93 protein-coding genes and 1 riboswitch (1 of these 94 only partly in view) are annotated in these 86,095 nt (G+C 41.4%); of the genes, 83 read left to right on the forward strand and 10 right to left on the reverse strand.

Annotated features, from left to right (window positions below):
* The 10 genes from ACXAFV_RS09185 to ACXAFV_RS09230 all read left to right on the forward strand — a co-directional run.
* Positions 1-71 carry the final stretch of a pseudouridine synthase gene (locus ACXAFV_RS09185; protein WP_475125914.1) on the forward strand. 661 nt of this gene lie to the left of the window's left edge, so the window shows 71 of its 732 coding nt (coding positions 662-732); the start codon falls outside the window, past its left edge; the stop codon is at positions 69-71.
* A 225-nt stretch (positions 72-296) separates the two neighbouring features.
* Complete coding sequence (gene resA / locus ACXAFV_RS09190; RefSeq protein WP_475125915.1) at positions 297-827, forward strand: thiol-disulfide oxidoreductase ResA; 531 nt, start codon at positions 297-299, stop codon at positions 825-827.
* Between the two features lie 39 nt (positions 828-866).
* Positions 867-2,504, forward strand: a complete 1,638-nt coding sequence (gene resB, locus ACXAFV_RS09195; protein ID WP_475125917.1) for a cytochrome c biogenesis protein ResB — start codon at positions 867-869, stop codon at positions 2,502-2,504.
* An 11-nt stretch (positions 2,505-2,515) separates the two neighbouring features.
* The gene (gene ccsB / locus ACXAFV_RS09200; RefSeq protein WP_475126113.1) at positions 2,516-3,691 is read left to right on the forward strand and encodes a c-type cytochrome biogenesis protein CcsB; all 1,176 of its coding nucleotides are present in this window, start codon (positions 2,516-2,518) and stop codon (positions 3,689-3,691) included.
* 115 nt (positions 3,692-3,806) lie between these two features.
* The gene (locus ACXAFV_RS09205; RefSeq protein WP_475125918.1) at positions 3,807-4,523 is read left to right on the forward strand and encodes a response regulator transcription factor; all 717 of its coding nucleotides are present in this window, start codon (positions 3,807-3,809) and stop codon (positions 4,521-4,523) included.
* The gene (locus tag ACXAFV_RS09210) at positions 4,520-6,289 is read left to right on the forward strand and encodes an ATP-binding protein (protein WP_475125920.1); all 1,770 of its coding nucleotides are present in this window, start codon (positions 4,520-4,522) and stop codon (positions 6,287-6,289) included. The genes ACXAFV_RS09205 and ACXAFV_RS09210 overlap by 4 nt, the downstream gene beginning before the upstream one ends.
* A 229-nt stretch (positions 6,290-6,518) precedes the next feature.
* On the forward strand, positions 6,519-7,073 hold the full coding sequence (sigX, locus tag ACXAFV_RS09215) for an RNA polymerase sigma factor SigX (protein ID WP_475125921.1): 555 nt from the start codon (positions 6,519-6,521) through the stop codon (positions 7,071-7,073).
* Positions 7,045-8,277, forward strand: a complete 1,233-nt coding sequence (locus tag ACXAFV_RS09220) for a hypothetical protein (RefSeq protein WP_475125923.1) — start codon at positions 7,045-7,047, stop codon at positions 8,275-8,277. The genes sigX and ACXAFV_RS09220 overlap by 29 nt, the downstream gene beginning before the upstream one ends.
* 221 nt (positions 8,278-8,498) lie before the next feature.
* The gene (locus tag ACXAFV_RS09225) at positions 8,499-9,416 is read left to right on the forward strand and encodes a peptidoglycan DD-metalloendopeptidase family protein (protein ID WP_475125924.1); all 918 of its coding nucleotides are present in this window, start codon (positions 8,499-8,501) and stop codon (positions 9,414-9,416) included.
* Positions 9,417-9,491: 75 nt separating this feature from the next.
* Positions 9,492-9,628: riboswitch (FMN riboswitch) on the forward strand.
* Between the two features lie 156 nt (positions 9,629-9,784).
* On the forward strand, positions 9,785-10,354 hold the full coding sequence (locus tag ACXAFV_RS09230) for an ECF transporter S component (protein WP_475125926.1): 570 nt from the start codon (positions 9,785-9,787) through the stop codon (positions 10,352-10,354).
* A 112-nt stretch (positions 10,355-10,466) separates the two neighbouring features.
* Here the strand turns inward: ACXAFV_RS09230 and ACXAFV_RS09235 are convergent, their stop codons facing one another.
* On the reverse strand, positions 10,467-10,715 hold the full coding sequence (locus ACXAFV_RS09235; RefSeq protein WP_032087848.1) for a ferredoxin: 249 nt from the start codon (positions 10,713-10,715) through the stop codon (positions 10,467-10,469).
* Positions 10,716-10,942: 227 nt separating this feature from the next.
* On the opposite strand from ACXAFV_RS09235, the gene ACXAFV_RS09240 reads away from it, so the two are divergent.
* The 5 genes from ACXAFV_RS09240 (at position 10,943) to ACXAFV_RS09260 (ending at position 15,326) form a co-directional block, all read left to right on the forward strand.
* The gene (locus ACXAFV_RS09240; protein WP_475125927.1) at positions 10,943-12,013 is read left to right on the forward strand and encodes a YpbB family protein; all 1,071 of its coding nucleotides are present in this window, start codon (positions 10,943-10,945) and stop codon (positions 12,011-12,013) included.
* On the forward strand, positions 11,991-13,454 hold the full coding sequence (locus ACXAFV_RS09245) for a RecQ family ATP-dependent DNA helicase (protein WP_475125929.1): 1,464 nt from the start codon (positions 11,991-11,993) through the stop codon (positions 13,452-13,454). The genes ACXAFV_RS09240 and ACXAFV_RS09245 overlap by 23 nt, the downstream gene beginning before the upstream one ends.
* Before the next feature lie 9 nt (positions 13,455-13,463).
* Complete coding sequence (locus ACXAFV_RS09250; RefSeq protein WP_475125930.1) at positions 13,464-14,078, forward strand: lysostaphin resistance A-like protein; 615 nt, start codon at positions 13,464-13,466, stop codon at positions 14,076-14,078.
* Positions 14,056-14,757: a LysM peptidoglycan-binding domain-containing protein gene (locus ACXAFV_RS09255; RefSeq protein WP_475125931.1), complete on the forward strand. Its 702-nt coding sequence runs from the start codon at positions 14,056-14,058 to the stop codon at positions 14,755-14,757. The genes ACXAFV_RS09250 and ACXAFV_RS09255 overlap by 23 nt, the downstream gene beginning before the upstream one ends.
* 113 nt (positions 14,758-14,870) lie before the next feature.
* The gene (locus ACXAFV_RS09260) at positions 14,871-15,326 is read left to right on the forward strand and encodes a YpbF family protein (protein WP_475125932.1); all 456 of its coding nucleotides are present in this window, start codon (positions 14,871-14,873) and stop codon (positions 15,324-15,326) included.
* 40 nt (positions 15,327-15,366) lie between these two features.
* Here ACXAFV_RS09260 and ACXAFV_RS09265 read toward each other — a convergent pair whose 3' ends face one another.
* From ACXAFV_RS09265 to ACXAFV_RS09275, 3 genes are read right to left on the reverse strand one after another with little or no spacing between them, the layout of a single operon-like run.
* Positions 15,367-15,936: a manganese catalase family protein gene (locus tag ACXAFV_RS09265; RefSeq protein WP_475125934.1), complete on the reverse strand. Its 570-nt coding sequence runs from the start codon at positions 15,934-15,936 to the stop codon at positions 15,367-15,369.
* Positions 15,937-15,963: 27 nt separating this feature from the next.
* Positions 15,964-16,224, reverse strand: coding sequence for a spore coat protein CotJB (locus ACXAFV_RS09270; RefSeq protein ID WP_341985710.1), 261 nt, complete (start codon positions 16,222-16,224; stop codon positions 15,964-15,966).
* 4 nt (positions 16,225-16,228) lie between these two features.
* Positions 16,229-16,450 (reverse strand): spore coat associated protein CotJA, encoded by a 222-nt coding sequence (locus tag ACXAFV_RS09275; protein WP_446243467.1) that lies wholly within the window; start codon positions 16,448-16,450, stop codon positions 16,229-16,231.
* A gap of 154 nt (positions 16,451-16,604) precedes the next feature.
* On the opposite strand from ACXAFV_RS09275, the gene ACXAFV_RS09280 reads away from it, so the two are divergent.
* The 7 genes from ACXAFV_RS09280 (at position 16,605) to ACXAFV_RS09310 (ending at position 22,947) form a co-directional block, all read left to right on the forward strand.
* Positions 16,605-17,240 carry a CBS domain-containing protein gene (locus ACXAFV_RS09280; protein ID WP_475125935.1) on the forward strand — a complete coding sequence of 212 codons (636 nt, stop codon included), beginning with the start codon at positions 16,605-16,607 and terminating at the stop codon, positions 17,238-17,240.
* Positions 17,241-17,306: 66 nt separating this feature from the next.
* Positions 17,307-17,687, forward strand: a complete 381-nt coding sequence (locus tag ACXAFV_RS09285) for a hypothetical protein (RefSeq protein ID WP_475125937.1) — start codon at positions 17,307-17,309, stop codon at positions 17,685-17,687.
* Complete coding sequence (locus ACXAFV_RS09290; protein ID WP_475125938.1) at positions 17,680-18,447, forward strand: metallophosphoesterase; 768 nt, start codon at positions 17,680-17,682, stop codon at positions 18,445-18,447. The genes ACXAFV_RS09285 and ACXAFV_RS09290 overlap by 8 nt, the downstream gene beginning before the upstream one ends.
* Before the next feature lie 98 nt (positions 18,448-18,545).
* Positions 18,546-19,454 carry a MerR family transcriptional regulator gene (locus ACXAFV_RS09295; RefSeq protein WP_475125940.1) on the forward strand — a complete coding sequence of 303 codons (909 nt, stop codon included), beginning with the start codon at positions 18,546-18,548 and terminating at the stop codon, positions 19,452-19,454.
* 72 nt (positions 19,455-19,526) lie between these two features.
* The gene (locus ACXAFV_RS09300; protein ID WP_475125942.1) at positions 19,527-20,126 is read left to right on the forward strand and encodes an adaptor protein MecA; all 600 of its coding nucleotides are present in this window, start codon (positions 19,527-19,529) and stop codon (positions 20,124-20,126) included.
* A 328-nt stretch (positions 20,127-20,454) separates the two neighbouring features.
* On the forward strand, positions 20,455-21,732 hold the full coding sequence (locus tag ACXAFV_RS09305) for a Glu/Leu/Phe/Val family dehydrogenase (RefSeq protein ID WP_475125943.1): 1,278 nt from the start codon (positions 20,455-20,457) through the stop codon (positions 21,730-21,732).
* A gap of 249 nt (positions 21,733-21,981) precedes the next feature.
* Positions 21,982-22,947, forward strand: a complete 966-nt coding sequence (locus ACXAFV_RS09310; protein ID WP_475125944.1) for a YpdA family putative bacillithiol disulfide reductase — start codon at positions 21,982-21,984, stop codon at positions 22,945-22,947.
* A gap of 37 nt (positions 22,948-22,984) precedes the next feature.
* Here ACXAFV_RS09310 and ACXAFV_RS09315 read toward each other — a convergent pair whose 3' ends face one another.
* On the reverse strand, positions 22,985-23,959 hold the full coding sequence (locus tag ACXAFV_RS09315) for an asparaginase (RefSeq protein ID WP_475125945.1): 975 nt from the start codon (positions 23,957-23,959) through the stop codon (positions 22,985-22,987).
* A gap of 87 nt (positions 23,960-24,046) precedes the next feature.
* On the opposite strand from ACXAFV_RS09315, the gene prsW reads away from it, so the two are divergent.
* Positions 24,047-24,733 (forward strand): glutamic-type intramembrane protease PrsW, encoded by a 687-nt coding sequence (gene prsW, locus ACXAFV_RS09320; protein ID WP_475125947.1) that lies wholly within the window; start codon positions 24,047-24,049, stop codon positions 24,731-24,733.
* Positions 24,734-25,263: 530 nt separating this feature from the next.
* Here the strand turns inward: prsW and ACXAFV_RS09325 are convergent.
* Complete coding sequence (locus ACXAFV_RS09325) at positions 25,264-25,608, reverse strand: hypothetical protein (RefSeq protein ID WP_175991184.1); 345 nt, start codon at positions 25,606-25,608, stop codon at positions 25,264-25,266.
* A gap of 280 nt (positions 25,609-25,888) precedes the next feature.
* Between ACXAFV_RS09325 and sleB the strand changes: the two genes are divergently transcribed.
* The 8 genes from sleB (at position 25,889) to fni (ending at position 32,956) form a co-directional block, all read left to right on the forward strand.
* Entirely contained in the window at positions 25,889-26,689 is an 801-nt protein-coding gene (gene sleB, locus ACXAFV_RS09330) for a spore cortex-lytic enzyme (protein ID WP_475126114.1), read from the forward strand.
* Between the two features lie 14 nt (positions 26,690-26,703).
* Positions 26,704-28,050 carry a germination protein YpeB gene (ypeB, locus tag ACXAFV_RS09335; RefSeq protein WP_475125948.1) on the forward strand — a complete coding sequence of 449 codons (1,347 nt, stop codon included), beginning with the start codon at positions 26,704-26,706 and terminating at the stop codon, positions 28,048-28,050.
* 252 nt (positions 28,051-28,302) lie between these two features.
* On the forward strand, positions 28,303-28,950 hold the full coding sequence (locus tag ACXAFV_RS09340; protein ID WP_475125949.1) for a flagellar brake protein: 648 nt from the start codon (positions 28,303-28,305) through the stop codon (positions 28,948-28,950).
* Positions 28,951-29,059: 109 nt separating this feature from the next.
* Entirely contained in the window at positions 29,060-29,248 is a 189-nt protein-coding gene (locus ACXAFV_RS09345) for a YpfB family protein (RefSeq protein ID WP_475125950.1), read from the forward strand.
* A 134-nt stretch (positions 29,249-29,382) separates the two neighbouring features.
* Positions 29,383-30,048: a (d)CMP kinase gene (gene cmk, locus ACXAFV_RS09350; protein ID WP_475125952.1), complete on the forward strand. Its 666-nt coding sequence runs from the start codon at positions 29,383-29,385 to the stop codon at positions 30,046-30,048.
* A 1-nt stretch (position 30,049) separates the two neighbouring features.
* Positions 30,050-30,622: a lysophospholipid acyltransferase family protein gene (locus tag ACXAFV_RS09355; RefSeq protein WP_475125954.1), complete on the forward strand. Its 573-nt coding sequence runs from the start codon at positions 30,050-30,052 to the stop codon at positions 30,620-30,622.
* A gap of 126 nt (positions 30,623-30,748) precedes the next feature.
* Positions 30,749-31,882: a 30S ribosomal protein S1 gene (gene rpsA, locus ACXAFV_RS09360; RefSeq protein ID WP_475126115.1), complete on the forward strand. Its 1,134-nt coding sequence runs from the start codon at positions 30,749-30,751 to the stop codon at positions 31,880-31,882.
* Between the two features lie 15 nt (positions 31,883-31,897).
* Complete coding sequence (gene fni, locus ACXAFV_RS09365; protein WP_475125956.1) at positions 31,898-32,956, forward strand: type 2 isopentenyl-diphosphate Delta-isomerase; 1,059 nt, start codon at positions 31,898-31,900, stop codon at positions 32,954-32,956.
* A gap of 59 nt (positions 32,957-33,015) precedes the next feature.
* On the opposite strand, the gene ACXAFV_RS09370 is transcribed toward fni, so the two are convergent.
* A complete protein-coding gene (locus tag ACXAFV_RS09370; protein WP_175991191.1) occupies positions 33,016-33,147 on the reverse strand; it encodes a YpzI family protein in 132 nt (43 codons plus the stop codon).
* A 104-nt stretch (positions 33,148-33,251) separates the two neighbouring features.
* Here ACXAFV_RS09370 and ACXAFV_RS09375 point away from each other — a divergent pair, with 104 nt between their 5' ends.
* The 32 genes from ACXAFV_RS09375 to ACXAFV_RS09530 all read left to right on the forward strand — a co-directional run bounded on the left by ACXAFV_RS09375 (position 33,252) and on the right by ACXAFV_RS09530 (position 61,805).
* Positions 33,252-33,866: a YphA family membrane protein gene (locus tag ACXAFV_RS09375; RefSeq protein WP_475125957.1), complete on the forward strand. Its 615-nt coding sequence runs from the start codon at positions 33,252-33,254 to the stop codon at positions 33,864-33,866.
* Positions 33,863-34,759 (forward strand): YIEGIA family protein, encoded by an 897-nt coding sequence (locus tag ACXAFV_RS09380; RefSeq protein ID WP_475125959.1) that lies wholly within the window; start codon positions 33,863-33,865, stop codon positions 34,757-34,759. The genes ACXAFV_RS09375 and ACXAFV_RS09380 overlap by 4 nt, the downstream gene beginning before the upstream one ends.
* Complete coding sequence (locus ACXAFV_RS09385; protein WP_475125961.1) at positions 34,756-34,947, forward strand: capping complex subunit for YIEGIA; 192 nt, start codon at positions 34,756-34,758, stop codon at positions 34,945-34,947. The genes ACXAFV_RS09380 and ACXAFV_RS09385 overlap by 4 nt, the downstream gene beginning before the upstream one ends.
* Positions 34,948-35,135: 188 nt before the next feature.
* Positions 35,136-36,446: a ribosome biogenesis GTPase Der gene (gene der / locus ACXAFV_RS09390; protein ID WP_475125963.1), complete on the forward strand. Its 1,311-nt coding sequence runs from the start codon at positions 35,136-35,138 to the stop codon at positions 36,444-36,446.
* Positions 36,447-36,462: 16 nt separating this feature from the next.
* Positions 36,463-37,506, forward strand: a complete 1,044-nt coding sequence (locus ACXAFV_RS09395; RefSeq protein WP_475125965.1) for an NAD(P)H-dependent glycerol-3-phosphate dehydrogenase — start codon at positions 36,463-36,465, stop codon at positions 37,504-37,506.
* 301 nt (positions 37,507-37,807) lie between these two features.
* Positions 37,808-38,005, forward strand: a complete 198-nt coding sequence (locus ACXAFV_RS09400) for a DUF2768 domain-containing protein (protein ID WP_175991197.1) — start codon at positions 37,808-37,810, stop codon at positions 38,003-38,005.
* A 23-nt stretch (positions 38,006-38,028) separates the two neighbouring features.
* Positions 38,029-38,739: a hypothetical protein gene (locus tag ACXAFV_RS09405; RefSeq protein ID WP_475125966.1), complete on the forward strand. Its 711-nt coding sequence runs from the start codon at positions 38,029-38,031 to the stop codon at positions 38,737-38,739.
* A 251-nt stretch (positions 38,740-38,990) separates the two neighbouring features.
* The gene (spoIVA, locus tag ACXAFV_RS09410; protein WP_475125968.1) at positions 38,991-40,469 is read left to right on the forward strand and encodes a stage IV sporulation protein A; all 1,479 of its coding nucleotides are present in this window, start codon (positions 38,991-38,993) and stop codon (positions 40,467-40,469) included.
* A 635-nt stretch (positions 40,470-41,104) separates the two neighbouring features.
* Positions 41,105-41,377, forward strand: coding sequence for an HU family DNA-binding protein (locus tag ACXAFV_RS09415; protein WP_032087878.1), 273 nt, complete (start codon positions 41,105-41,107; stop codon positions 41,375-41,377).
* A gap of 233 nt (positions 41,378-41,610) precedes the next feature.
* Positions 41,611-42,177, forward strand: a complete 567-nt coding sequence (gene folE / locus ACXAFV_RS09420) for a GTP cyclohydrolase I FolE (RefSeq protein WP_475125969.1) — start codon at positions 41,611-41,613, stop codon at positions 42,175-42,177.
* Positions 42,178-42,196: 19 nt separating this feature from the next.
* Positions 42,197-42,418 (forward strand): trp RNA-binding attenuation protein MtrB, encoded by a 222-nt coding sequence (gene mtrB / locus ACXAFV_RS09425; RefSeq protein ID WP_475125970.1) that lies wholly within the window; start codon positions 42,197-42,199, stop codon positions 42,416-42,418.
* Positions 42,419-42,647: 229 nt separating this feature from the next.
* Positions 42,648-43,457, forward strand: a complete 810-nt coding sequence (locus ACXAFV_RS09430) for a heptaprenyl diphosphate synthase component 1 (protein ID WP_475125971.1) — start codon at positions 42,648-42,650, stop codon at positions 43,455-43,457.
* Positions 43,458-43,462: 5 nt separating this feature from the next.
* Entirely contained in the window at positions 43,463-44,167 is a 705-nt protein-coding gene (locus tag ACXAFV_RS09435; RefSeq protein ID WP_475125972.1) for a demethylmenaquinone methyltransferase, read from the forward strand.
* Between the two features lie 34 nt (positions 44,168-44,201).
* Complete coding sequence (gene hepT, locus ACXAFV_RS09440; RefSeq protein WP_475125974.1) at positions 44,202-45,164, forward strand: heptaprenyl diphosphate synthase component II; 963 nt, start codon at positions 44,202-44,204, stop codon at positions 45,162-45,164.
* 103 nt (positions 45,165-45,267) lie between these two features.
* Positions 45,268-45,714, forward strand: coding sequence for a nucleoside-diphosphate kinase (gene ndk, locus ACXAFV_RS09445; protein WP_475125975.1), 447 nt, complete (start codon positions 45,268-45,270; stop codon positions 45,712-45,714).
* Positions 45,715-46,072: 358 nt separating this feature from the next.
* Positions 46,073-46,846, forward strand: coding sequence for a CheR family methyltransferase (locus ACXAFV_RS09450; protein ID WP_475125977.1), 774 nt, complete (start codon positions 46,073-46,075; stop codon positions 46,844-46,846).
* Between the two features lie 227 nt (positions 46,847-47,073).
* The gene (aroC, locus tag ACXAFV_RS09455; RefSeq protein WP_475125979.1) at positions 47,074-48,246 is read left to right on the forward strand and encodes a chorismate synthase; all 1,173 of its coding nucleotides are present in this window, start codon (positions 47,074-47,076) and stop codon (positions 48,244-48,246) included.
* Positions 48,247-49,347: a 3-dehydroquinate synthase gene (gene aroB, locus ACXAFV_RS09460; RefSeq protein WP_475125980.1), complete on the forward strand. Its 1,101-nt coding sequence runs from the start codon at positions 48,247-48,249 to the stop codon at positions 49,345-49,347.
* A gap of 111 nt (positions 49,348-49,458) precedes the next feature.
* The gene (gene aroH / locus ACXAFV_RS09465) at positions 49,459-49,830 is read left to right on the forward strand and encodes a chorismate mutase (protein WP_475125982.1); all 372 of its coding nucleotides are present in this window, start codon (positions 49,459-49,461) and stop codon (positions 49,828-49,830) included.
* A gap of 50 nt (positions 49,831-49,880) precedes the next feature.
* Positions 49,881-50,984, forward strand: coding sequence for a histidinol-phosphate transaminase (hisC, locus tag ACXAFV_RS09470; protein WP_475125984.1), 1,104 nt, complete (start codon positions 49,881-49,883; stop codon positions 50,982-50,984).
* Between the two features lie 203 nt (positions 50,985-51,187).
* A complete protein-coding gene (locus tag ACXAFV_RS09475) occupies positions 51,188-52,291 on the forward strand; it encodes a prephenate dehydrogenase (RefSeq protein WP_475125985.1) in 1,104 nt (367 codons plus the stop codon).
* Between the two features lie 30 nt (positions 52,292-52,321).
* Positions 52,322-53,611 carry a 3-phosphoshikimate 1-carboxyvinyltransferase gene (gene aroA / locus ACXAFV_RS09480; protein WP_475125987.1) on the forward strand — a complete coding sequence of 430 codons (1,290 nt, stop codon included), beginning with the start codon at positions 52,322-52,324 and terminating at the stop codon, positions 53,609-53,611.
* A 107-nt stretch (positions 53,612-53,718) separates the two neighbouring features.
* Positions 53,719-54,618, forward strand: coding sequence for a hypothetical protein (locus tag ACXAFV_RS09485; protein ID WP_475125988.1), 900 nt, complete (start codon positions 53,719-53,721; stop codon positions 54,616-54,618).
* A gap of 69 nt (positions 54,619-54,687) precedes the next feature.
* Positions 54,688-55,947 (forward strand): tetratricopeptide repeat protein, encoded by a 1,260-nt coding sequence (locus ACXAFV_RS09490; RefSeq protein WP_475125989.1) that lies wholly within the window; start codon positions 54,688-54,690, stop codon positions 55,945-55,947.
* A gap of 109 nt (positions 55,948-56,056) precedes the next feature.
* Positions 56,057-56,605: a ReoY family proteolytic degradation factor gene (locus ACXAFV_RS09495; RefSeq protein WP_475125990.1), complete on the forward strand. Its 549-nt coding sequence runs from the start codon at positions 56,057-56,059 to the stop codon at positions 56,603-56,605.
* A 144-nt stretch (positions 56,606-56,749) separates the two neighbouring features.
* On the forward strand, positions 56,750-57,211 hold the full coding sequence (locus tag ACXAFV_RS09500) for a YpiF family protein (protein ID WP_475125992.1): 462 nt from the start codon (positions 56,750-56,752) through the stop codon (positions 57,209-57,211).
* Positions 57,212-57,351: 140 nt separating this feature from the next.
* Complete coding sequence (locus ACXAFV_RS09505; RefSeq protein ID WP_341983144.1) at positions 57,352-57,861, forward strand: QcrA and Rieske domain-containing protein; 510 nt, start codon at positions 57,352-57,354, stop codon at positions 57,859-57,861.
* A 13-nt stretch (positions 57,862-57,874) separates the two neighbouring features.
* On the forward strand, positions 57,875-58,549 hold the full coding sequence (gene qcrB / locus ACXAFV_RS09510) for a menaquinol-cytochrome c reductase cytochrome b subunit (protein ID WP_475125993.1): 675 nt from the start codon (positions 57,875-57,877) through the stop codon (positions 58,547-58,549).
* Between the two features lie 47 nt (positions 58,550-58,596).
* The gene (locus tag ACXAFV_RS09515) at positions 58,597-59,373 is read left to right on the forward strand and encodes a c-type cytochrome (protein WP_475125995.1); all 777 of its coding nucleotides are present in this window, start codon (positions 58,597-58,599) and stop codon (positions 59,371-59,373) included.
* A gap of 238 nt (positions 59,374-59,611) precedes the next feature.
* The gene (gene lhaT / locus ACXAFV_RS09520; protein ID WP_475126117.1) at positions 59,612-60,208 is read left to right on the forward strand and encodes a lipoprotein heptaprenylglyceryl N-acetyltransferase LhaT; all 597 of its coding nucleotides are present in this window, start codon (positions 59,612-59,614) and stop codon (positions 60,206-60,208) included.
* 68 nt (positions 60,209-60,276) lie between these two features.
* Positions 60,277-61,065: a sporulation protein YpjB gene (ypjB, locus tag ACXAFV_RS09525; protein ID WP_475125996.1), complete on the forward strand. Its 789-nt coding sequence runs from the start codon at positions 60,277-60,279 to the stop codon at positions 61,063-61,065.
* A 62-nt stretch (positions 61,066-61,127) separates the two neighbouring features.
* On the forward strand, positions 61,128-61,805 hold the full coding sequence (locus ACXAFV_RS09530) for a zinc metallopeptidase (protein WP_475126119.1): 678 nt from the start codon (positions 61,128-61,130) through the stop codon (positions 61,803-61,805).
* A gap of 125 nt (positions 61,806-61,930) precedes the next feature.
* Here ACXAFV_RS09530 and ACXAFV_RS09535 read toward each other — a convergent pair whose 3' ends face one another.
* Positions 61,931-62,800 (reverse strand): YitT family protein, encoded by an 870-nt coding sequence (locus tag ACXAFV_RS09535; protein ID WP_475125997.1) that lies wholly within the window; start codon positions 62,798-62,800, stop codon positions 61,931-61,933.
* Positions 62,801-62,953: 153 nt separating this feature from the next.
* Between ACXAFV_RS09535 and ACXAFV_RS09540 the strand changes: the two genes are divergently transcribed.
* From ACXAFV_RS09540 to ACXAFV_RS09630, 19 genes are all read left to right on the forward strand, one after another.
* The gene (locus ACXAFV_RS09540; RefSeq protein WP_475125998.1) at positions 62,954-63,310 is read left to right on the forward strand and encodes a nucleotide pyrophosphohydrolase; all 357 of its coding nucleotides are present in this window, start codon (positions 62,954-62,956) and stop codon (positions 63,308-63,310) included.
* Positions 63,297-64,067, forward strand: coding sequence for a 4-hydroxy-tetrahydrodipicolinate reductase (gene dapB / locus ACXAFV_RS09545; protein ID WP_475125999.1), 771 nt, complete (start codon positions 63,297-63,299; stop codon positions 64,065-64,067). Before ACXAFV_RS09540 ends, dapB begins: the two co-directional genes overlap by 14 nt.
* Before the next feature lie 12 nt (positions 64,068-64,079).
* Positions 64,080-64,487 carry a methylglyoxal synthase gene (gene mgsA / locus ACXAFV_RS09550; RefSeq protein WP_475126000.1) on the forward strand — a complete coding sequence of 136 codons (408 nt, stop codon included), beginning with the start codon at positions 64,080-64,082 and terminating at the stop codon, positions 64,485-64,487.
* Position 64,488: 1 nt separating this feature from the next.
* A complete protein-coding gene (gene bshB1 / locus ACXAFV_RS09555; protein WP_475126001.1) occupies positions 64,489-65,193 on the forward strand; it encodes a bacillithiol biosynthesis deacetylase BshB1 in 705 nt (234 codons plus the stop codon).
* A gap of 3 nt (positions 65,194-65,196) precedes the next feature.
* Positions 65,197-66,318, forward strand: coding sequence for an N-acetyl-alpha-D-glucosaminyl L-malate synthase BshA (gene bshA / locus ACXAFV_RS09560; protein ID WP_475126002.1), 1,122 nt, complete (start codon positions 65,197-65,199; stop codon positions 66,316-66,318).
* Between the two features lie 42 nt (positions 66,319-66,360).
* Entirely contained in the window at positions 66,361-67,560 is a 1,200-nt protein-coding gene (locus ACXAFV_RS09565) for a CCA tRNA nucleotidyltransferase (RefSeq protein WP_475126120.1), read from the forward strand.
* Positions 67,536-68,516 carry a biotin--[acetyl-CoA-carboxylase] ligase gene (locus tag ACXAFV_RS09570; RefSeq protein WP_475126003.1) on the forward strand — a complete coding sequence of 327 codons (981 nt, stop codon included), beginning with the start codon at positions 67,536-67,538 and terminating at the stop codon, positions 68,514-68,516. The genes ACXAFV_RS09565 and ACXAFV_RS09570 overlap by 25 nt, the downstream gene beginning before the upstream one ends.
* Positions 68,517-68,858: 342 nt before the next feature.
* Entirely contained in the window at positions 68,859-69,698 is an 840-nt protein-coding gene (gene panB, locus ACXAFV_RS09575) for a 3-methyl-2-oxobutanoate hydroxymethyltransferase (protein ID WP_475126005.1), read from the forward strand.
* A complete protein-coding gene (panC, locus tag ACXAFV_RS09580; RefSeq protein ID WP_475126007.1) occupies positions 69,695-70,573 on the forward strand; it encodes a pantoate--beta-alanine ligase in 879 nt (292 codons plus the stop codon). The genes panB and panC overlap by 4 nt, the downstream gene beginning before the upstream one ends.
* Complete coding sequence (panD, locus tag ACXAFV_RS09585) at positions 70,558-70,941, forward strand: aspartate 1-decarboxylase (RefSeq protein ID WP_475126008.1); 384 nt, start codon at positions 70,558-70,560, stop codon at positions 70,939-70,941. Before panC ends, panD begins: the two co-directional genes overlap by 16 nt.
* Positions 70,942-71,115: 174 nt before the next feature.
* A complete protein-coding gene (gene dinG, locus ACXAFV_RS09590) occupies positions 71,116-73,908 on the forward strand; it encodes an ATP-dependent DNA helicase DinG (RefSeq protein WP_475126010.1) in 2,793 nt (930 codons plus the stop codon).
* Positions 73,909-74,059: 151 nt separating this feature from the next.
* Positions 74,060-74,905, forward strand: a complete 846-nt coding sequence (locus ACXAFV_RS09595; protein ID WP_475126012.1) for a ComEC/Rec2 family competence protein — start codon at positions 74,060-74,062, stop codon at positions 74,903-74,905.
* Between the two features lie 243 nt (positions 74,906-75,148).
* Complete coding sequence (locus ACXAFV_RS09600; RefSeq protein WP_341983288.1) at positions 75,149-75,319, forward strand: YpmA family protein; 171 nt, start codon at positions 75,149-75,151, stop codon at positions 75,317-75,319.
* An 11-nt stretch (positions 75,320-75,330) separates the two neighbouring features.
* Positions 75,331-75,807, forward strand: coding sequence for a cell wall elongation regulator TseB-like domain-containing protein (locus ACXAFV_RS09605; protein WP_475126014.1), 477 nt, complete (start codon positions 75,331-75,333; stop codon positions 75,805-75,807).
* A gap of 21 nt (positions 75,808-75,828) precedes the next feature.
* Positions 75,829-77,019 carry a pyridoxal phosphate-dependent aminotransferase gene (locus tag ACXAFV_RS09610; RefSeq protein WP_475126015.1) on the forward strand — a complete coding sequence of 397 codons (1,191 nt, stop codon included), beginning with the start codon at positions 75,829-75,831 and terminating at the stop codon, positions 77,017-77,019.
* Between the two features lie 631 nt (positions 77,020-77,650).
* On the forward strand, positions 77,651-78,943 hold the full coding sequence (gene asnS / locus ACXAFV_RS09615) for an asparagine--tRNA ligase (RefSeq protein WP_475126017.1): 1,293 nt from the start codon (positions 77,651-77,653) through the stop codon (positions 78,941-78,943).
* Between the two features lie 344 nt (positions 78,944-79,287).
* Positions 79,288-79,995, forward strand: a complete 708-nt coding sequence (locus tag ACXAFV_RS09620) for a DnaD domain-containing protein (protein ID WP_475126019.1) — start codon at positions 79,288-79,290, stop codon at positions 79,993-79,995.
* Positions 79,996-80,092: 97 nt separating this feature from the next.
* Positions 80,093-80,749 (forward strand): endonuclease III, encoded by a 657-nt coding sequence (gene nth / locus ACXAFV_RS09625; RefSeq protein WP_475126020.1) that lies wholly within the window; start codon positions 80,093-80,095, stop codon positions 80,747-80,749.
* Positions 80,746-81,267 (forward strand): YpoC family protein, encoded by a 522-nt coding sequence (locus ACXAFV_RS09630; protein WP_475126021.1) that lies wholly within the window; start codon positions 80,746-80,748, stop codon positions 81,265-81,267. Before nth ends, ACXAFV_RS09630 begins: the two co-directional genes overlap by 4 nt.
* Positions 81,268-81,299: 32 nt before the next feature.
* Here ACXAFV_RS09630 and ACXAFV_RS09635 read toward each other — a convergent pair whose 3' ends face one another.
* Positions 81,300-84,002, reverse strand: coding sequence for a transglycosylase domain-containing protein (locus tag ACXAFV_RS09635; RefSeq protein ID WP_475126023.1), 2,703 nt, complete (start codon positions 84,000-84,002; stop codon positions 81,300-81,302).
* A gap of 103 nt (positions 84,003-84,105) precedes the next feature.
* Positions 84,106-84,708, reverse strand: coding sequence for a Holliday junction resolvase RecU (gene recU / locus ACXAFV_RS09640; RefSeq protein ID WP_475126025.1), 603 nt, complete (start codon positions 84,706-84,708; stop codon positions 84,106-84,108).
* 108 nt (positions 84,709-84,816) lie between these two features.
* Here recU and ACXAFV_RS09645 point away from each other — a divergent pair, with 108 nt between their 5' ends.
* Positions 84,817-85,842: a DUF2515 family protein gene (locus ACXAFV_RS09645; RefSeq protein ID WP_475126026.1), complete on the forward strand. Its 1,026-nt coding sequence runs from the start codon at positions 84,817-84,819 to the stop codon at positions 85,840-85,842.
* Positions 85,843-86,095 lie beyond the last annotated feature (253 nt).

Genomic DNA, 86,095 nt, shown 5'->3' on the forward strand with positions numbered 1-86,095 from the left:
AAGGGCGCGAGTTGACACCTCATGAGGTCAAACAGCTCAGAACTCTTGCGGAAACGGGAAGCATACGATAAATGACGTGAAAATGTCACATATCATTCATATATTGACGCTTTCAAAATAATGATAAATGTTATAATGAGAAGGGGATTTTCCAAGTCGTTAAGGTGAATTCCCTACATAGAAATAATGATAACTGACAAATCTGCAGGGACTGATCTTATAATCAGGCCCTTTCCTGTTGTTAAGAGTATCATTTCCAAATGTGAGAACGATTACATTGGTGGAGGGATCGTCAAGTGAACAAAAAGAAACGCAGACTTCTGATAAGGAGCATCATACTCATTCTGTTAACCTCTGCAGTTGTGTATACGCTGTATGCAAATTTTACGAAAGACGAAAGAGGGCAAATTCAAGCAGGAGACCCTGCACCTGATTTTGTATTGACAGATATGGAAGGTGAAAAGCACAAACTATCGGAATATAAAGGACAAGGTGTCTTCCTGAACTTCTGGGGTACCTGGTGCAAGCCTTGTGAAGAGGAAATGCCGTACATGAATAATCAATACAAAGAGTTCAATGATCAAGGCGTACAGGTGCTCGCTGTCAATGTGAGCGAGTCGGAATTCCTGGTGAATCGTTTTGTTTCAAAGCATAACCTTGAGTTTCCGGTTGTCATCGACAAAAATGGTGAAGTGTTGAATGCTTATGGAGTCGACCCGCTTCCTACAACCTTTCTTATCAATCCTGAAGGGAAAGTGGAAAAGGTGCTGACAGGCACCATGACAGAAGAAGACGTCAAAAAACATATGGAAAGCATCAAGCCTTAGTGCAACAGAGTTCGAACTTAACATAAGGAGTTTTATTTTATGAAGGAAATAAAATGTGAATGCGGCCACGTCAATCCTATAGGAACTGTTCTCTGTGAATCATGCGGACGTGCCCTGACATCCAAAGCAAAAGAAGAAAAGCTGCATGATATGCGCTATGAGGGCAGTGCCAGACGCTCTCAAACGTATAATAAATCAATCATCGACAAGGTGTGGAATTTCTTTTCATCAGTGAAAGTTGGCGTTTGGCTGATCGTCATTACATTGATTGCTTCTGCGGTCGGGACGATCTTTCCACAAAAACAATACATCCCTTCTGTACTTCCGCCTGGCCAATATTATGAAGAGGTTTACGGATTTGCAGGAAAGCTGTATTACACACTCGGATTCCACGATCTATATAGTTCCTGGTGGTATCTCTTATTAATCGCTTCGATTGGGGTATCATTGGTCATCTGCAGTCTGGACCGGGTCATCCCCCTGCATCGGGCCCTTAAGACCCAGCGTGTTTCACGCCATGAAAGCTTTTTGAAGCGGCAGCGGGTATATGGAGTGACAGAAACGACGAAAATAGATGAAAACCTTGAGAAAATCAAGAAAAAGCTCAGTGAAAAGAAATATAAGGTTCGTGAAGAAAAGGGAAATATCCTTGCAGAGAAAAATCGCTTTTCCAGATGGGGGCCATATGTCAATCACGTAGGGCTGATCATCTTCTTGATAGGCGGTATGCTGCGTTTCGTGCCAGGAATGTATATAGACGAAACAATATGGATCCGTGAAGGCGAGAAGAAAGCAGTACCGGGGACTCATGATGAGTACTATATCGAGAATAAAGAGTTTACTCTTGAAAACTACGATAATGAAGATAAAGAGGTTTTTCAACAATCGATTGAACGAGTCGGCACCATTGCGAAAAACTATCAATCGGATGTTGTGCTGTACAAAGAATCAGGTAAGACCCTTCCAGGCGAAAAAGCAGATTTGAAGTTGGAGAAAGAGGATTCTATAAAAGTAAACCATCCTCTTAAGTTTGAAAACTTTGCCGTTTATCAGACAAGCTACAAATTGAATGAATTCAAGTCGATGTCATTTACTTTTGATAACAAAGAAAGTGAAAAGACCTTCGGTGAATTTACCGTCGATTTATTTGATCCAAAGGACAAATATGATTTCGGCAACGGGTATAGTATTGAATTGATGGGCTATTATCCCAACTTTACAGGATTTGATGAAAGCGGGGAACCTGTTTCTGATAAACCTGTTCCTGATAATCCTGCCTTCCTGTTTAAAATGTTTTCACCTGATAAACCTGAAGGTGAAATTAGTTTCGTAGGAATCAGAAAAAACCTCGAACCTCTAGGAGAGAATGAGTACAAGGTCTCATTTGCAGGAGTCGAAACCCGTGACGTATCGGCATTGACCGTTCACAAAGATCTGACCCTATGGATTATTGCTCTTGGAGGAGCTATATTTATGATAGGAGTTGTACAAGGCGCATACTGGCATCATCGCAGAATTTGGTTCAGAAGAAGCGGTGATGGTAGTTTGATAGTAGCCGGGCATACAAACAAAGGCTGGTTTGGCTTGAAAAATGAGCTGAAAACAGTCCTTGAGGGAACGGATATTGGGATGCCGGAGGACCAGCAAGAAAAGGAGAGTAAGGAGGAACAAGGATGACAGCGACCTCAATGGCCGAGTGGAGTAGTAATTTACTCTATATCGCCTTTATTATGTATTTAGTTGCGACATTATTTCTTGGCGGGAGCATCCGTCAAAAGAACACGACAGAAACGAATCAGAGCAAATGGGGCCTTATCGGTATTGTCATTACCATTGTAGGATTTGCGGCTCAACTCGGCTTTTTCTTCCTTAGATGGGCCGTGGCTGGACATGCTCCTGTAAGTAACCTGTTTGAATATACGACATTTTTCGGAATGACACTGGTAGGGGCCTTCATCATTATTTACTTCATTTACAAGAAGACGATTCTTGGTGTTGTGGCCTTGCCGATTGCATTATTGATCATTGCATATGCGAGCATGTTCCCTAAGGACATAAGTCCGCTGATTCCGGCTCTTCAAAGTGACTGGCTGAAGATTCACGTTACCACCGTAGCTGCCGGGGAAGCGATCCTCGCAATCAGTTTCGTGGCTGGATTGATTTACTTATTGAAATCAGTGGATCATACAAAAGGAAGCAGGCAGTCATTCTGGCTTGAAACAGTCATGTACGGGATTATCGTAGTCCTCGGGTTTATCGTGGCGTCAACAGGGTTTACATTATCGAACTATGAAGCAACCTTCAACTATGTCAACCAACAAGGCCAGGAAGCAGTATCGGAATATACGCTTCCAGCGATCGTTGGTCCGAATGAAGGCCAATTAATAACTGAAAACGCAATGGAACCATGGGCGGAAATGCCGGAACTGATCAATGCAAAAAAATTAAACACGGTCATTTGGTCATTTATTACCGGAACTGTGATCTACCTGCTATTGCGCCTCGTATTCAGGAAGCGCATCGCTGCCAAGATCCAGCCTGCGGTTAAGAGTGTCAATTTAGACTTAATGGACGAAATCGGTTATCGTTCTGTGCTGATCGGGTTCCCGGTATTTACGTTAGGCGGATTGATCTTTGCCATGATATGGGCCCAAATCGCCTGGACAAGGTTCTGGGGCTGGGATCCCAAAGAAGTATGGGCACTTATCACCTTCTTGTTCTACGCAGCTTTCCTGCATCTCCGTCTTTCGAAAGGGTGGCATGGGGAAAAGTCAGCTTGGCTGGCAGTTATCGGTTTTGCCATCATCATGTTTAACCTAGTGGCTGTAAACCTTATCATCGCAGGATTGCATTCATACGCATAAAACGTTGACGTAAATGGGAGGCTGACGAAACGGGAATCAATTTCTCTTTGAGTCAGCCTCTTTTTTGAATTACAATAAGGATAATCATGGAACTACACTAAAGGGGGATTTACTTATGGAAGAAAGCATTCGCATATTGGTTGTAGATGATGAAGACCGCATTAGAAGATTACTGAAAATGTATTTAGAAAGAGAAAATTATATGATTGATGAAGCAGAAAATGGGGAAGAAGCTTTGGAAAAAGCCCTTGAAAATGACTACGATTGTATTTTACTGGATATCATGATGCCGGGAATGGATGGGGTAGAGGTGTGTAAGCATCTTCGTGAAACGAAGTCCACCCCTGTTATCATGCTGACCGCAAAAGGGGAAGAAGTAAACAGAGTGCAAGGCTTCGAAGTGGGGACGGATGACTATATCGTGAAACCATTTTCCCCAAGGGAAGTGGTCCTCAGAGTGAAAGCATTATTGAGACGCTCCTCCAAAGTAAATTACATACAAACCGAGGCAAAAGCGAAAGATCTTATCGTATACCCTCATCTGACTATCGATAATGATGCACATCGTGTAACAGCTGACGGGGTGGACGTTAACTTGACTCCTAAAGAATATGAGCTCCTATATTTCCTGTCAAAATCCCCGGATAAGGTGTTTGATCGCGAGCACCTACTTAAAGAAGTATGGCATTATGAGTTCTTTGGGGATTTAAGAACGGTAGATACTCATGTGAAAAGATTAAGAGAAAAGCTGAATAAAGTATCTGAAATGGCTGCTAAAATGATCGTCACCGTATGGGGAGTAGGATATAAATTCGAGGTAACAAATGAATGAGGCTTTGGCGTAGTGTAGTAGGGAAACTCTGGGTCACCATATTATTGCTTGTATCATTTGTCCTTTTTATATTAACGATTCTGCTGCTCGAATTTTTCCAGAACTATCATGTGGATGAAGTAGAGAAGGAATTAACGAACACAGCAGAAAAAGTGGCCAGAGTCGTTGAAAATCATAAGGATCTGGAACTCGGGATGGAACTGGGAAAAGAAATCATCGATGAGCCTGTCAATATCCTAATTGTGCTGGATGAAGATAAATCTGTTTATTCTCATGATTCAAAAGGGAGTCACCGTGACATTCATAACCTGATCATGAATGATAAAGATTTGCAAAGAGCCTCTGATGAAAAAGCGGTAAGAAAAGAATTTGAATTTTCCTCCGATTCTTCAGACAACAGATATGAGAATATAATTGTGGTTGGAACACCGCTGCATATCGATGACAGAGACGGAGCGGTGTATTTATATCAATCACTTGGTGTCATAAAAGATACTACTCGGCAGACAACTAAGCTCATCCTGCTTGCTGCCGGAATCGCCATCATCCTGACTACCATCTTTGCCTTTTTCCTTTCCACGCGTATTACTGCGCCTTTGAGAAAAATGAGGGAAGCGGCTTTCGAAGTGGCGAAAGGTAAATTCGATACGAAGGTACCGATCCTTACAAAGGATGAGATAGGGGAATTAGCTACTGGATTCAATCAAATGGGAAGACAGCTCAAATTTCACATCAATGCTCTGAGTCAGGAGAAAGAACAGCTTTCGAGTATTTTAAGCAGTATGGCAGATGGAGTCATCACGTTTAACAGGGATGGAACGATCCTGATAACAAATCCCCCGGCAGACAGGTTCCTGCAGCAATGGTATTACGAACAGAGCGACATGGGTGATGAGCCGATTCCTACTTCTGTTAAAGAGCTCCTGCAAAATGTAGTAGTCACCGAGACTGAACAGACAGGAGAAATCACCCTTCAGGGAAGGTCTTATGTCGTGATTGTCAGTCCTCTCTACAATAATAATACAATCAGGGGCGCAGTTGTGGTAGTGCGGGATATGACAGAAGAGAGAAGGCTGGATAAGCTGCGCAAAGACTTCATCGCAAATGTCTCCCACGAACTTCGCACCCCGATTTCCATGCTGCAGGGCTACAGTGAAGCAATAGTGGATGATATTGCGGAATCTGAAGAAGAAAAGAAAGAAATCGCCCGTATCATTTACGATGAATCCCTCAGAATGGGACGTTTGGTGAATGACCTGCTTGACCTTGCCAGAATGGAAGCAGGCCATATCACCTTAAATATGGACTCCGTGCCAATAATGCCGTTTACGGAAAGAGTGACGAATAAATTTCTAGGATTGGCAAGGGATAACCGGGTTTCGATTTATTTTGAAAGTAAAGTCAATATAAATAAGGAAATGACTATGGATCCAGACCGGATTGAGCAAGTGTTGACTAACCTGATCGACAATGCTGTAAGGCACACCCCTGAAGATGGTACCGTTACAGTGTCATTAACGCAAGAGAAGGGTGGATTTCTGTTTCATGTAAAAGACACGGGCTCGGGAATTCCTGAAGAAGACCTTCCTTTCGTGTTTGAACGCTTTTATAAGGCAGATAAAGCAAGAACCAGAGGGAAATCGGGTACAGGGCTCGGCTTGGCAATCGCTAAGAATATAGTAGAAGCACATAAAGGTCATATACAGGTTCATAGCAAGCTTGAGCAAGGGACAACATTCACATTCTTTCTTCCTTTTCAGTCATAAATCGATGAAAAATCCCGGCATATAAAGAAATTGAAGAAATGTGACGATAAATCTTGTTACATGGGGAACAATTTTCACTCGAAAAGTCAGCAGTAGACACCTCGGAGAGCAGGGAATACTGTTGGCTTTTTTAGATTATTGTCCGGTTTTGAAAATAGATAAAAAAATTGTTCCAGTGTGTAACGTTTTTAAAAAATAATCGACTAATCAGTTGACGGGGAGGTATAAAATGAACTCCGTTTTTGACGAATTATATTCTAAATATCATCAGGATGTTTATAACTTTCTGATCTACATGGTGCAAAACCGGCAGCATGCTGAAGACTTGGTTCAGGAAGTGTATATCAGGGTCCTTAAGTCATATCAGCATTTTGAGGGTAAAAGTTCAGAAAAAACATGGCTTTTTTCCATTGCTAAAAATGTGGCGATCGATCACTTCAGAAAACAGAAAAATTGGAAGAACAGGATTCTTGAAAAATTCGATTGGAATCGTAATGATCTGCCTTCCGATGAAGCACCGCCAGAGGAAATCGTCGTCGCCAATGAAGAAATACAAGTGTTATATCAATGTTTGAAGCAGTGTTCTACAGACTACCGGCTGGTCATCATCATGCGATACCTGCAGGAACTGTCCATCAAAGAAGCAGCTGAAGTATTGGAATGGTCCGAAAGTAAAGTGAAGACAACACAGCATAGAGCGTTGAAATGGCTGAAAATAGAGATGAATCAGCGCTTAAGAAAGGAGGAGAAGGACATTGAAAAAATCAGAATGGAACGATCGTGACATCGAAGAGATGATTAAACAGCTGCCCAAGATAAAAGATGACCGCCATCCATCCTATATATATGCCAAAGTGAAAAATGACAATAAGTCGTCAAGTAGTCTGCGTCGATACGTACCTGCTCTTGTGACGCTTGCTGCACTATTTATTGTAGTCCTGTTATCGCCAGCACTTATCTCCCAGCTATCCAGTGAAGACACGGCGATGGAAGGTGCTTATTCCACTGATTCTTCAGGTGGTGAAGCAAAAACCGCAAAGGAATCTCCCGCCATTGAATCCGATCCCGGCATAGCCCAGGACTCCAAGGAGGAAAGTCAACTAAAAATGGCGGAAGGAAATGATGAGGATAAAGAATCGATTACTGTTCCTGAGAAAGGCCTGCAGCATGAAAGACTTTCAGTGTTTGAGGAAGATGTAGCTGATAACGACTTTTATTCTTATGGACTTGTTTCTGGTGATGCAATACCTGTACCTGTTTCAGTTATATCAGTAGCGGAACAAAACCAGACAGACTGGGTGGAACAGTATGAAACCATCTCCAACCGTCTGCCGGAAACTGAGTGGGGTTTTCAGGATTACCTGCCGATCAAGGGGGATTTATCACTCAGTAAAAATAAGGAGAGTGTGCTGCTGACCCTCGAGGATAACCATCCTTACAGTGGAAGCAGTGCAATTGAATCCAATTTTTATCAATCACTTTTATATTCTTTTGAAGATAAAGGCGTGAAGGAGATCAAAATTCAATATAAAGATGGAAGTACACCTGAATTCAGCCATTATGGACCATTATCCTCCATTCCTCTTGACCAGGCTTTGCACCATGCATTTTATATATATTCACCTGACGGACAAGGCAGATATTTGGTTCCGGGTTCCATCAGCCGGAAAAATGTAAAGCAATCGATAGAAGCAATGAAAGAAACGCCATCCGACCTATTTACAAGCGTGATACCAGAAAGTATTTCGATGGATGTGACAGAATTTGAAAATGTGGTCATCGTCAAATTCAATGAGAAAGTAGATTTAGATTCTATGAATTTTCAATCGGCTCAGGAATTCATTGAGGGAATCCTGCTCACAGCGAAGAGTTCCGGCTATGAAAAAGTTCAGTTCCAGAATATCGAACAGGAAAAATGGAATGGGTTCACCTTTACAAAACCACTGGCTACACCACTAAGTCCAAATAAAAAAAGTTTGAAAGAATAGACGATGAATGACTGAAATGGAATGACGATTCTATTTCGGTCTTTTTTTATTGGGTGGACATTTCTACGTATATTTATCTCCATTCTACGTAAACTACCAGAAGGCATTTTTTTGCATTTCATATTTTTGGAAGGTTGTACATACAGTTTTAAGTGTAGTCATTTTTGGCTTTAGTATAGGCTGGAATGTCGGATTACTGGGGTATCTTAAGGAGGACAAGCATGCTGTTGGATTATGTAAGAAGGTTTTTGATTGTTATTTTATTGGCTCTTTGTGTAAGTATCATGTTTCTTACCGGCAAGGAAGTGAAAGCCATGACCAATGAAACAGAAGGTCGATGGATTTTTCCCGTCGAAGGGGTAATAACAGATTTGTATGGAACGCGCTCAGGTAATCATAAAGGAATGGACATCGGGGGGGAGGTTGGCTCCCCTGTATTTGCGGCTGCAGGAGGAATAGTGAGTAAATCGTATTATTCTGAGAGTTATGGCCATGTTGTATTTATCTCTCATGAGAATGGATATGAAACAGTGTATGCCCATCTAAATGATAGGGGAGTGTCCGAAAATCAACATGTACTACAGGGTGACCGGATCGGAAGTGTGGGAAGTACAGGCCGGTCAACGGGCGCTCATTTGCATTTTGAAGTACACAAAGGGGAATGGACTCTGGATAAACTAAATGCCATCGATCCCTTTGAAATATTTGGGCATGGGGAAATCGGTCAGTTGGTTTTTGCCAAGGAACAGGATCCTTATCAAACATTTGAAGCATCGGTAAATGTAAAGCACGTTCCTGAACAATTCTCTGATCACATGGGTAACAATGTAACAGAACCGCATGTCATACATACTGTAAAAAAGAATGAAACATTATGGGGAATTTCAAAGCAATATGGTTTGACTTTAGAAGAATTGAAAGCTCGAAATGACCTGCGTTCTTCACAAGTAAATGTAGATCAACGATTAATCATTCCTCAACGATTAAAAGAAGAATACATTGTAAAACCAGGTGATACACTTCATTCGATCGCAGTGAAAAACAGTTTGAACCTGACAGAACTGTTGGCACTGAACGGTCTTAAAATGAAGGATATCATCTACCCTCACCAAAGGCTGAGGATAAAGAGGGAAAGGTGATTACTTCGAATTCGAAATGTTTTCCTTTCAAATTGACGTTCTTTTATGTATAATGATAGTGTATAAAAAAATAAGATTCGTCTTCGGGGCAGGGTGAAATTCCCTACCGGCGGTGATGAAACACATGTTGTTTCTAAGCCCGCGAGCCTTTAGAGGCAGGATTTGGTGTGATTCCAAAGCCGACAGTATAGTCTGGATGGGAGAAGATGAAGGTTCTAGCCAAAACGTTTAGAAAATGGGAAGCTGAACGTTTATTTGGATACGCCTTTTCAAACTCCGGGATGCTAATGTGATCTGGGAGTTTTTTAAGTGCTGCCGTGGCTGAACGATCTTCTAGAGAGATGAATCTCCAAAGGGAGAGAAGTGCAATGAAAAAAATGACTACACGTACGTTCGTAACAATCGGTATGTTAAGTGCCATTTCGTATGTATTAATGCTTTTTAACTTCCCAATACCACCATTCCCTAAATTTTTGATGGTTGATTTCAGTGATGTACCAGCATTGATTGCCACCATTACTTTAGGGCCGCTTGCCGGCATACTTGTTGAATTGTTTAAAAATATCATCGACTATGTCATGACAGGCAGTGATACTGGTGTTCCAATCGGACACTTTGCAAATTTCGCAGCAGGAGTATTCCTGATTCTGCCGACTTATTATGTTTATTCCCGTTTTCAATCCAAGAAGGGATTATTAGCGGGCTTGGTTACAGGAACGGTCGTCATGAGCATAGCTCTGGGGATACTGAATTATTTCGTCCTGCTTCCTGCTTACAAGTATTTCATGAATTTTGAACTTCCAGCAGGAATCATCCTTACGGGGATCGTGCCTTTTAACATTCTAAAGGGTGCCCTGGTCACCATGGTCTTCTTATTATTGTTTATTCGTCTTCAGGGCTGGCTCACAAAACAGGTTACTGTAAACAGAGCAGCTTAAGACTGATATGATAAGAAAAGCTCTGTCAGCTTTTGCCGACAGAGCTTTTTTAAATGCAGAAAATCCGAAATGAAAAAGGCGACCGGTTTCGATCGCCTTCTTAGTATGTGGACTATTCAAATTTAAGTGCGTCTCCATCAAATGGTTCGTCTGCAACTTTGATCGAATCTGTCGGACAACCTTCAAATGCATCGATCATGTCATCTTCAAGCACATCCGGCACTTCGACAGTACCCTGGTTATCATCAAGGGTCACAAATGCGATACCTTCATCATCATAGTCATAAATATCCGGAGCTGCAGCCCCACAAGCTCCACATGCTATACATGTATCTTTGTCAACGATTGTATATTTTGGCAACGAAAAAACCTCCTGAAAAAAATTTCTATATAATCAATCATTCATTATACATAAAATTAGTTAGAAAAATAACCTAATTTATATTTTATAGAGGAACGAAGAACATTTCAATAGTTAGGTCCTTTATTTATTATATTTATCCTATCTGTATAAAACAAAACATCGAAAGAGTTGAATTTCATGGTACAATATTTGACAATAACCTGCAAAAACAGAGGGGCAATCCAATGACCTATTTAAACTTTGTTATAGTATATTGTTTAAAGCAGTTAAATGGTGAACGTTCCATTTACTCTGTTTATCATATTCTAAAAGGAAAGAAATCGTCTCAGTCCATACAAGACGCGCATTTGTTTCAATTACATTCTTTTTTTCTGTCGCTTCCTAACCTCTCTCGTGATTATTTTAATGAGAAAATCAATGAATTGGCAGAAGAACATTTCATCGAATTGAATGAAGAGTCCAAAGCACAAGTTACCGAAAAAGGAGAAATGGCTATTAATCAGCACCAATTAACAGGATTTTTCCCTTACCATATGAATGGATTGTTATATGGTGATCGAGGCATCGTATTTTGGAGAAGATTGAATTTACTTGTACAAGTTGTTTCTAATACCAAACATAAAGAAACGTCGTATTTTCCTGTTCAGCGCAGCAGAAATGTTCAGGAATGGATCAAGAAATTTCTTAGGGGAGTCTCAGATAAAGACTTGCTTGCGCCTGCTCTATTCAGGGAGCTATATGGTGTATTAAGCGAGATGGAGGCAGAAGAAGATCCTTCTCTGCTCGTTTACCGATTAACGGGTTTCCAGGATTACGGCTTGACTGAAGTTCAAACCGCTGAGGTATTGAATCTCCCTCGAGAGGAATATCGATTCAGATTTCTTAATTTACTTCATGGGGTATTATCGGAAGTTGATCAACAGAAAGAGAAATACTCCCTTTTACTTTCATTAAGTACTGTGAGTCAGCAGCAGAGGAACTTGACGATTTCGACTGCCAAAACATTCGATTTATATAATCAAGGTTTTTCAATCGAGGAAATTGCACGTATCAGAAAACTGAAAGTCAATACAATAGAAGATCATTTTATTGAGATCATCTTAACGCAAGATCATTTTGATCCAGAGCGCTTTATTGACGCCGATGAATTTCAAAAGGCAGTTTCAGTAATGGAGGGACTCGGAACGAAAAGACTCAAACCCATAAAGGAAAAGCTCCCCCATTTAACTTACTTTCAAATCAGGATCGCGATAGCAAAGGCTGGTGAAAGAAATGAATCTCCAACAAGAACTTAACAAGAGGTTTGGTTATTCTTCATTTAGACGAGGGCAAAAAGAAGTGATCGAATCCGTTCTGAATGGAAGGGATACATTGGCCATGCTTCCGACGGGAACCGGCAAATCATTATGTTTTCAATTCCCAGGGTATCTATTAGATGGCCAAATCGTCGTTGTTTCTCCGCTGCTATCCTTGATGCAGGATCAGGTGGAGCAAATGAAGGTCAAGGGGGAAAAGAAGGTCATCGCCATCAATTCCTTTTTACCCTTTCCTGAAAAGAAGCGAGCCCTTGAACGATTACATATGTATAAGTTCATTTTCATATCTCCTGAGATGCTAGGTAATCCGGAGATCCTTGAGAATCTTCAGTCATTGAATGTATCTTTATTTGTCATCGACGAGGCTCACTGTATCTCACAATGGGGACCGGATTTCCGCCCTCATTATTTAAAGCTCGGTGAGATAAGGAAAGGACTGGGGAATCCCACGACCCTTGCATTGACTGCAACCGCAACGAAAGAAGTAAGGGGAGATATTGAGAAAGTGCTCCAGCTGGAAGACGCTGTCGAAATCATTCATTCTGTAGACAGAAGAAATATTGCCATAAATGTTGAGAAGGTGCGTTCACATCAAGAAAAAGTAAATAAGCTTATCGAGTATACTGCTTCCTTAAAAGGAGCAGGAGTCATCTATTTTTCCAGCAGAAGACTTGCGGAAGAAATGGCTGTTGTTCTCAGGGAAAAAGGCATTGAGGATGTCACCCATTATCACGGGGGAATGGAACAGGAGGAGAGAATCCTCATTCAGCAGCAGTTTTTGACTGGTAAATTACGTGTGATATGTGCAACCTCCGCATTTGGGATGGGTGTAAACAAAGAAAATATACGTTTTGTCATACACTTTCATTTTTCATCCAGTCTGGAGGCCTACTTACAGGAAATCGGAAGAGCGGGAAGGGACGGAAACAACAGTGCAGCGCTTGTATTATACACAGAACAGGACCTTTCACTGCCTTTGCAGTTAATGGAAGGGGAGCTTCCTTTTGATGATCAAATCGAGGGGTTTGTCACTTCTCATCAGATATCCTCTGAAGACGAAGTGGCTGCATCTTTACAGCTATCGGATATTCAATACAGATTTTTGATGCACTATGTAAATGAAGGACAAGGAAGTGACCAGGCTCGGCTGGTTCATAAAATAAAACATTTACGGGATGAACGGCTCAACTATAAAAAAGAAAAGCTCCTGTCAATGGTGAAGTGGCTCCACGGTGATTCCTGCAGAAGGGAATCGATCCTTCGATATTTTGATGAAAAAATGACAGAGCAACCCGATGATTGCTGTGATCTCTGTGGTTTTACGATGTCAGATTTTCATTCAGACAACATTGGTGATGAAGTGAGCGGTTTGCCGGAGATGCGCTGGACACAGAGATTGGAAAAAATTTTAATGGGATAAGTGATGTGAATGAAGAAGCAAGGCGAGATCATTAAACAGCTCACAAAAAAACAATTAACGTTTCATTTGTTTTTTACTCAAATTGTACTATTAACGATTTCTTTTTTATTAGGTATATTCTTATTTGAAGATTGGTCCACTTTTGGAAGTCAGTTCCGGTGGACATCCTCCATTTGGACAGTCGGGCTTACGTTCGGATTGATTGTCGTGATACTGGACCTGGTGCTGATGAGGTACCTTCCTTCTGAATTTTACGATGATGGCGGAGTGAATAAGCGGATCTTTTCAGACAGAAGTACAGGGGAGATTGCGCTGTTGGCCATCGTCATTGCGGTCAGTGAGGAGATTTTGTTCAGGGGTGTGATACAATTTCACCTTGGACTTATTCTTTCCAGTATCATTTTTGCTGTCATTCACTTTAGATATTGGGCACATTGGTTCCTTATAATGAATATTGTTGTGTTGAGTTTTTTGATTGGTATCATTTATGAAGTGACCGAAAACTTATTGGTCACCATTATGATGCACTTTATCATTGACTTTTTATTAGGGATGTACATGCGTTTTAGGGCAAGTCAAGCAAGTAAAGAAGGGATGTCTCATGAACAAAGACCCATTTCGTGATCAAGCAGATAAATTAAAACAGAAGATTGAAAGAGTGTCAGAGGAACCTGTTATTAGAAAGAGGGAACCTCTGCCTCCAAGAAGTGAACTTCATCGTGAAAAAAAGAAAAAGAATAAAGTTAAACTGAAATATCCTTTAATCAGCCTTTTGCTTTTATTTTTTATTTTAATGCCTTTGACTGTATTCAGTATTTATTCATATTTTGATAACCGTAACGAGCCTTTGTTGGTCCTGTCAGAAGAAAATAATGAAGTAGAGGAGGTTCAGTATGAACGGACTGAGGTAGAAGAGGGCAATGGTGTTGTTTCAGAGGAAAATCCTGAGGCTGAACTTCCAGCCGAAGAAGAAACAGCAGATCCTGGCGAAAAAGAGGGAACCCAGCAGTCTGAGAATGACGCAAAAGGTACAAAGGGTGATACAAATCTTCCGGCCGCAAAAGCTGCTGAGGTAAAAGAACCTGAAAAAGTTGAATCCGCACCCGATGAAAACAAAGAACCAATCCAAGAAACAAACCCGGAGGTCATTTATCATACCGTACAGCCCAGTGAAACCATTTTTCGCATTGCCATGAAATACTATCATTCACAAGATGGAATCGAAATTATAAAGAATGCTAATAATCTCCAGAGCAATGAAATACAATCCGGACAAGTCTTGAAAATACCATTGTCCGAATAATTAATCCCCCGCCATTTTGGCGGGGTTTTTTGTTAATTAGGCGGAATTTTTTTGACTGCAGGATTCTATGCACATGGACAAGTTCATAGAATGAAATAAGGGGAGGGAAGAGCATGCATGACTCAATCCGCGAATTTGATGATTGGACAGATCCAGCAACAAAACAAATGCTGAATAACCTTGTTGAAAGAAAACAAAAATTTGATCTTGCAAAAAAGAGGCATTTATATATTTTATGGATAGCCATTTTGACAGCGTTTTGCTTCTTATATTATTTAACTAAGGCAGTACTCGAGCCATACTCTTATTCTTTTGGTGCAATGTTTTCAGTCTATGTATCTGACTCGGTACACTTATTTACTTCAGTCTTTCTTGCAGGTCTTTTCGGTGCTGTGAAAGTCCTGCACCAGCTTAAAGAAAAAAGAGAAAAAGAGTATCAGGATCTCCGCAAGGAAATCATAGACAGAAGCAAGGATCTCTGGAAGGAAGAAGCGTGGAAAAAGCGTCACCAGGTATTCGATAAGATGAAAAGTCAATTCGACATCAACCTCTACCATGGAAGCAAATAAAAAGCGTTTGGAGGATAGATTCACCAAACGCCTTGCTTTTTTAGAAAATTCTCTTTTTACCTTGTTCATCTTTAAGTATTTCTGCAGCTTCTCTAAAACGTTGAGAGTGCACAATTTCACGTTCCCGGAGATATCTGAGCCCGTCATTTAAATCAGGGTCATCACTCAAATTGATGATCCACTGATAGGTTGCCCGTGCCTTCTCTTCAGCTGCGATATCTTCATAGATATCAGCGATCGGATCTCCTTTTGCAGCAATATAAGACGCGGTCCATGGAACGCCTGCGGCATTATGATAGAAGAGGGCACTGTCGTGGTTCGCGTAGTGTGCATCCAATCCAGCTGCCTTCATCATTTCAGGGGTAGCATCTTTTGTCAGTTTATAAATCATGGTTGCGATCATTTCCAAATGTGCAAATTCTTCAGTTCCAATGTCCGTAAGCAATCCAATTACCTTGTCAGGAATAGTATACCTCTGATTCAAATAACGCAGCGCTGCTGCCAGCTCACCGTCGGCGCCGCCGTATTGCTCCACTAGGTATTTTGCAAGAGTCGGGTTGCATGTACTCACTCTTACAGGATATTGAAGCTTCTTTTCATATGCCCACATTTGAATGGATTCCTCCCTTACTGAATCTTATACCTGCCATGGCCAAGGTGCATCTTTCCAGTCCCAAGGATAATTTGAATAGCTGTAGCCAAAGTTGGTAAGGGGACCGAACTCTTTTTCAAATTTCTTTTTGATTTGCTTTCTTGTTTTCACATACATATTGTATTGAGAAATGGCGTCGTGATCATCAGGGTGTGTGTCCAGATATAAGGTAAGTTCGAGTATGACAAAGTCTACGGCTTGTAACTCCTCCATTATTTCATAATAATGTGCAGGAAGTTGCTTCATGATATTATTCTCCCTTCATTTTTTCATAGGGACTGTAGTAGGGATCATAAAATACTTTCCATAACGTCCCCTTTCTCAACGCTTCTTTTGGTGGGAATTGCTCCAAGTTAGGCGGCTGAAACCCCAAGAAGAGGTTAGGAGGTGTAGAGTAAACCTTTGTGGTAATTGGTTTACATGGATCGAAAGGGCTCACATATGGGTGCCAGCTTCTATAAAATTCATGCACAAATTATCCCTCCTGTTTAGAAATTCCTTCGTAACAAGATATGAATGGGTTTTACAGAACATGTTAGAAAAATTAATAACCGCATGAAAAAAGGGAATTCACTCAAATATGTTGAATAAATAGTATGTAGGATATTAATAAAGAGGTGGTTCAATTGTTCGTAAAAAATGCAATGATTCCAAAACACAAATGCTATGTAGTCAATGAAAATGACTCGATCGAAAAAACGCTGGAAGTAATGGAGCATCATAAGATTGATGGACTTCCTGTATTATCAAATGATAAGTATGCAGGGGTCGTCACCCGTTATAATATTTATCAGAATTTCTTCCTTTCCGGAATGGAAAGAGATAAGTTCCTTAAAGTAACAAGAGCGATTGATATTGCCATTCACCAGGATAATTTCCTGATTGAAAGCAATGTATTTGAAGATACATTAGTGGAATTGCAGGATTTCCCGATTTTATCTGTTATAGATGAAAATAGAACATTTCTTGGGTTGATTACACGATATGATGTACTGGATCAATTCAAGAGCGCTTTCGGGATGGATCGGAAAGGAGTCAGGATTGCTTTTACATCCGTTGAAACAGAAGGAAGGATAGCCCGTCTTGGAGATATCATACAGCAGTATTCTGAGTCCGTCATTTCCCTCGTCACTTTTGATGCGACTGATAAGCTGCTGAGACGAATCGTACTTAAGATTGAAAAGAAAGATAACATCGATAAGTTCATCAATAAATTGGAGAAATCAGGCTTCAGGATTTTAGACATTCAGGAAGAAGATTGATCCATCAAAAAATTCACTGTATGAAATGCAATCCTTCTCATAAGATTTATGGGAGGGATTTTTTTGATGCATTTTGCTGTAAAACTGTTTGGTACATTTGTTTTGGGTTATTTGTTTATCAAGTGGTTTCCGGATATCGACTCACATCATATTTCGGATGTGATCGTTGAACTGGTCCTGCATCCAGTTGAATTTTTTGCTGCATCAATCGTTTTTATTTTTGGTTTGATCGTCCAGGGTAATTTAATGAAGTTCGAACTTTATTATTTGATGCGTTTATTCAAAGGGAACTTACATAAAGAACTGATGATTATTCCTGTTCATGCATGCATGATCTATGGACTGACGTTATTAGGTATGTGGGAAACCTTGTTTTTTTCCTTTCTAGCGGTCTTTTATGGTATTATTTCTTTAGATTTGCGTCGGCAAGGAGGCCATCATGCTTGAATTTATAAGTGTTTTATTATTGGGAGGGGGGGCTCTTCTCCTTTTTATGTTATATGAAGCCCATAGAAATGAGGTGAAAACTCATTTGTTCACATTTCCTCGATTCCCTAAAGACGTGACTCTTACCATTTTCTTCATATCCGATATACATAAGCGCAAGTTGGACTCAGACCTGATCGATCATGTTAGGAAAAAAGCGGATATCGTTGTCATAGGAGGCGACCTGACTGAAAAAGCGGTGCCGTTGTCAAGGGTGGAAGAGAATCTGGATAAATTGGCATCCATCGGGTCTGTTTATTTTATTTGGGGTAATAATGATTATGAAGTGAACACCGACGAACTCAGAATGCTTTTTAAGAAAAAAGGGGTTCGGGAAATCGTCAACGATTCGGTGAGTTTTCAGTTTGACGGAGGAGTGGTCAATCTGATCGGAGTGGATGATGCCAGTACTCAAAGGGCCGTATTGTCTCAGGCTCTTTCGAAGGCAGATCCTTCCAATTTCAATATTTTATTAAGCCATGATCCCCGGCTTGTAAAACAGGTGGGTAAAGAAGATGGAATCGATCTGATGTTGAGCGGCCATACCCATGGTGGCCAAATCAGGATACTTGGTTGGGGTCTCTACAAGAAAGGAAGAATAGAAGAACTTCCCCAGACAATGCTAGTAGTCAGCAACGGGTATGGAACTACAGCTCTGCCGCTTAGATTGGGTGCGCCGGCTGAAACACATCTGCTCACGATTAAAAGAGATACTGAATAATGAACAAAACCTATTCATTGCCTATACAAATTTTACACTGTCGGGAATCTCTACTATAATCTAAAAGAACATATGTAAAGATACCATGGGGGATTTCTATGAACGATCAAAATACGAACGGTAAATATAATATTAAGGCAGTATCCAATATTCTCGGTATACAACCTGGAACCTTAAGGGCTTGGGAAAGAAGGTACAATATCATTGCCCCGGTCAGAAATGATTCAGGGCATAGATTATACACAGAGCAGCATCTTCATATCTTGAAATGGCTCGTTGCGAAAGTGAAACAAGGTTTCACAATCAGCCAGGCAGTTGCATTATTGGACAAGCAGGAACTTGAAGAAAATGAAGTCATCGAAACCGTGCATCAGGATAGAACCCAGAATATAGCTGATGAGCTGTTGAAAGCACTGCTCAGGTTTGATGAATCCAAAGCACACGAACTCATTAATCGATCATTTTCGATTTATACAATCGACAAAGTGGTGATTGATATTCTTGGAAGTTTGCTTGTGCAAATCGGTGATTTGTGGGAGAAGGACAAAATTACCACTGCTCATGAACACTTTGCGAGCTCCATCTTGCGTTCCCGGATCGGGAGCATCATGCATTCCTTTCCACATAACGGGATCTTGCCAAAAGTGGTGGCTGTGTGCGGACCGGGGGAATGGCATGAATTGGGGCTGTTGATCTTCACACTCTTTGTACGGAGAAAAGGGTTCGAAGTCATTTATCTCGGGTCAAGTATCAAGGAAGATGATATCGATGTGGTCCTGAATGAAGTGAACCCGAAGTTCCTGTTCTTCTCTTGTACAATGAAGGATAATGCCGGCGATTTATTATCGCTAGTTTCTTCTCTCAAAGCAGAACATGAAGAGCTGGAGATTGGGATGGGCGGATTTGCAATCGATCATTTACCTGCGGCTATGAAAGAAAAATACACGGATCATATTGTGGGTCAGACCAAGGCTCAATGGGAAGAATGGTTGAAAAGTAAATTATAGCGGTTTTATGCACTGTTTTGTGCCCCCTACATAGTATGGTGGTAAGTCGTCACACTCTTGGGGGGCACGCAAATGAGACTTGAGCGAATTTCCGATAATAAAATTAAATTTTCCATAAGTGTAGAGGAGCTTGAGCAAAAAGGCTTGTTTGAGCAGGATCAATGGAAAGACTCATTAATATGGCATGATCTGTTTGAAGACATGCTGGATGAAGTACAAGGGAAATTTGGCATTGAGGCACAAATGGAAATTACAGTAGAAATTGAATCTTTCGATGATGAAGAAATTTGTATGATCCTTACTTTGGAATTGGACGATGACGATGAGGACTATTCAGATGTCGAAGGAAGCATTGAATTGTTTCATCCCATCATTGAAAAAGACCTATTGTTCCACTTTGCTGATCTGGACGGCATCATCGATGTTCTGAACCGGCTCAGGCATACACAAAAGTTTCAGTCCGACACCCTTGAGATCAGCTTTTTTCACTATGAAACTAACTATTACCTCCTTTTTGAGAACATCCCCCGCAGCCAGCATCTCATGATAGAGTCAGTGGTCCTTGAATACGGTACATTATCGAATCAGACAAAATACATGATAATGGAATATGGTCATGCCATCATTCTGAAACATACGATGGAAAAAATGACAAGGTATTTTCCATCATAGACGCCAGTTCATCACTTTTAGGTTTTGCCTAAAGGTGTTTTTATTTTGGTTTTTTGTTTTATCATGCAATTTAGATGGATTTCATTATAAACGAGCGGCCCTTGTTAATATTTGAAAAAACAATATAATAGAATGTTGTTTTAAAAGGGAGAAACAGGGAATGAATATAAAAAGTAAGGCGCAGATCCAGAAAAAATGATAGCGTTTTCAAAAAAGTTGTCGATTTTTGATTTTCTATCTTTGCAAGAGTAAATCAAACGTGTATACTATGTCATGAAAGCGGACTAGGATCCGCTCTACAGTGAATTATACTGGGAGGTTTACATACATGGTAGCCGAGAAGGAGAAAGAAAATCACCAAACATCTGAAAAAAACGATGTATTGAAATCCACACAAACGGTTATTCATCTCGCACTAGATAAATTAGGATATCCAGAAGAAGTATATGAATTGTTAAGAGAACCTGTAAGAATGTTGACAGTTAAAATACCTGTAAGAATGGACGACGGTAAAGTGAAGGTCTTTACAGGCTATCGCGCCCAGCATAATGATGCCGTGGGTCCAACGAAAGGCGGCATCCGTTTCCACCCGAATGTTACGGAGAAGGAAGTAAAGGCCCTATCGATTTGGATGAGCTTGAAGTGCGGAATCGTCGATCTTCCTTACGGAGGTGGAAAAGGCGGTATCATTTGTGATCCGCGTGACATGTCTTTCAGAGAGCTTGAGCGCCTGAGCAGGGGGTATGTAAGAGCGATCAGCCAGATTGTAGGTCCATCAAAAGACATACCTGCACCCGATGTATTTACAAATTCACAGATCATGGCTTGGATGATGGATGAATACAGTCGGATCGATGAATACAATTCCCCAGGATTCATTACGGGGAAACCGCTGGTACTCGGAGGTTCTCATGGTAGGGAAACGGCTACTGCAAAAGGTGTGACGATTTGCATCCATGAAGCAGCTAAGAAAAAAGGAATAAAACTTGAAGGAGCCCGTGTAGTGGTTCAAGGGTTCGGTAATGCAGGCAGTTTCCTGGCCAAATTCATGCATGATGCCGGTGCAAAGGTCATTGGTATCTCAGATGCATACGGTGGACTTCATGATGAAGAAGGTTTGGACATCGATTATCTGTTAGATCGGAGAGACAGCTTCGGAACGGTGACAAAATTATTTAACAACACCATCACAAATCAGGAGTTACTGGAACTTGATTGTGATATACTCGTTCCAGCGGCTATCGAAAATCAAATTACGGAACATAATGCACACAACATCAGGGCAAGCATCGTGGTAGAAGCTGCCAATGGGCCAACCACATTGGAAGCAACGAAGATTCTGACTGAACGTGGTATATTGCTTGTACCCGATGTTCTGGCATCTTCAGGTGGAGTTACAGTATCCTACTTTGAATGGGTCCAAAACAACCAGGGTTATTATTGGACGGAAGAAGAGGTAGAAGAAAAACTCCAGAAGATTTTGGTCAATTCATTCAACAACGTATATGAGACTTCTCAAACAAGACGTGTGGACATGAGACTAGCCGCCTACATGGTTGGTGTAAGAAAAATGGCCGAAGCCTGCCGCTTCAGAGGATGGATTTAATCTTATCATAAAGAAAGATATTGAGGATGGGGATTCCCATCCTTTTTTGGTGCATAAAAATGTGTTGTTTTCCTATGGAGGTTCGATTCACTTTAACAGAAATAGGACAGTTGCTTTGACCAATGAAAAAAATTACTCCATAATAATCAAAGGAGAATGTTTCTTTTACAAGAAAACGAATACTATCTTTTAAAGATGAGGCTCTGTTAAAGGGCGAAGATATAAAGCAAAATGAAGGAGTGCCTGAAGTTGAGAAACGAAGAATGCATCATCGTAGGCGGAGGACCATGCGGTTTATCAGCTGCGATTCACCTTAAAGAACAGGGGATTAATCCTCTGATTATTGAAAAAGGGAATATTGTAAACGCAATTTACAATTATCCTACGCATCAAACCTTCTTTTCTTCCAGTCAAAAACTGGAGATCGGCGATGTACCTTTCGTGATTGAAGAACATAAACCCCGTCGTAATCAAGCCCTAGTTTATTATCGTGAAGTGGCAAAGCGGAAAAATGTGAGAATCAACCGTTTTGAAATGGTGAATAAAGTCGAGAAGAAGGAAAATGGGTTCATCATCAGTACTTCCAAGCAAACTTATCGGGCAGAGCACGTCATCATTGCGACAGGATATTATGATAATCCTAATTACATGAATATACCTGGGGAAGACAAAAAGAAAGTGTTTCATTATTTTAAAGAGGCCCATCCTTTCTTTGATACAGACGTGGTTGTGATCGGCGGGAAAAATTCAGCTGTGGATGCTGCATTGGAGTTGAATAAAGCGGGTGCAAGAGTAACGGTTCTATATCGGGGCAGCGAATACTCCAAAAGCGTCAAGCCTTGGATCCTTCCGAATTTCGATGCCCTCGTGCGCAATGAAGAAATAACAATGGAATTCAATGCATATCTGGAAGAAATTAAGGATGAAGCAGTCGTTTATATTGTCGATGGCGAAAGGAAAGAAATAAAGAATGATTTTGTGTTTGCCATGACTGGATATCGCCCCGATCATAGTTTCCTTACGAAAATAGGCATAAGTATTGATAAGGAGACAGGCAGACCTGCGTTCGATCCTGAAACGATGGAGACGAATGTTGAAGGTGTTTATGTAGCCGGAGTGATTGCTGCAGGTAATAATGCAAATGAAATATTCATTGAAAATGGCCGGCATCATGGCGGACTGATCGCAGAATCAATCATAGGGAAACAAAAGTAAGAAAGAGCCCGCAATCGAAGCGGGCTCTTTTGCATATTTAATTTCTGAAGATACGTTCTAATTCCTGAAAGTCATTAGTTTGAGATAGGGCCACCATTAGTTTGATCCGTGCCTTTTGGCCATTCAGCCCATTGGAAAAAATGACTCCTTTTTCTTTCAGTTGTTTTCCGCCGCCCGTATAACCGTATACATCTTGGGCGATGCCATTAAAACATCTGGACACGAGCACGACGGGAATGTTATTTTCCAACAGCTCAGAGACCCCTGGTACAGCTTCCGGAGGAAGATTACCCTGCCCAAGCGCTTCAATTACGACTCCGTCAAATTGAAGGTCTTTTATCGCTATCAAAAGACTCGAATCCATCCCTGCATATGCTTTTATGAGAGTGACTCTTTTTGTGATGTCACATACTTTGTAGCTTTCAGAAGAAGTTGGTTGATGATGATAGAGGATTCCTCGCTTCGTCACAATTCCAATTGGTCCATATTGTGGACTTTGAAAAGTAGATACGTTACTTGTATGTGTTTTTGTAACATTTTTCGCTGAATGAATTTCATCATTTAATACAACCAGAACGCCTTTCTTTTTAGATTGAGGTTCGGCAGCCACACGCACTGATGAAATCAGATTATAAAGTCCATCCGCCCCAATCTCATTGCTTGACCTCATTGCCCCGGTCACGACCATTGAAATGGGAAGGGAAACCGTTAAGTCAAGAAAATATGCTGTTTCCTCCAGGGTATCCGTTCCATGGGTGATTACAACCCCATCGAATGAACGCTTTTTATATTCTTTCTCGATCAAACGTTTTATTTCATGCATATGTTCAATGGTGATATGTGGAGAAGGAAGGTGAAATGCTTCTATAACCTCTACATCAGCTAAATTGGAAACCATCGATGTTTGAACCGACAGAGGGTTTTCTCTGCCCGGTGCTACAGATCCCGTATCCTTGTCCTCCATCATTGAGATGGTTCCTCCGGTATGTATGACCAGTATATTTTTTTTCATAGCGTCATTCCTCCTGGGATTTTCTTATTTTCTTTCCTACTTTATCATGATACGATTAAGAAAACTGAAAGAAAAGAGGACTTTTTTATGCTGGTGGTTTTATCAGCGGGTATAGCACCAGGGTTAGCGCTGCTGAGTTATTTTTATTTGCGGGATGAGTATGAAGCGGAACCGATTGCGTTAGTATTTAAAACCTTCATATATGGTGTACTGATTACTTTTCCAATAATGTTTCTTCAGTATGTATTAAAAGTAGAAGGGATTATCACTTCCAATTGGTTGAATGCTTATATTTCTTCAGGGTTACTGGAAGAATTTTTTAAGTGGTTCATCCTTATGGTCGCCATCTTCCAGCACTATCATTTCAATGATCCATATGACGGCATTATATACGGAGCAAGTGTTTCGCTGGGATTTGCCACGGTTGAAAACATATTATTCCTGCTGGCGAATGGAGTGGAATATGCATTTGGCAGAGCTTTGATGCCAGTGTCGAGTCATGCACTATTCGGTGTCTTGATGGGATATTATCTAGGTAAAGCCAAGTTTTCTTTACGAGATCAGCGCCGCAAATGGCTTTTGATTTCGATAATAATTCCGTTATTATTACATGGGACATATAATTATATCTTTTTGTCTGAAAAAAATTGGATCTATTACATGGTGCCATTCATGTTATTTCTATGGTGGCTGGGGCTGAAAAAAGTCAAGCATGCCCACCGGTTAACAGCCAGCAATTATTCTCAAGCAGAGTTGAAGAGAGAGATCCTTTAATGCATCATTCTGGTTTTAAAGCCTAAGTGAAAAGGGAAAAAAAGAGTTTTACTAGAAGAAAATCCGAACTGCTTTGAATGCAAAGCAGTTCGGATTTTTGCTTGTTCCAGCGGTTGATTGGAGTGCAAGACGTAGACTCCTGCGGGAAGAGTAGCTTATTAGAAAAGTGGAAGGGCTTTGCTCAGAGGCGTGTGGCATAAGACGAATCGGCCACGAAGGCGTTCTTTGCCTTCTTGGTCGGTTTGGCTTATGACATGTGCCTCTAAGCCCTGCAGCTAGACATGTGAGACTTGTCCAGCTCCGGCGGCTAGAGGCTCGAGGTCATAAGTCAAGCAAGCCAAAAAGGCAAAAAGCGCCTTTTCGGCTTGCTCGCCTTATGCTTGTCGCCTCTGGGCGAGCCGCCTCCGCATTTCTTCCCGCAGGCTTGCCGAGGAGGCTCACGGGCTACCCGCGGAAAGCGAAGTCTTGCACGGAAATCATTAGCGGTATTAAGAGTCTATTCTAAAATGTTGTTGTTATTTTAGTGGGATTTACTTATAAGCAGCTGCAAGATCCGTTTTTGGAGCTTCTTTCCGTTTAACTTCATCAATTTTGTTCACGAACATCTGGAACACTTTCCTTTTTTCATCCAGCTCTCTTATGTACTCTTTTAGTTCACTGTACTTTTCCTCAAACGGCTTATGATACATTTCACGGATATTTTCAATGATTTCTTCATTCACTGTAGACTGAATTACCTGTTTTGTAATCCCGTACTTATAGGAATAAACTTTCAATTCCTTCTTTACATCATCGTAATCAGTATTGATTTGATCTAATACTTCCGAAATGTCATCTTTCCATTCATCCAACGATTTTGCTAAATAATCTTCCATAATTGCCTCCCCTTTATAAAAGACTTGATTGGCCCTCATCCCATTATAACGAAGGTTGTTTACATGCCTTTTTCTGAAACATTACATTGTCTTATCAAAAAGTGCATAGGAGCTGGCAAGACGTTCTCATGGTAGGATCGTCAGTTATGTTTGCCAATTTTTATTTTTCAACTTGTATAAAATGGGTAGCTCTACAAAAACTAGGGTTAATGTTAATTGAAGATATGGAGGGTAAAGCATGATGAATAGTCGCATCAAATGGTTATGTACATCAGTTATCATGGTGCTTGTTTGTTCTCTTTTGATGATTTCATCTGAAGGAGAGAAAGCTGACGCTTTTACAAACCAAGTCATTCAGCATGGAGCTACGGGTGAAGATGTCATCGAACTTCAATCAAGGCTACAGTATATTGGCTACTATAATGGGAAAATCGATGGAGTTTTTGGGTGGGGAACATATTGGGCTTTAAGAAACTTCCAATATGAGTTCGGCCTGCCGATCGATGGGTTAGCAGGGCCAAAGACAAAAGAAAAATTAGTGAGTGCGTCGAAGTACAATAAACAATTTGTACAAGAGCAAATTAAAAAAGGGAAGAAATTCACTCATTATGGAGGGACTGATTTAAGCAAGCAGAAAGGAGCTGGCGGTGGAGGCGGCGGTCAAGCAGCACAGCCGCCGAAGGAGACCCCGGCCAAACCGACAGCAGCAAACACACCAAATGGATTCTCTCAAAATGATATACAAATCATGGCGAATGCCGTTTACGGTGAAGCACGTGGTGAACCATATGAGGGACAGGTGGCTGTCGCCGCGGTCATATTAAATCGCATCGACAGTGCGTCATTCCCGAATACTGCTGCAGGAGTCATATTTGAGCCGGGAGCTTTTACAGCGGTTGCGGACGGGCAAATTTATTTAACTCCGAATGATAAAGCGCGAGAAGCTGTATTAGATGCTATAAACGGTTGGGATCCATCTTCCAATGCGCTGTATTATTTTAATCCTGTTACTGCAACGAGTGATTGGATTTGGTCAAGACCGCAGATTAAGCAGATTGGGAAACATATATTCTGTAATTAACGAGGTGAAGGATATTGATACGTAGTATATTAATAGCAGTACTCGTCATCGGAGTCGCAGGAACGGCATTTTGGGGGTATCAGGAACATCAGGAGAAGAATGCGATCCTGATCAACGCAGAAAACAATTATCAGCGTGCATTTCATGAGTTGACTTATCAGGTGGACCTTCTTCACGATAAGATAGGTACTACCCTTGCGATGAATTCAAAAAAGTCATTATCACCGGCACTTGCGGATGTTTGGCGTCTTACGTCCCAGGCACACAGTGATGTCGGGCAATTACCGTTAACATTGCTGCCATTCAATAAAACCGAAGAATTTTTGAGCAAAATTGGAGATTTCAGTTATCGTGTAGCGGTAAGGGACCTGGACGATAAGCCTTTGACAGATAAGGAATACACTTCTCTGGAAAACCTGTACAAGCAAAGCGCGGATATCCAGAAAGAATTAAGAAAGGTTCAGCATCTGGTCATCAAGAATAATCTCCGCTGGATGGATGTAGAGATGGCGCTTGCTTCTGGTAAAGAAAAAGCTGACAATACAATCATTGACGGTTTCAAGACGGTGGAGAAGAATGTTACAGGCTACGATGAAGCAAGTTTCGGTTCGACTACCTTTGTTAACAGCCAAAAAAGAGATGAAAATTTCAAAAAACTAAAGGGCGAACAGATTTCTAAAAAGGAAGCTGTCGCGATATTAAGGAAGTACTCTGGAATAGATAAATCGAGAGATGCCAAAGTAGCAGAGAGCGGCAAGGGGTCCAACTTCAAATTCTATAGTGTTTCAATCGGTAACGGAAAGACTGAAGCAAGTATGGATGTCACTCAAAAAGGCGGTTATCCAATTTGGTATATCAATAACCGCGAAGTAAAAGAAAGTAAAATCAGCTTGAACAAAGCAGCAGAACAGGCAACAAAATTCCTTAAAGAAAACAAATTTGAGAAGCTTGAGCTGTTTGAAAGTGTCCAATACGACAAGCTGGGAATATTCACCTATGTCACCGTCCTTGATGGCGTGAGGATTTACCCGGATTCAATCAAAGTAAAAGTCGCGCTCGACAATGGTCAGATTGTAGGATTTGCAGCAGAAGAATATTTAAGAAATAATCATGACCGTGAAATAGCTAAACCAAGCCTGGCTTTGGAGGAAGCGAAAAAAGAAACAAACCCTAATTTAAAAGTCATGGAAGAAAGACAGGCAATCATCGTAAATGACTTGAATGAAGAAGTGTTATGTTATGAATTCTTAGGTATGCTCGGCAATGACACCTATAGAATCTTCATCAATGCCAATACAGGTGAAGAAGAAAAAGTGGAAAAACTGAAAAATGCAGAACCAATTTATGAAGAAGTCGTATAAAAAGGAAGGACGGTATCTTTAGTTAAGATATCGTCTTTTTTATTGGCTGAATAAATTCGGATAGTTTTTGGCTATGGAAGGGAATTCAACACTCATGGGCGAATTTTGAGAGTATGGTCACAGTTTAATCCTGGAAACGACAGCGATGTATAACAAGAAAAAATTAACAAAAAAAGTATGGAAAGGAAGGATTTTACGTGACATAATATAGGTACATAATAACAGAAGCTCAGAAAGTGAGAGTAATGTGCAATGATTAAAGCCGGAACAACACTGCAACTAGAACCTATTCATAACGATACATTTGAAACATACCGCTGCAGGGTAGTAGAATCAGAAAATGACGGTATTTATATTGATTATCCAATACATACGAAAACTGGCAAAACCGTTTTTTTGATTAACGGCACCCAGCTTAAAGCAAGCTTTATTCATAATGAACAAACAGTCCTTATGTTTGAGACGGAAGTCCTAAGCAGAAAAATTGCAAAGATTCCCATGATTCATATTCACTACCCCGGGGAAGATGAACTGGTCAAAATCCAAAGACGACAATTTGTTCGCGTCGATGCAAATGCGGATATCTCCCTTTATTTCAACGATCAGTATCATCCCACCGTTACCGAGGACATCAGTGCAGGCGGCTGTGCTGTACTTTTAACGGATGAAATGCATGTCAAACAAGGTGCACGCATCACGATGATCATCGTCCTGACCATGCAAACCGGTGAATGTCACTACCTGGAAATAGCAGGAAGCCTTATAAGGGTGTGGGAGAAAAATAAGAAAAAAATCGCAAGTATCCAATTTCATAACTTAACAGAAATACAGCGTCAGCTCATCATGCGCTACTGCTTTGAAAGACAATTGGAACTAAGAAAAAAAGGGCTGCTTGAATAAAATTCCACCATTTACACATACTTTTTCTTAATGGATGTTTTCCAAAATCTCGATTTTAAATGAAGTCGTTCGAATAGAGCCTGTTTAATAATAGGGGAAGTGTGAAGTAATGAAAGCAGTGGAGAGGATATTAATAAAGCTCATCATGATCCATTTTGTTTTACTCCTGGCTGTTCAATTTATTTTTCATGAACTTAATATACTGCCGGAACTTCATAAGATCATATTTTATGAAGGGGTGGAGAAGATGGATTATAGTGAAATAGTGGAAACCATATCAGGAAATCGAAGCAGGTGAATGCGGCCTGCTGTTTTTTTTTGTTGAAGAATAGATAAGTAAGCGCTTCAAAGAGAAACTTCTTATTAAGTTTGCCTTATTTTATGATAGAATAGGGAAGAAATTATAAGGAATTTAAGTAGGTGGATGTTTTGATGAAATTAAGGATTGCAATTGACGGACCTGCAGCAGCGGGGAAGAGTACCGTCGCTAAGATTGTAGCAGGGAAGTTATCCTATCTTTATATTGATACAGGAGCCATGTACCGTTCTCTGACGTATAAAGCATTGAAGTCAGATGTGGATTTGCATGATGAGATAAAGCTGACAAAACTGTTGGAAACGACCAAGATCGATTTGGAACCTTCAGAAAATGGTCAGCTGGTCCTCCTTGACGGGGAGAATGTAACCGATGAAATCCGTCAATCGGAAGTGACTAATTCAGTATCACATGTAGCGGTCCATTCACTTGTCAGAGAAGAAATGGTGAAAAGACAGCAAGAACTGGCCAGTGAAGGCGGCGTGGTGATGGATGGCAGGGATATAGGTACACATGTCATACCGGATGCAGAAATCAAAGTTTTCTTATTGGCAAGCGTAGATGAAAGAGCTCAGAGAAGACATGAAGAAAATGTATCGAAAGGGTTTCCTTCAGATCTCGAAAAATTAAAAGAAGAAATTGCACGAAGAGATAAAATTGATTCTGAACGGGAAGTCGCTCCATTAAAAAAAGCAGATGATGCCATTGAAATTGATACGACATCCTTATCCATTTCAGAAGTCGTTGACCGCATTATGTCTCTAGTTGAAAGGAAAGGGTAACGTGAATCTTTATTCATTTGCGAAAGGATTAGTAAAGTCTATTCTCTCTCCGCTTTACCGCATTGAGGTATCTGGATTGGAACATTTTCCAAAAGAGGGAGGAGTACTGCTCTGTGCCAACCACATTGACAATCTGGATCCTCCCGTGGTTGGAATAACAGCCCCAAGGCCGGTTTCATTTATGGCGAAAGCTGAACTGTTCAATGTACCGCTGCTGGGGAAGATTCTTCCAAAAATTCATGCCTTTCCTGTAAAAAGGGGCATGAGCGATCGAGAAGCATTGCGAAAAGGATTAAAAGTGTTGAATGAAGGAAAGGTTTTAGGATTGTTTCCTGAGGGTACTAGAAGTAAAACAGGGCAGATCGGAAAGGGTCTGGCCGGTGCCGGTTTCTTTGCTTTGCGATCTGATGCGAAAGTTGTGCCGTGCGCAATCATTGGACCATATAAACCATTCAAGAAGTTAAAAGTGGTGTATGGACCGCCTATACCAATGGAAGAAATTAAAGAACAAAAACTGAATGCAGAAAAAACAACCGATATCATCATGGAGCATATTAACAAACTTACGAAATGATGGACAGGACTTTCCTGCTTGACAAATAGTTCTATTTATTAGAAGTTAGTAGAAAGAATAATTTATTTAAATTGTGTAAAAATTCACAAAATAAAATCTTTGCAGTCATGGATTAAGGAGGAGTACATAATGGAAGACATGAATGGAATTGAAGTGAAAAATCTCGAGATTGGTGAAAAAGTTAAGGGAACCGTCACTAAGGTCGAAGAGAAACAAGTCCTAGTTGATGTTCAAGATAGTAAAGTGGATGGCATCATTCCAATTAGTGAACTCTCAAGCCTTCACATTGAAAAAGCTTCTGATGTAGTGAGTGAAGGGGATGTACTGGAGTTAATCGTGACAAAAGTAGAAGAAGAACTGCTTGTCCTTTCAAAGCGTAAAGTCGATGCTGAAAAAGCATGGGAAGAAATGAAGAGCCGTTTTGAAAATGGAGATGTGTTTGAAGCGGAAGTCAAAGATGTGGTAAAAGGCGGTCTTGTAGTCGATCTTGGAGTGAGAGGATTTGTACCTGCCTCATTAGTGGAAGATTACTATGTGGAAGATTTCTCAGATTACAAGGACAAGGTGCTTGCATTTAAGATTGTTGAATTAGATCAAGAGAAGAATCGCTTGATCCTATCTCATCGCGCTGTAGTGGAAGCTGAAAAACAACAGCAAAAGAAAAAGCTCCTGACTGATATTGAATCTGGTGCTGTCCTTGAAGGTACTGTTCAACGCATCACCGATTTCGGTGCATTTGTCGACATAGGCGGAGTAGACGGGCTGGTCCATATTTCCCAACTGTCCCATGAGCATGTCGAAAAGCCTTCCGACGTGGTATCTGAAGGACAAAAAGTCCAAGTCAAGGTTTTAAGTGTCGACCGTGATAATGAAAGAATTTCATTATCAATCAAAGAGACACTGCCTGGACCATGGAGCGACATTTCTGAAAAAGCTCCTAAAGGAAGCGTGTTAGATGGAGTCGTGAAACGATTAGTTTCATATGGAGCATTCGTTGAGGTATTCCCTGGTGTTGAAGGATTGGTACACATCTCACAAATTTCTCATAAGCACATCGGGACTCCGCATGAAGTATTAAAAGAAGATCAATCGGTTAAAGTAAAAGTACTGGATGTAAATGAATCTGAACAACGTCTTTCTTTAAGCATAAAAGCACTGGAAGAAAAGGAAGAAGAAGTGACAGATTATGAAATGCCGGAAGAAAATACCGGATTCCAATTAGGTGAAATGATTGGAGATAAATTAAAAGATCTTAAATAAAAATGGTGATGGACTGTGACAAGAGCTCAACGAAAACGGGATCATATAAATTTCGCCCTTTCAACAGGGCAACAGGATAAGACGGGCTTTGAAGATGTAAAGTTTGTTCATCAAAGCCTTCCAAATTCAGCACTTGATGATACCGGGCTCGAGTCCCGAATTGGCGAACTTTCTTTAAGTTCGCCAATTTTTGTGAATGCAATGACGGGCGGAGGCGGAGAGTACACCTCGAAAATCAATGGTGACTTATCTTTATTGGCACGGGAAACAGGAATTGCACTTGCTGTCGGTTCTCAGATGTCCGCACTAAAGAGCCCGGATGAACGGAAGACATATGAAATTGTCAGGAAGAACAATCCTGAAGGCATCATATTTGCGAATCTTGGAAGTGAGGCAACCGTCCAGCAGGCAATGGCTGCAGTGGAAATGATCGAGGCAAATGCCTTGCAGATCCATCTGAATGTCATTCAGGAATTGACCATGCCGGAAGGAGACCGGGATTTTAAAGGTGCACTGGATCGGATCAATACGATTGCGGACCGTTTATCAGTCCCGGTCATTGTGAAAGAGACTGGCTTTGGTATCAGTAGAGAAGCAGCACTTGCACTTTCGGAAACTCCAATTGCTGCAATAGATATCGGCGGCTACGGTGGAACGAATTTTTCTAAGATCGAAAATCAGCGCAGACAAAGAATGCTGGATTATTTTGATGACTGGGGAATTCCGACTGCCGTCTCCATCGTTGAAGCTTGCTCAGCAAGTGATCTTCCTATAATGGCTTCAGGAGGGATCCGGAACAGTTTGGATATCGTCAAAGCGTTAAGTTTAGGTGCATGCTCTGCAGGAATGGCGGGGGCCATTTTGAGAAGCATTATTGATAAGGGTCTGAACGAAACGATAGATGAAGTGGATGATATTCATACCGACATACGATATCTCATGTGTGCTTTAGGGTGTAATAAGGTTGAAGATTTGCATGAAGTGCCTATGATTTTATCTGGTGAAGTGCATCATTGGATGAAGGTCCGCGGATTGGAACCCGACAGTTTTAGTAGTAGACAAACGAATAAATAATGCAGAAGACGGATTCCTTCGAGAAGGGATCCGTCTTTTTAGTTTCCTGGATGTTTGGTTTACTTCTGTCTTCTTCTTGATTCTTCTGGGCTTTCCATTCCTGTTGCACCCTTATTCTGCAGTTCTTGATCACGATCAGATTCAACACGTCTGCTCTGCTTTAATTTCTTTTCTTGACGATCTCTTCCCATATCAACCACCTCCTTTTCTTATTTTTTCAAGAATAAAATGAAACATGCATGAATGATTTACATAAAGATTTTCCATAATGTAGATAATAGGAGGGAATGGGGATATGGAAGGGATCATTTTTTTATGGGTAGCATGGGGTTTATGGATCTATACAACATTCATGATGGGAAAGAATGAAAAGGGCCGCTTTAAGTATTCCTTCATTTTGTTGTGCATGATTTGTTTGTTTCCGTATCATGTCACATTGTTTTCATACGAGGTGTATGCAGCATTCATTTTCTTGGTAGTTCTGACGTTTATCTATATCCGCCTCTTGGGTCTGAGACAAAAATTATATATGTTAATTTGTATTTTAACGATTGCGATGTCTTATGCGGGAATAGGGTTGATTGCCATTTATGACCCCGTACTCATGATCATTGAATCTCATCTAATCGCAGTACTTTTATCCATGAGTCTTGGCTTTATATTCTATAGCTCGATTAAAAAGATAAAAATTCTGTTTCTTTCGGTGCTGGCAGGCACGATGGCTGGAGAAGTGTTATTGACCGTCACGTTAAATAATATCGGTTTCGGTGAATCGATTGGTAGTCACCTATATTTGGATATGACAGCCTGCATGGCGTTGATCACCATCAGCTGGAAGAGCATTCATGCTCTGAATGCTTTGATGAGCAGCAAACTATCACCTAACAAAGGGGAAATCAAAAATTTATGAATGAGTATGTGAATCCCGTAATCTTCGGGGTAGTGGTCGGCACATTAACGAGAATTTATATGCTCCGGACAGACTATAGACAGTACCCAACGTATTTGCATGGGAAAATCATACATATAGCACTTGGTTTCATAGCCGCAGGACTCGGAACGATTGCTGTACCTGCATTATTGGAAGAAAATTTCACAGCCATCACCTTTTTGACAGTGGCTGCTTCACAATTCCGGGATGTCAGGAATATGGAACGAAACACATTGGCAGAACTGGATCCCTATGAACTGGTACCACGCGGTGCAACCTATATTGAAGGGATTGCAGTAGCATTTGAAAGCAGAAACTACCTGGTAATCTTCACATCTTTAATCGCTACCTTGGCCTATATCGTATTTAACTTTTATGCGGCCATCGGGGTCAGTATTATCTGCATGGTCATTTCTCATAAATTGATGGCGGGCGGCAAACTTAAAGATATTGTTCATATAGAATTCGTTCAGCCTCATTTTAAGGATGCAGGACTCTATGTGGATAATATATATATCATGAATATCGGTCTTAAAGTAAGGCAGGAAGAGATATTGAAATATGGAATGGGGTTCGTATTATCACCTAAATCATTCGATGCCAGATCTACGATAGCAAATCTCGGTCAACGACAGGCAATACTTCATGATGTGTCAACTTCTTTGGGCATCTTTAAAGATTCCGGTACCCCCGCACTCACTCCCCTGGCTAAAAGAGACCTGGATGACGGAAGGGTAGCGGTATTTGTATTACCGCAACGGAAAGACGTGGAGAAAGCCATCGCGATCCTCGGGCAGGTGCCTACCCTGGAAAATGCAATCAGGATGCCATCTGAATCAAAAGCTATTCAAAAGGGGAGTAAAGCAGATTGAGTACCACTATTCAAAAATTCATTTTAGCGGCTGTAACAACTTCACCTGAAAGAGTACCCAGTGGAACAGCCGTATTTCACTGCAAAACAGAAGAAGAGTTGCAGAGGATTTGTGCAAATCTGGAAGCTATATTAGACGGGATTGCACATGAATTGGATCCCGGGCTGTTTATCATTGTGAAACATTGATTGCCAGTTCATTCTTTTACTGATAAAATACTAAAGTTAGGGGGACTGACCCATAAGGGAAAATGCAGCTTATGGGCCAGTCTTTATTATTGAGGATGTATGTAGTTGATACAGTGTAAATGAAAAGGCTTAAAGGATAATGAATGAACACCATGAACCATAAGCTTCTTCAAGAAAGGGTGAAAAAATTGTCTAAACCAGTTGTTGCAATCGTAGGGCGCCCCAATGTTGGTAAGTCCACGATTTTTAATAGGATTGTCGGAGAAAGAATATCAATTGTAGAAGATGTTCCAGGAGTTACAAGAGATCGTATATACAGTTCTGCAGAGTGGCTGACTCATGAATTTAATATTATTGATACGGGTGGTATCGAACTAGGAAACGAGCCGTTTCTTGATCAAATCAGACAACAGGCGGAAATTGCGATTGATGAAGCAGATGTAATTATTTTCCTCACAAATGGTCGTGAAGGAGTGACCGCTGCCGATGAAATCGTGGCCAAAATTCTTTATCGTTCCAACAAACCAGTAGTGCTCGGGGTCAATAAAATCGATAACCCTGAGATGAGAGAAATGGTGTATGATTTCTACTCGCTGGGATTCGGCGAGCCATTTCCGATTTCAGGATCCCACGGACTTGGATTAGGGGATCTGCTTGACGAAGCAGCTAAGCATTTTAAAAAGGAAGATGACGAAGAATACGGTGAAGAAGTCATTAAATTTTCATTGATCGGCCGTCCGAATGTCGGTAAATCATCCTTGGTGAATGCATTATTAGGGGAAGACCGCGTCATCGTCAGTAATGTGGCCGGTACTACCCGGGATGCAATTGATTCGTCATACACGTATGATGGACAAGAGTATGTCATTATTGATACTGCCGGTATGAGAAAGAAAGGTAAAGTATATGAAACGACTGAAAAATACAGTGTATTAAGAGCCCTTAGAGCCATTGAACGTTCTGACGTCGTGTTGGTTGTGATTGATGGTGAAGAGGGAATAATAGAACAGGATAAGAAAATTGCAGGGTATGCGCATGATGCAGGACGTGCAGTCGTTATTGTGGTGAATAAGTGGGATGCTGTTGAAAAAGATGAGAAAACCATGAATAAATGGGAACAAAATATTCGTGATCATTTTCAATTCCTTGATTATGCACCAATCATCTTCCTGTCGGCAAAAACGAAGAAGAGGATTCATACGCTGCTCCCTGTCATCAATATCGCGAGTGAAAACCATGCATTGCGTGTACAATCAAGCGTCCTGAATGAAGTAGTGATGGATGCTGTAGCAATGAATCCGACTCCTACGGATAATGGTAAGAGATTAAGAATTTATTATGCAACTCAAGTAGCGGTGAAGCCGCCGACTTTTGTTGTTTTTGTAAATGACCCGGAATTGATGCATTTCTCTTATGAACGATTCTTGGAAAACAGAATTCGTGATGCATTCGGTTTTGAAGGAACTCCTATTCGTATTATCGCCCGTGCAAGAAAATAATAAGGTAGGTGTAAAAATGAAGAATTCTCGAAAAGTGACGGTTATCGGTGCAGGAAGCTGGGGTACGGCTCTGGCCATGGTATTGGCTGACAACGAGCTTGAAGTCAGGCTGTGGGGACATAAAGCAGATCAGATAAAAGAAATCAATGAACAACACACGAATCAAAAATACTTAAAGGATGTAAAACTTCCTGAAAGTATCATCGGGTTTTCTGACATGAAAGAATCACTTCAAGGAATCCAGACCATCGTTTTAGCGGTGCCCACAAAAGCAATCCGACAGGTGCTGGGACAGATTCAAGAGGTGCAAAGTAATCCTTTAACGATCGTGCATGTGAGTAAGGGGATTGAACCTGACAGCCTTTTGAGGATTTCTGAAATCATAGAAGATGAAATGGAACCAGGGAATCTGCAATCTGTCGTAGTTCTTTCAGGGCCGAGTCATGCAGAAGAGGTAAGCTTAAGGCATCCAACAACCGTGACGGTGTCATCTGAAGATATGAAGTCGGCAGAAGAAGTCCAGGACCTTTTCATGAACCAGAATTTTAGAGTTTACACGAATCCTGATATGCTTGGTGTTGAAATCGGCGGTGCATTAAAAAACATCATTGCTCTTGCTGCTGGCATCACGGACGGATTGGGGTATGGTGATAATGCGAAGGCTGCCCTGATTACAAGGGGATTGGCTGAAATTGCACGGTTAGGCACCAAAATGGGTGCCAACCCGCTTACATTCTCCGGCTTGGCAGGGATTGGCGATCTGATCGTTACTTGTACAAGTGTTCATTCCAGAAACTGGAGAGCGGGGAACATGCTTGGAAAAGGGCATAAACTACAGGAAGTACTCGACAACATGGGCATGGTGGTCGAAGGTGTCAGAACAACGAAAGCAGGGCATCAGCTTGCCCAAAAGTACGAGGTGAAGATGCCGATTACAAACGCATTATACGATGTATTATTTAATGATGTGGAAGCAAAAGAAGCAGTCGACCATTTAATGTCACGAGGAAAGACAAACGAAATGGAAGATTTGGTGAATATATTGGGCGAACGCTCATAGTTCTATAAAAATCTTACAATAATAGGCATTAGAGGATGCGAAAGGTTCCGCCTGTGCATACACTGTGATGAATATATACAGCTTTGCCTATGGATGGGTAGGTCTCTTTCAGTCATTTAGAGCAACTCATGAGCCCGGACAAATCATTTTAATGATACCGGAGTTCTTGGGTCGCTCTTCTTTTATGTAATGCGACAGTTTAGTAAGATGTGTAAAAGTATCAATCTGACATTTTATTGAACAAGCCTTCTTTTAGAAATGACTTGTGATATAATACATTCGATAACAGGAGGGATGTACCATGACTTCTATGATGAAAATGTGGATATCGTTTGCATCAATGGGATTTATGTTTCTTGCAATTTTAATGATTTATTTCAGCCGCTATAAAATTAAACAAAAATTCATTCGATTTATTACTGCTTTTATGGCATACATACTGATGATAGCAGGCGGACTCATGATGATTTATATCGTCTTCAGCGGTCCAACCTATTAAGAAGCGAAAGGAAGTTTTGCAGATTGAAACGTATTGCTTTAACCGGAATGCTCCTTATTTTAACTATGACCCTACTATCAGGCTGTCTTTATCCCGAGGAGAAACTCAGTCAGAATCAAATTCCATATGACAACCAAGTAAAAGCTGTTCAAGAAGCAGTCGAGCGATACCAAACAGATAATAACGGTCTCCTGCCGATCAAAACAAGAGACGAGGATACACCGATTTATCAAAAATATCCAATTGACTTTAGAAAGATAGCACCTCAGTATCTATCAGAGATTCCAGGCAATGCATTTGAGAACGGCGGCATTTTTCAGTATGTCTTAACAGATGTCGAGGAAAACCCGACTGTGAAGATATTTGATCTGCGGATGGCTGAGAAAATAAGGGAAATCAAAATAAGGATAAAAGCTCAAGGCTACCCTCCTTTTAAAGAGCAGGTAGCACACAATGTATACAAATTAAACTATGAGAAGATAGGATTGGATGGGGAAGTTTATGTAGACAGCCCATATTCCAACAAGAAGCTTCCACTTGTGATAAACGGAAGCGGAGAAATCTTCGTAGATTACTCGATGGATTTATATGAAAAACTCCAATCAACGGATCAACCAATCGAACAAGGGAAGGACATACGGACGCTGCTGACGGATGATTCGTTGTTTGTTCCGGCATATTCCCTTCCTTATACGATTGATGAAAAGAAAGAACCCGTCTTTATGACAAAATAGGCATAACCCTTTTCTTGCAAAATATATTGTAGGAGAAGGGTTATTATTTTTTATGTCATCCTTTATAGGGAGTTTTCATCAAATTCAACTGAACATAATTGCTGCGACATAATAAATTCAATTCATAGTCATAAGGAGGTAAAAAAATCATATTAATAGTCATAAGTCATTAGGACAACATCATAAATATAAAATGTGAGGCAGAATACACGGATGAAACATCCCTGGAATATAAGATGGGAGGGAATCTCTTGGAAAGAGTCGATCTATTCAAAGACATTGCTGAAAGAACTGGCGGAGATATCTATTTAGGTGTGGTGGGAGCAGTAAGAACAGGTAAATCAACCTTCATCAAGAAGTTTATGGAGCTTGTTGTCCTTCCTAATATCGCAAGTGAGTCAGAACGGGCCAGGGCACAGGATGAACTGCCGCAAAGTGCTGCAGGGAAGACAATCATGACAACGGAACCTAAATTCGTTCCTAACCAGGCAATATCGGTGCATGTGGACGAGGGGTTGGAAGTAAATGTGAGATTAGTAGACTGTGTCGGCTACACAGTACCCGGTGCCAAAGGCTATGAGGATGAAAATGGTCCTAGGATGATCAATACCCCTTGGTATGAAGAACCTATCCCTTTTCATGAAGCAGCCGAAATCGGCACCAGAAAAGTGATTCAGGAGCATTCCACGATCGGTGTGGTGGTCACGACGGATGGCTCGATCGGGGAAATAGGTAGAAGTGACTATATCGAAGCGGAAGAAAGAGTCATCGAGGAGTTAAAGGAAGTTGGTAAACCATTTATCATGGTCATCAACTCCGCGAGACCTCATGCCACTGAAACGGAAGAACTGAGAGTGAAGCTTGAGGAGAAATATGACATACCGGTTCTTGCGATGAGTGTGGAAAGCATGAGGGATTCAGATGTGCTGAATGTATTGCGAGAAGCATTGTTTGAATTCCCTGTACTTGAAGTGAATGTGAATTTACCAAGCTGGGTCATGGTATTAAAAGAAGAACATTGGCTGCGCCAGAATTATCAGGAAGCTGTGAAAGAAACGGTCAAGGATATAAAGAGGCTCCGGGATGTAGACCGAGTCGTCCATTACTTCAGCGAGTTTGAGCATATCGAAAGAGCTGGGCTTGCAGGTATTGATATGGGTCAGGGGATTGCAGAAATCGATTTATATGCCCCGGATGAGCTTTATGATGAAGTATTAAAAGAAATCGTAGGGGTGGAAATACGGGGCAAGGATCACTTGCTTGAACTCATGCAGGACTTTGCTCATGCAAAAGCTGAGTATGACCAGATTTCGGACGCCCTCCGAATGGTGAAACAGACAGGATACGGAATCGCAGCGCCATCACTTAATGACATGAGTCTGGATGAGCCGGAAATAATCCGTCAGGGTTCCAGATTCGGTGTAAGCCTGAAAGCTGTTGCACCTTCGATTCATATGATCAAGGTGGACGTACAATCCAAGTTCGAACCGATTATCGGTACGGAAAAGCAAAGCGAAGAACTCGTACGTTACTTGATGCAAGACTTTGAAGATGATCCGCTGTCGATTTGGAACTCTGATATCTTTGGAAGGAGCTTAAGCTCCATCGTAAGAGAAGGCATCTCTGCCAAACTATCGCTAATGCCTGAAAATGCCCGTTACAAACTGAAAGACACACTCGAAAGAATCATCAACGAAGGCTCCGGCGGACTGATCGCTATCATCCTATAAACTTTTTGGACTCTCTTAGGGGGGTCTTTTTTTTATTGAAATAAGCTTTGGAGAGTACATTATACTGCGGAGAAGGGTTCAGAAATTGTGGAACTAGGTGATTTATGATGTTCCTGGATCGGTTATTTTGAAGAATAGAGACTTAATAAATTCTAGGTGTCCCAGCGGTTGATTGGACTGCAAGACGAAGACTCCTATCTGAAATGCGGAAAGCGAAGTCTTGCACGGAAATCAATAGCGGCAATAGTAGGGGCACGCTTTAATATGGTAAACTTTTTCACCAGTCATGTTTAACTCCATAAAAGAATGGGAACTGTTTAAGAGCAATGGGGATGATGAAACGCTTACATCAAGAAGAAACACTTCAAGAAATAGCAATATAAAGGGAAAAAGAGGAGATTCTATTACATTTATGTATCAAATAAGAAAAGATTCCCATTATTTCTTGATTTATTCTTGCTAAGCCCATTCTATTGTGATAATCTTTTAACAGAATTGTTGTTGAATATTGATTCAGCAACGTTTTCAAGCGATTTTTCTATGCTTTATGTATAGAATCCGCTAAAGTTGTTTACTAATGATATTAAAGTAAATGAATCATGACTGAGACATTTCCTTGGGAGGAGGTGAATGGCATGAACAAGACAGAATTAATCAATGCTGTTGCAGAAGCTGCTGAGCTATCTAAGAAGGACGCTACTAAAGCGGTTGACGCTGTTTTCGATACAATTCAAGAATCACTTGCAAACGGTGATAAAGTACAATTAATCGGATTCGGTAACTTCGAAGTACGTGAGCGTGCAGCCCGTAAAGGTCGCAACCCACAAACAGGTGAAGAGATCGAAATCTCAGCAAGCAAAGTACCTGCTTTCAAACCAGGTAAAGCGCTTAAAGAAGCTGTAAAATAATTACATACTTTGAGCGTTAGGAAAAGGCCGCATTTTATGCGGTCTTTTTTCTTTTTGTGTAATAGCCAGTCATAACTAGTATGTTCATAATCATCAAGATTATGTTTCAAAACTCAAAAGGATTTCTGAATTTTATTAACTTCTAAAACACTAGGCTTTGATGTGATTATAGGCTTATGCTAATATTAACAATGTTAGTTTATTTCTTTAAGAGATAGTAGGAGGACAATATAATGGCAGAAGTCAATCATAGCCAAATAGAAGAAGCTGTGCGTTTAATACTTGAAGCAATAGGAGAAAATCCTAATAGAGAGGGCCTTTTGGATACACCTAAACGCGTGGCAAAAATGTATGCAGAAGTTTTCTCTGGAATAGATCATGATCCTAAAGAATATTTTGAAACCATTTTCAGTGAAGACCACGAAGAGCTGGTCCTTGTTAAAGATATACCTTTTTATTCAATGTGTGAGCATCACCTGGTCCCTTTCTATGGCAGAGCACATGTTGCGTATATTCCCCGGAATGGAAGAGTCACCGGGTTGAGTAAGCTGGCAAGAGCCGTAGAATCAGTTGCAAAAAGACCACAGCTTCAAGAAAGAATCACTTCAACGGTAGCTGATTCCATTATGGAAACACTTGAACCGTATGGTGTAATGGTAGTTGTGGAGGCGGAACATATGTGCATGACGATGAGAGGGGTTAAGAAGCCTGGCTCAAGTACAGTGACGACTGCAGTGCGCGGGACATTCAAAGAGGATTCACAAGCGCGGAACGAAGTGCTTTCATTTATAAAGAAGTAAAAGTACAGGAGTGGGTGTAATGAATTCAAATGATTATGTGGTCATCAAGGCTGCTGAAGACGGCGTTAACGTAATCGGTCTTACGCGAGGGACTGATACGCGCTTTCATCATTCTGAAAAGCTGGATAAGGGTGAAGTGATGATTGCTCAATTTACTGATCATACTTCTGCCATCAAGGTGAGAGGAAAGGCTACGATCCTGACCAGTTATGGTGAAATAGAAAGTGAAAACAAAAAATAGGATCCGACACGCGGGACGAACCAAGAACCATTATTCTTAGTCGTCCCCTTTGTTATATGGTAGTTGCCTTCTCACCTGCACCACTAAAATAGGCTGGCAGGCCCAATTCATATATACAAGGAAGAGTTAAGGGGATGGTCGATGATTCCCTATTTATGAAAGTTTTATGGTATAATATTTATTGCTGAAATTTATCGTGTGAAACATAGTAGAAATGGGGAAATAGGGTATGAAATTCACTGATTACAATCATCAAGCGAATATCATTCATCAATACATAGAAGAGCAGCTGCACCATTCTTATTTAAAGGAGTATATCGATCAGCCTTATATCGATCGTAAACGCATCAACTATCTACTCCTTCCATTTTTGAATGGACAGCATATGATCACTCAACAGGAAATGAAGTGGATTTCTACTGCTATGTTTTTACATGTTGCCCTTGAGACCCACGAGAAGGTAACGATTTCTGAACAGGATTCTCTAAAAGAACGACAGTTAACAGTGCTTGCAGGAGTTTATTTTAGCAGTCTTTATTATAAAACGCTTGCAGATACAGAGGACGTCGGGCTGATCGAAGCTTTATCAAGCGCAATTAAGAAAATTAATGAATGCAAGATATCAATGTACAAAGAAGAATGCAGATCAATTGAAGAATTGATGGAATATGTAAGGATCATCGAAACTTCAATCTTTGCACATTTCTATGAATTTTTTCATCAAGAAGACTGGGTTTCTCTTCTTTCAGATACATTCTTATATAATAGACTCTTACAAGAACGCCTTTCACTTATGAACTCGCAGGGCACCATCTTCAACAATGCTCTCGCATCTGTTTTGAAGCACTCTGAAGAGAAGGTGGAGGAACGTCATGTATTGTCCGCCATTGATCACACGATGGTTAAGATTCAAAAAGACATAGAAGTTCAGTTAGGCGAAAAAGATTTGGTGCCCCCTGGGGTAAAAGAGTTATTTATTGAATTTCTTCCTTTCACTGAGCCTCTTGCTACTACGAAATTATATGCGGAAGAAGGGTAATTGATATGCAACAGTCCAAAGAACAAAAAGTTCATGGCGTGTTCGAAAAGATCTATTCAAACTATGACAAAATGAACTCGGTAATCAGTTTCCAACAGCATAAAAAATGGCGGAAAGAAACTATGAAGTATATGAGTGTGAAAGAAGGCTCCAAAGCTTTGGATGTGTGCTGCGGAACGGCAGACTGGACGCTTGCACTTGGTGAAGAAGTGCGGGAGGAAGGACAAGTATTCGGTTTGGATTTTAGTCAGAATATGTTGTCGATTGGAAAAGAGAAAGTAAAAGAGTCGCCTTTAAACAATATTGAGCTTATTCATGGTAATGCAATGGAGCTTCCTTTTGAAGACAATACATTCGATTATGTCACAATCGGATTTGGATTGAGAAATGTACCAGACTACTTACAAGTCTTGAAGGAAATGAACCGTGTATTGAAACCAGGGGGAATGGCTGTTTGTCTTGAAACATCACAGCCCACCATGTTTGGATTCAGACAGCTTTACTATCTGTACTTTAGATTTATCATGCCTGTGTTTGGAAGGGTCTTTGCAAAAAGTTTCTCTGAATATTCCTGGCTGCAGGAATCCGCCAGGGACTTCCCTGGTATGAAGGAGTTGGCTGACTTGTATAAAAAGGCCGGCTTTAAAGATGTATACTTTAAACCATATAGTGGCGGAGTGGCTGCTATGCATGTTGGATATAAGAAATAGAATTTCGTAAATCAGTAAACTGGGTGGATTAACTATGAAGCTAAACAGGATTTATTCCTTTCTAAAAACAGACATAGACCAGATTGAAAAGGAGCTTGAATCAGCAATCGAATCAGATTCCCGCCTTTTGAATCAAGCATCCCTGCATCTTTTGCAAGCGGGCGGAAAACGAATCCGTCCCGTTTTTGTCTTGCTTTCAGCAAAATTCGGGGATTACGATATTGATACGGTGAAAAATGCCGCCGTTGCTTTGGAACTGATTCATATGGCGTCCCTGGTCCATGATGATGTGATTGATGATGCTGAATTAAGAAGAGGAAGGCCGACGATTAAGGCGCAGTGGGATAACAGAATTGCCATGTATACAGGTGATTATATTTTTGCGCGCGGATTGGAATACATGACGAATATCAAGAATCCTGAAGCACACCAAATCCTTTCCCATACCATTGTGGAACTTTGTAAGGGTGAAATTGCACAAATCAAAGATAAGTACCGCTACGATCAAAATTTGAGGGATTATTTATTAAGGATTAAGCGGAAGACGGCTTTATTGATAGCAGTCAGTTGTCAATTGGGTGCGATTGCTTCAGGAGCCCCGGAAGAAGTACATAGAAGATTGTTCCGCTTTGGGTACAACGTTGGAATGAGCTTTCAAATTACAGATGACATTTTAGATCTGACAGCAAGTGAAGAGGAACTGGGAAAGCCTGCCGGCAGTGATCTTTGGCAGGGGAACATCACACTTCCGATTTTGTATGCGATGGAGAACCCTGTTCTCAGAGCTGAAATCGAACGTGTGTCTGAAAACACTACTGCAGAAGAAATGAAGCCGGTGATTTCAGCTATACTTTCTTCTAATGCAATCGAACGCTCTCACCGCGTCAGCAGGATGTATCTTGATAGAGCATTAAGAGATTTAGAGCTTTTACCCCAGCACCGGGTCAAGAAGACATTGAAGAATATTGCAAACTTTATCGGTAAAAGAAAATATTAAGAAAATTTAAAATGGAAACGTTGCCAAAACCCCTAAACAGTGTTAATATTTTTCGTGGGACGTCCTCGGACAGACTATACATACATAATTAGGAGTGGGGAAGATGGAAAAAACGTTTTTAATGGTAAAGCCAGACGGCGTACAAAGAGGGTTAATCGGTGAGATAGTATCACGTTTCGAGAAAAAGGGCTTCCAATTAGTCGGAGCTAAGCTTATGAGCATCTCTACTGAACTTGCTGAAGAACACTATGGTGAGCATAAAGAAAGACCTTTCTTTGGAGAGCTTGTTGACTTCATTACTTCTGGTCCTGTATTTGCTATGGTATGGCAAGGTGAAGATGTCATTTCTACAGCTCGTGGTATGATGGGTGCTACAAACCCTAAGGATGCTGCTACAGGAACGATTCGCGGTGACTTTGGTCTGACAGTTGGAAAGAACATTATTCACGGTTCGGATTCTCCTGAAAGCGCTGTAAGAGAAATCGGTTTATTCTTCAAAGAAGAAGAGCTTGTAGAATATTCAAAGCTAATGAACGAGTGGATCTACTAATCCGCACTTCTTATAAAAGATAAAAAACAAGCCTGTATGGGCTTGTTTTTTATTATTCAATAATTGATTGAAAATAGTACGTAGTATAAACATTTTCCATCTCTGTTCGATATATCTTATATACATAAAATAATTCAGTTCAGCTCTGTTAAAGCTTATTCTTTATCTTTACTCGTTCTAGCTGTTGATTGGAGTGCAAGACGAAGACACCTGCGAGAGAAGTGACTGATGTGAGATTCCGCAGGGAGGTACGACCGAAGAGGCTCACGGGTCACCCGCGGAAAGCGAAGTCTTGCACGGAATCGGGCAGCGGTGTTTAATAGAGCTTTCAGCATAGCTGCAGAGAGAGTGACTAAGAATGGTAAATGATTATGCTGATTTTATTCAAGGAATTAAAAGAAAGACTGGAATTGATTTATCCCTTTATAAAGAAGCGCAAATGAAAAGAAGACTGACAGCGCTGTATGAAAAAAAGGGGTACAGCAACTTTAAGGAATACTATAAGTCAATCAGCTCGGACGATGAGAAAATGGCGGAATTTTTGGACAGGATGACCATAAATGTTTCTGAATTCTACAGGAACTATAAAAGGTGGGAAGTCCTGGAGACCAGAATCCTGCCGAGGCTCTTAAAAGATAAACGAACATTAAAAGTATGGAGTGCAGCTTGCTCAACTGGCGAAGAACCTTATACTTTAGCCATGATGCTTTCAAACTACCTTCCATTGCCCAACCTTAAAATACTGGCTACAGATTTGGATGGGAACGCACTACAACGAGCTAAGAATGCAGTTTATCCAGAACGCTCTTTAGCTGAAGTCCCTCCCGAAATCAAACATAAGTTCTTTAAGATGGAAGGATCCCTTTATAAGGTAGATGAGGGAATCAGGAATGCTGTTACGTTCAAGCAGCAAAACCTGTTGGCAGAAAGGTTCGACCATGATTTTGATTTGATCGTATGCCGGAATGTATTGATTTATTTTACAGAAGAAGCGAAGGATCTCCTTTATAAAAAATTCAATGCTTCCCTGAAAACAGGCGGCGTATTCTTCGTAGGGAGTACGGAGCAGATTTTCAACCCGGGACAATACGGCTTCCAATCAGAGGATACATTTTTTTATAAAAAAGTTTGATGTGATGAGCGATGAAATAGAGGCTTGCAGTACCCGGCGGTGAAGCTTTTTATTTCATCGTTTTTTTTTATACTTCTCATCTCAATTTATCTGACGGTCAGAAGGGATTTCGTGTTTGAAGAGCCAATGCAATCTTCAAAATTTTTTAAACTTAGTACTAGGAATGAATATAAAACTTATGTTATATTGGTACATAATTCTTTAACGAGTTGAAGGGGGAAAGTGTTATGAGATATTTAACATCAGGTGAGTCTCACGGTCCGCAATTAACGACCATCATCGAAGGCTTGCCGGCTGGAATGCCGTTAGAAGCAGAAGACATCAACGAGGACTTGGCCAGGAGGCAGAAAGGCTATGGACGCGGACGAAGAATGCAGATAGAGAAGGACCGCGTTTCAATCGTCGGAGGAGTAAGACACGGCTATACATTGGGTTCCCCTCTGGGACTGGTAGTCGAGAATAAAGATTGGACACACTGGACGAAAGTGATGGGCATAGAGCCATTATCCCCTGGAGAGGAAGAGGAAGTGAAAAGAAAGATTTCACGTCCTAGACCGGGTCATGCGGATTTGGTTGGCGGTATGAAGTATGGCCACCGCGATCTTCGGAATGTCCTTGAAAGATCCTCAGCAAGAGAAACGACTGTGCGGGTAGCTGCAGGGTCGGTAGCCAAGAAATTGTTAAACCTGCTTGGGATAGAAGTAGTTGGACACGTCCTTGAAATCGGTGGAATTAAAGCGGAAGACGTAAAGTACGATTCGATAGATGATTTAAAAGAAAGAACAGAAGAATCTCCTGTCCGCTGCCTGGACGGGGAAGCGGCAAGCAAAATGATGAATTTAATAGATGAAGCAAAGAAGAACGGCGACTCGATTGGCGGAGTTGTAGAAGTGATCGTGGAAGGAATGCCCGAGGGTGTCGGCAGTTATGTGCATTATGACAGAAAGCTGGATGCCAAACTGGCTCGTGCCATTATGAGCATCAATGCATTTAAAGGTGTTGAATTCGGACTGGGATTTGAAATGGCCAGAAAACCCGGCAGTGAAGTTCATGATGAAATTTTATGGAGTGAGGAAAAAGGCTATTACAGGAGAACTAATAGACTCGGGGGATTCGAAGGCGGGATGACAACAGGCATGCCTATCCATGTCAAAGGTGTAATGAAACCTATACCGACTCTTTATAAGCCTTTGCAAAGTGTAGATATAGATACAAAAGAGCCATTTAAAGCAAGTATTGAACGATCTGACAGCTGTGCGGTTCCAGCGGCAAGTGTAGTGGCAGAAGCGGTAGTGGCATGGGAGCTTGCAGAAGCGATAACAGATCAGTTTCACAGTGATCAGTTTGAAAAACTGCAAAGGGATGTTGAGACTCTTCGAAAAGAAACGAAGGACTATTAAATGGAAAGAGTCAGTGTGAAAACTCCCTCTAAGTCATATGAAGTGCTGCTTGGAAAGGGAATGACTGAAGAAATCATCACGTTTATCTCCTCGGAGTTTCCTAATGTTTCTAATGTCTGGATTATTGCAGATGAAAAAGTCTTTTCTATCCATGGGAAGAGTTTTGTGGATGAAATCAAAAAATATTTCCATGTCACGATCTATAAGGCTCCTTCAGGAGAACAGGCAAAGAGCTTTAATGTTTATCAAGAGGCGATCACACATGGGCTTAGTAACCATGTTGACCGGAAGGCTCTCGTGATTGCTTTTGGCGGCGGTGCAATCGGGGATCTCGCTGGTTTTGTAGCATCAACCTTCATGAGGGGCATTCCTTTCATTGGAGTACCCACCACCATACTTGCCCATGACAGCGCAGTTGGTGGTAAAGTAGCGATCAATCATCCTATGGGGAAAAATATGGTAGGTCAATTTTATCAGCCAGAGGGCGTCTTTTTTGACCTTAAGTATTTTAACAGCCTGCCCGCTGGAGAAGTCCTTTCAGGTTATGCCGAAGTGATCAAACACGCCTTCTTATCAGATGCATCATTCCTGAATGAACTAAAATCAAATTTCACATCGGTGGATGAACTCAAAGAGGACTTTCTTCTTCACTCGTTACTCAAAGGGATCAAAGTCAAAGGGAATATTGTAGGTAAGGACGAGAAAGAAGAGGGGATCAGGGCATTCCTTAATTTTGGACATACGTATGGGCATGCGGTTGAGAGTGCCAGCGGATATGGGAATCGGACACATGGTGAATCGGTTATGATAGGGATGATTTACGCACTATACCTAAGTAAAAAATATTGCGGACTTGACTTCAACATGGAAGAGTTTGTCGATTGGGTGATGTCATTAGGATACGATTTGTCCATCACAGATGACATTACATTCGAACATCTTATGAAAAAGATGAAAAGCGACAAGAAATCAAAAGACCGTATGCCGGTATTCGTGCTGTTAAAAGAGATAGGTGATCCCGTTCTGTTGAAAGTACCTGAAGACGGACTCGCTGAGGCTGATGAATTCATTCGTAAAATTCCCAAGAGGACTGGTGATTGATAAGAATATATACCTTAATGACAGTGATGGCTCATCTGCCGCCTGCGCGTAGCAAAGTTTTGCATGGCGGTGTTTAAAACATCCACAGAAATAAAAAAAGGGAGAGTGAGAATGATGATGAGGGGAATCCGGGGAGCGACTACCGTTGAAATAAATGACGAAAAGGAAATTCTCCTTGCAACTTATGAATTGCTGGACCAAATGATTCAACGTAATCAGGTTGATCCGGATAGAGTGGCGTCAGTCTTCATATCGACTACTCCGGATATTACGGAAGCATTTCCGGCCAAAGCATTGAGGGAATTTAAAGACTGGAAGTTTGTTCCTGTCATGTGTATGCAGGAACTTGATGTTCCCGGAGGGCTGGAACGATGTATTAGAGTGATGATCCACTATAATACATCTGCCAATCAAGAAGATATCCAGCATATTTATTTAAAAAATGCAGTGTCATTAAGACCGGATTTGACCAATGAGGAATAAGTATATTTAAAATAGTTTGCTGACACATGGTTTGAAAGGAAGTTTTGTATATGCAATGGAAAACACAATTACACAATCTAAAAGCATATCAACCTGGAAAGACAATGGAAGATGTAAAAGAACAATTTAATCTTGATAAAGTAGTGAAGCTTGCTTCAAATGAAAATCCTTTTGGATGTTCTTCCAATGTTCAGTCCTTTATCTCTTCTGCAGCTCTTTCTCATGCCATCTATCCTGATGGTTATGCCAAACAGCTGCGCATGAAAGTTGCCGGCCATTTAAAGGTGATGCCCCAGCAGCTGCTATTTGGAAATGGCTCTGACGAAGTGATTCAAATGATTTCAAGAGCCTTGCTCGATCATACCAAAAGCACGGTAATGGCGGTGCCTACGTTTCCTCAATATAAACATAATGCGATTGTCGAGGGAGCAGAAGTTAGGGAGATCCCTCTTGATGATGAAGGAAAGCATCAGCTTTCCAGCATGCTTGACAGCATAGATGAGACCACTTCAGTTGTGTGGCTGTGCTCTCCCAATAACCCTACAGGGGAATACATCCGTAAAGATGAACTGGTGCACTTTCTAGATCTGGTTCCTTCCCATGTATTGGTCGTGTTGGATGAAGCTTATTATGAATATGTCACGGCGGAAGATTATTATGATTCAATACAATTGCTTGAATCCTATCCGCAACTACTGGTGACAAGGACGTTTTCAAAAGCTTATGGACTAGCCGGATTCAGAGTTGGCTATGGGGTTGGGAACGTTGATGTGATAAGTAAATTGGAACCGATCAGAGAACCTTTCAATAATAATTCTTTAGGTCAGGGGGCTGCAGCTGCGGCGATGGATGATCAAGCATTCATTGAAGACTGCAGAGAGCAGAACCGGGAAGGGCTCAATCAATTTTATGCGTTTTGTGAAAGCAGCGGGCTGAAATATTTGAAATCACAAGCGAACTTTATCCTGATTGATTTTGGAGTAAGCGGCGATGACGTATTCCAATTCCTGATGAGTAAGGGATACATCGTTCGTTCCGGAGAGGCGCTTGGATACCCTGAATCAGTCAGAATAACGGTCGGATCCCCGGAACAAAACGAAGAATTAATCACATTAATGAAAGAGTTTCTTGCTCTTGCCAAACTTGAAAATTGAATGATAAACAGCCGGAAGGTATCACGAAATTGATGAACCTGTCCGGCTTTTTTTCAAAGACTCTAATCTGCAGGGGTGTTTTTGTAAAGATATTGTGGAAGTAAAACAACGAACTTACATTCTGCTTAGAATGACTGATTTTACGTAAACAGCCTCACAAAGAAGAATCCAGGTAAGGTCGCAAATTAAGGGAGAGATACAGAATGGAAGGGAAAGTATTGATTGTTGGGATGGGGCTTATCGGCGGTTCACTCGCTCTTTGTATAAAAGAGGAACATCCTAATGCAACCATCATAGGGTTTGACGTGAACCATCAAGAATTACGGCTGGCAAAAACACTTGGCGTGATCGATGAAATGTGCATGGGACTGGAGCAGGGAGCAGAAGAGGCTGACCTCATCATTATTTCGACTCCGGTTACCCAAACTGAAAAAATACTGGAAATCTTACATAATGCAGATCTGAAATCTGATGTCATCATTACCGATACCGGCAGCACCAAAGAACAAATAATGAAAGCGTCCATACCGTTAAAGGACAAGGGTCTTAAGTTTATAGGCGGTCATCCAATGGCTGGATCTCATAAGAGCGGGGTGACTGCAGCCAAGAAGATCCTATTTGAAAATGCATTTTATATGCTCACCCCCCCGGAAAGCGGTGGAGATCTTGAAATTGAAAAACTTAAAGAGTGGCTCAAAGGAACACGAGCGAAGTTTTTGATCGTCCCTCCAAAAGAACACGATGAGTTAACGGGCATGATCAGTCACTTTCCACATGTAATCGCAGCATCACTTGTCCATCAAGCAAAGGGGTCATCGCAGGAACATCCTTATTTAAGAAGACTTGCAGCTGGAGGATTCCGGGATATTACCAGAATTGCATCTTCCAATCCAGTGATGTGGAAAGATATCACATTGCAAAATAAGAAAGTATTGTTGGATATTATGGTAAAGTGGAAAATAGAGATGGAAGAAGTAATCAGCATGATCAGTGAAAATGATTCAGAAAAAATTTACAGTTACTTCAATGAAGCCAAGAATTTTCGAGATGAGCTTCCCGTCCTGTCTAAAGGAGCCATTCCAGCCTTTTATGATTTATATATTGATGTTCCTGACTATCCTGGTGTCATTTCTGAAGTGACGGCATATTTAGCAGAAGAACGGATCAGCTTGACCAATATCCGTATCCTTGAAACACGGGAAGACCTGTATGGGGTTTTAGTCATAAGTTTTCAAACGATGGAAGACCGCGAACAAGCTGCAGCTTGTCTTAAAGAAAAAACGACCTATGATCTGTTCTTAGAATAGGAATAGGAATCCTGAACAAGGAGGAGAACAATGGATAACAAATTAAAATTATCAAAATCAGCAAAAGGGTTGAAAGGCGAACTTCAAGTTCCCGGAGACAAATCCATCTCTCATCGCGCAGTCATGTTCGGCTCTATTGCTGAAGGGAGAACGACGATCCATAACTTCCTAATGGGAGAAGACTGTTTAAGCACCATTTCCTGTTTTCGTAAATTAGGAGTGAATATTGACATACATTCGGATGAAGTGACAGTGGACGGAAAGGGGTGGGACTCTTTAACCGAACCATCTGAAGTATTGGATACTGGAAATTCAGGAACCACCACAAGGCTGATGATGGGATTATTATCAGGAAGGCCGATTCATTCTGTCATCGTTGGTGATGAATCCATTGCTAAACGTCCCATGAAAAGAGTGACCGATCCTTTAAGGCTTTTTGGAACGGCGATTGATGGGCGTGATGAAGGGAATTTTACACCCCTGTCCATTCGCGGAGGGAACTTAAAAGCGATTCGATATGAACTGCCTGTTGCAAGCGCACAAGTGAAATCATCCATCTTGTTAGCGGGACTGCAGGCAGATGGTGTGACAGAAGTCATTGAACCTCAGAGAACAAGGGACCATACTGAGAAGATGATCCTTGAGTTTGGAGGGGAAATCGAGAGGGTGGATGATACCATCAAAGTTCGTGGCGGACAAGTACTCAGGGGGGCCGACGTGTATGTGCCCGGTGATATTTCAAGTGCCGCATTCTTCATGACAGCGGCAGCAATTGTTCCCGAGAGCAGCATTACGTTGAAAAACGTAGGATTGAATGAGACAAGAACCGGCATCGTCGAAGTTATGAGAAGGATGGGTGCTAGAATGGAAATTACAGAAATGCCTGGTTCTGGAGAAAGAATCGGTGACATCATGGTTGAAACGTCTGAACTTCAAGGGATCGAGATAGGCGGGGATTTGATCCCAACTCTTATCGATGAAATCCCGGTCATTGCATTGCTGGCTACACAAGCTGAAGGAACCACCATCATAAAAGATGCAGAAGAATTAAAAGTAAAAGAAACAAATAGGATCGATGCCGTCGTGCAGGAACTGAAGAAGCTGGGGGCAGACATAGAAGCGACAGCCGACGGAATGATTATCAATGGGAAAAAATCCCTTCAAGGGGCACAGGTTCATTCCTGGGGAGACCACCGGATCGGAATGACCCTTGCTGTAGCCTCCTTAATAACAGAGTCGCCAGTCTTTTTGGAGAATGCAGATGCCATTAAAATTTCTTATCCGAATTTCTTTGAAGACCTTAGCAGGTTAGTGGTATAATTTCTGTATTTTTTACGGAAGAAGACAAGCTCTTCTTCCGTAAAATTATGTTTAAGTCATTTCCCGTCACCTTTCTTCATAGCTTGTCTATAAAGGAAGGTGAAGAGATGAGTAAATATATCATTGAAAATGCAGACTATGCCAGTCATGACACGATCCACCGTATATCTTTGCTGGTGGAGGATAATCGGATAGCGGCTATTCGGGAACGTTTTTCCTATTATAAACACATAAGATTAAATGTCTCTCCTTTCATCATGACACCGTCTCACGTCATGTGTGACATTGCCCTCCCAGTCAATCATGATTTTCCCTCATTTAAGACCTACTTTTTGGACCATTTTATTGCAAAAGGGTGTTCAACCATTCTGACTTCCTTTAGGATTGCGTACGAATTTGAATTTATGGAAAAGCTGAAGGAGCGAAGAACTTCCCTCCTGAGCAGCCCCCTTGATTACACAATAGGTTTGACTGCTCCTGCGCATTTGATAACACCAGATGTCATACGCCAGTGTAAGCGGAATAAAGTGCCGGTCGTATGGATCATACTGGATGACATGAGCGCATTTACATCTGTGAAATGGGGCTGGATAAAAGGTCTGTTATATGATTATCGTATTACTTTTGTCCCCTTTTTTACGACAAAACTGGACAAAAAGGAAAAAATAAAGCATCTTAAGATTTGGCAAAAAACGATGAAATCCGAGAATATCCCTCATTTTTCTGATGAAATCCAGCAAAAAGTTCCATTACCAATTGATCAATTGAAAAAAATTGGCATGTATCCACATAGAGGAAATTTTCTCTCAGGTGGAGAATTAAGTTATAACCTCTATATGAAAAATGATGGACAGACGGTATCGGATGAGAGTTCATTTCATTATGAAAGTCATGTACTAAAATGTACAATGAATAGAGGGAAGTATCACTATTTAAATGATCAAGGCTACTTTTATCCTGGGGCAGGAAAAGAGCTCTGCATACAAACACCTGGTTTTTTTACCTGATCGGCCCTGATAAAAGAAGCGGTTGAATAGTATGATAGAAAAACTAAGCAGTATAGAAAGGAAATAAATATGTCACATGGTGAAAAAATGTTGACTTCTTTAGAAGAAGGTCATTTAGAAGAAGCAAAAAAACATTTTAATGAAACATTGAAGTTTGGCAGCCATGAAGAAAAATTCGGTTTGGCAGAAGAGCTTCACCATCTTGGATTTCTTCAGGAAGCCAGGGAGTTATATGAAAATTTATTGCTGTATTATCCAGGTGAAGGTGAATTGATCATCGAACTCGCTGAGGTGCTGGTGGAAATGGATATGGAGGAAGATGCCATCGAGCAGCTTTCCCATATAGATGAAGATGACATTTCCTTTCCCCGTGCCTTGTTATTAATGGCAGATTTGTATCAAATGCAGGGTCTGTTCGAGGTCAGTGAACAAAAACTCCTGCAGGCAAAGAACCTTCTGCCGGACGAACCTGTCATTCATTTCGGCTTGGGAGAGCTATATTCTGAAACGGGAAGGTTTTTGGAAGCAATCAGATACTATATCCATTTAATAGAGAACGGGACCACTGAAATCGGAGGTACGTATATTCATCAACGGCTGGCTGAAGCCTATAGCGTAGGAGGTTCTTTTGAAGAGGCTTTGACACACTATGAGAAGGCCCTTGAAGAGCACTTGGAAATCAATACGTTGTTCGGTTATGCATTCACTGCGTATCAGGCGGGATTTTATGAAACGGCAATTGAAAAGCTTGTATCGGTAAAAGAACTCGATCCCGATTATCACTCCGTATATTTATTGCTTGCAAAGGCTTATGAGCATGAAGAAGAGCTGGAAGAAAGCCTGAACGTCATTCGTGAAGGGGTTAAACAGGATGAATACAATAAAGAATTGAGCCTGTTTGGAGGGAAGATCTCCTTGAAGCTTGGATTGGATCAAGAAGCCGAAAAATTTCTCAGGAATGCCCTGGCACTCGACCCCGGCTATGTAGAAGCTGCGCTCCTCATTAACAAACTGTTCTTTACACAAGATCGTTTTGATGATGTCCTGGAAATCGCTCAAATGCTGACGGCAGAGGGAGAAGAGGAACCGCAGTTGACCTGGGATCTTGCAAAGGCATACGAAGGGCTTGAACAATATAATCATGCATTAAAACAATACCGGGCTGCATATACTTATTTTAAGAATCACGAAGAGTTCCTGACAGAGTACGGTCAATTCCTGATGGAAGAAGGACTTAGGGGAGATGCGATAGAAGTATATAAACAACTCCTGGATATGGATCCTTCAAATGACGAATGGCAGGATCTGATTGAAAGATTGCAAGACTGAAAACTATGGACAATGTGACGACAGGCCGGTAAAGCTTTAAATGAGTGTTGAAATTGAGCATGAGACTCCGTATATTAATTAAATTGGATTTCGCAGAGGAGGGAAACCCATGACCACCCCTGTTTCTGTCAACGAGAAGAAAGAATTTATTCGCTGGTTTTTAAATCGCTATCAATTGAAAAGAAGAGAATGTGTCTGGATATTAAATTATTTGATGAGCCACGATCAGTTAATGAAGAAAGTCCATTTTGTGGAGGAATCCCAATATTGTCCGAGAGGCTTAGTTATGTCGACTCATTGCGTTGAAGATGTCCCATTCCGTTTCTACAAAGAAAACATCATGACGACAGATGCTGAAAAATCATTTCATGATATTCGATTAAATAAAGATGAAGACATTTATATTCAATTAAACTTCAGTAAAGCCAATTCAAGTTATCAATTCGCAGCGGTGCTGGAGGAGAATCCGTTCATGCCGAAATACCTGTTGATAAATGAAAAGGACCGCATCGTTGCAGAACAGTTCTTAAAAGAAAGTCTTCACTCCTTTCAAAAAAATCGTTTATTAGAAGCGATTGATTGTGCTTTGGATAAAGGTGATAAAGACACTTTCAATACATTAACGAAAGAACTGAATAAACTTGTGAAAAAAGAATGAGGGGTTTCCTCATTCTTTTTTTCTTGTTCGTCATACCTTCCATAATTTTGTACATACTACAGAATAAGTGAATTCTCTTTTATTGGAGGAGTATTAAATGATATGATGGGAGGTGTAAAAAGATAGGAAAAGTGAGGGAACAAAATGAATTGGAATGTTAAAGATATTGAAGTTTTTGAAACCGAGAAAGAATACATAGATACCGCTGTGATACCCCTAATTCCAGTTGATTTCTTAAAGGAAATCAGATCTTCAGCTGCCCAGACCGAATTTAATACGCTGCTGACCTTCCATTTGGAAAGACAATTCAAGGGCCGGATGATCATTACGCCTCCATTCACATATCTGATGGGGACTACTGAAGGAAAGACCGGGGAGCTGCAGGAATGGGAGACCAGGATGAAAGAAAGCGGTGTAAAACATGTTTTCTTCCTTACTTCCGACAGTGGGTGGAAAAAATCAGAGCAAGCTTTACATGATCAACTAATTTGGGTCCCATCCATACCGCTGGAACATTTGGACGAACAATATAAGCATTCGATCATGGAAGATCAGGTAAAACAGCTGCTGAATGTCATTGTACAAAAATGGCAAAAAAATTCATAAAAACTTCACATTGTATCCATCTTTTAGTTTATTGAGTTATTGACCTTGTAATAACTTTAATATATCATAGTTATGTCCTAGTTTTATATTTGTGCGAAATATGTCCGATGGACTTACCTTACGATAGAGGGGGGAAAAGGATGAGCAAGCATCGTGTATCGAGACGTCAATTCCTTAACTATACACTTACGGGTGTAGGCGGTTTCATGGCAGCAGGAATGCTAATGCCAATGGTTCGTTTCGCTGTCGATCCAGTGCTGAAAACTTCAGCAGCGGGAGACTTTATAGCGACGAAGCAAAAAGTGTCAGAAATAACAAATGAGCCTGTTCGTGTCGACTATTCTTATGAACAAAAAGATGCGTGGTACACATCAGAAGTAACTCAAACTGCATGGGTCTATAAGAACAAGGAAGGTAAAATCATTGCTCTTTCACCAGTATGTAAGCATCTTGGATGTACAGTAAACTGGGCCGGAGACAAGAATAACCCAAATATGTTCTATTGCCCTTGTCATGGTGGTCTGTATGAGAAAAGCGGTAAAAATGTACCTGGTACACCACCGACAGCACCGTTGGATACATATCCGACCAAAGAGAAAGACGGTATTTTATACCTTGGACAACCTGAACCAAATAAATATGTTAAGTAAGGGGGCGTAATCTGTGCTGAACAAAATCTATGACTGGGTTGACGAGCGTTTGGACATTACGCCTTTGTGGCGAGATATTGCGGATCACGAAGTACCTGAGCACGTAAACCCGGCGCATCACTTTTCTGCGTTTGTTTACTGTTTCGGCGGCTTGACATTCTTCGTTACCGTAATACAGATTTTATCAGGTATGTTCCTGACAATGTACTATGTACCTGATATTAAAAACGCTTGGGAATCTGTGTATTATCTGCAAAATGAAGTAGCATTCGGGCAAATTGTCCGCGGAATGCATCACTGGGGAGCAAGTTTGGTTATCGTAATGATGTTCTTACATACACTACGTGTATTCTTCCAAGGTGCATACAAAAAACCTCGTGAATTGAACTGGGTTGTAGGAGTACTTATTTTCTTCGTTATGTTAGGGCTTGGATTCACCGGTTACCTTTTACCGTGGGATATGAAAGCGCTATTCGCGACGAAGGTTGGGATTGAAATCGCAGCAGCTACACCATTCATTGGTGAGCAGGTGAAGATCTTATTAGCAGGGGATTCATCCATTGTCGGTGCGCAGACACTTACACGTTTCTTCGCTATCCACGTATTCTTCCTGCCTGCAGCTTTACTTGGATTGATGGGAGCTCACTTCCTCATGATCCGTAAGCAAGGTATTTCAGGACCGCTATAAGATACGATTCAACATTAATAAACCTAAATTAGAAGGAGGGGGACACTATGCATCGAGGAAAAGGGATGAAGTTTGTAGGAGATTCTCGTGTACCTGCAAGCAGAAAACCGAATATTCCTAAAGACTATTCGGAGTTCCCTGGAAAAACAGAAGCTTTCTGGCCTAACTTCTTGTTAAAAGAATGGCTGGTTGGAGCTGTTTTCCTAATCGGTTATCTATGTTTAACGATCGCTCACCCATCACCTTTGGAACGTGTTGCCGATCCGACAGATACCGGATATATTCCATTGCCAGACTGGTATTTCTTATTTTTATACCAATTACTTAAATACACATATGCATCTGGACCTTATAACGTTATTGGAGCATTCATCATTCCAGGAATTGCTTTTGGTGCGCTGCTTCTTGCACCATTCATTGACAGAGGGCCTGAGCGCCGTCCTACCAAGCGTCCATTTGCAACAGGATTTATGCTTTTGGCTCTTGCAGCTACGTACTTCTTAACTTGGGAATCTGTTGCCCACCACGATTGGGAAGCAGCGAAAGAACAAGGTAAGATCGTCGCGGAAGCGGAAATCGACAAAGAAGCTGAGGGCTACAAAATCTATGCTGATGAGAAAAACAGCTGCATCACATGTCACGGTGAAAACATGACAGGCGGAGCTGCTGCACCTTCTCTAGTAGGTACAGGATTAAGCCCTGAAGAAATAAAAGATATCGCTAAGAATGGTAAGCCTCCTGGCATGCCGGCAGGATTATTCAAAGGCACGGATGAAGAGCTGGATAAACTGGCTGAATTCATTTCCGGCTTAAAAGCAGAATAGTAAGAAAAAAGAGCCAGCATTCGTTGGCTCTTTTTTTCTACAAAGCTCTTTTCGTATACATAATTGAGGAATCTTAGTATTTTCGATGTGAATGTGCGTATCTCTGTTGAGCGTCTGTTCGAAAAGATCACGTGCACCCGCCCTATTTAGACAAGGGGAACAGGTACGAAAAAACAATGATTTTTTGAAAAGAGCCGTCTACAATGATACTCATTTCAAGAAAGGGGCAAGAAATATGATTTCTTGGCTTTACTCCATATTGATGAATAAAACATTTCTATGGATGCTGCTCATCATAAATCTACTTGGGACAATTTACGGTTATGTATGGTACCTGCCTCAACTGAGGACTACTCCGGGGCAATTTATGATCTTCGTACCTGACAGCCCCACGGCAAGCCTCTTTTTCTGTTTTGTCCTGGCAGCATTCATATTGAAGAAAAATTGGCCGCTCTTTGAAGTGCTTGCAATCATCACTTTATTTAAGTACGGCGTCTGGGCGGTCGTCATGAACTTACTTACACTTTGGGTAAGCGGCGAACTGCCTTGGGAAGGATATATGTTAATGGTTTCACATGGTGCAATGGCAGTACAGGGCATACTATATTCATCATTTTATCGGGTGAAATTATGGCATTTAGCTGTCGGTGCTCTATGGACTCTGCATAATGATATTATTGACTATGTTTATATGCAATTCCCTGTATATTCCAAGCTGTTTCTTTACATACAGAATATAGGGTATTTCACTTTCTGGCTAAGTATTGCATCGATTGCACTTGCATATTACTTCACACAAAAAACGCCGCGCTCCTCAATGCATCCCAACTTTTAGTCAGTTTTTTTGGTCTACTCTTGTCCACCCTTTCATACACTTTATTAGTAGTTTTAGGGGGGACAAGTATGAAATTCTTGAAAGCAGTGTTTATCGTATTCTTTTTATTTACATTACCGCAACTAACTCTAGCAGATCACGCTCCGTCTCCAGTGAATGAACTTGATGATATCGCAGATCAAGCACTCCAATTGACCAAAGCTGGAAAATTCGAAGAGGCAAAACATCTATTGAATTACTTTTCCGAAGAGTTTACCGCACAAAGCATGCACCAATCGTTTTCAATGGACGAATTAAGAATCCTGACGATATCACATAATTTGGCATTAGAAACCATTAACCAGGCGGGTGCCGGCATTGAGCAAAAAGTAAATGCTGTTACAAGGTTCCGGTTAGTTATGGATGCATTATCAAGTCATTACCAGCCCCTGTGGGTTGAAATGGAAGATCCCCTCATGGAAGCTTTTAAAGGGGTTAAAACGGCAGCTGAGAGTGGAAACATTGAACGGTACCATACAGAGCTGAATATGTTTTTAGCTAAATATAACATCATACAACCCAGCATCAAACTGGATGTTCCCGTAGACCAGGCTCAATCACTGGACGCAAGGATCACGTATCTCGATCACTATCGTCAGCAGGTGTTGGAAAGCACTGATGCAATGGCAGAATTAACAACCCTTCAAACGGATCTTGAACACCTTTTTGAAAATAAAAAGGAAGATGAAGCAGATCCTTCTCTATGGTGGGTGATTATTTCAACCGGGAGCATCATTGTTTCTACATTATCTTATGTAGGTTGGAGAAAATATAAGGGTCAGGGAGAAGCACGTGCATCTGAGCGGCAAAAAAATTGACAGAATCTTTATAGCAATATAAAATTTAAGTATCTGAACAGCTGGAGGTTATTTTGACAATGATGAGTTTTCTACTATACTTTTTGCTCATTGCCCTAATTCCGATCTGGGCGCAAATGCGTGTGAAAAGTACGTTTAAAAAATACTCGAGAGTGGCTACAACATCGGGTATGACCGGCAGGGAAATGGCCAGAAAGATACTGGATGAGAATGGTCTGTTTGATGTGAAGGTAGTTGAGGGAAGAGGTTTTCTAAGTGATCACTACAATCCGATTTCAAAAACAGTAGCATTATCACCGGATAATTATCATGGCCATTCAGTTGCGGGTGCAGCAGTGGCAGCCCATGAGGTAGGTCACGCTATTCAAGACGCTGAAAGCTATGCTTTCCTTCGATTCCGACATGCTTTGGTGCCGGTTGCAAATATCGGTTCGAATATGTCGTGGATTTTCCTGCTGATTGGTATGTTCACACAAATGACAGGGATGTTCCTTCTGGGTATCATCCTCATGGCGGCAGGTGTGGTCTTCCAGTTGATCACTCTTCCTGTTGAATTCAATGCATCCTCCCGTGCGATGAATCAAATCGTATCACTGGGATTGATCCGGAATGAAGAAGAGCGTCATGCAAAGAAAGTACTGAATGCAGCAGCGATGACATATGTGGCAGCAGCAGCTGTTGCGGTAATCGAACTGTTAAGACTTGTACTGATCTTTACAGGGATGCAGGGTGAAGATTGATCATAAAACAACTGTTAAAGCCAGGCTTGATGGCCTGGCTTATATGTTGAAAAAAAAACCTCAAAGGCAGAAGCCGATGAGGTTTTTTTTATATCTTTTTTATTATCAACTAAATGTACAAAGCACTAGTCATGAAGTGGATTTTTGTCCGCATCCAATGTGAATCCTTCCCCAAGCACATCATGAACGACCGTTACAGAGACAAAGGCATGGGGGTCCACTGACGTAATGATATTTTTCAGGCGGACAATTTCATTTTTGCCAACCACACAATACAGTACTTCCCGGTCCTGTTTTGTAAAAGAGCCGTGACCTCTTAAAACGGTAACTCCCCGGTCCATTTTTTCGTTGATCACTCCAGCGATTTCTTCATGATGATCAGAGATAATCATTGCCCCACGTGCAGAATAGGCACCCTCCTGCATGAAATCTATGACTTTTGCAGCGACAAATACAGCAACTAATGTGTACATAGCTTCTCTGTATTCCAGGTATGTAATAAGTGATGCGATGATGACCACGGCATCAAACATAAACATGGTCTTCCCCATGCTCCAGCCTATGTACTTATGAACCAATCTGGCGATAATATCAACACCGCCAGTCGTGCCTCCATATCTGAAAATGATTCCTAAACCGATTCCGATGAATACACCTGCAAATAGTGCTACTAGAAATAAGTCATCTTCAAGGTGGATTTCCATTTGATAGCGTTGGAAAATCCAAAGGAAAACAGATAAACTTACAGTTCCGATAACCGTGTAATAAAAAGCTTTCTTTCCAAGCAGCTTCCATCCTATAAAAAACAGAGGAATGTTCAAAGCAAGGTTAGAATAGGAAGGATCGATATTCAATAGGAAATAAAGAATTAAAGTAATACCAGTAAACCCGCCTTCAGCAAGCTCATTCTGCATATTGAAGTGAACAAGTCCGAAAGCGAAGATGGCTGAACCTAATAGAATAAAAAAGATATTTTTCAAACGTAATTCAAGCATTGGTGGTGTCCCTCCTTTGTTGGGTGATGTCTCATTGACAGAGACATTATATAGGAAGAGTTTTAAAGTGGCAATCCTATGAACGTAATATTTGTAAATATGATAAGATTTAGCTAACATGATAAAAGATGATGAAGGAGTGTGTCTTTCAATATGACGAACGAAAAATCGATGAATCAATTGCAGTCTGAAGTTGATCAATACATAAGTCAATTTAAAGAAGGCTATTTCAGCCCGCTTGCGATGATGGCCAGATTAACTGAAGAGTTGGGAGAACTGGCACGAGAAATTAACCATTATTATGGTGAAAAGCCCAAGAAACATACAGAAAAAGAAAAAACGGTTGAAGAAGAACTTGGCGATGTCTTATTTGTTCTCATCTGTCTTGCCAATTCTTTGGATATCAGCCTAGAGGAAGCTCATAATCGGGTGATGCATAAATTTAATACACGTGATAAAAATCGTTGGACAAGAAAAGAAGAAGGCGGTGAAGGGCTTGGAACAAATTAAGGTGACCATTGCAGGACCAAGGGGAAGAATGGGGAAAGAAGCAGTTGAACTGGTTCAAAATACCCCGAATTTCACGTTGTTAAGTGTGATTGACCATAAAGGGAACACAAATCTTGACGTTCCTGTTTATAAAGAAATAGCAGAATGCTTCAGGGCAGAAACACCACATGTACTGATCGATCTTACCACACCGGAAGTCGGTTATCTGCATACGAAGACAGCACTGGAATACGGTGTCAGACCCGTAGTGGGAACCACAGGCTTTACGGCAGAGGAACTGAATGAACTCAAGGAGCTCGCGGAATCAAAGAAGCTGGGCTGTATCATTGCTCCAAACTTTGCCATTGGGGCGGTATTGATGATGAAGTTTTCGCAGATGGCTGCAAAATACTTTGATGATATTGAAATCATTGAACTGCACCATGATCAAAAGCTTGATGCGCCATCAGGAACAGCAGTAAAGACAGCTGAAATGATCAAAGAAGTAAGGGAAGCGAAAACACAAGGGCATCCGAATGAAAAGGAAACCCTTTCGGGGGCAAGGGGAGCCAATATTGACGGTATGCATATCCATAGTGTCAGACTGCCCGGTTTGATCGCCCATCAACAAGTCATGTTCGGTGCGGAAGGCCAGACTTTGACCGTGCGTCATGATTCATATAACAGAGCAAGCTTCATGTCCGGAGTAAAGGTATCTGTCGAGACTGTCATGACACTGGATACTTTGGTGTATGGATTGGAAAATATTTTGGATTAGAGGGTGAAGCTAATGAATATTGCTTTGATTGCTCATGATAAAAAAAAGGATGACTTAATCCGCTTCGTTTTGGCGTATAAACCGGTTATTGAAAAACACTCTCTATTTGCTACAGGTACAACCGGTAAGAGAATTTCTGAAGAAACCGGATTATCAGTCCATCGTTTCCGCTCAGGTCCATTAGGCGGAGATCAGGAAATCGGATCTTATATAGCAAATGACAAAATGGATCTTGTCCTGTTTTTCAGGGACCCGTTAACAGCACAGCCGCACGAGCCTGATGTATCAGCCCTGATAAGACTATGTGACGTATATTCTGTCCCTTTAGCGACGAACATGGGAACAGCAGAAGTATTGGTGAAAGGGTTGGAAAGAGGAGATATTGAGTGGAGAGGCGTCAAAAAAGAAGGGGAGGATTAAAGTGGCAGAAGAGCAAGTAGATATCCTTGCCTTTGGTGCGCATGCCGACGATGTGGAAATCGGTATGGGTGGAACACTGGCTAAATATGCAGAAGCCGGAAAGAAGATTGTAATATGCGACTTGACCCAGGCAGAACTTTCATCGAACGGCTCTGTATCAATAAGGAAAAGTGAAGCAATGGATGCGGCCAGGCATCTGGGAGTTATGGAAAGAGTGACACTTGATATTCCTGACCGGGGTGTTTACCTAACAGAAGAAAATATCATTAAAGTGGTGGAGGTCATCAGGAAGTTCAGGCCGAAAGCAGTATTTGCGCCTTTTGAACAAGACCGTCATCCTGATCACGGAAATGCATCACGATTAGTGAAAGAGGCTTATTTTTCTTCGGGAATAAGAAAATTCAATCCTTCATCACCCTTCCATAAACCTGCAAATCTTTATTTTTATATCATTAACGGTTTTCATAGGCCACATTTTGTAGTAAATATAGAAAATCATTTGGAAGCGAAGCTGCATAGCTTGCGTGCTTATGAAAGTCAGTTTAAAAAAGGAAAAGATGGTGTATCGACACCTCTGACCGATAATTACATAGAAGCAGTTGAAGCAAGGGAAAGAATGATGGGGAAAGACGCTGGAATACGTTATGCTGAAGGATTCTTCTCCTATAACACGCTCATTCTGCATCAAGACTTGTTAGGAGAATAACATATGAAATTAAGAATAGGAATCACATGCTATCCCACGGTTGGAGGATCTGGTGTAGTAGCCACGGAGCTTGGAAAACTTCTGGCTGAAAAAGGACATGAAATCCATTTCATTACATCCAGCATCCCTTTCAGGATAAACAAAATGTATCATAATATTTATTTTCATCAGGTGGAAGTCAATCAATATTCAGTCTTTCAATATCCTCCATATGATATTGCTCTCGCGAACAAAATGTCTGAAATCATCAATCGCGAGAATCTGGATATCCTGCACGTGCATTATGCAATTCCCCATGCAGTATGTGCGATATTAGGAAAGCAGATGGCGGATAGAGATGTAAAAATCGTGACCACGCTTCATGGTACTGACATAACGGTGCTGGGCTATGATCCTTCCCTGACCGGAGCTATCAGGTTTGGTATTGAAAAATCTGATGTTGTAACAGCTGTCTCGAACGCACTTGCAGATCAGACAAATGAGTTGATCCGCCCTGATAAGGAGATAAAGACAGTTTACAACTTTATCGACGATCGAGTGTACCGTCCTGTTGATTCAAGTGACTTACGAAAAGAATATGGCATTGGCGCAGATGAAAAGGTTGTCATCCATGTCTCTAATTTCCGGGGAGTCAAAAGAGTGAAGGATGTTGTCTCATCTTTCAACCTGATACAAAAAGAAACTCCGGCAAGGCTTCTCCTGGTGGGCGATGGTCCTGAAATGACCGTCGTATGCAGGCAGGTGAAGGATTTAGGCCTGAAGGATCGTGTATTGTTCCTGGGAAAGCAGGATAATCTTGAAGAACTTTACTCGATCAGTGACCTGAAATTACTTCTTTCAGAGAAAGAAAGCTTCGGTTTGGTAGCCCTTGAAGCCATGGCATGCGGAGTACCGGCTATAGGAACCGATATTGGCGGAATACCTGAAGTGATCGATGACGGCTTTAATGGCTATATTTGCAAGGTGGGTGATGTGGAAACTGTTGCATCCAAAGCAATCAATTTGCTGCGCGATGAGAAGCTCCACAGTACCCTCTCAGCGAATGCCCTCGAAACAGCCAGAACGAAATTTCATTCCGAAAAAATTCTCGAGCAATATGAACTCATATACAGAGAATTGATTTAAGTCAGACATATTCGTTTTTTAGAGAGGAGGGTGTTAATAATGATGCCAACGATCTTCCAGGAAGCAATTCCTCTTTTAAAAAGAATTGAACAAGCAGGGTTCGAAGCTTATTTCGTAGGAGGTTCTGTAAGGGATTATCTTCTCGGAAGAACCATTAATGATGTGGATATAGCAACTTCAGCTTTCCCAGATGAAATTAAGAATATTTTCCCCCGCACAGCCGATATCGGAATCGAGCATGGAACCGTTCTGGTTATCGAGAAGAATGGAGAGTATGAAATCACGACCTTCAGGACGGAATCAGGATATGAAGATTACAGGCGCCCTGACAAAGTGGAATTCATACGTTCATTAGAAGGGGATCTCAAGAGGCGGGATTTCACCATGAACAGCCTTGCAATGGATGCAGATGGCAAAATCTATGACCCATTTGAGGGGCAGGAAGATATCAGAAGAAAGATCATCAGAACAGTCGGGAAGCCTGCAGATCGTTTTTCAGAGGATGCATTAAGGATGCTGAGGGGAGTCAGGTTTGTCAGCCAGCTTGGATTTGAGGTTGAAACCGCCACCTTGAAAGCACTGAAATCATACTCCAGTCTCCTGTCCCATATTGCAGTTGAACGAAAAACGATGGAATTCGAGAAAATGATAGGCGGGGTTTACAGGGAAAAGGCTTTACATCTCCTTTTGCAAACGTCATTATATGAACAGCTTCCAGGGATTGCCGGACAGAAAGAAGCGATTCAGGAAATAGCCGGTCTGCCTTTGTTTAACCGATTGAATACTGATCAAATATGGCTGCTATTTCTATCATACATAGAGGGGAGTCCTGCAGATTTCTTGAAATCGTGGAGGCTGCCTTCAAAGGTGATAAAAGAGCGCACCAAAGAAAAGCAGTTTCTCACTACTCGAACAAATGAAGGCTGGACAAAGGAACTGCTTTTCCACGCTGGTTTAGAAAGAGCGTTCAACGTGGAAAAAGTCTATAACTGCATTCATTCGATTTCATCTTCGTCAATTGAAGAATTAAAGGATCAATATCATGATCTGCCCATTAAGACCCGAAAGGAATTAAAGGTAACCGGCAAGGATTTAATGATGTGGACCGGACAGAAAGGCGGGCCTTGGGTGAAAGACACTCTTGAGTGTATCGAAAAGGCCGTTTTATATGGGGAAATAAGTAATGATCATGAAATGATAAGGAGGTGGCTGGAAACATGCAATCGATCAGAAAAAAACTGATACAGGCATTTTCAGAATCAAACGGTGAATTTTTATCAGGTCAGGCACTCGCTGATATTGCAGGCTGTTCCCGAACAGCGATTTGGAAGCACATCGAGGAACTGAGGAAAGAAGGTTTTAAATTGGAGGCTGTCCGCAAAAAAGGCTATCGAATCATTGATACACCTGACATTGTTACTGAAAATAAAGTCCGTCTGGGGTTACACACTTCAACATTGGGACAAGTCATCCATTATGAAGAATCTGTACCAAGCACTCAAAAGATTGCCCACGACTTAGCAGGAAATGGTGCCGTTGAAGGGACCCTTGTCATTGCAGACGAACAGACTGCCGGAAGAGGCAGGCTGATGCGTGAATGGCATTCTTCATCTGGAAGCGGCATTTGGATGAGTTTGATATTGAAACCTTTACTTCCGCCGCAAAAAGCACCACAATTCACTTTGATTACTGCAGTGGCGGTGGTCCAGGCAATCGAGGAAGTCACAGAGCTCCAGCCTCAAATCAAGTGGCCGAATGATATCCTGATAAATGGAAAGAAAGTGACAGGGATTCTGACAGAATTACAGGCTGAATCAGATAAGATCAATTCCATCATCATTGGAATCGGAATGAATGTAAATCATACGATTGATCATTTTCCTGATGAAATCCGGTCCATTGCTACTTCGCTTGCAATCGAACAGGGTAAGAAGCTGTCGAGAGCGAAAGTGGTCCAGACCATATTAGAAAGAATGGAGTCACTCTATTCCCTCTATATGAAAGAAGGGTTCACTCCTATCAAACTTTTGTGGGAAAGCTATGCTGTTTCCATCGGCAAGAAAATTAGGGCACGTACAATCAACGGTACAATTGAAGGTACAGCCTTGGGCATTACAGCTGATGGAGTATTGAAGATAGAAGATCATGCGGGTATCGTACATCAAATCTATTCCGCAGATATCGAAGTGAATATCTAGTGAGTATTACCGAGATGTGAAGTGAAGATAGTTCTTTATTCCATCTCGTTTTTTTTGTGGTATAATTTTGAGTGGGCAGTATCATATGAACTGCACCCCAAAAGCAGCAAAACCTGAATACTATTAATCTGCCTTGATCCACATTGGACTGGGACAGAGGGTCGAAACAATCATACTTAGACACTTGGGATCCTTCTGTCAATTTTCAGGAGGTTTTTTTATTAGGCTCTTTTCGAAAACTAGTGTACGATAAACATTATCTTTTAGAAAACAGCCTTTTGTCATATTGTAAGTGCTTTCATTTTTGTTTCGTCACCTCTGACTGCAAAGAAGGAGGAAAACATGAAACAGACGACTGATTTTTTAAAAATGAAGAAGGAATCGGAAAAAATATCGATGCTGACGGCATATGATTATCCGAGTGCCAAATTAGCTCAAGAAGCCGGAATCGATCTAATACTGGTCGGTGATTCACTCGGTATGGTGGTTCTTGGCTATGATTCGACTGTGCCTGTGACGGTTGAAGATATGATTCATCATACGAAAGCAGCAAGAAGAGGTGCACCCCATACGTTTATCGTGACTGACATGCCTTTCATGACCTATCATCTTTCTAGGGATGAAACATTAAAAACAGCAGCGAAAATCATGCAGGAAAGCGGTGCAAATGCGGTGAAGGTGGAAGGGGCAGGACTCGTGATCGAGCGAATCCAATCGATGACCGCCGCTGGAATACCGGTGATGGCTCATTTAGGATTGACTCCTCAATCTGTAGGCGTTCTGGGAGGTTATAAAGTACAGGGTAAGACGGCTCATTCAGCGCAAACGCTCCTTGAGGATGCGATAAAGTGTGAAGAGGCCGGGGCATTTTCAATCGTATTGGAATGTGTACCCAAGCAACTGGCTAAAGAGGTTTCAGAAGCTGTAAACATTCCTGTAATCGGAATCGGAGCCGGCAATGAAACGGACGGTCAAGTACTTGTCTTCCATGACCTTGTCACTTACGGAGTAGGCAGGGTGCCGAAGTTTGTCAAGCAATACAGCAATATTTCTGATACCATCACAGCGGGCATCGTGAACTATATAGAAGATGTAAAGAGTGGGTGTTTCCCTGAAGATAAGCACTCTTTTACTATGCGCGAAGAAGAATTACAAATGCTTTATGGAGGTAGTAAAAAGTGAACATCATAACAAAGCTGAATACACTCCGTGAAGAGATTCAACATCATAAACGATCAGGTGAATCAATAGGATTCGTCCCGACAATGGGATTCCTCCATGAAGGTCACCTTACTCTGGTAAAAAAAGCAAGAAAACATAATGATATCGTTGTCATGAGCAACTTTGTGAATCCCTTGCAGTTCGGACCGAATGAAGATTTCGATCGTTATCCCAGAGACATAGAGCGTGACCGGAAACTTGCAGAGAATGCCGGGGTTGACATTTTGTTCATGCCGGATGCAGAAGACATGTACAAGGGAACCTTATCGGTCTCGATGAATGTAAAGGAACGGGTTAATGTACTTTGCGGAAAGAAACGGGAGGGACATTTTGACGGCGTTGTCACCGTATTAACAAAGCTCTTTCATTTAGTGCAGCCGGAAAGAGCATATTTCGGACTGAAGGATGCCCAGCAGATAGCAGTGGTCGAGGGTCTCGTTGAGGATTATTTCTTTCCTGTGGAAATTATAAGGGTACCTACTGTCAGGGAAGAAAATGGACTGGCAAAAAGTTCACGGAATGTTTACTTATCCGAAAAAGAAAGAACCGAAGCGCCTGTACTATATAAGAGTCTGGAAGAAGTAAAGAAAAAGATTGAATCCGGAGAATTGGACAGGAATTCTATCATTTCAGAGGTCACTGAGTTCATTAATGGCAGGACGTCAGGAAAGGTCGAGTATGTGGAAGTCTACTCGTTTCCTGAGCTTACCCCTTTAGAAGAATTGACAGGCGAGATCATCATTGCAATAGCAGTACAATTCCAAAAAGCAAGATTAATCGATAATATAATCATTTCATTGGACAAAAAGGAGAAATCAGCATGTTTAGAACAATGATGAATGGTAAAATTCACAGAGCCCGTGTGACAGAGGCAAACCTGGATTATGTAGGCAGTATCACAATCGATCAGGATATCCTGGACCGGGTGGATATGATGGCTAATGAAAAAGTTCAAATTGTAAACAACAATAATGGAGCTAGACTCGAAACGTATATCATACCAGGTGAAAGAGGCAGCGGTGTCATTTGCCTGAACGGAGCCGCAGCAAGACTTGTCCAAAAAGGGGACGTAGTCATCATTATCTCGTATAAACTGATCGCAGAGGAAAAGGTGACCAGTCATGTGCCGAAAGTGGCGATCATGAATGAACACAATCAAATCGTGGAAATGCTCGGAACCGAGCCGGAGGCGACAATTTATTAATAAGCAAGGACGATTCTTTTTGGGAATCGTCCTTTTTTCGTCGCTTGGCAGGATTCAGTGTATTCAACTTATACTTGCCGCCTCTGCTTTTTATTTGAAATATGGTAAACTAATTTAGAAATCATATTGTATATCAGAATCATTGAAGGATTTATATAAAGGCTGTGAGAATAAATGTTACCATTCAAATTAATTGTTGTGGACTTGGAAACAACAGGGAATTCTCCGAAAAAAGGAGAAAAAATCATTCAGATTTCAGCGGTCATTATCGAGAACGGAGAGATTGCCGACCAATTTACATCATTCGTGTCTCCCGGCAAGCCCATCCCGCCTTTCATTGAAGAACTGACGGGAATAAATGATGGGATGGTCGAAGATGCTCCAGAATTCCATGAAATCGCTCCTAAAATACTCGAAATATTGGATAACGGAGTGTTTGTCGCTCACAATGTAACGTTTGATCTTTCCTTTTTACAAGCTGAGCTTGAAGAAGCAGGATACAATACATTCAAGGGCCCAGCCTTCGATACGGTCGAATTAGCCAAAATTGCGATGCCTTCTGCAGACAGCTTTAAGCTGACCGAACTATCAAATTTACTGTCATTGAGTCATGTCAGACCGCACCAGGCAGATAGCGATGCCTATGTGACGGCAGAGCTTCTGCTTCATTTTATCAATACACTTGAGGTCCTGCCGCTCGTTACACTGGAGAAGCTTCAATCGCTCTCGGGCTATCTCAAGAGTGACTTATCTTTACTATTTGATGAAATCGTCTCTCAAAAACAAAGGCATGTGGAAGATCTTTCACTGGATCTTGAGGTTTACAGAGGGATAGCACTCCGTAAGAAAAACGATCATGACCCAGATCAGTCCATGGTGGATGAAATAGATTTGGATATCTCCAAGTATCTTGAAAAGCATATTCCTTTTTATGAAAAAAGAGACGCGCAAATTCAGATGATGGATGAAGTCAGGGAATCATTTATGAAGGGCGGGCATCTGGTGGTAGAAGCCGGTACAGGTGTCGGTAAATCATTGGGATACTTATGGCCTTCGCTGCAATTCGCTAAGGAGCACGGTGAAAGAGTAGTGGTCAGCACTTTTACTACGCAGCTGCAGGAACAATTATTGCAAAAGGAGATCAAGCTGCTTGAAAAGATCTGTCCAGTCTCCTTTCAGGCAGTGTTGTTAAAAGGGAAAAATCACTACATAAACCTATTTAAGTTTGAGCAGTCCCTGCGTGAAGCAGATGCCCAATATGACGTCGTATTGACGAAAATGCAAATCTTAGTATGGTTGACAAGAACAAGTACAGGAGATATAGATGAACTGAATCTTACTTCAGGCGGGCAATTGTTTTGGAACCGACTCCGGCATGATGGATGGCACCTGCCTCACAGTAAGGATCCGTGGGTTTCGAAGGACTTCTATTTGCATGCAAGGAAACGTGCCCAATCTGCTGACATCATTATTACAAATCATTCGATGCTGCTTTCAGATCTCATCAATAAGGGAAGCTTAATCCCTTCCTTCGACTATTTAGTCATTGATGAAGCCCATCACTTGGAAAAATCGGCAAGACAGCATTTAGGGATCGTGTTGGACTATCTGTCAATAAAATTCACGACTTCCCAACTGGGGACTCTTGAACAAAAACAGCTGTACGACCGCTTGTACGGGCTTATGAATACGTATGCGATTGAAGGAACTCTTCATTCTTTTGAACTGGATACTCATATCCATCAATTTTATATCGACATGGAAGAGGCGATGACAGTCCTTTCCAATGTGTTTTTTAAACATGCGAAAAAAAGGATGGGAGCCCAGAAGATACAGCTTAGAATATCAGATGATATGAAAAATAGCAGAAGCTGGCAGCCTGTTCAGATGGCGATGGAAAGAGTCATTTCAGGAATGAAAATGATCGAAAAGGAATTTCAAGCGTTTCTTGATACGTTAAAATCGAAAAAGCTTAAGCTTAAAGACAGTGAAAAAGCGCTTGTAGAAGAATTCTACAGCTTTCTGGTTGAGTGGAATGAATTATGTCAAGCGTTCCGGGCAGTCTTTTTAAAGGAGATGACAGATTATGTCCTTTGGCTCGATGGGGATACCCGCTCATTGCCCAATAGTCTGGTCATCCAGGCTCAGCCAGTCGCTGTGGCACAAAATCTGAAAAATGAACTATTTACAAAGAAGAAAAGTGTTATCCTTACATCAGCAACGCTGACAGTAAGTGATTCCTTCAACTACTTCTTAAACGAAATCGGCCTATCCGGCGATGAGATGAAAGAGCTTCAGCTTTCTTCTCCTTTTGATTATGCTCAAGCCGCCACGTTATTCATCCCAAATGACGTCCCTGAGATTCAGCATGTTTCGAATGAGGAGTATATAGAATCCATCAGTTCTCACTTGATCGGAGTGGCTCAGGCAACTAAAGGAAGAATGCTTATCTTGTTCACTTCATATGATATGCTGCGTAAAACCTATGAATTGATGAAGGAAAGCGGGCTGCTTGAAGATTATGTTCTAATGGCGCAAGGGATCACTTCGGGCAGCAGGACCCGATTGACCAAGAACTTTCAACGTTTTGATAAAGCCATCCTATTTGGAACCAGCAGCTTTTGGGAAGGGGTGGATATTCCAGGGGAAGACTTGTCGTGCCTTGCATTAGTTCGATTACCTTTTTCTCCGCCTGACGAACCGGTGACTCAAGCTAAATCAGAAGTTTTGAAAGCACAGGGGAAAAACCCTTTTTCAAGTCATTCATTACCAGAAGCGATTATCCGTTTCAAACAAGGTGTAGGAAGGTTGATCAGAAGAAGCAGTGACCGCGGCATTGTGATTGTATACGACCGCCGAATTAAAACAACCCGATACGGCAATGCTTTCATACAATCGATTCCGTCCATGAAGGTCAAAGAAGGGGACCTCTACGATTTGATTGAGTGGATAGAAGATTGGCTGTGAGAACTTTTGAGACGAACCAGATTATGCGAGTGAATGCATAATGCCGGTTCGTCTTTTTTTCAGTCTCTATGTGCTGGCCGTAAGTCAGTTCTGATTAATTTTTATTGTTTAACACAAGATAAAGGATAGATGAAAACTGGGGGCATGGAATATGAGAGTGGTAATATGCGCTTTGCTGCTGTTTAATTTTGTTTTAACGGATAGTTATGGGGTAAAGGTACCTGAATTGGACCTGAACTTAGCACAAAATGAATACGCCATCAGCTTCCTGCCTCTAAAGAGCGGCGAGGTGGCAGTTCTTCATCTGCCTTCAGGTGAGAATTTTCTGATCAACACTGGACCGCTAACTCAAATAAAAGAGCTGAATTATTATTTGAATCAAATAAATATCAAAGAAATTAAAGCAATAATCCTTACGGAGGAATCGGAGATATATACTGATGCTCTACTGGAACTGGGGAAGAAATATTCAATAAATGAGCTCATTGCCGGAGGTTCATTTTCCAGCATGCTTATAAACAGTAATGCTGCCGGAGTACAGAGTTTGAAAGAAGGGGACGTATATCCTTTGTCTTCAGAACTTTCACTGGAAGTGATCCATGAAGGAAATGCAAAACAGGAGGGGTTGGATTTCTCGCTTACTTTTTTTCAGCATCGTTTTCTATGGCTGAGCTCACAATCAAAGCACGCAGAAGATGTTTTTCTGACGAAGTCTTTAAAGAACGTGAACATCGTCAAAATCCCTCTCCATTCACGGACTGAATGTATCTCAGATCCGCTGATCAAGCATATCGACCCTCAGACTGCCCTGCTTTACCGCTCAAAAGAGAAATTATTAAATGGTGACTTACTAGAAGCGATAAACGAAGCGTGGATCGACCTTTACTTGACAGGGCAGCATGGGCTGATAACGATAAAATTCAACAGAAATAACTATGAAGTGCTCACATTCGAACAAGATGACGGGGCATTTAATGAACAATCCGAAAAAGGCTGACTCAATTGTCAGCCTTCTTTAAAGGCATAATTACATTTAGTGAAGGGTGATTTCCGGTTTTATTACATCGACAGTTTCGTTTCACCCGGTCCTAAATTAATTCAGAGATACTGATAAAGTTTTTTAAGTTTCAGCCTACCATATACATCGGGAATGTTGTTATAATGTTTTTAGTGTTTCTTAAGACCATCGGTGAATGATATCATCATTGGAAATAGACATATGGCAAAGGAGGAAGCTGCATTGGAGAGCAAAATTGAAATTCTTTCCACGGTTCGAATTTCATATACAGATGATTTATATAAAATAGTCGATGCATTGAATAGAACATTAAAAAAAGATGATTACATGTTTGGTTTAGCCCTTGATCCCGAGGATCAAAGTCAGGCTGTACTGACCATATATCGTACATAAAGAGGTTCATTATGAAAAAGTGGATTACAATTATTATAGTGGCAGCTGTCATTGTGACTGGAACAGCTTCCTTACTCCTTTACAAGAGCGCAAGAGGACCGGTAGAGGAAGAATTTGATCAAGCATCTAAGCGTGTACTTGATGAGACCTCTATAAGGGAAATAGAGAAGGCAAGCATCTACCACGGAGCCAAACCTTATACAGTCATCACAGGCAAGGATGATCAGAACGAAAAAGTGGTTGCCTTTGTGCCAGAAAAAAAGGGCGAAATTATCGTCAAAAAATGGGCAGATGGTATTTCGAAAGAGCAGGCAATTAATAAACTAAATGATGAAAAGCAGCCAGAGGAAATATTATCCGTGAGATTAGGGCACGAATCAGTAGGTGCTGTTTGGGAAATCACCTATTTGGATAAACAGAAAAATTTAAACTATTTTTATCTTCTTTTCTCTAACGGAGAATGGTGGAAGAAAATTGAAAACCTATAAGTTATTAGGAGGAACAAATCGATGAATTTATCTTTAGCCAAAAGAGTGAGTGCATTAACACCTTCTACAACATTGGCAATCACAGCAAAAGCAAAGGAAATGAAGGCACAGGGTATCGATGTGATCGGTTTGGGAGCGGGCGAACCGGACTTTAATACTCCGCAGCATATTATCCAGGCTGCATATGATTCACTAATTGAAGGACACACAAAATATACTCCTTCAGGCGGTACTGCCCAGCTGAAAGACGCTGTCATCAACAAATTCAAGAAAGATCAAAACCTTGTTTACAAACCTTCTGAAATCATCGTGACCAGCGGAGCGAAGCATGCTCTTTACACTCTATTTCAAGTGCTGTTGAACGAAGGGGATGAAGTGATCATTCCGACTCCATACTGGGTAAGCTACCCGGAACAGGTAAAACTCGCCGGCGGTTCCCCAGTGATCGTGGAAGGCAAACAGGAAAATTCATATAAAATCACACCTGAGCAATTGTCGGCATCCATTACAGAAAACACAAAAGCTGTCATTATCAACTCCCCAAGCAATCCAACTGGCATGATCTACTCTTCTGATGAATTGAAGGCGATCGGCCAAGTGTGTTTGGAAAAGAATATCCTGATCGTTTCCGATGAAATTTATGAGAAGCTTGTTTATGATGGAAATAGTCACACTTCCATTGCAGAACTTTCTAATGAACTTAAGGAACAGACGATCATCATTAATGGTGTATCAAAATCCCACTCGATGACTGGTTGGAGAATCGGGTATGCTGCAGGGAATGAAACGATTATCAAAGCCATGACGAACCTGGCAAGCCATTCTACTTCAAACCCTACGACCACATCACAATATGGTGCTGTAGCTGCATATATAGGGGATCAACAGCCTGTAGAAGACATGAGAAAATCATTCGAGGAACGCTTGAATATTGTCTACGAAAAATTAAACAATATCCCAGGCTTTGATTGCATCAAGCCGCAAGGTGCTTTTTACCTGTTCCCGAATGTTAAAGAAGCCGCCCGCTTGACCGGCTATGAAAATGTTGACATCTTCGTTCAAGCCCTTTTAGAGGATGCAAAAGTTGCCGTAATTCCCGGATCTGGATTCGGCTCAGAGAATAATATCCGCTTGTCGTATGCAACAAGTCTTGATTCGATGGAACAGGCCATTGAAAGAATGCATGAATTTGTCGTAAAGAAAAGCCAATAACACTCTGAGGGGCAGATCGATTTGCACGGTCTGCTCTTTTCTGATTGGGCATTGTCCAGCTCCGGGGCTTAGAGGCACATGTCATAAGTCAAACCGACCAAGAAGGCAAAGAACGCCTTCGTGGCCGATTCGCCTTATGCCACCCACCTCTGATCAAAGCCCCTCCGCTTTTCTCTTGTCCAGCTCCGGCGGCTAGAGGCTCGAGACATAAGTCATGCCATCCAAAAAGGCAAAAAACGCCTTTATGGCTGCCCTGTCTTATGCTTGTCGCCTCTGTGCAAGCCGCCTCCGCTTTTCTATTTGTCCAGCTCCGGCGGCTAGCCCCTCGAGGTCATAAGCTAAATGGTCCAAGAAGGCAAAGAACGCCTTCCGGCCCCATTCATCTTATGCTTGTCGGGGCTGAACGAGCCGCCTGCGCTTTTCTATTTGTCCAGCTCCGGCGGCTAGCCCCTCGAGGTCATAAGCTAAATGGTCCAAGAAGGCAAAAAGCGCCTTCCCGGCCAATTCATCTTATGCTTGTCGGGGCTGAACGAGCCGCCTGCGCTTTTCTATCTATTGCGACATTGTGACTCGAAATGTATAATATAGTACGATACATATAGCGTCTTAGTTTTTTTGGAGGGAAAAAATCGTGAAAACAACAATTTCTCAAGTAAGTAAGTTTGTTGGAGAAGAGGTTACGATCGGTGCCTGGCTTGCCAACAAGCGTTCCAGTGGTAAAATTGCATTTCTTCAGCTCCGTGATGGAACAGGGTTCATTCAGGGGGTTGTAGTCAAGAGTGAAGTCGAAGAAGAAGTTTTTCAAAAAGCAAAATCGCTGACTCAGGAAACGTCTTTATATGTGACAGGGGTTGTCACTGAAGATTCACGTTCACCTTTTGGTTATGAATTACAAGTGAAATCAGTAGAAGTCATCCATGAAGCAGTCGACTATCCTATCACACCTAAAGAGCATGGTACTGAATTCCTTATGGACCACCGCCATTTATGGCTGCGTTCCCGTAAGCAGCATGCGGTCATGAAAATCCGTAATGAGATCATACGTGCTACGTATGAATTCTTCAATCAAGAAGGATTCGTTAAAGTCGATCCGCCGATCCTTACCGGCAGTGCACCTGAAGGAACGACAGAATTGTTTGCTACGAAGTACTTTGACGAAGATGCATATCTTTCACAAAGTGGACAATTGTATATGGAAGCAGCTGCAATGGCACTTGGAAAAGTATTTTCGTTCGGACCTACGTTCAGGGCTGAAAAATCCAAAACCCGCCGTCACTTGATCGAGTTCTGGATGATCGAACCTGAAATGGCTTTTTATGATTTCAAAGATAATTTGGAAGTGCAGGAACAATACGTATCTTTCATAGTCCAGTCGGTTCTTGAAAACTGTAAGCTTGAATTAGATCGTTTGGGAAGGGATACTTCGAAATTGGAACAAATCAAAGCGCCGTTCCCAAGAATCTCGTATGATGACGCGATAAAGTTATTGCATGAAAAAGGATTCAATGATATCGAGTGGGGAGATGACTTCGGGGCTCCACATGAGACAGCAATAGCTGAAACATATGATAAACCTGTATTCATCACTCATTACCCAACATCTCTGAAGCCTTTCTATATGCAGCCTGATCCGGATCGCGAAGATGTCGTGCTTTGTGCCGACCTTATCGCTCCTGAAGGCTATGGGGAAATCATCGGTGGTTCTCAGCGTATCCACGATGCGGAACTAATGAAAAAGCGCATCGAAGAACATGAATTGGCGACTGATGCATATAAGTGGTATCTAGAACTAAGAGAATACGGTTCTGTTCCTCATTCAGGCTTTGGTCTCGGACTTGAAAGAACAGTAGCATGGATCAGCGGAGTGGAACACGTAAGAGAAACAATCCCATTCCCACGCCTATTAAACCGTCTATACCCATAAGGTATAAAAGAAAGCTGACTTTATTTGCAGAAATGCAGGTTATAGTCAGCTTTTTCTCTTTTTGCTTTTTATTCTTAAAGGAATAATATTTAATGTGGATTTGATTTAAATCCAGCTTTTGATTGGAGTGCAGGACGCAGACTCCTGCGGGAAGAGTAGCTAATGTGAGACCCCGCAGGAACGAAGTGACGAGGAGGCTCACGCGCTACCCGCGGAAAGCGGAGTCCTGCACGGAAATCAAAAGCGGTATTCAATGTTCTTAAAGTGTTAAATAATTCTTCTGAACACATCCATATCGACATAGATAATAAGCATGATATACTTAAAGGTGAGGTGTGCCGTATATGGATTATAAACAATTAATGGTGTCCTGGATAGAAGAAGGGACCCTGAACATTCCACAATTATTATTGACAAATTATCATACGCTTGGATTAAATGAAACTGAATTTGTCCTGCTGCTGCATATCTATGGGCAGATAGAAAAAGGAAACTATTTTCCAACTCCGGAGGAACTTTCAGAACATATGAGTATATCTCCTGAATACTGTTCATCCATCTTAAGAAAGCTGATGCAGCACCAATTCCTTATGATTGAAGAAGGATCATCAGCAGATGGAATACTATTCGAGAAATACTCATTGGCTCCTCTGTGGGAAAAGCTTGCTGACTTTGTCATTCAGGATTCCAAGATGAAACAAATGCAAAAATCCATGGAAGAAGAAGCCGATATCTATTCGATCTTCGAGCAGGAATTCGGCCGTCCTCTTTCACCGCTTGAGTGTGAGACTCTAAGCATGTGGCTGGATCAGGATGAACATAATTCCACGATAATCAAAGCTGCACTCAGGGAGGCAGTCATTTCCGGAAAGCTGAATTTCAGGTATATCGACCGGATTTTATTTGAATGGAAGAAAAACGGTGTAAAAACGATAGAGGATGCCCGTAACCAAAGTCAAAAGTTCAGAACGCATCAGAAATCGCCGGCTCAGAATGAGGCTTCAGTGCCTAAGAGGAAATCGGTTCCCTTCTATAATTGGCTGGAACAATAATGAACGTCAAAAGGGACTGCGCCCATTTTTTAGGGTCAGTCCCTTTAATAGTGTATACTACATACGAACAGGTATTCAGAGTGAGGAGAAGATAAGAGTGCTTAATAAAAAACAAATACAGATCTGCTTAGATGAAATGAGAAAAATGTTTCCTGATGCACATTGCGAATTGCGGCATGAAAATCCGTTTGAATTAGTGATTGCAGTGCTTCTTTCCGCACAGTGCACGGATGCATTAGTGAATAAAGTTACAAAGGGCCTTTTCGAAAAATATAAAACCCCGCAGGATTATTTGAATGTTTCTTTAGAAGAACTCCAGCAGGATATCCGGTCAATCGGACTTTACCGAAATAAAGCTAAGAATATCCAGAAGCTGTCTGAGATTCTTTTGGAGGAACACGGGGGAACGGTGCCGAAGGAGCATTCAGAACTGGTCAAGCTTCCGGGAGTAGGAAGAAAGACGGCAAATGTGGTGGTGTCTGTAGCCTTTGGAGAACCAGCACTCGCTGTGGATACCCATGTGGAGAGGGTTAGTAAACGCCTGGGTATCTGCAGGTGGAAAGATAGTGTACTTGAAGTTGAAAAAACATTAATGAGAAAATTACCAAGGGAGGAATGGTCTGAAACGCACCATCGATTGATTTTCTTCGGAAGATATCATTGTAAAGCCCAGTCCCCGCAATGTGATATTTGTCCTCTTCTCGATTTATGCCGGGAAGGCCAGAAAAGAATGAAGAAGAAGGAAAAGATATGAGAGCGGTACGCCTGAAAGTTCCTCAGCAATTGTCAGACCGGTATTTTTTTGCTGGAAATGAAGTGCTTGTCAGCCCTGGACACTATATGGAAGAAGGACAATACTTTGCGTATGAAATGTTGTATTACAACGGGGAAAAGACGATGGATACTCCTTGGGCGCATCGTTATAATGCAGTAAATGATGTTATAGCCGCCTGGGATGAGGAACAAGTGATCCTTAATGAACAATTTAAATCCCGCGATAAATCTGTTCAGCTTCACATGAAAAGAGGGGTTGCATTATTTTACATGCTCCTGTTTTGGAGTAATTCGGTTCCGGCAGTATTAAGAGAATGGCAGCATGAGATGGAGAAGCTTTCTCTTAAACCGGTAAATGCAGTAGAGAGGATTTCCTTCATCAGACAGAACCCGAACCTGTACCATTCCTTTGTGCAGCTGAAGGTATTATTTCAGGAGCAGCATAAACAAGTTGCGAAGGATATGGCTATCAATAAGTTGAAAAAGAACAAAAAGTAAGGCAGCCGGGAAACCCCGAGCTGCCTTTTTTGTTATTGTAATTGATTGAACAAACTTGGGAAGGATGATTCACGGTCTGAACGTTCGCCGTTTCTAGCGCCGCCCTCACCGTTGCCACCATCACCAGTGCCTTCTCCGGATCCATCTCCAGTACCTTCGCCTGTACCGGTTCCGTCACCATCTGAAGGGGGATTATCTCCATCTTCGCCGCCGGTGCTGCCATCATCATTTCCTTGGTCATTACCGTCACCTTGTCCCTCGTCATTGCCATTTCCGTTGCCGTTTCCTTGTCCCTCGCCATCGCCTTGATCTTCTTCATTTTCCTGCTCATTTTCTTCTTCATCTTCATTATCGTCGTTACCCTTTACATTGACATTCACTGTAGCAGGGTCACTTCGCTGATCATCTTTAATAGCGACAACTTCAAAGGTAAATGTGCCTGTGGACGTGATATTTTCAACATTTAAACCGGTTTTGTCGGTTGTAGTAAGGACTTGTTTATTCTCACCATTTATCAGTACAGAAACCTCAAATGTAACGTCGTCTTTTTTCTTTTTATCATAGTCCCAAGCAAGTGTGATCGTTTTATCATCCTTGTTGAATTTACCTTTCAGACCTTTAGGTGCATCAAGCTTATCGAATTCTTTGGAAACCTTTGTAGGCTCGGTGCCTTTAACAAACAGTTCAGTGATGATCTTATCATCAGGAGTGTAGTCACTCGGCAGTTTTGCCGGGTTGCTTCCTTCTTCGACCTGAACTTCAACCACGCTTCCTGGTTTCTTAAAGTCTGCTGTGTCGACACCTTCATGTACATAGCTCATTAAGTCTTTGACAATAAATTGAGCTATGTGACGGTCTGACGGGCTTAATGTAAATTTGTTCGGTTTGTCATATCCCGTCCATACAGCGGCTGTATAATTTGTCGTATATCCGACAAACCACGAATCGGGTGCATGTGATTTAGGGATGTTGTTAGCTTCCCTTGTTTTTTCGTCATAGTTGGTTGTTCCCGATTTCCCTGCCATCGGGAGTCCAGATACTTTCGCGCGGGCACCTGTTCCTCTTGGATGATCGATAACGCTCTTCAGCATATCGGAAATCATATAGGCCGTGTATTCCTTCATTGCAGGTTCAGGTTTGTTTTCGTTTTTGATTTCGGTTTCGCCATCACGAAGGACAACTTTTTTGACTGTGTGCGGTTTATTGTAAATACCTTCATTTCCAAATGGGGCATAGGCACCAGCCATTTGAACAGAATTCATTCCTGGTGAAACCGCTCCGATTGATGCAGATTCGTAGTAATGGTCGAAATCAAGTCCAAGCCTGTTCACGAATTCTTCAGCTTTTTCCGAACCTACTTCCTGGAATGCTTTCAGGGCAGTCACGTTGCGTGAATCCCATAAAGCTTCTCTCATCGTGATATCGCCTTTGTGTTCCAAATCATAGTTGTTGATTTCAGGTCCATCTGTGTATTTATAAGGTTCATCCTTCAGGATATGATACGTAGACCATTTCAGGTATTCAACAGCAGGACCGTAATCAAGCAGAGGCTTGATAGTCGACCCGGGCTGGCGTTTCGTATCAATGGCATAGTTGAAGCCGCGCTGCACTTCTTCCTCAGTATTTCTGCCACCACCGATAGCGCGGATCTCACCGGTTTGAGTATCCATCAGTGTGATACCGGCCTGCATGATCCCGCCTTCTTGGTCTGGATAAGAGAAGCTGGTTGCTTCACCTGCCAGGATTTGCTCGACACGCTTCTGTGCATTAGTGTCTAGAGTGGTATAGACCTTTAAACCATCCGAGAACAGGTTATAGTCACCCATCTTTTCAACTTCATCTATAACTGCATCAACATACGCAGGGTATTTATTTCCATTTTCTGCTTCCAGTTCTTCTTCAGAAACCAACCCTTCGGTGATCGGGATCTTTTGAGCTTCTTCTTTTTCTTTTTCACTGATTTTACCATGCTGTGCCATCAGGGAAAGAACGATATTTCGTCTCTTTTCTGCACTTTCAGGATGTTTAAAAGGGTTATAGTTGTTTGGACTTTGAGGCAGTCCTGCGATCACAGCTGCTTCATGAAGTTCGATATCTTTAATTTCCTTGCCATAATAATAGTCTGCTGCAGTCGCCATGCCATGGATCCCTGCAGACATATATACTTTATTGAAATACATCTCAAAGATCTCTTCTTTTGTATATTCCTGCTCTAGTTTAAGAGCAAGCCATGCTTCCTGGGCTTTTCTTTTAAGCGTCTTATCAGGACTGAGGAATGAACCCTTGATTACCTGCTGGGTAATGGTAGAGGCACCCTCCGAACCAAATCCGCCTGTAATATTGGCAATGACAGCTCCGCCCAGACGAATCAGGTCAATTCCATTATGCTTATAAAAACGATTATCCTCTGTCGCTAAGACTGCGTCCTGCATTGTTTGAGGTATCTCATCAAAGTTTGCATACTCTCTATTTTCCTTCCCGACAGTTGTAATCAGTTCGCCATTCATATCGTAAATTTCTGACGCTACCGGGTCTTTCAGTAATTTTTCATCAAGCTTCGGAGCACTGGATGCGTAGTAAGCAAACAATCCTGCACCTGCTAACATACCGATAATTCCTATTATAAATAAAGAAATGATTACACGTTTCACCATTGAGCCTTTTTTTGGTTTCTTTGTTTTAGACTTCTGCTGGGCTAGACGCTTTTCTTCTCTTGACTTATATTGACCAGCCATAATGTTTCCTCGCTTTCAATCTTCTGTCTTTTTAGTATTGTCTAAGTTTCAATTTATACTACTTATAATGAGATAAACTATAGATTATCTCATTTTTGACTATCTAAAAATATAACTGATGGACTATTTTTAAGTAATCAACCCGGGGATGGAGTCCCAGTGCGATTCTATAGCCCGATTCCTCAATTTCTTCTTTCTTGATGGACTTTCTGCCCCCGTTTATCATCCGATCCCAAAAACCTTTCAGTGATTGGAAAGGGAGTAAAAATACTTCCTCAGTCAAGGAAAACCTTAGCAATACGAAGGTGATGCCCTCCTGCAAATAAACACTTTCCATATGGTTTATTTGATGTTCGTGGAAATTTTGAAGGGGAAAAGAGGTTTTATTTTTCGTTTCCTTCGCTTCAAAATCTATATACCGGCCTTTATATACCCCGTTATAGTCAGTGGTGGAAGGCTGCTTGAAATACGCCTCCTTGATTACAGCTGCACTCCTGGTCGGATAATGAACATCCACAATTTGGACTGGAGTGGGTTTTTTATGGATGACGGCTGTTTTGTGAACCAGATAATATTGGTTGGTTTCATTGATATCCTCCTCTAACGTCATCCCCCGGTTACTGTAGGTGACTTGTTTGACTTTCGTTTTTTTAGAAGATGATTTCGTATCCGTATACCTTTTTCCATTAGGATAATGGAATTTCATGGGAATACACCTCGCAGACTAAACTATATCATAACAGAAACCACTCCATTTTGTGTGAATAATTCATTACAAATTCCTTAAGATATGACTAAAGGAGAAGAGGATTAAATGGATGAATTCACTAATACCTATCGCTTTTTACCCTATATTACAGATTTTAAACGTAGACACGAGTGGATTGATTTCCTTCGCCGTTTTGTATGTCATCACAATCAAGATAATATTACAAGAACCGTAGCTTATCAAAGTTTTTACCTTCTCCATCCCGAGATTAAGTGGTCGTTTCTTGCATCGATGGTTTCAAGGAACGCCGGCTGGAATATGACTGATTTAGAAGGGGAAACATTTAGGACCCTGTTAACCCCAAAGACCAGAAGGAATCTTTTTATGACCTATGAAAGAGCGAATTGGTCCATATTCCAGGATGCTTTTCCTCAACTTCTTATCTATCATTATTCGACGTTATATAAGGAGAAAATGTTTCACCTGTTAAATGATTTTGGTGTTTCGGCTTTTATGCAAAAAGAATGGGATCGTTTTTGGGAACACAGAAATGAAGGCAGATTAGTACAATCTCAAATTATTAACGAGCAGAACTTGATACAGAAACCGGTGATTGAACACCCTGTGTATAAGAAAAAGGTATTCCGTTCAGGTTTATTCTTCATAGAGGATCATCTCCATTTTTGTTCCGTTGTATTTCCTTACGGGAACGGAGAGCTCATCGGAGCAAGTGTTCACGATTTCAGGAAGTTGGATGAACGCATCAAAATGGGGAATATCCTTTACCAAATTTTGTTCCACCCCGATTACTATCCTTCTTTTTATGAATTTGCCCTGAAAGTGAAACCAACAGGATCAAGGAAAGACTATGAAAGCTTTTGCTCGCCTTCTTTCACAAGGACGAATACACCATCACTCCAAAGTGTCTACGATAAAGTCGCCCATCATTGGGACATTGAGGAAGATTGGTCATCGAATACCAAAGTTAAAAAGGACTGGTACCGCACACCATCACTGCCTGAGGATCCTTGGATGACAAAATGGTTTTTTCACAAGCAGAAACAATTGAAGAGGGTGGCGTGGTTAAAGTCGTTGGTTATGAGAAAAGAAAAAACTGCAGGCATATTATAGGTGCCTGCAGTAGTTTTTCATCTTAAACTTGTCGGGGGCTAAGCGAGCCGCCTCCGCTTTTGTAATCATCCAGCTCCGGGGCTTAGAGCTCGAGACATAAGTCAAACCGACCAAAAAGGCAAATAGCGCCTTTCCGGTCGGTTCGTCTTATGCTTGTCGCCTCTGAGCAAAGCCCCTCCGCTTTTGTTATCATCCAGCTCCGGCGGCTAGCCCCTCGAGGTCATAAGCTAAATTGTCCAAGAAGGCAAAAAGC

The organism is Rossellomorea sp. ABR4_012 (genome assembly GCF_056159545.1).

Bases quoted from the DNA above. Each gene is read 5' to 3' on its own strand.
- ACXAFV_RS09490 (WP_475125989.1), top strand. From the start codon at position 54,688: ATGTCACATGGTGAAAAAATGTTGACTTCTTTAGAAGAAGGTCATTTA.
- ACXAFV_RS09345 (WP_475125950.1), top strand. From the start codon at position 29,060: ATGAAAGCAGTGGAGAGGATATTAATAAAGCTCATCATGATCCATTTT.
- cmk (WP_475125952.1), top strand. From the start codon at position 29,383: ATGAAATTAAGGATTGCAATTGACGGACCTGCAGCAGCGGGGAAGAGT.
- ACXAFV_RS09605 (WP_475126014.1), top strand. From the start codon at position 75,331: ATGAAAAAGTGGATTACAATTATTATAGTGGCAGCTGTCATTGTGACT.
- recU (WP_475126025.1), bottom strand. From the start codon at position 84,708: ATGAAATTCCATTATCCTAATGGAAAAAGGTATACGGATACGAAATCA.
- ACXAFV_RS09250 (WP_475125930.1), top strand. From the start codon at position 13,464: ATGAAGAAGCAAGGCGAGATCATTAAACAGCTCACAAAAAAACAATTA.
- ACXAFV_RS09210 (WP_475125920.1), top strand. From the start codon at position 4,520: ATGAGGCTTTGGCGTAGTGTAGTAGGGAAACTCTGGGTCACCATATTA.
- ACXAFV_RS09565 (WP_475126120.1), top strand. From the start codon at position 66,361: ATGCCAACGATCTTCCAGGAAGCAATTCCTCTTTTAAAAAGAATTGAA.
- ACXAFV_RS09430 (WP_475125971.1), top strand. From the start codon at position 42,648: ATGAAATTCACTGATTACAATCATCAAGCGAATATCATTCATCAATAC.
- panD (WP_475126008.1), top strand. From the start codon at position 70,558: ATGTTTAGAACAATGATGAATGGTAAAATTCACAGAGCCCGTGTGACA.
- ACXAFV_RS09305 (WP_475125943.1), top strand. From the start codon at position 20,455: ATGGTAGCCGAGAAGGAGAAAGAAAATCACCAAACATCTGAAAAAAAC.
- ACXAFV_RS09370 (WP_175991191.1), bottom strand. From the start codon at position 33,147: ATGGGAAGAGATCGTCAAGAAAAGAAATTAAAGCAGAGCAGACGTGTT.
- folE (WP_475125969.1), top strand. From the start codon at position 41,611: ATGGCAGAAGTCAATCATAGCCAAATAGAAGAAGCTGTGCGTTTAATA.
- sleB (WP_475126114.1), top strand. From the start codon at position 25,889: ATGGTGCTTGTTTGTTCTCTTTTGATGATTTCATCTGAAGGAGAGAAA.
- ypjB (WP_475125996.1), top strand. From the start codon at position 60,277: ATGAAATTCTTGAAAGCAGTGTTTATCGTATTCTTTTTATTTACATTA.
- ACXAFV_RS09245 (WP_475125929.1), top strand. From the start codon at position 11,991: ATGAATCTCCAACAAGAACTTAACAAGAGGTTTGGTTATTCTTCATTT.
- ACXAFV_RS09530 (WP_475126119.1), top strand. From the start codon at position 61,128: ATGAGTTTTCTACTATACTTTTTGCTCATTGCCCTAATTCCGATCTGG.
- prsW (WP_475125947.1), top strand. From the start codon at position 24,047: ATGCTGGTGGTTTTATCAGCGGGTATAGCACCAGGGTTAGCGCTGCTG.
- ACXAFV_RS09635 (WP_475126023.1), bottom strand. From the start codon at position 84,002: ATGGCTGGTCAATATAAGTCAAGAGAAGAAAAGCGTCTAGCCCAGCAG.
- mgsA (WP_475126000.1), top strand. From the start codon at position 64,080: ATGAATATTGCTTTGATTGCTCATGATAAAAAAAAGGATGACTTAATC.
- ACXAFV_RS09315 (WP_475125945.1), bottom strand. From the start codon at position 23,959: ATGAAAAAAAATATACTGGTCATACATACCGGAGGAACCATCTCAATG.
- ACXAFV_RS09380 (WP_475125959.1), top strand. From the start codon at position 33,863: ATGAATGAGTATGTGAATCCCGTAATCTTCGGGGTAGTGGTCGGCACA.
- ACXAFV_RS09225 (WP_475125924.1), top strand. From the start codon at position 8,499: ATGCTGTTGGATTATGTAAGAAGGTTTTTGATTGTTATTTTATTGGCT.
- ACXAFV_RS09375 (WP_475125957.1), top strand. From the start codon at position 33,252: ATGGAAGGGATCATTTTTTTATGGGTAGCATGGGGTTTATGGATCTAT.
- ACXAFV_RS09515 (WP_475125995.1), top strand. From the start codon at position 58,597: ATGCATCGAGGAAAAGGGATGAAGTTTGTAGGAGATTCTCGTGTACCT.
- dinG (WP_475126010.1), top strand. From the start codon at position 71,116: ATGTTACCATTCAAATTAATTGTTGTGGACTTGGAAACAACAGGGAAT.
- ACXAFV_RS09270 (WP_341985710.1), bottom strand. From the start codon at position 16,224: ATGAAGCAACTTCCTGCACATTATTATGAAATAATGGAGGAGTTACAA.
- ACXAFV_RS09595 (WP_475126012.1), top strand. From the start codon at position 74,060: ATGAGAGTGGTAATATGCGCTTTGCTGCTGTTTAATTTTGTTTTAACG.
- ACXAFV_RS09325 (WP_175991184.1), bottom strand. From the start codon at position 25,608: ATGGAAGATTATTTAGCAAAATCGTTGGATGAATGGAAAGATGACATT.
- ACXAFV_RS09415 (WP_032087878.1), top strand. From the start codon at position 41,105: ATGAACAAGACAGAATTAATCAATGCTGTTGCAGAAGCTGCTGAGCTA.
- ACXAFV_RS09290 (WP_475125938.1), top strand. From the start codon at position 17,680: ATGCTTGAATTTATAAGTGTTTTATTATTGGGAGGGGGGGCTCTTCTC.
- ACXAFV_RS09265 (WP_475125934.1), bottom strand. From the start codon at position 15,936: ATGTGGGCATATGAAAAGAAGCTTCAATATCCTGTAAGAGTGAGTACA.
- ACXAFV_RS09340 (WP_475125949.1), top strand. From the start codon at position 28,303: ATGATTAAAGCCGGAACAACACTGCAACTAGAACCTATTCATAACGAT.
- ACXAFV_RS09435 (WP_475125972.1), top strand. From the start codon at position 43,463: ATGCAACAGTCCAAAGAACAAAAAGTTCATGGCGTGTTCGAAAAGATC.
- ACXAFV_RS09285 (WP_475125937.1), top strand. From the start codon at position 17,307: ATGCATTTTGCTGTAAAACTGTTTGGTACATTTGTTTTGGGTTATTTG.
- ndk (WP_475125975.1), top strand. From the start codon at position 45,268: ATGGAAAAAACGTTTTTAATGGTAAAGCCAGACGGCGTACAAAGAGGG.
- ACXAFV_RS09450 (WP_475125977.1), top strand. From the start codon at position 46,073: ATGGTAAATGATTATGCTGATTTTATTCAAGGAATTAAAAGAAAGACT.
- aroC (WP_475125979.1), top strand. From the start codon at position 47,074: ATGAGATATTTAACATCAGGTGAGTCTCACGGTCCGCAATTAACGACC.
- ACXAFV_RS09485 (WP_475125988.1), top strand. From the start codon at position 53,719: ATGAGTAAATATATCATTGAAAATGCAGACTATGCCAGTCATGACACG.
- aroA (WP_475125987.1), top strand. From the start codon at position 52,322: ATGGATAACAAATTAAAATTATCAAAATCAGCAAAAGGGTTGAAAGGC.
- sigX (WP_475125921.1), top strand. From the start codon at position 6,519: ATGAACTCCGTTTTTGACGAATTATATTCTAAATATCATCAGGATGTT.
- ACXAFV_RS09500 (WP_475125992.1), top strand. From the start codon at position 56,750: ATGAATTGGAATGTTAAAGATATTGAAGTTTTTGAAACCGAGAAAGAA.
- aroB (WP_475125980.1), top strand. From the start codon at position 48,247: ATGGAAAGAGTCAGTGTGAAAACTCCCTCTAAGTCATATGAAGTGCTG.
- aroH (WP_475125982.1), top strand. From the start codon at position 49,459: ATGATGATGAGGGGAATCCGGGGAGCGACTACCGTTGAAATAAATGAC.
- ACXAFV_RS09475 (WP_475125985.1), top strand. From the start codon at position 51,188: ATGGAAGGGAAAGTATTGATTGTTGGGATGGGGCTTATCGGCGGTTCA.
- ACXAFV_RS09260 (WP_475125932.1), top strand. From the start codon at position 14,871: ATGCATGACTCAATCCGCGAATTTGATGATTGGACAGATCCAGCAACA.
- ACXAFV_RS09495 (WP_475125990.1), top strand. From the start codon at position 56,057: ATGACCACCCCTGTTTCTGTCAACGAGAAGAAAGAATTTATTCGCTGG.
- ACXAFV_RS09505 (WP_341983144.1), top strand. From the start codon at position 57,352: ATGAGCAAGCATCGTGTATCGAGACGTCAATTCCTTAACTATACACTT.
- ACXAFV_RS09620 (WP_475126019.1), top strand. From the start codon at position 79,288: ATGGATTATAAACAATTAATGGTGTCCTGGATAGAAGAAGGGACCCTG.
- ACXAFV_RS09255 (WP_475125931.1), top strand. From the start codon at position 14,056: ATGAACAAAGACCCATTTCGTGATCAAGCAGATAAATTAAAACAGAAG.
- resB (WP_475125917.1), top strand. From the start codon at position 867: ATGAAGGAAATAAAATGTGAATGCGGCCACGTCAATCCTATAGGAACT.
- mtrB (WP_475125970.1), top strand. From the start codon at position 42,197: ATGAATTCAAATGATTATGTGGTCATCAAGGCTGCTGAAGACGGCGTT.
- ACXAFV_RS09540 (WP_475125998.1), top strand. From the start codon at position 62,954: ATGACGAACGAAAAATCGATGAATCAATTGCAGTCTGAAGTTGATCAA.
- ACXAFV_RS09300 (WP_475125942.1), top strand. From the start codon at position 19,527: ATGAGACTTGAGCGAATTTCCGATAATAAAATTAAATTTTCCATAAGT.
- ACXAFV_RS09535 (WP_475125997.1), bottom strand. From the start codon at position 62,800: ATGCTTGAATTACGTTTGAAAAATATCTTTTTTATTCTATTAGGTTCA.
- ACXAFV_RS09400 (WP_175991197.1), top strand. From the start codon at position 37,808: ATGACTTCTATGATGAAAATGTGGATATCGTTTGCATCAATGGGATTT.
- ACXAFV_RS09230 (WP_475125926.1), top strand. From the start codon at position 9,785: ATGAAAAAAATGACTACACGTACGTTCGTAACAATCGGTATGTTAAGT.
- ACXAFV_RS09240 (WP_475125927.1), top strand. From the start codon at position 10,943: ATGACCTATTTAAACTTTGTTATAGTATATTGTTTAAAGCAGTTAAAT.
- ACXAFV_RS09205 (WP_475125918.1), top strand. From the start codon at position 3,807: ATGGAAGAAAGCATTCGCATATTGGTTGTAGATGATGAAGACCGCATT.
- ACXAFV_RS09630 (WP_475126021.1), top strand. From the start codon at position 80,746: ATGAGAGCGGTACGCCTGAAAGTTCCTCAGCAATTGTCAGACCGGTAT.
- ACXAFV_RS09610 (WP_475126015.1), top strand. From the start codon at position 75,829: ATGAATTTATCTTTAGCCAAAAGAGTGAGTGCATTAACACCTTCTACA.
- ccsB (WP_475126113.1), top strand. From the start codon at position 2,516: ATGGCCGAGTGGAGTAGTAATTTACTCTATATCGCCTTTATTATGTAT.
- ACXAFV_RS09295 (WP_475125940.1), top strand. From the start codon at position 18,546: ATGAACGATCAAAATACGAACGGTAAATATAATATTAAGGCAGTATCC.
- hepT (WP_475125974.1), top strand. From the start codon at position 44,202: ATGAAGCTAAACAGGATTTATTCCTTTCTAAAAACAGACATAGACCAG.
- ACXAFV_RS09395 (WP_475125965.1), top strand. From the start codon at position 36,463: ATGAAGAATTCTCGAAAAGTGACGGTTATCGGTGCAGGAAGCTGGGGT.
- hisC (WP_475125984.1), top strand. From the start codon at position 49,881: ATGCAATGGAAAACACAATTACACAATCTAAAAGCATATCAACCTGGA.
- bshA (WP_475126002.1), top strand. From the start codon at position 65,197: ATGAAATTAAGAATAGGAATCACATGCTATCCCACGGTTGGAGGATCT.
- ACXAFV_RS09570 (WP_475126003.1), top strand. From the start codon at position 67,536: ATGCAATCGATCAGAAAAAAACTGATACAGGCATTTTCAGAATCAAAC.
- ACXAFV_RS09645 (WP_475126026.1), top strand. From the start codon at position 84,817: ATGGATGAATTCACTAATACCTATCGCTTTTTACCCTATATTACAGAT.
- panB (WP_475126005.1), top strand. From the start codon at position 68,859: ATGAAACAGACGACTGATTTTTTAAAAATGAAGAAGGAATCGGAAAAA.